Here is a 115,343-nt window from a genome sequence, read left to right on the forward strand (position 1 = left end):
GACGATTCATAAGAACCATTTTTACTCCTTTCTTGTACAATTTTTACCCACACATCAACCCCGCTTGTGACGTGCAAGCAAGTGGTTTTGATTGATTCAAGATAAACAGATTTGAAATGAGAGAATCCTACGTTATTCGGGCGTCTAATTCAATATGAACAGAGCTAGATTATCATTATAAATCAATATCTTGTATCGGTCATTTATAGATTTTATAAAATCGTCCGGCATTTCTCCGTGACTAGGTGACAATGGCAACTCCATAGCAAAGGGCGAAATAACTTTATCCTGAGTAGTAAATAAAATTATCAGTTCTGTTTTTTCAACTAATACACCAGAAGAACTGTGAAAAGAATCCGATAGTTTATATTTATTGGTGTAAACTCTGATGCGTATATCCATATTTTATCTCACAGCCAGAAAAAAAATCCCGTATCATATTTAACTGAAATGTATTCTCATACTTTTTTCTATTTTCAAAATTAAATAAAATGAACTCGGGAGTAGCGATACGTATTAGAGCTAACACTTCTGCCAAATCGAATCTCTCCGATAAAGTAATCGTCACACTATATGGTACGCTATCTTTTTTCATACATTCTATGTTACGCACCCACGTTTGTTTATATTTTTTACTGTCTAGATTTCTTATCTCTGAAATAACATCTGTGCCTATTTGTATCCCTAAAAAGAACGGATTACTCTTTAATAGCTTCAAATATGGTTGAATATAGATGTGCCCCCCTGTTGCAATCCGAAAATATTTTTTACAAATGAGACACATACAAGTATATTTATGAAGTAAATCATAATCGAGCTCAAAAGGCTCTCCACCAGAAAGAATAATAAAATCAGATTTTATGTCATTTATTGTATATAAAAATTCAGGCAACGCGTCATCTCTCACCATACATTCCATCGAATACGGACAATGATTGCAGCTCGCACTGCAATTTTCATTACAAATTACAATATTATCGCCCATGAAATTCCTTATTCAAGTTCATATAATCCAATACTAATTGTTTCATGAAAATATTTTGGTATAGACAAAGATCAGAAATTTTTTTAGCCACAAACGCTTTTATCATTGGTAAAGCTTCATCCTTTGATATAGACAGCAAATGAGAAATATAGTCTATCCGTTCTTCTAAATTGAGAGATAATCTTGGACTGGTGAAAAATGTTAAGATATCCAATTCCGGACTGGCTTCTTGACATAAATCCCAATCCACTACCATAAAAGAACTATCAGGAGTAACAATGATATTATCAGGATGTAAATCTCCATGTGATAAGATTATATTTTTGCTTAATCGATCTTGAAAGATCTTATTGATTTGATCAATAATCGCCTTTTGATGTAGCAAATCCATTTGACTCAATACAGTACCCCGGATAAACTCCCATTCGACTACTTCATCGCAAAGTGTTATCAAATTTGGTGCAGGATAGAGACTTTGTCGAAAAGAGCCATCCTTGATGTTTTCATTAATGCACGATGCTTCCGGATAAATTTGCCCATAGCAAAATTCTTGATGCTTGCGTTTCAAGAAATGTTGTTTTGACGATTGTGCATTTTCAGGCTGTAACCAAATGATTTCTTGTTTTCTGACAAAAATAATTAAAGCAGACACCCCAAAAATCACAGCCATAACCACTGCCAACCACAAATTAGCTTGCCAGAATGTTGAAAAAATATGACCGTATAAAAAACTGAATGCAAAGGATACAACAGCTGTAATAATGGCTGTAAATGATAAAACAGTCGCGATAGCTTTGGGATCAAGCAGTGAATTTATAAGAAGAGACGACAGATAAGATCGATAAGCAGATTTAAAAACACATAGCAGTAAAAATCCTAATATAAGAGCCGCAATGATTTGAAATGACATGAGAAAAAAAGCAATGGTTACCATACAACCAATCATTAAGACGGGAAAAATAGGATTTTGAAACTTTGAAAAATACTTCTGAAACAATATATTGGAACTTGCTGAAAAAAAATTCCCAATGATAAAAATAATCGAAACCAAAATAGCAGGTTGAAATGGCAAAAAATCAGAAAATGCGATAGAAACAGTTCGATTATTAACCAAAATAGCAAAAGCTGAAACTGCACTTAAAAAAATAAGAGTGAAGCGATAAGGATTTTTGACTTCTTTACGGCTGGCGCACATAACTGTGAAAATACTCGGATGAGCGTTGATATGAAAACTATCTAATCCCTTCGTCAGTTTTGAAAAGATAAAAATAGCAAAAATTAATGAAAGGACTTGAAAAATCACAGGCAATGCAGGATGCACATAATAAAGTATTCCTCCTAAAAAAATAAGTACCGTTGTCACACTATAGGTAACAGCAGCCACTTCGGACTTAACGGAAAACAGTGTGCGATGCTTTGGTACTACAGAAAAGAGTAAACTATCTTCCGCACCTGAGAAACAAGCGGCTGCTAATGTAATACACAACAAATAAGTGGCGTAAGCAAAATATGCATAATTCATAAAAAGAGCTAAAAAACCGCAAAGAAAGAAAAACAGCCCAGTATAAATAACGCGCTTACTTCCATAAACATCTGATAATAAACCCAAGGGGACTTCTAAGATCAAAGGAAGCAATAAAAAATAACTACCGATTAAAACAATATCCGCTTGCGACAAATGCAATTTTTCCGACAAAAAAAGTGGTAAAACAGCAACCACTAGAGCAGTAGACTTGCTAACACTATAAATCTTAAATTGCTTAACCTTATCCACAAAACACCTTCCCATGACATCCACTACATGCGCCAGATTCTTTCAAAGATTTTAAAACGCTTTGAGCAGACCAATCTATTGCCCCATAATTTTGTAGATTCCCAAAAGCTTCTGAATAAAAGCAATTTTTTAAATCTCCATTATAGTCCAATACCAAGGATGAAAATGGAAATAAACACATTAACGGCGACGAAACGTACGTAGAATTCTCGCCTAAGTAATAATTAATACAATTTACAAAATTTTGTGACGTCCATGAGATTTTCCTTTCTTGGAACTTTTTATCTATATAAATCTGGAGGGGGAATTCTTTCCTTGATAATTCATCTCTCAAATGAAAAAGTGAAGCGTTTGGCGGAAGAGTTTTGTTTCTTAAAGCCTTAGATCGATCCTTTGTATTATTTTTTCTAGAAAAACTAAATGACGACGTATCGAGCGGGCTGAATCCGATATAATCGACATCTTTGCTTATACAAAAATCGATAAAATTAATAATATTTTCTAGAATCTCTTTGGTAACTGTCGCTCTTATTCCTATACTTTGCAGAGGTTGAAGATTCTTAACTGTTTCAATGTTTTTCCACACGCGATCAAATTTATTCGCCCCCCGTATATCATAATATCCTTGGACACTAGTCGAATCCATAGAAATAACAATTTCTTTGAAGATCATCCGTTATCGGGTTATCAAGCGGGGGATATTCTCCCTGATTCTGTTTGGTGTTTAAATCACTATCCGAGGAGTGATCCAGAGGGAATGGTTTACGATCCGTGGAAGAATATTTGGGTTGATATTTATCTTCAATCAGGGACAGATGAAAATACGAAGTCTGCCTATGGTGTTCCGATTACAACCAATCGTAGCTATTCTGACCATCACGTGGATTTTTCGTCTGTTAATAAGAGATTTTTGACGAGTGATGAGTTCGCGTCTTGCATGTATGGAATCAATTCGGGAACCAGTATTATAGGCAATAAAGCGCCTTCTCCCAAAACGTCTGGAGGACACGTTGATACAGAAAATCGTCGTATGATTTCGTATATCGGTTGTGAGGATGGTTGCGGTTATGTGTGGCAATTTTTGTCTGGTTGTTATCCCGTGACGAAATGGCATACAGGGGAACAAGGAAGCAGTTTACGTGTAGACGTAAATGTTATGTTGGGAGGAGGCGATTGGTCCGGTGATGCTAGTAATGGTGAATTTGCGCGGAATTTTGCGCATTGATCACTCCGAACGCCTCTTAGATATGGCTAAGAAATTAGACATATCTGTAGGATTTTTATCTTCTGTCGAGATTGGCAAAAAATCTGTTCCTGTAGGACTGGAGGAAAAGATCATAGAGCTTTATGGTTTATCAAGAGAAGGCTTTACTCTTAAGAAAAGCAGCCTATGCTTGTCGCAAAACTTTTACAATCAAGACTTCTGATCCGTTGAGGCGTGAAGCTGTTGGTGAGTTTGTTAGAAATTTAGAGAATTTTTCACAACAAAACTTAGCAGAATTAAAAGACCTTCTTGAGAAAGTTTGCAAAAAAAGAGGCGTCCTATAGAGATAGGTTGAAAAATCCTATTCCCTCACTTTTATTTACGCGTCCCTCACTGTACAAAATATATGGAAAATCAATAAATTATTTTGGATAAAAAAGAGCATGGTGCCCCCAGAGAGACTCGAACTCCCGACCCCCTGATTACAAATCAGGTGCTCTACCAACTGAGCTATAAGGGCATAACCATGTAGGAGTTAGCACAAACTAACAAAAAGGAAAACAGAAAATTATTAAATTTTATGCATATTAAAAGAAAACTATATAAAAAATAACCAATTTATTTCCTTTTTTCCACTTTTTACAGCAAGGTTGGAACTATCCTTATATTGATATCTTATAGAATCTTTTATAAGAATGCACCGTTTTGCTATCGAATTACGAATCTGAAGACTTTGATTGATGAGCAAGGTAATTTTCTAGCCAGTGAATATTATAATTACCATCAGCAACATCTTGATTATTAATAAGATCGCGAAAAAGAGGCAGTGTAGTTTTTATCCCATCGACGACAAATTCATCTAAAGCACGCCGTAAACGCATCATACATTCTAAACGGGTACGTCCATGAACAATCAGCTTTCCAATCATGCTATCATAGTAAGGAGGAATACGGTAACCTGAATAAGCGCCTGAATCAACACGAATCCCTAAACCTCCAGGTGTATGAAAATGTGTAATGGTTCCAGGTGATGGCGTAAAGTTAATAGGATCTTCTGCATTAATACGGCATTCAATGGCATGACCAGAAAAACAGACTTCATCTTGTGTTACTGAAAGCTTACAGCCTGATGCAATATGGATTTGTTCGTGGACTAAATCTATACCTGTAATTGCTTCAGTTACAGGATGCTCGACTTGTAAACGTGTATTCATTTCAATAAAATAAAATTCGCCATTTTCATAAAGAAATTCAATAGTACCAGCTCCACGATATCCAAGTTGGGCACAGGCATTTGCAACAATACTTCCAATTTTTTTCCGTTCAGTTTCATTAAGTGCAGGTGATGTAGCTTCTTCCCATACTTTTTGATGCCGTCGTTGAAGTGAACAATCGCGTTCTCCTAAATGAATAGCATTTCCCGCACCATCACCTATGACTTGAATTTCAATATGACGGGGTTTTTCTAAATATTTTTCTATGTAAACAGCGTCATCACCAAAAGCAGCTTTCGCTTCTGAACGCGTTGTTTTGAGAGCTATAGAAAATTCTTGTTCAGAATGAACGACTTTCATACCACGTCCACCACCACCTGCAGAAGCTTTTATAATAACGGGATAACCAATTTCACGAGCAGTGCGTAAAGCATCTGATTCTTCAGTGACTGCTCCATCTGAACCGGGAACTACAGGAATACCAAGTTTTTTGGCGGTTTTCTTTGCTTCGATTTTATCGCCCATGATTCGGATGTGAGTAGCTGTTGGACCGATGAATGTAATATCATGGGCTTCTAGAACATCTGCAAATTTTGCATTTTCAGAAAGAAAGCCATAACCTGGATGAACAGCATCCGCTCCTGTAATTTCACAAGCAGCAATAATTTGCTGAATACTCAAATAAGAATCACGAGCGGGAGGAGGGCCAATACAAACACTTTCGTCAGCAAGACGAACATGCATTGCATCTGCATCAGCGGTAGAGTGAACAGCCACGGTTTTTATGCCAAGTTCTTTACATGCACGTAAAACGCGAAGAGCAATTTCTCCTCGATTAGCAATGAGGATTTTTCGAATCATGGTTGCCCCTCGCTTTATTCAACAATAATAAGTGGTTCACCAAATTCAACAGGTTGACCATCTTTGACAAGAACAGTGGTTACCGTACCTGAGCGCGGTGATGAAATTTGATTCATTGTTTTCATGGCTTCAATAATAAGTAATGTCTCCCCTTCAGAAACATTTTGCCCTACTTCTACAAAAGGTTGCGCGCCTGGTGAAGGTGCAAGATAAGCTGTTCCAACCATTGGAGAGGTTATTGTGTTTTTTGATCTATCTTCTTGGATAGATTGTATAGGAGATTCAGCTGTTGGAACTGGAGAAGATGTTACAGAAAAAGTAGGAGTAGAAACAGGAGCATAGATTGCTTGCTCAGAAGAAGTTAAGGTATTTTGGCGTGAGACACAAATACGAAGCTCCCCTTGTTCAACTTCAATGTTCGTTAAATTTGTATCATTCAAAATTTCAGCAAGATCACGAATAATTTTCGTATCAATTGCGTTTTTTGCCGAATCCATTTTTTTTGTTGCCATTTTATTTCTAACTCCTTGATCAATGAAGATCGTCATTATCTCATTTTATGACCGAATATCTCTAGATTAGGGATGACATCTTTTGAGGCTTTAAAGATTTTTATTTCCTTTAAATCATTATACTTTGCAATTTAAAACTTGTATCTGCTTTACGCAAAATTGCACTTATAAGCCTGTTATCAAAAAAGAGAAAGCATAAAATTACCTCATTTACAGTATTCTTCCTAAAACGGATCAGGTATTCACTGTGTATTATCTATCGCTTGTTTTAGAATATCCTGTTTGGCAGCGCCGATGAATATTTTATCACCAATGATGTAAGAAGGTGTTCCCGTAATATGAAGTGCAGAGGCAATTTGAATGTTTTCTTTAAAAGCGTTTTGCAGAGTGGGATCTTGTATTGCATTATGTAGTTTTTTTTCATCTGCTCCTAATGAAACAGCTACTTTAATAGCTTTAGCTTCATTTGCACGACCCTGATACATTAAAAGCGTTTTGTGAAACTGAGGATATTTCTCTGGAAATTGTTTTCGAAATGCGTAGGCAACAGTATGGGCTGCCATAGAATCAGAGCTTAAAATTGGTAAGTCCTTGATAATAACCTTTAAATCTGGATATTCTTTTATCAAGTCTTCTATATTTGAATAGGAAATTTTACAATATCCACAGTTGTAATCAAAAAAATTGACAAGCACTCTTTTACCATTTGGGTTTCCCAAAACAGCGTCATGAGGAGAATGAAAAATCTCTTTTTCTAATGAATGAATGACTGAAGTTTGTTTTTGGTTTTCGTATTCATTCTGTTTTTCCAGCTTATCTTGAAGAATAAGCTGCATTTCAATCATAATTTCTGGATGAGTAAGAAGATACTCTCTGACGATTTGTTGAATATGATGAGAATCAGTATGTGGTATCATTTTTTCTTTAAGCTTAGATAAAAAGCTAGAATCTTCTAAAAGTTGTGATTTAAGCTTTTCTAAGCTTAAATCATTTGCTGTTTTTGAGCGTGACGTTGCGTTTGATAAAGAAGGTAAAAAGATTAAAATACTCGACATAACTATGACTAAAATTTTTGAAAGAAGTGTTATTTTCGAGTTTTGAGAGTGATAATTCATTTGGATACCTTCACATTTTCTAGGGTGTCATTGAGTGAACTATATGAAAAGTGCTATCTATGTGCAATGAAGCATTTAGTTATAGTGTATCTTTAAGAATGAGAAAAAACATCAATTTTTCTCTAAAAAGATTTCATATGATGAACCTTGGCTTGGCAAGGATTATGTTTTGTAAAAGATAAAAAAATTCTCTTTAATTTGTCAAATGTTGTTTTGATGTATAAGGATATCAAAAGCTTTTTGTGCGTGTTTATTTTAAGAAAAAGTACGTTGATAATACAATGAAGAACACTTGTATTATTTTTTCCTGTTGCTTTATTGAATACTGAGAAACAAAATTAAATAATGAAAAGTGAAATTATGAAAACTACAACACATTATGAGCTGTTTATCATTGGAGGAGGGATAAACGGCTGTGGATTGGCAAGAGATGCAGCAGGACGCGGATTTAAAGTGGGATTGGCTGAAATGAACGATCTTGCATCTGGGACCTCAAGTGCGTCAACAAAGCTTATTCATGGTGGGCTTCGTTATCTTGAACACTATGAGTTCAAACTTGTTCGTGAAGCATTGAAAGAACGCGAGATCATTTTACGTATGGCTCCACATATTGTGCGTCCTTTGCGTTTTCTCCTTCCTTATCATAAAGAATTGCGCCCTGCTTGGATGTTGCGTTTTGGACTTTTTATTTATGATTATTTAGGGAATTGGAATCAGAAATTGTGGCGCAGTAAAACGATTAATTTTTCACAAAAATTTTGCTCTACACTGAAGAAAGAATATCAGAGAGGTTTTGAATATTCTGATGCAAGAGTAGATGATGCGCGTTTAGTTATTGGCAATGCTCGTGATGCAGAAAAGTGGGGAGCTGATATAAAAGTACGAACAGAAGTTCTCTCTTTAAAAAAAGAAGACAATAAATGGCATATATTTCTTCAAGACAAGTTAAGTAGCAAAGAATATAGTGTCACAGCTTCTTATATCGCGAATATGACAGGACCTTGGATTGATCATGTTTTGGCAAGCATATTAGATTGTAAAGAACATCCACCAGTACGGCTTGTTAGAGGTTCTCATATTTTGGTTCCCAAGCTTTATACTCATGATCGTGCTTATATTTTTCAAAATGGTGATGGGCGTATTATATTTGCTATTCCGTATCAAGAAGAGTTTACCTTACTTGGAACAACAGATTGTAATTATCAAGGAGATCCGGCTGACGTTCATATTACTGATACAGAAATTGATTATATTTGTGCAGCAGCCAGTGAATATTTCATACAACCAGTGTTGCCTGAAACGATTGTCTGGTCTTACTCTGGAGTTCGTCCACTCTATGATGATGGAGCTTCAAAAGCACAAAAAATTACGCGCGATTATGTTTTAAAAGAAATGGGAACAGGAACGACACCAAAGATACTTAATCTTTATGGTGGAAAGATTACAACTTATCGTAAGTTGGCTGAAGATGCGATGAAATTTGTTGAAAAAGAGCTTGGTAAAAAGGGAGCATCATGGACGGCTAAGGCAGTACTTCCAGGGGGTGATTTTCCCTATAACAAATTAGATACAATCGAAAATAGGATTGCTCTTTTAATGCCAGATTTAGATGCTTTTACACATCGCAGGCTTGCACGCTCCTACGGTACGGAAGCATTGGTGATCTTTGCACATGGTAAGGCAAATAAAGGAAAAAATTTTGGACATGGGCTTTATGAAGTAGAAGTAAAATGGTTGATGGAAAAAGAATGGGCTAAAGTATGTGAAGATGTGTTATGGCGTCGTTCAAAACTGGGGCTCCTATTTAATGAACAAGAGGTTGATACTCTTTCTTCCTATATGCAAAGCCAACAAGAGATTGAACAACGTTTATGATCATTTCATTTTACAAATTGTATCTGCAATATTGTAAAATATTTTCCTTCGAGAGATACTGATATTAGTTATAGATATTAAAAAGGCAATGGTTGTCTATACCCTGATTTTAGTTTTTTTTTGAAAGAATCACAAAATGGCAAAATTAGATAGAATATTTAAGATGAAATTTGTCTATCTTATAAAGTGAAATCTAAGAATATCACCAAAAAGAACTCATTGATAAAAAATAATTTATAATTAGATTCGTGTGAAATAAGGTTTTTTTCTTCTTTAGGAGAAGATAAAGCTACTTTCTGTATCGTTTATTTGCACAATGAGTTAAAAAAATCTAAAGAAAATTAAATCGATCATGAAAAATTGTATAATGTGTTAGTTTAGCATTTATTATCTTAAACGCTGTACTAAATCATGTAAGGGGAGAGGCTTGAAGAGCGTAAGAAGAACTTATAAATGAGATTTTTATATTATAGTAAAAATCTTCTTTTTTCATGTTTATATACCTGAACACTAATCTATGAGAAATGCGATATTGTGTTTTGGCATGATTGATTGTAGTAAACCTTGATATCAATTGGAAATAATGAGCTGTTATTATACTCATGATAGTATAAGAGAATAAAATTTTCCGTAAACTAAAAGTAAGTATTTTTTTATGTATAAAGAGAGAGCTATAGGGACATGAGAGTAATACCCTCATGATATTTTACAACCTTCCATCGCCTATAAAATTTGCAGTAGCACCAATGTTGGACTGGACAGACCGACATTGCAGGTTTTTTTATCGTCTTTTAACGAAAAAAGCTCTCCTTTATACGGAAATGATGGTAGCAGATGCTGTCATTCATGGTGTTCGTGAACAATTGTTGGCTTTTAGCGACAAAGAACGTCCAGTTGCATTACAATTAGGGGGGGCAGATCCGAAAAAGTTAGCAGAAGCTGCACGAATTGCTGAGGATTTTGGCTACAACGAAATAAATCTCAATGTTGGTTGCCCATCAAATCGTGTTCAAGCAGGGGTCTTTGGAGCTTGTTTGATGCTACATCCAGACATTGTGGCAAATGCAGTAGAAGCAATGAAACGAGAGGTTACTATACCTGTAACTGTCAAATGTCGGATTGGAGTGGACGAACAAGATGAAGAGTTAGCGTTAGATCTTTTGGCTAATCAGGTTTGGAATGCTGGATGTGATGCGCTCTGGATACATGCACGCAAGGCATGGCTACAAGGATTGAGTCCGAAAGAAAATCGCAATATTCCGCCCCTTAATTATGAAAGGGTTTACAAATTAAAAGGTCAATATCCTCATAAATTCATTGGGATAAATGGTGGAATTAAATCGATTGATGAGATCAAAGAACACTTAACTTTCTGTGATGCTGTCATGGTTGGTCGCCAAGTTTATCATGATCCAACTTTGTTAAAACATATTGATTTTGAACTCTATGGTGAGTCGCAGAATAGTCTAAGTGAGAGTGATCTTATTGAGGTTATGTGTGATTATGCGGCTCGACATATTGCATCGGGGGGACGGCTTTCTCATGTGACGCGTCACATGATTGGTTTATTTCATGGGCGGGGTGGTGCACGTCGATGGCGGCAAATACTATCAAATGATGCGACAAAACCAAACGCAGATATATGTACTTTAAAAGAAGCTTTTTATGCTCTCATTTAATAACAGTCAGACAATTAACATATATTAAAGTTGAGATCCTTTGCGTTTTGATTTCTTTGCGATAATTTTGATCCCTTCAATTTTATAAGTTTTTGAAAGTTTATAACTTTTATTATGAATAAGAATGTTAGAATTTATATATTAAACGGCATGCTGATTATGCCTATTAAATAAAAAATAGCTTAAGGGTATCACTGTAAAGTAGTCATAAGATATTAATAACATTTTGAATCTTGCACGTTTGTTATTGGGGTAGAAAATAGAATGTAGAAATTATTGCTTTCATAGTATTTAACATTTTTAAAGCACTGTTAAAAAAACAATAAATTATTCATATCCTGTATATATGACGTGATTTTCATAAACATTGTAGATTTTAAAAGGTATCCTTATGATCGCTAGTCCATTTGATGATTTTCGTGCTTTGCTTACAAATTTACCTGTTGCTGATGAGTTTTCTATAATTTTGGCAAAAAAATGGCAAAAAAACTTAACAAAAGAGCAAGGAACATTGGGAAAACTAGGAGATATTGCTGTTTGGTATGCGGGGTGGAGGGGTACAGAAAAACCTATCGTAACGCGACCTTTGGTTGCTATTTTTTCTGGAAACCATGGTATTGTAGAGGAGAATATTACACCATTTCCACAATCTATGACACAAAAAATGGTAGAAAATTTTGCCTCTGGTGGAGCTGCTATCAATCAAATTTGTATTGCTTATGATCTTGGATTAAAAATTTTTGATTTAGCATTGGAATATCCAACAATGAATATTACGAAGGATGCCGCAATGGATGAGCGGAGTGCGGCTGCTACAATGGCATTTGGAATGGAATCCATTGCGGGTGGGACAGATCTTTTATGTATTGGAGAAATGGGAATTGGAAACACAACAATAGCTTCAGCTTTATGCTTAGCATTGTTTGGAGGGGAAGTGGAAGAATGGACAGGAAATGGTATGGAATCAGAAGGTGATTTTTATCAGCGTAAAATTGCAGCGGTTAAGACAGCCATTTCTTTGCATAAGGATTATTTTAATGATCCTTTTGAGATAATGCGTCGCTTAGGAGGACGTGAGATTGCTGCTATGGTTGGTGCTATTTTAGCAGCAAGAATAGAAAAAATACCCGTTATTTTAGATGGTTTTGTGGCAACAGCAGCAGCAGCGGTTCTTTATAAAATGCATCCAAAAGCTCTTGATCATACCCTTGTTGGACATGTTTCTTCTGAGACAGCTCATCGTAAACTTTTAAAAAAAATTGGCAAAGAACCACTTCTAGATTTGGGGATGCGTCTTGGTGAAGGGACAGGAGCAGCTATAGCAGCTGGTATTGTCAAAGCTGCTGTTTTAACACATGCACAAATGGTGGTTTTTTAACAAGAAAGTTTGAATGCCTAAAAGATCATAAGACGGATATAAAAAATCTTAAGAGCTTTGTTCATGCGTCTTGTCGTGTAATTTAATATAATTAAGTGGAAGTTCTGTTGTATATTTAATCTGTTCCATTGCGAAAGAAGAAGAGACATCACGGATGTCAATTTTAGAAATTAATTTTTTATAAAAAAGATCATAAGCTTCAATGTTGGGCACAACAACACGCAATAAATAGTCAATATCTCCACTCATTCGATAAAATTCAATGACTTCACGGAATTCTTGCACAATTTTTGAAAAACGCTTAAACCATTCATGACTATGTGTATTTGTGCGAATAGACACAAAAACAGTGACGTGTGCGTTTACTTTTTCTGGAGAAAGAACAGCAACACGACGTTGAATGACGCCATCTTCTTCAAGTTTTTGAATTCTACGCCAGCAAGGAGTGGTAGAAAGCCCCACTTTTTTAGCAATATCAGCAACAGAAAGTGTCGCATTTTCTTGCAAAAGATGTAAAATTTTTCGGTCAAGACGATCCATATTTTTTCTCAATATTTTAATTTATAAAAATTTACGCACTAAACGACGCAGATATACAATAAGCTCATCGTTAAACCATGGTTTTTTCTGTAACCAAGAAGTATTTCGCCATGACGGATGAGGCAAAGGCATAACATTATAGCCTCGAGGTTGAGGAATGGAAAGAATATTTCTCCAATCACCAACAGTTGCAGAAACGGTTTTATGTTTTAATTCTGTAATGTGCCACTTTTGCGCATAACTGCCAATAGCAAGAACAAGCTTTATTTGAGGCATTGCCTGAAATATCTTTTCATGCCATATTTCTCGACATTCCCGTCTTGGTGGTAAATCAGCTTTATTTTTGTCATAACCTGGAAAACAAAATCCCATAGGAACAATAGCAAAAAGAGATTTATTATAAAATTCTTCTTTCGTGACACCCAGCCAATTACGCAATTTTTCACCAGAGCGATCATTAAAAGGGATAGAAGTTTCATGGACACGCAACCCTGGTGCTTGGCCTGCAATTGCAATCGAAGCAGTATCGGATAAATAAACGACAGGGTTTGGTTCATGAGGAAGAGGAGGAAAATAATGGGGTTGTTGGACGCAAACACGACAGGAATAGATCTCTTTTTCAAGTTTGATAATTTGGCTACATTGTTTCATTAGTAAATAAAATTAAAAAATATTTTTCTTATTCTGTGCGAGGATTTGCTTTGCGCCATTCTTTTGGTCGTTGAAAACTTGATACCCATATTCCTTTCTTTTTCTTCCTAGCTTCTTGCTCTTCTTTGGGGTATTCATAATAATTTACAGCCCAACCATTATGTACAAGTGTTGCGTTGATATTGCTAACTTGTTTTGTTTTACATGTTGCAAGAATACGGCGATATTTATCTGTTTTTTGCCAGTGACATGTAACAATTTGATTTTTTAATAATAGTTCTAAATATTTCTTTGCTTCAAGCCCACAAGGGTAGCGTGCTTCCTTTTTTCCACAAAATTGGTGGAGTTCAGGAGCATCAATTCCAGCTAGTCGAATCTTAATTGAAGAAATCATAATGGTATCGCCATCAATGATTAAAGCATTTCCTTTAACAGAGTTTTGAGAAGAAAAATTTTCTTTTTGAGGCAACCGTTGAGTCTGCTTAAAATAAGTTGACATAATGATAAGAATGCTAGCAGCGACAAAAATACTGAAACCGATAACTTTTAGATTAAAGATTCTTAGATCAAAATGAGAAAAAGATTTTTTCATGAAATAAAGAAACTGCTAACATTACTATAACTCTATTTTAGTATTGTTTATAATTCATCCGAGAAGCTTTATTCATATGACGAAACAATGTCTCGTTTTAATGACAAAATTTTCGTTAGATATCACAATAATCAAATACTCATGCAAAATATATGTAAGCAACTTAAATAATAAATCAACTTATCCAAATCCGTACAAAACATACAAAGTTTAAAGTAAACTTTTTAAACTTAAGGAAATAAAAAAAACACCCCTCAAAAAATAACTTTGAAGAGCAATACTCCCACATTTCTTTTGGAGTATAAAATCTATCAATTTAATAATAATTTTATTTATTTAATTTTTGTTTCTTTAAATTCAACGTGCTTTTTTACAACTGGATCATATTTACGCTTGCTCATTTTATCTGTCATTGTACGGCTGTTTTTCTTTGTTACATAGAAAAAACCAGTATCTGCAGTTGATAAAAGCTTGATCTTAATGGTTGCTGCTTTAGCCATAATGTAAATACCCTATTTATACTGAAAAAATATTATTTCTGTCAAAATTTATTTCCGACATCATCAGATTTTCCGGCAACACTACGGATGTTCTCAAAAAAGTCAAGAGCTGATTAATTTTCTCATAAGTTGGACAAACACCAAAATGACATATAAACCGAAAAAAACAGCCATGGCTATTGAAAAACCAAAGGGTTTAAAGATATCCATGGATTTTCCGATAAAGGTCGGTCCGATGAGCATACCAATTCCATAACAAAAAATAAAAGCAGAATTAGCAGCAGCAAGTTCTTGCCCCTTGAGACGGGCTCCTAAATGTGCAAGACTAATTGTATAAAGGCTCGCTGATACACCACCCAGAAAAAACAAATCAAGCATCAGAATCCATGGATATTGAAGAATCCATGGTACTATAAAAGTTCCTATAAAACCTAAAATAGCGCAACTCATCAGCGGGTAGCGTCGATCTTTGGCGTAGTCGCTTATAATGCTGATAGGAATTAAGAGGAAAATATTCCCAAGTGCAAGGGTTGCCATAAAATGTGCTGCTTCATTCTCATTATAACCAATGGATAAACTAAAGGGTATTATAAGAGTTAATACGCCCATTTGAATGGCTCCGTAAACAAGGACCGCCATCATTGCACTTGGAACGTGAAAAAGATAACGAAAAAATGGCATATATTGATTTTTTTGAAATTCTGGACTTAATTTCCAAGCGGTAAGAATTGGTATAGTAGCAAGCATAATAAGGCTATATCCAACAGCAAAAGGAATAAATCCTTGTGTTCCCACTTTTGCTAGCAGCGTTAGACCTATTATAAACCCTAATCCTAAGACAATAGCATAAATAGAAAGGATCAAACCGCGTTTTTTGAGGGGAGCATAACTGTTGATCCAAAACTCTGACAGGATAAACATAACTGTCATGCTGAAATGTAATATAAACTTTAAAATAAACCAAACCCATATGGGATCAAAAAAATAGAATCCTAAAAAACTTAAAGATCCTATCGCCATCATAAGCAATATTGTTTGAGCGATTCCTAAGTATAAGGCGATTCGAGACGTAAAAATAGCTGCAATAATTGTGGCGATTCCACCAACTGTTCCACTATAGCCGATTGTACTGTTGGAAAGTCCTTTCTCTGCCATAAGAAGAGAGACAAGTTGTGTTCCCATTGCCAATGCTGTTCCAACAGTGCCAATGGTTGCAATAGCGGCAATAATTGCATGCAAAGAATTATTTTGAGAGTCAAAAGGTTTTTTTTTCATGAGAATGGCTTAAGGTACTCTTGTTTATTTAAACAATGAAAAGATGAGCTGAAATGAAAGGGAGCCAAAACTATCCTTTGCAGTTTCTCTCATTTTCTAAGTATAAAAAACTGCAAGATTTTTATATGGTTATTATAGACTTAACAATAAAATTTATCCTCTTGTATACTAAAGAAATAAGATTGTATATATAAAATAATATAAATATTATATAATATAAGTCATTTCTTAAATTGAATTTATTATTCATATATATTCAATGGAGGGCAAGAAGATTAATTTTTTCTTTTCCCATAAAAAGTATACTTTTGTTTTTTTAATTTGTTTTTATGGTAGGATGTCGGTGAAAATTTTATTGGACGAGGTTTTGTTAACAGTTCAAAGCATAAAGCGCCAGCAAAAGGTTGTACCGTTATAAGTTTTACTTCTACAACATCACTGAGCTGATAGCCTTTATGGCTACGCTGTCCTACAAGAACATGTTGTGCTTCATCAAAATGATAATAATCATTTTTAAGTGTAGAAATATGGATAAAACCATCTGTATTGAGTTTATCAAGTGAGATAAAAAGACCTGCTTTTGTAACTCCGGAAATGCGGCCTGTAAAAATACGACCGATTTTATTCGTTAAATAGTGAGCAACAAGCCGATCAATCGTTTCTCTTTCAGCCATCATTGCACGGCGTTCGTATAAAGAAACTTGCGTAGCAATTTCTGCAAGATTTTGTTCTTGTGTATCTGTTAATTGATCATTTCCTAATTTGAGAGCTTTAATGAGTGCTCGATGAATAATGAGATCAGCATAACGACGGATTGGTGATGTAAAATGTGTATAGTTCTGCAAATTTAAACCAAAATGGCCACTATTTTTAGGGTTGTACTCTGCTTGTGATTGTGAACGCAAAATAACTTGATTGACTAGTTCTTGTTGTTGAGTATGAGCGACCTTTTCTAAAATTCTATTAAGGCGCGCTGAGGTAAGTTCGCTTCCGCGGGAGAGTGGTATCCCCAAACTTTGAAGAAAGCTCCGAAGTATTTCTTGCTTAGCAAGAGAAGGTTTTTCATGAATACGATAAATGAGCGGCTGGTGATGTTGTTTTAATGTTTCAGAAGCTGCAATATTAGCTTGTATCATAAACTCTTCAATTAAACGATGCGCTTCTAGTTGTGGTTCACTCACAACATCTTTTATGCATCCATTTTGATCAAGAATAATCTTTTTTTCTGCAATTTCTAATTCTAGTGGTTGGCGACGATTTCGCGCAGCTTTAAGGCATGCATAGGCTTCCCATAAGGGGTGCAAAATGCTCTCAAAAAGAGGGGTTATTTTTTCATTTATATTACCTTCAATTGCCAATTGTACTTCTTGATAAGAAAGTTTGGCTCTTACACGAATCATAGTACGATGAAAACTATGTTTTCGTTTATTACCGTTTGCATCAAAAATCATACGAACGGCTAAAGCTGGTCTTTCTTTTCCTTCACGCAGAGAACATAAATCATGAGAAAGGCGTTCAGGTAACATTGGCACAACGGTATCGGGAAAATAAACAGAATTTCCACGTTTCAATGCTTCTTTATCTAAAGCACTTCCTGTTTTGATATAATAAGAAACATCTGCAATGGCTACAATAATAATCCAACCATCATTATTTGCTGGATCCTTATCCTTGGTTGCATAAACTGCATCATCATGGTCTTTTGCATCTGGTGGATCAATTGTAATAAAGGGTAATTGTCGCCAATCTTCACGATTATCCATATTGGCAGCTTTGATATGTTTGGCTTGCTCAAGAACACTTTCAGGAAAAATATAAGGAATTCCTTTCGAAAGAAGCGCTATCATTGAGAGTGTTTTCTCACTCTTAATGTGCCCTAAAACATTCTTTATTTTTGCGCTCTTTAATCCGTAACCAGTATTTTTTTTTATTTCGACTTCAACGAGATCACCAATTTGAATCTTCATTTCTGGAGACATTTCAACAATGAGTTCATTGGTTTTGCGGTCTATAGGATCAAGGCGCCATTGATTATTTTCCAATTTTCGTACAATAGCAAATGCGCTTTTGGGAGATACATCAATTTTACGAATAATTCGTCCCGTATAAGGATGGCTTGAGCTTTCAGAATTTTTATTTCGAAAAACTTTTACAAGAATATGATCTCCAACACCAATATTACTTCCTGTTATGTGATGAAAAGAGTGTATTTCAATATTGGGCTTTGGAGAATCTTCCCATTCAAGAGGTTGTGCAATAAAACTTCCATCTTTATCACGTCCGCTAATTTTTACTAAAGAAACAGGGGGTAATTTTCCTTTGTTTATTGCTCTTTTGTGGTGTTTAGATATGAGATTTTGATCCTTTAACTCACGTAACATATCTCTAAGCCAGATACGAGAATCGCCTTTTAAGTTAAAAGCTTTAGCGATTTCTCGTTTACTTGAGTGGTTAGGATTCTCAATTATAAAGGAAAGGATTGCTTCCTTATTGGGAAAAGTTTTCCCCTTGAATGAAGAGAGATATTTTATGTTTTTTTCACCTTTAGCCAAAATTTATGTCTCTTTTATTTTTGCTTTTGTTTTAGAAGAAGCTCTTTTTGAAGTTGTTTTTTTACTCGATGCTTTAGCCGATATAAGTTCTAGTGCCTCTGGAAGTGTTACATTAATGGGATCTTTATCTTTTGGCAATGTTGCATTAATTTTACCCCAATTGACATAAGGACCATAACGCCCGTTGCGTACGGTAATGGTTCCTCCTTCAGGATGCTCTCCTAATGTTGCCAATGCTTCAGGTGTTGTTCTGCTTTGCCTGGTTTTGTTTTCTTGTTGTTCTGCCAATACTGTAACAGCGCGATTGATACCAATATCAAAAACTTCATCTGCATGAAGAAGGCGCGCAGATTTTCCGTTATGGCTAAGATAGGGACCATATCGTCCAATCGTAGCCGTGATTGTTTTTCCAGTTTCAGGATGAATGCCAATTTCACGGGGAAGGGATAGTAAAGCCAAGGCTTTATCAAGGGTTACATTTTCTGCCTGCCATTCTTTTGGTAATCCTGCACGCTTAACTTCTTTGCTTTCACCAAGTTGAATATAGGGACCAAACCGGCCTTTGCGAAGAGAGATATCTTTTCCTGTTTCAGGGTCAATACCAAGTATAACAGGTTCATCATTGCGTACAGCTTCATTCTCTTCTCCAGTATCTGTACCAAGTTGGCGTGTGTATTTACATTCGGGATAATTGGAACAGCCAACAAAAGCACCATAACGCCCAAGTTTTAATGATAATTGACCATTTTTACAAAGAGGACAGGAACGTACATCACTTCCATCTTCGCGTTCAGGAAAGGCGAGAGGTGCTAATGTTACATTTAAAGCATCAAGAACATTAGTTATACGGAGTTCTTGGATATTGATAATAGATGCATTAAATCCATCCCAAAAATCTCGCAATACGTCTTTCCAAGAAAGTTTGCCATCAGAGATAAGATCCAGCTTTTCTTCAAGATCTGCTGTGAAACCATATTCTACATAGCGATTAAAAAAACTTTCAAGAAAGGCTGTAACAATACGTCCCTTGGCATCGGGAATAAGCTTTCGTTTATCAATGACAATATATCCACGGTCACACAATGTCGCCAATGTGGATGCATAAGTTGAAGGACGACCAATTCCTAACTCCTCAAGCTTTTTAATTAATGAAGCTTCAGAATAACGAGCAGGGGGCTCTGTGGTATGTTGTACAGATTCAACTTTTTCTTTTGTAAGTGCTTCACCAGTGTTTATTTGTGGTAAACGTGTTGTTTCATTTTCTTCATTATTTTCTTCGTCTCGTTGATCCGTGTAGACGGAAATAAAGCCATCAAAGCGAATAACAGATCCTGTTGCCCGTAGATTTGCACAGTTTTCTCCTGTCTGTGCTTCAATTTCAACAGTTGTACGTTCAATTTCAGCAGAGCGCATTTGGCTGGCAATAGCACGCTTCCATATCAGCTCATAGAGCTTTGCTTGATCGCTATCGAGAAAATTACGGACTTGACTAGGATTGCGTTGAAAATCTGTTGGACGGATCGCTTCGTGTGCTTCCTGTGCATTTTTTGCCTTTGTTGAATAAAAACGTGGCTTTTCAGGAATATAGTCTTTTCCGAAAGTTTCATGAATAACTTTTCTTGCTGAATCAATAGCCTCAGGTGCTATCTGCACACCATCGGTACGCATATAAGTAATAAGCCCTGCCGTTTCACCATTAATTTCAATGCCTTCATAAAGTTTTTGGGCAATTTGCATAGTGCGAGAAGCTGAAAATCCTAATTTTGAAGAAGCTGCTTGTTGTAGTGTGGAGGTTGTAAATGGAGGAAAAGGATTTCTCTTTGTAGGTTTTGCTTCAACACTGAGTGTATGGTATTGGGCTTGCTCCAACATAAAGCGAATTTGGTCTGCTTGTTCTTGAGATTGAATATCAAGCTTGCCTATTTTTCTTTGATTAAACATTGTCAATCTTGCTTGGAAACTATCATTTCGGATGGTTTTTAACTGTGTTGTAATGGACCAATAATCTTCTTTGATAAAATGTTCTATTTCTGATTCACGATCACAAATAATACGCAAAGCAACCGATTGAACGCGTCCTGCTGAACGCGCACCAGGGAGTTTACGCCATAAAACAGGTGAAAGTGTAAAACCAACGAGATAATCAAGAGCGCGACGTGCAAGATAAGCATCTACAAGTGATGTATCAATATCACGTGGATTGTTCATAGCATCAAGCACAGACTTTTTGGTGATGGCATTGAAGACAACTCTTTTAATAGGTTTATCTTTTAAAACTTTTTTTTGACGGAGAACATCCAGAATATGCCATGAAATAGCTTCCCCTTCACGATCAGGGTCTGTTGCTAATATAAGGCTATCAGCTTCTTTAACGGCTTTTGCTATTTCATTTAAACGTTTAGCGGCAGCAGAATCTATATCCCATTTCATAGAAAAATCTTGATCCGGTAAAACAGAACCATCTTTTGCAGGCAAATCACGAACATGTCCAAATGATGCGACAACTTTGTATTGAGACCCAAGATATTTATTAATTGTTTTTGCTTTTGCTGGAGATTCAACGATAACGATATTCATAATTTTACCCAAATATTGAAATAAAAATTTTTTTATAAACGCCTTTTACGCGAATAGCTAATGCCAATTGCTTAAGAGCACATAAAAAAATATTAGCCATATAAAAAACATGAATATTGTACAACTTATGATTGTCATTATTAGAGTACACCCTATATAGAATTACACGATTTATTTTCCACTGTTATTACAAAAACATACGGCGAAATACTAAGATAACGTCTATTGAGAGGTAGGAGGGGAAATGCTCAAGGATAGAGGATTATGTTTATAAATCATTTAAAAGTTATCCAATATATTACAGACATGTCAAAGCAAATGAATCAGATGGCGCGTCAGGCGCACAGTCCGCTTTTAGCATTGCTTTTGGATATGGTTGCCAAAGAAGGGCAAAGCATTATTAATAGTGCTGAGGCTCTTGGGGAAGATCAAGATTCGACAATGACACACAACCACCAGAGTGTCGAATAAGCTTTCCAGCAAGCTCGAGTTCTACCAACAAGAGGTAGAGAGTTGGGAGTGAAACACCGGAGTGGATACTGAGTGTGTCTAAGTCGATTGGCGTTGTTGAAAGAGCGGAGAAAACTGCTGCACGTGCTGCATCATCATCATCTGCTAAAGAGAGGCTGCTGTTTTTTTCATCTGCTAAATTAAAATTCTCCTTTTCAAGTTGTAAAGAGGATGGTTCCTCAAAAAAATTGAGTTGCGAATTTGGAAGCGGTAAAATTAATGGCGTAAGTGTTTCTATAATGTCAGAAGGATGTGTGGTGAGTAGAGCACCGTCTTTGATAAGATTGTTTGTACCAACAGATCTTGGATCAAGTGGAGAACCGGGAATGGCAAAAATTAACCGTCCCATTTCAGCTGCTTGACGTGCGGTAATTAAGGACCCTGAGCGCAGGGCTGCTTCTACAACCAAGAGACCAAGTGATAGAGCTGCAATAATACGGTTTCTTCTTGGAAAATCGATAGCACGCGGCTTCCAAGAAATGGGCATTTCGCTGATGATGGCTCCACCGTTGGCAATAATATCTTCATGCAACTTTTTATTTTCAGGAGGATAGATATGATCAATTCCTCCAGCCATGACTGCAACAGTTCCTGTTTTTAAACTTGCTTGATGCGCAACGCTATCAATTCCACGAGCGAGCCCAGAAATTGTTACAAAGTCTGCTTCTCCGAGAAAACGTGCAAATTGAGCCGTAAGCTTTTTTCCAGCAGCTGAAGCATTTCGAGAACCTATAATTCCAATAGAAGTTTTTTGAAAAATTGAAACATTACCTTTGATAGCAATAAGCGGCGGAGGGGCTTCTGTAACCTTAAGAAAAGCTGGATAATCTGGTTCTCCCATACCGATAAACCGGACACCTAATTTTTTAGCTTTTTGTATTTCTTTTTCTGCATCTTCTAAGCTTGCTATTTTAATAGATGCAGAACCACCACCTTTTCTACTAAGCTCTGGCAGTGCTGCCAGAGCTTTTTCTGCTGTTTTATAATGATCAATGAGATTGCGAAAACTAACAGCTCCAATATTTTCACTACGCAATAACCGTAACCAGCTTAGACGTTGACGATCAGTAAGCAGGATTCCTTTATTTATCTCCGTGTTGCGTGCCAATCTTACTTTCTTCCCCAATTAATAATCTACCGATATTTGCAGAATGTTTTATAAACACAAATACGCTCATCACAATCAGCATACAATAGAAATAAGAAGCGGAAAAATAAAAAACAAATATCGGTGTGATCGTAACAGCAATAAGCGCAGATAATGAAGAATAACGCATGAGGAGAAAAATCGTTATCCATACAATAATAAAAATAATTGCTGCAGGCCAATAGATTCCTAAGCAGACTCCTAGATAGGTAGCAACACCTTTGCCACCTTTAAATTTAAGCCATACGGGGAAAAGATGTCCTAAGAAAACAAAAAAGCCTGCTAGAGAAACAAGGATACTATTGTCTAGCGGATCACTAAAAAACTTTATAACGAAAACAACGATAGTTCCTTTCAACATATCACAAAGAAGTGTTAGAGCAGCAAGCTTTTTATTTCCTGTTCGTAAAACATTTGTTGCTCCAATATTGCCGGAACCGATTGTTCTTATATCACCAATTTTGAACAATTTCGTTAAAAGAAGACCAAATGGAATCGAGCCAATGAGATAAGATATGAGGAAAATAAACCATGGAGTGGATTGAAAAAATATTTCTGCTTCATTCATTAAGAATCTCATTAAATTTGTTGATCAAGTTTAAAAACGTTTTTCCCTTTCACAAAGGTCTGGAGCACGCGTCCTTGAAAACGTGCATTCTCAAAAGGGGTATTTTTTGAACGTGAATAGAGCTTCTCTTTCGAAACAACCCATGGTTCTTCAAGATCAACCACAATAAGGTTTGCATGAGCCCCTTTTTTGAGTGTTCCTGCATTGAGTCCAAAGAGCTTTGCAGGCGCCGTTGACAAAAGTTCCGTTATCCGTAGAAGAGATAGGCTCTCATTATGATAAAGGCGTAAGGCTGCGCTCAATAAGGTCTCCATACCAATAGCGCCAACTGCCGCGTCATTAAATGGTAAATGTTTTGTGTCGATACTCTGAGGATCATGAGAAGAGACAATAACATCTATAATCCCATCCTTTATTGCTTCAATCATTGCTATACGGTCTTCTTCTGTACGCAATGGGGGCATTAAGCGAAAAGAGGTGCGATATTCACCAATGTCATTTTCATTGAAAGATAAATGATTAATAGATACACCCGCTGAAATTTTCTCACTGCGTTTTTTACCTAAACGAAGTGCATCAGCAGAGAGTGCTGTCGATATTTGAGCAGCATGATAGCGTGTTTGCGTTAATACTGCTAATCGCAGATCTCTTTCAAGAGGGATAACTTCTGCTTCGCGAGGGATGCCAGAAAGACCAAGCCAACTGGCAAGCAGTCCTTCATTCATCACACCTTGCCCTGTAAGATCTTTATCTTGCGTTTCATGTATCAATGGAACATCAAAATCACGTGCATAAGTCATTGCACGCCGCATAACAGATGAATTTTGAAGTGTTTTTTTTCCCTCACTAAAAGCAACGGCTCCTGCATCTTTGAGCAAACCAAATTCGGTTATTTCTTGTCCGTTGAAACCTTGTGTGATTGAAGCAACGGGATAAATATTGACCAATGACATTTCCTGTGCTGTATGCGTAATAAATTTAACGAGTGCTACATTATCAATAACTGGATGCGTGTTTGGCATCATAAGAAAGGAAGTAATACCACCTGCTGCGGCCGCGTAACTTGCTGATGTAATTGTTTCACAATGTTCATTCCCTAATTCTTCAACAAAAACGCGCGCATCAACAAGTCCAGGGAGAATTGCTTTGTTTTGTGCGTTAATAACTTCTGCTTCTTCAGGGAATCCCTGATTCAGAGCTTCTTTTCCAGCGGCTATAATTCGTCCATTTTTAACAATAACTGTACCAATTTCATCGATTGCGCGCGAAGGATCAATAATACGAGCATTCTGAAAAACAATTGGTTTTATCATTTTTTTTCTCCACTGATCTTTGCGCGTGAATCTAATAAAGCCTCCATGACAGCCATACGCACTGCAATTCCCATTTCTACTTGTGTCTGAATCATACTTTGTGGTCCATCTGCTATATCGGATGCAATCTCTACACCACGGTTTATTGGTCCAGGGTGCAGAATAATAGAATCATTTTTGGCATAGGCTAAATTTTCTTTATGTAAGCCAAAATAATGGAAATATTCACGCGTAGAAGGAATGAAAGAGCCTGTCATCCGTTCATGCTGTAAGCGCAACATCATGATAACGTCAGCATTTTTAAGACCTTCTTTCATCGTGTTAAAAACCTCAACACTCATATGAGCAATTTCTGCGGGTAAAAGTGTTGAGGGAGCAACAGCACGAACACGAGCACCCAAAGCATTGAGACACAGGATATTGGAACGGGCAACACGTGAGTGTAAGATATCTCCGCAAATCGCAACAGTTAATCCTTCAATACGACCTTTTGCCCTTTTAATGGTTAGAGCATCTAATAAAGCTTGGGTTGGATGTTCGTGGGCACCATCACCTGCATTAATAACACAACAATCAACTTTTTGCGCTAATAAAGCTGCCGCTCCTGCACTGTTATGGCGAAAAACAAGTATATCTGGCTTCATCGCATTGAGAGTTGTAGCAGTATCAAGTAATGTTTCTCCCTTTTTTACAGATGAGTTGCTGATCGCAAGACTCATCACGTGTGCACCTAGCCTTTTACCCGCTAATTCAAAAGAAGATTGTGTTCGCGTAGAGGCTTCAAAAAAGAGATTAATTTGAGTCCGTCCATGCAAAGTAGATTTTATTTTATCAATTTTGTTAGAAAGGATAACATTTGCTTCTGCACGATCAAGCAATGTATTAAGATCTTGTACACTCAGATCTTTAATAGCTAAAAGATGTTGATGAGGGAAAAGTGGAAAAAAATTATTTTGCATCATAGCATTCTTCTTTATCTCTCTCTAAACAGGTTAAACAAGCATTTGTTTGAATATGATAAATGTTTCTTAACTCTAAAAAGACAAATAGTCTATGATATGAATGATTTGAATGTAGGAATATACCTATGAGTGCTGTATCTGCGCAAAATACTCGTCGAAAAAATACATTTCTTAGCGATACGCTTATGTTTCGTATTGCTTCTACTTTGCCTAAGTTTTTGTTAGCAAGTTTTGAAGAAATAGGGGATTTTGCCGCGAGTCGAGAAGCATGGAAACTTTCTTACTTAGCGAATCATTATAAGCCTTTACTATGCTATAATGATGAATGGGGGCAACCAACAGAAAGATTAGAGATCCATTCTTCCTATCAAGCTCTTCAACAATATTCTAGACAAGCAGGTTTGGTTACCTCGCTTTGGGAAAATACGAGCTCAGAAAATGGAGTACGCTATCAAGCGCGTGCGATTCGTTTAGCTTTATATGCTGGTTTAGAAACAGGACATTTGAATGAAGTTATCATAACGAGTGCAGCTATTGCTGTTTTAATTAGTGATATTGAGCTCTTCAAAAAATGGCAAAATGTACTTTTATCACGCCAATATGATTCCTCATCAAAGCCTATTCATCATAAAAAGGCTGCTTCTCTAACTTGTGCATTTGACGATATTGAAAAATACGCTTTCAATTTTCCAAGTGTTAAGAAAATTTCTTTCGATGAAAGTATGGAACGTGATCTATATCGTTTAAATGTTGTAAAAACCAACGTTATTAATCCTGCCGCTGACGGATATCTTGTTAGTGCAGATTTAGATGGTCATTTAAGTTGTTTTTTTATTCCACGCATACAAGAAAATGGCGCATTAAATGGATCTATATCGATTCGTCATTTAATTCAGCGTTCTGGAGAACTTTTAACACCAGAGGGGGTTGTCGATTTCCAAGGCAGTTATGGCTGGCTTTTGGGAAATGCTGGAGAAGGGCTTAAAGTTATTAAAGATATCGAGACGATGATGCGTTTCGATCAATCTGTCATATCGGCAGGTGTTTTACGAGCGGCTCTTCAATTTGGTATGGATTTTTTCCGGAAAAAAATGCCCAATCAGCCTTTACCTCCACTGACAGAACGTATTTTTGCAGATATTGCATTAGATATAGCTGCCTCACAAGCATTGGTTTTGCGTTTAGCGAGAGCATTTGACAATGCAGCAAATGACCGTTCTGAAGCAGCTTTTGCCCGCATTATGACACCTATTATTGCTTATCATGTAAGTCAATTGGTTGTGCCTATTATTGGTGAAATTATTGCACAACTTGGTATTGAAAGTTTTATAGAGAATAATCCATTATCACAAATGTTGCATAATGGGCCTGCGCGAATTGTGAGAAATAGTTCTGCTAATCAATTGGTAAAGGATGCCATTCTTATTGCTGAAAAAGCACCGGGATTGTTTCAGAAATTGTTAGAAAAAATTGCTCTTGATATTGGACCAGCGGGACCACGAGCAATTGAAATTATTAAGTCAGCAGGTGATATGGCATCAGCAAATGAAGGTGCAGGAAGATTTTTTGTTGAACAAGTAGCTTATGCAGCAGCAGCAGCAGCATTACGTTCTACAGACATAGAACATGTTGCGAATGCCTATATGGAAAGCCGCCTTGGAGGACAATGGAGATCTTCTTACGGGATGCTCATTGCACGATATAATGCAGGGCATTTGCTCAATGTCCTCTATCCTTCCATATGATGAAAGTTTTGAATTCTATTAAGAGCACCTTGCAATATAAAAGCGGCGGCTGCCGAATCAATACGGCTTGCTCGTTTAGCGCGCGATACATTCATTTCTAAAAGAGACCGTTCCGCAGCAATTGTTGATAAACGTTCGTCCCAAAAAACAAATGGAATTTTTGTATAAGCTTTCATATTGCTCACAAAAGCTCTGGTTGCTTGAACACGAGAGCCACTGCTTCCATTCATGTTAAGAGGTAAGCCAATGATAATAACTCCTACATTTTCACGGTCAAAAATTTTAATAAGTGTGTAAGCATCTTCTGTAAATTTTTTTCGCTGTAGTACAGGACGCGGATTTGAGACAATCAGCCCCCTATCAGAAATCGCAATTCCGATAGTTTTTGTCCCTAAATCTAAGCCTGCTATTGTTTGTCTAGGCAAAAGATGTGTTATAACTTCATCTATATTAATAACAGTCATAAAGGTATAATACGTTTTTTAATGTTTCAGATCTATAGTTATATTCTTTATTCATGTTATCTAATATTCTTGCACTTACAAGTGCAGCCTTGTATAGCCAGAATAAAGATCAATAAATAAACAAAAAAGCAGAAAGGCGTAAAGAGTATGTCTGTTGATCAAGAGACAGTCAAGCGGATAGCACATTTAGCAAGGATTGCCCTCCACGATGATGAGATAGAACCTGTGACAAAAAAAATCAATGCTATTTTAGGTTTTGTAGAGCAATTGAATGAAGTTGATGTCAGTGGAGTTGAGCCATTAACATCTGTGATGCCGATGACACTACGAATGCGTGAAGATAGTGTTACAGATGGCGATAAAGCAGCAGATATTGTAGCCAATGCCCCTGTTACAGAAGAAAATTTTTTTCTTGTCTCAAAAATTGTTGAGTAACTTTTTATATTTTTGAAATTTGAGAACCAATATGACTGATTTAACAACTCTCACAATTGCGCAAGCTCGTGATGCTCTAACAAAGAAAAATCTCAAAGCAACAGAATTAACGGAAGCTTATTTACAAGCAATAGAGTTGGCAAATCCAACTTTGAATGCTTATGTAACAATAACAGCAGAACAGGCAATGAAAATGGCTGCTGAATCAGACAGTCGCTTAGCGAAAGGACAAGGAGGGCTTTTGGAAGGAATTCCCTTGGGGATTAAAGATCTTTTTGCAACCTATGGTGTTCATACTCAAGCCTGTTCAAATATCCTTGATGGTTTTAAACCGCACTATGAATCAACTGTCACGGCTAATTTATGGCAAGATGGTGCTGTGATGTTAGGAAAACTTAATATGGATGAGTTTGCTATGGGCTCATCCAACGAAACATCATATTATGGTCCCGTTATTAGTCCATGGAGAAAAAAAGGCTCAAATGAAAAACTCGTACCCGGTGGTTCTTCGGGGGGATCCGCAGCCGCTGTTGCTGCACAAATTTGTGCTGGTGCAACTGCAACCGATACAGGTGGCTCAATACGTCAACCAGCAGCTTTTACTGGAACTGTAGGAATAAAGCCAACTTATGGACGTTGTTCGCGATGGGGCGTTGTCGCGTTTGCTTCATCTCTTGATCAAGCTGGACCTGTTGCTAGAGATGTTCGTGATTGTGCTATCTTACTCAGATCAATGGCCTCTTTTGATGAAAAAGATTCTACTTCCGTCAATTTACCAGTTCCTGATTATGAAAGTTATCTTGGTCAATCAATCAAAGGAATGAAAATCGGTATTCCAAAAGAATATCATGTGGATGGAATGTCTTCAGAAATTATTGAGCTTTGGCAAAAAGGAATAAATTGGTTAAAAGAAGCAGGTGCTGAGATTAAAGATATTTCTTTGCCCCATACAAAATATGCTCTACCTTCTTATTACATTATAGCTCCTGCAGAAGCCTCTTCTAATTTAGCGCGTTATGATGGTGTGCGTTTTGGTTTGCGCATGCCTGGAAAAGACATCATTGAGATGTATGAAAATACGCGTTCTGTTGGTTTTGGTGATGAAGTCAAACGGCGCATTCTGGTTGGGACTTATGTTCTTTCATCAGGTTATTATGATGCCTGTTATTTAAGAGCTCAAAAAGTAAGAACACTCGTAAAACGTGATTTTGATCAATGTTTTGCTTCAGGCATTGATGCTATTTTGACACCAGCAACACCAACACCTGCTTTTGGTATTGCTGATGAAAAAATAAAAAATGATGCTGTAGCAATGTATCTTAATGATATTTTTACGGTACCAGTTAATATGGCTGGTTTACCAGGAATTTCTGTTCCTGCTGGTCTGTCATCAAATGGTTTACCTCTAGGATTGCAATTGATTGGTAAACCTTTTTCTGAAGAAGTCATTTTTCAGATAGCGCACATTATTGAACAAGAAGCAGGAATATTCAGTGCAGAAAAATGGTGGATGTAATAGTCAAAATTCACAAAGGAGCATTTCTCATACTTAATGAGAAATGCTTTTTTAAAAGGTGGAGGGATGAGCTCTATTTCCTTAATTCGTAGTCTTACCCACCAAGATAGGCTTCTTTAACACGCGAATCAGAGAGCATAGTTTTTCCTTCACCGTGAAATAAAATATGTCCTACCTCTAAAATATAAGCATAGTCAGCTATGGAAAGTGCAGCAAATGCATTTTGTTCAATAAGAAGAACAGTTTTTCCCATATCATTAATTTTTCGAATAATCGAAAAAATTTCTCGAACGAGAAGTGGTGCTAACCCCAACGAGGGTTCATCTAATATGACCATATCAGGATTGCTCATAAGTGCACGGCCCACAGCAACCATCTGTTGTTCACCACCTGACATTGTTCCTCCCAACTGTTTTGCTCTTTCACGTAGGCGCGGAAAAAGGTCAAATATCCATTCAATATCACGGGAAATTCCCTGCTTATCGTGACGAATATAAGCGCCTAGATGAAGATTCTCTAAAACAGTGAGATGGGGCATGATACGTCGTCCTTCAGGGCTTAGAGCAATCCCTAATCGCAAAATCTCTTCTGGTGATTTTTTAATAATAGATTTGCCATTATAGGTAATTTCTCCATAAACAGAGCGATTAAGCCCTGTAATAGAACGTACAATACTGCTTTTTCCTGCACCATTGGCTCCAATTAAAGTGACAATACTGCCCCGCTTTATGGACATAGAAAGATTTTGGACAGCTTTAATGGCGCCATAATGAACGTAAAGATTTTTTATTTTAAGAATATCCATAAACATCTCCGCCAAGATAAGCTTCAATAACTTTAGGGTTATTACGAATTTCATCTGGTGTACCACTGGCAATGCAACAGCCATATTCCATAACCAAAATATGTTGGCAAAGTCCCATAACCACTTTCATATCGTGCTCAATAAGAAGAATTGTAAGATCAAAGTCTTTTTGCACTTTTGCTATGAATTTTCTAAGATCTTCACTTTCTTGTGGATTCATGCCAGCAACAGGTTCATCAAGAAGAAGCAATTTGGGCTTTGTGGCTAACGCACGTGCAATTTCTAGACGTCGTTGCACACCATAAGGTAAAGCTGTTGCCGATTGATTGGCAAGGTGATCAAGTTGTAGCTGTTCAAGGAGCTCCAAGGAATTTTTATAAACTTCCTTCTTTTCTTTTATTGCTTTTGAAAAAAAGAGAGCTGAAGAAAACCAAGGATATTTTTGTCGAACATGCGCTCCTACCATAACATTCTGCAAAACCGTTAACCCTGAGAAAAGACGAATATTTTGAAATGTTCTGGCAATATGGCTTCTACAGATAATATAAGGAGACGCTCCAGAAATTTTTTTCTCATCAAAAAGAATGATGCCGCTTGTAGGAGCATAAAATCCAGAAATCATATTGAAAACTGTTGTTTTTCCAGCACCATTGGGACCAATTAATCCAGTAATACTTCCTCGTTTAATTGCCATATTAACATTATTTACAGCAACTAATCCGCCAAAACGCATTACAATATTATTGAGTGAAAGGATATTGTCGTTCATAGCTTTCCCTCAGTATTAGAAAGCTTTTTGCGTGTCAAAAAGCTATAAATTCCATTCCATGAAAATTCTCGTTGTCCCATTAACCCTTTTCTCCAAAACAAGATAATTACCAGCAATAAAAGGGAAAAAACAACCATACGAAGCCCTGGGGTTTCTGGAATATGTATAAAACCTAAGTCAAATGGACTTTCAATAATACGAAGCCATTCAAGCATGACTGTAATAATAATGCTGCCAATAATGCTCCCTGTAATTGAACCGAGACCACCAGCAACAACAATCATTAAAATATTAAAAGTCAGAAGAAAATTAAACATTTTTGGATCAATGGTTGAAATAAGAGCCGCCATTAATGCGCCACCTATACCTGCAAAAAACGCTCCAACAGTAAAGGAAAAACTACGGTAGAAAAAAGCATTAATTCCCATAGTTTTCGCAGCTATTTCATCATCACGAATAGCACGTAATACGTTACCAGTATTACTTTGCAGTAAGAGGACAATAAAGAGAACTGTAAATGCTAGCCAACCATAGTTCCACCATAATGTTGCATTTTGAGGTATTCCTTTGATTCCCAAAGAGCCATTTGTGAGCGATGTTGCGTTCGTAATGACAATGCGAATAATTTCCGCAAAACCTAATGTTGCAATTCCAAGATAATCGCCACCAAGACGCAATATTGGTAAAGCAATTAATAAACCTACAACAGCAGCACACAAACCACTTACAACAACAGCGATAAAAAAAGGTAACTGCAAATGATATAATGGTTCAGCAATAGGCTCAAGAATCCACATCATTTCTTTTTGTTCAGGGGAAAGAAGTAAAATTGCGCAAACATAAGCACCAATAGCCATAAATCCAGCATGTCCAAGAGAAAACATACCTGTGAAACCGTAAATCAAATTAAGCGAAATTGCCAATATCGCATTAATAGCAATCAGATTGATGATACGAAGCGTATAGTCATTAAAATGGCTATCAGCATAAAATAAAAAACCTATGAGAACTAAAACACTTATACACGATAAAACAGTTGTCGCTGACTTTGCCATTAGATTTTCTCCTGATTTCTTTTACCCATTAATCCTGTGGGCAATATCAATAGAATCAGAATCAATAAAATGAAAGCGAAGGCATCTCGATATCCAGATAGCGCAGGGAAAAATGCGATAATCATAATTTCAATAAACCCTAATAATAATCCTCCCAACATTGCACCTGGTATCGAACCAATACCTCCAATAACAGCAGCGATAAATGCTTTGAGACCAGGAAGAACACCCATATAAGGCTGAATTTGAGGATAACGTAAAGACCACATAATACCAGCTATGGCGGCAAGAGCTGAGCCTATTCCAAATGTAAACGCAATAACTTTATTGACAGACACACCCATCAAACGTGTTGTTTCAATATCATGGGAGATTGCGCGCATAGCAAGACCCGGTTTTGTTTTATGGATAATCCATAATAGTAATAAAATAAGAATTAATGACACAAAGGGAACGATCAGAGACATGGGAGCAATTCTGATGATACCATCTGCTCCTGATCCTAGATGCCATAAAAATGGTGTTACAAGAAAATCTGGCTGTTGTACACCTTTCGGAACACCACTAAAGAGTACAGTAGCAAGATTTTCAATAAAAAAAGAAACACCAATTGCACCGATAAGTGCCGAAATACGCGGAGCATGGCGTAGAGGTTTATAAGCAAATTGATCAACAGCAACACCCACAGCACTTGTAATAAAAATGGAAAAACAAAGAGCTAAAACCCAAATCGGTGTAAAATCTTGCGGGGAAATTTTAAAATAATAAACAAATCCTAGCGCAAGAATTAAAAAAGCAGCAATCCAATAAATTGGAGGACGCCTTTTAAAGCCTATAAAGACCGAATAATAAACAAGAGCAGCAAAAAACAAAAGAAGAAAAGCTACCCAAGCAGGCATAAAGCCAATTGTGGAAAAGAAAACAAAATATGCTCCCAGCATAAAGATATCACCGTGAGCAAAATTAATGAGTCTCAGTATACCGTAGACCATGGTGTAGCCAATAGCAATAAGCCCATAAAGAGATCCCAATGCCAGTGCATTAAAAAAGTACTGGATGAACATTTCAGTGCTCATCTCTCATCCTTCCACATTTGTTAATTTACATAGGATAATAAGAAATTTCTAAGTTTTTGGTTGAGAAAAAAAATCCTCAACCAATTCTTGCATTTTAGTAAATAAAACTTTTTAATTAAAAAGCAGGTTTAACTTCTTCTAAATAAACACGTTTTCCATCCTGTATTTTAATGATACCAATAGGAATTTTAGGGTTATGATTTTCATCCATTGACATATCCCCAAAGGGGGTAGGAAAATCTTTTAATTTGCTAAGTGCGATAGTAATTTTTTCACGATCAGTGCTACCAGCATTTTCAATAGCCTTCATAAACATCATATAACTCGTGTATCCCAAAACAGAATTGATATTTGGCTCTTTGTCCGGGTAAGCTTTTTTCCATTCTTTTGTGAATTCTTGCGCAGCTACTGACATATTTGGCATATACTCACTATAGGGAAGTGTCGTATGTAAGAAACCTTCTGCAGCTTTTCCTGCAATCGTAATGGTTTCTGGATTATCCATAGCATCTCCACCCATAATTTGAAACTTCGCCCCTAATTCTCGTGCTTGTTTCATGATGATAGCACCTTCAGAAAAGTAAGATGGAATGAATAAGATATCAGGTTTCTGGGCGATAATTTGCGTGAGAACAGCTGAAAAGTCCTGATCTCCAGAATTATAATTTAAATTTGAGATAACTTCACCACCTAATTTTTTGAAAGCACGCGTAAAATAACTTGCAAGACCAATAGCATAATCGCTTGAAATATCTTTAAGGATAGCAGCCTTTTTTGCGTGTAAAGTTTGGCTTACATAAGTTGCGATTCCTACTCCTTGATAGGAATCAATAAAGCAAGCACGAAAGTAATATTTTTTACCCTGTGTAACAAGGGGACTTGTTGAGGACGTTGCAATGGTTGGAGTTTTTGCCTTTTCAGATATTTCACCACCTGCTAACGAGAGTGAAGAACCATAGCTACCAATGATTCCACTCACTTTTTCACTTGCTGTTAAACGCATAACAGCATTAGCCGCTTCTACTTTATCAGATTTGTTATCAATAATAACAAGTTCCACTTTACGTCCTAAAATTTCTGGAACTTTTTTATGGGCTAATTCTATACCTCTAATTTCAAGCTGACCTCCAAATGCATTTTGACCACTTAATGGAAGATAAACACCAATCTTAATAGGTTCACTCGCATAAACATTTGCTGTAAATGCCATAAATGCTGCGATTATCGTAAGGATTTTCTTCAATTGCATTGCGCATTTTCCTTAATTGAATTGTCGTTTTTTCACCTTATATTGAACTTCTTCATCATGCAAGTTACACATTAATCAAAATATCATTATGTAAAAAAACTTTTATATGACCTCTTTTGTAGGGCACCCCTTGTAAGGTATGTAAAGTGTACAATCAAATAGTTTTATAAATATTCATGTTGATATTCTCTGACATTAACATAGAAGATACGACAATGTGGGGAAATCTTATCTTGGGGCTTGCGTGTTGATACAAGAGCAATGTTTACTTAAACTTAGAGAATCAATATCGTACAATTTATAAGCTACAGGATCACGTTATTATGACGAGTAAGGATGCATTAAAGGGTTGTTCCCCATCTGAGGATAGTATAGGTGCTTGTGGGGAGATTATCGAAATCAGTGGTGTCATTAAGTGGTTTGATGGTAGTAAGGGGTATGGATTTATTGTACCTGATTTACCTCATTTTCCCGATATATTATTGCATGTTACGGTAATGCGAAGGGATGGTTTTCAAACAGCTTTAGAGGGAGCTAAAGTCATTTGTGCTGTGGAAAAAACTGAACGAGGGTTAAAGTGTGTTCAGGTGAAATCCATAGATTGTTCTTCAGCAATTCATCCATCAGAAGTTCCTGCCCGTACCCATGTTGTTGTTACTCCAGAAAGTGGACTAGAACGAGCAATTGTTAAATGGTTTAATCGTGACAAAGGATACGGTTTTCTTAGCCGTGGGCAAGGAACAGAAGATATTTTTATTCATATGGAAACATTGCGCCGTTTTGGTTTAGCAGAGCTTCGTTCTGGCCAAGTTGTTCTTGTACGTTTTGGTAAAGGAGAAAAAGGTTTAATGACAGCAGAGATTTATCCGGACATAGGCATTCCTTTAGCTACGCATTGAATTTCACGAGTGAAATCAGTATGTTTTCTATATTTTTAAAGATTGTTGTTCCGTAAATTGCTATAGAGGTAGATTTTTAAAGAAAATATGGCTCTCGTGAATCCATAAACCAAATGAAGAAAATTTCGCATATTACGTTGAAAGAAACTAGAAAATAACAAGGAAGCAATCCTCTTTTTTTGACTTTTAAACTCTGGTACCTTTTATTTAGAAACAAAATTTAAAATTTTTCTGTGGTGGAGACAAGAATGTTAAAGCCTTTTAAAAAGGGGCATATTGTTTTATTGGTGATGCTTTTTATGTTAGATATGCGTGTTGTTGTAGCAAAGGAGCCCATAGAGATTCCTGTGCATCCAATTCCTTTAGAAATACATACAAAGCAAGGTTCGGTTTTTTATAAGGTAGAGATTGCTTTTACGCCATCTCAAGCAGCAGCTGGTTTAATGTATCGAACTGATTTTCCACGCGATCGTGCAATGCTCTTTAAGCAGCTAAAAAGTTCTCGATCGGGAGATGAGCAGAAAATTTTTATGTGGATGGCAAATACGCCTTTACCTTTAGATATGATTTTCTTAAACTCTGAGGGAATTATTGTATCGATTATTGAAAATACTTCTCCACTTTCAACAAATACCATTTCATCAGAAGTTCCTGCAGCTTTTGCACTTGAAATTAACGCTGGTGAAGTTTCTAAAAAAAAGATACAAAAAGGACAACGTGTTATTCATCCTGTACTTTGTGGAAAGTGCAATAAAAAATGACCGCTGAAGATATTCGTTTTTTTGAATATAATGGTTTGCGATTTGCTTATCGAGAAGAAGGGCAGGGCGCGCCTATTTTGTTGATCCATGGTTTTGGATCTTCTGCACGGGTGAATTGGTATGCAACGGGTTGGTTTCGTATTCTCACTGAAGCAGGATATCGTGTTATTGCTCTTGATAATCGCGGTCACGGAGATTCAGTTAAAAGTTATGATCCTGTCTTTTATACACCTCAAGCTATGGCTGGCGACGCAGTAAAGTTACTGCAGCATTTAGAGTTATCTAAAGCCCATGTTATGGGATATTCTATGGGGGCTCGTATTAGTGCTTTCATGGCTCTTTTGCATCCAACATATGTACACAGTGTTATTTTTGGTGGTTTAGGTATTGGTATGGTGACGGGAGCAGGAAATTGGGAGCCTGTTGCTGAGGCCCTTTTAACAGAAGATATTTCCACTATTACCAATATGCGCGGTTTAATGTTCCGTAAATTTGCAGATCAAACGAAAAGCGATAGGCGTGCTCTTGCTGCTTGTATCATTACATCAAAACAGGAGTTAACGGTGTCTGAAGTTTACAAAATCAAACAACCAGCACTTGTTGCCGTTGGTTCATTAGATGAAATTGGCGGTGATGCAGAGCCATTGGCAGCCTTGTTGCCTTGTGGTAAAGCTTTATCAATTCCTGATCGAGATCATATGTTTGCTGTAGGCGATAAAGTTTATAAAAAAGGCGTTATCGATTTTCTTTCTCGTTATCCTATAAAATAAGAACTCTTCATAGCTTTTAGAATTTACAGAAATACCCAATATTTTTATTTCGTATAAATTGAAAAAAGCTTATTAAAAAATCTTTCTGTTGTGACATAAGTTTTTATAAAAAATGAAAAGAAAAATAAACTCTTATTAGCTTATTTTGTATATTTTCCAGAGACGTAATTCTTCTAAGATTAGATAATTATAATTTAAAGGTTATTAAAAAGAATTATTTTCGAATGATGTAATAAATATTTTTTGCTAAAAAATGTAGTTTTAAATAAAAAAATATTTTTATTTGTATTTTTTATAAAATAAACAAAATTATAAATTATTGATCAATTTATTTTTACGAATATGCGTTTTAAATACAGATGCTAAAATTGGAGATAAAGTAAAATTATTAAAAATATACAGTTTTTTTTTGCCATTTTTTAATCTATACGGGTATATTTAATAATGATAGACTCCTTTTGTAAACGTTCTTTATGAATGCATAAAGAACGTTGTGAATATATGTAATATTAAGTAAATATTCAGATTATGCTTTTTTACTGACGTTACAGAATCATAAGAGTGTCTTATTTGCACGACACGCAATTATTTTAATCGTTTCAAAAAACAGGAGAGCATAGTGAATGCTGATGAAATAAAAAAACTTGATAATTATTTTAAAAATATATTCCAAAACTCAGCATTGCAAGTCAGAGCACGGCCTAAAAAGAGTGATTCTTGTGAGGTTTATATGGGAGATGAGTTTTTAGGCATTATCTATCGAGATGAAGATGAAGATGAGCTCTCCTATAATTTCTCAATGGCTATATTAGATATTGATTTAGAAAATTGATTCGTTATTCATAGTTGAATGAAGTCTTTTTTATCCCATAAGATTTATATAAGTTTTAACGCTTTAAAACTCGTATGGTTATTTCGTGCAATAATAAGATGGTCATGGATAATAATTCCTAATGCATTTGCTGCATCTTTTAATCTATATGTCATTGTTATATCTGCATTAGAGGGGGTGGAATCGCCAGAAGGGTGATTGTGGACTAAGATAAGTCCTGATGCGGATAACTCTAAAGCTCGAGAAATAACTTCACGAGGATAAACAGGGGTATGATCAATGGTTCCAGTTTGTTGTACCTCATCAGCAAGTAAGCCGTTTTTCTTATCAAGAAACAAAATACGAAATTGTTCACGTGTTTCGTGAGCCATAACAGCTTTACAATACGCTAACACTTTATCCCATGATGAAAAAATATCGCGCTTAAACAATTGCGCACGAGCAAGACGTCCAGCAACATCTGAAATAATTTTTAAATCAACTGCAGTGGCGGGACCACATCCTGGAATTTCTTGAAGTCGGTGAATATCCGCTCCCAACACATCAGCTAATGAACCAAAACGTGCTATCAAATTTTTAGCTATGGGTTTTGTGTTTGCACGGGGTATTGTGCGAAAAAGCAATAATTCAAGATATTCATAATCTTCAATTGCATTTCCTTTTGACTTTAAATAGCGCTTCCGAAGACGTTCACGATGGCCTTGATAATGTTTATGAAGCTGTGCGTTTTTCTGAGGCTCTTCACTTTTTCTTTCTGATACTGGGGTGAGTGGAGAACTCGATGTTAATGCAAAGTGATTACTTTGAGTATCTTCCTTTTGATTTAATTTTTTAGCCATAACATCTCTACATTGCGTTAGGTATGCGAATTTGGAATATAAAAAATATTTTTAGGAGATTGTGTAAATATTTCATACCCTTCATTTGTAACACCAATTGTATGTTCATATTGTGCTGTCAGAGAGCGGTCACGGGTAACAGCAGTCCAACCGTCAGATAAAATCTTAACTTGTGGTTTACCAAGGTTAATCATAGGCTCAATTGTAAACATCATACCTTGTTTTAATTCAACTCCTTCTCCAGGGGTTCCATAATGGAGGATATTGGGAGCATCATGAAAAAGCTGGCCGATACCATGTCCGCAAAAATCTCTCACAATTGAACAGCGTTCAGATTCAGCATACTGTTGAATGGCTGCCCCAATATCACCTGTCGTTGCTCCAGGCTTAACGACAGCGATTCCTTGCATAAGACTTTCATAGGTTATTTTTAGCAAGCGTTCTGCTGCACGCCTAATTTTTCCAACAGGATACATTCGGCTTGAATCCCCATGCCAACCATCAAGGATAAAGGTTACATCAACATTTACAATATCACCTTCTTGCAAAGGTCTTTTATTGGGAATGCCATGGCAGACAACGTGATTGATAGATGTACAGCATGAATGGCTGTATCCATGATAATTTAGATCAGCAGGAAGTGCTCCTCGCTTAGCTCCAAAAATAAATACAAAATCATCTATTTCTTGCGTAGTAACGCCCGGCTTAATAATATCTGTAAGCGCATCAAGGCATTCTGCAGCAATACGACCAACTTCACGCATTTTAGCAAAAGCATAATCATCGAAAATGCGGATTTTTCCATTAAATTTTAAAGGGATTTTATTATATTCGATATACTCAGTCATTGTTTCTTCTATTTTCTATTTTTACTCTCTGAATCGGAAAAATGCCTTCTACACTTACATGACACTTTACAGCATAACATTCTACTCCTGATTTTAATGCTAAATCAAACTTACGTCCATAGAGTGGATCAAGATCATGACAAATTGTAAAAGCTGAGCAATCTTCTCGTTGAATAATATAAAGCATAGCAGCTCGTTTTCCTTGTTGTACAACTCCTACGAGCTCATCAAGGTGACGTGCACCACGTTTTGTTTCGCTATCAGGAAATTCTGCTAATCCTTTCTGACGAATAAAATGAACATTTTTGACTTCTAGGTAACAATCAGGAAGAATGTCATCACGTAAAAGAAAGTCAATTCGTGATTGTGTCCCATAGCGTTGTTCTTTTAAAATTGTTTTATATCCACTTAATTCTGGTAGTAATCCGTTTTGAATTGCTTCTAACGCAAGTTTATTGGGTAAAGAAGTATTAATGCCAACCAAAGTATTATCGGCTTCAATAATTTCTAATTGATAGGCATATTTTCGTTTGATGTTGTTATGATAAGAAAGCCAAATATTGGTGTTGAAAGCTGTTAATTCAAGCATTGATCCTGTATTAGGTACAGACACGGTGAGGACATGCTGATCATCTTGTTGAACATCCGCAAGAAAACGTTTATAACGACGGATAAGCTTTGCAGGAAAAAGTTTGGGAATAAAGTGCATATCCCTTTTTTAGGATTTATGATTTCATAATTCAACTGAGATTATGATTTACAGGGGCTGTTCCCTATTAAAAAAAGATAAAATTGATGTAAAAAACGCTACGATATCTTATATAAATTGTTATAAATTCCATCGTTCACTTTAATGGCTTTTAAAATTTATTATTAGGTTTAGAAACTATTATCTTTGAATGAAAAGATAGATTATCTATAATTTATTATTAAACAGCATTAGAGTATTGTGAAAAAGGTTTCGTAAAAACAGTGGAGAGGGAGATAGTTTAAGTGAAACTAGGTAAAATTGATGGCAGGAACGAATAGGAATCGTGAAAATTTAACAAATGGTCCCATTATTATTTTAGTTGAACCGCAGCTTCCTGAAAACATTGGTATGGTCGCAAGGGCAATGGCAAATTTTGGGCTTTCTAAGCTTCGATTAGTCAAACCTCGAGAAATGTTTCCAAATGAAAAAGCTAGAGCTGCTGCAAGTAAAGCTGATCATGTCATTAACAATGCTGTAATTTTTAACACATTGCGTGATTCAATTGCAGATTTACACTATGTTTTTGCCACAACAGCACGTGAAAGATGTGGATTTAAAACTGTAAAAAGTGCTGTCGAAGCAGCAAGCGTATTACGTCAGCGTGAAAGTATCGGACATAAGACCGGGATTGTCTTTGGAAGAGAGAGATGGGGACTAGAAAATGATGAAATCAGCCTTGTTGATGAAATTATTACTTTTCCAGTTAATCCTGCTTTTGCGTCACTTAATATTGCGCAAGCGGTTCTTTTAATGTCTTACGAATGGATGAAAACTGGTTTAGAGAATGTCAGCGATACGGCATTTCGTGCAGCAGAGATGGAACCTGCAAATAAAACAATATTCCATGGTTTTTTATCTCAGTTAGAAGAGGCTTTGAATATCCGTGGGTATTTTAGACCACCAGAACGTAAAGAAGTAATGCTTGCAAATTTGCGCTCTGTTTTTACGCGCGCTAACTTTAGTGAACCTGAGGTTCGTTTATTGCGAGGCATTATATCTTCTTTGGATCATTTTTCGCCACAATATCCACGGGGGAGTAGAGCACCGGAAGAGCGTGATCGTAAAAAAATTAAAAATAAGTGTGAAAACTAATGGATGAACGACCTGTTCTTTTTTTTGATAGCGGTATTGGTGGTTTAACAGTGTTCAGGGAAGCGCGTGTTCTTATCCCTGACATGCAATTTATCTATGTTGCTGATGATGCAGGATTTCCTTATGGAAATTGGAAAGAAAATATTTTGAAAGAGCGTATTTTGAAGATTTTTACAAATCTTTTAACACGTTACAATCCAGCTTTATGTGTGATTGCTTGCAACACTGTTTCTACACTGATGATAGCAGATTTACGACAGAATTTTCCTCATATCCCTTTTGTAGGAACGGTTCCTGCAATTAAATCAGCTGCTGAACAAACAAAATCTGGTTTTATTTCCGTATTAGCGACTCCTGGAACAGTTAAACGTGCTTATACAAATGAATTAATTAACTCTTTTGCTAGACAGTGTCATGTTCAGCTTGTAGGAAGTAAAAAGCTGGCTGGACTTGCTGAAGATTATTTACGGGAAAAATCTATCGATTCAGAAGAGTTAAGAAAAGAAATCCTGCCATGTTTTGTGGAAAAAAATGGACAATATACGGATGTTATTGTTTTAGCCTGCACACATTATCCTTTTTTGATTAATTTCTTTCGTGAACATGCTTTATGGTCCGTTGAGTGGATTGATCCGGCGAAAGCGATCGCCAAACATATCAGATCTTTATTACCATTGTCGGGAAAGATACACCATCAATATATAAAGAAATATCAAGATTTTGCGTTGTTGACATCGAAAAATATCACTTCTTTAACGGAGAATTTGTTTAAAGGATTTGGCTTAAAACTCATGAAAGGAGTTGACTTTGGGTTACGAGACCAATAATGATGATCTAGCTATTTTTTCAAGAAAATAGCATTAATTGACGTGTCCCGTGGATAACTTTGCATATTGATATGTTAAGGTATTCTGTCAGTCTTTAGTATTTAAAGGCAGAGGAGGGCGCGTTTCCTTGGGGTCTTAAGATCTCGTGTTTTATTTTATAAGGAAATGCGATGAGTAAACGCGAAACAACAAAGTATAAAATTGACCGTCGTATGGGAGAAAATATTTGGGGGCGTCCAAAATCTCCTGTCAATCGTCGTGATTATGGTCCAGGTCAGCATGGACAGCGTCGTAAAGGAAAACTTTCTGACTATGGGGTTCAGTTGCGCGCTAAACAGAAATTGAAAGGGTTTTATGGAGATATTTCAGAAAAACAATTTCATAAAACCTATGAAGAGGCAGCTCGTCGACGGGGCGATACTGGCGAAAATCTTATCGGTCTGTTAGAATCACGTTTGGATGCTGTTGTTTATCGTGCAAAATTCGTACCTACGATTTTTGCTTCTCGCCAATTTATCAATCACGGTCATGTTAATGTCAATGGGCGGCGCACAAACATTCAATCTTATCGTTGTAAACCAGGTGATGTTATTGAGGTTCGGGAAAAATCGAAACAACTTGTTTTAGTGTTAGAATCAGTGCAATTGGCAGAACGTGATGTCCCTGATTATATTGAAGCAGATCATAAACAGATGAAAGCAACCTTTACACGTATTCCTGCTTTTGCAGATGTTCCTTATGCTGTGCAAATGGAACCTAATTTGGTTGTTGAATTTTATTCTCGATAATTTTTCTGTAAGAGAAATTATTTCTCTCTTCTATTATGATAACTTCAAAATATTGTGTTATTCTTACAATATTTGAAGTTAATAAGTTCTTTTTGTAAATGGTTCTATATTAAGTTTATTGCTATGTTTTTATAGTCATAAATTTGTATAGTTCCATTTCTTTTTTATGTATCTAATTTATAAATTCAAAAAACATAAATGTAAGCTTGCTTTAATATTTGTTTTTATCTTTGCAAAACGAGCCGTTTATTGTGCAGGATATGGTATTATGAATGATGTTTCAGTTGAATATCAGGCAATAGAAGAAAACAAAGGGAGAGATGATCCTTTAATAAGCGAAGCAGATAATTGTCATCCAATGTTTCGTGTTGCTCCTTCAAGCGTAGAATTTAATAAATTGCGCAAACGACTTTTACGTCATATGCGACAAGCTTTGGATGATTTTTCTATGCTCTCTACAGGGAAAAAATGGCTTGTTGCTTTATCGGGTGGAAAAGACTCTTATGGTTTATTAGCGCTTCTTTTAGACTTAAAGTGGCGAGGTCTTTTATCCGTTGAAATTCTTGCCTGTAATCTTGATCAAGGGCAACCAGGATTTCCTAAGCATATTCTTCCAGATTTTTTAAGTTCTTATAAAATTCCATATCGTATTGAATATCAGGATACTTATTCCATTGTTACAGATAAATTGGCAGAGTCGCAGACATATTGTTCACTTTGTTCTCGATTACGACGTGGTAATCTCTATCGTATTGCACGTGAAGAGGGATGTTCTGCATTAGTTTTAGGTCATCATCGTGATGATGTTTTAGAAACATTTTTTATGAATTTGTTTCATGGTGGTCGATTAGCTGCTATGCCTGGAAAACTTAAAAATGATGAAGGAGATCTTTTTGTGTTACGTCCTCTTGTTTATGCTGCTGAGGAAGATATGGAAAAATTTTCTCAAGAAATGCAATTTCCAATTATTCCTTGTAATCTTTGCGGTAGTCAAGATGGATTACAACGTAATGCAATGAAAGAAATGCTGAAAAATATAGAAAGACAAATGCCAGGACGTAAAGATACGATGATTCGCGCTTTAACAAATGTACGCCCAAGTCATTTGCTTGATAAGAAATTCTTTGATTTTAAAACGTGTTAATAAAAATTAGATATTAAAAAAATAAGTTCAAAGAATTTACGATAAGATACTTATTTATAATGATAATTTATTGTTTTTTAATTTAAATACCGTCAGATTGTTTTGTTTCAAATTCTCTTATATTGCATCTATAAAAAACATCTGCCTGCATATCACAAAGGAAATTCTTGTGTGCATAAAACACTCTTGAAAAAAGTTTCCTTTCACTAACCAATGACTGTCGTAATATGAAAAATGGGAAAATAGTACGGTTGTCGATTTGCTCTTTTGTTAATTAAAAATGGTGAACCTTGTGGATTTTATTCTTTTGCGCCGCTGTCACCGCCATTTAAAGCTCATTTAAGGCATTAAATTAAGAGAATATATAACTGCTTTGTATTTTGGGAGTGTATAGCAAACATTCAGAGCAAGGATTGCTCGTAAATTCTCATGAAGTGAGCTATATAAGTGATCAAGTTCGATTGTGAGTAGCTGATCTTTTTATAAACCGATGCTAATAGAAATCTTCATCATTGAGGACAGGGAAGGAGTTAAATTTTTAAACTGCTATACCATAAAGGTCATAGGCATCCGATTGTTCGATTTTAACGGTGACAAATTCACCAACACGCAGTGGGCGTCGTGATGATATATGGACAACACCATCTATTTCTGGAGCATCGTACTGACTACGTCCTTTGGCAACTTTTCCTTGACTTTCATCGATAAGCACTCGGAGTCTTTTTCCAATTTTTTTCTTTAAAAGATGTGTAGAAATTTGTTGTTGTCTTGCCATAAAACGATGCCAGCGGTTTTCTTTCACCTCTTCAGGAATATTTTCTAATCCCAAATCATTTGCGGCAGCTCCTTTTACTTCTTCATATTTAAAGCACCCCGCGCGTTCAATTTTTGCTTCTTCTAGCCATTCTAGAAGTATATTAAAATCTTCATTCGTTTCACCAGGAAAACCAACGATAAATGTTGATCGCAAAGTAAGATCTGGACATATTTTCCGCCATTTTTCAATTCTACGATTTGTTTTTTCCATAAGTGCGGGACGCTTCATGTGATGCAAAACAGTCGGTGATGCATGCTGAAAAGGTATATCCAGATAAGGAAGAATTTTTTTTGCAGCCATAAGTTCGATAACTTCATCAACATGGGGATAAGGATAAACGTAATGCATACGTACCCAAATACCCATATCGCCTAGTTCACGACAAAGATCAAAGAATTTCGTTTTGATTGTACGATCTTTCCAAGAATTTTCGAGATATTTAAGATCAATACCATAAGCACTCGTATCTTGTGAAATAACCAAAAGTTCTTTTACACCCGCTTGCACGAGTTTTTCAGCTTCACGAAGAACATCGCTGATGGGACGTGAAGTGAGATCACCACGCAAAGTAGGGATGATACAAAAACTACACCGATTAGAGCATCCTTCAGAAATCTTTAAGTAGGCGTAATGGCGAGGTGTTAAACGAATACCTTGGGGAGGAACTAAATCAAGAAAAGGATCATGAACAGGAGGAATTGCTATATGAACAGCTTCTATAACGCTTTCATAAGCTTGCGGTTTTGTAATAGCCAATACATTAGGATATGTTTGGCGAATAGCATCAGGATCAGCACCAAGACACCCTGTTACAATAACTTTTCCATTTTTTTTAAGAGCTTCATCAATATTGGCTAATGATTCTCTCCTTGCCGAGTCAAGAAAACCACAGGTATTCACAATAACGACATCAGCTCCTTGATGTTGACGTGAAATATCATACCCTTCAGAGCGAAGGCGTGTAATAATTCGCTCAGAATCTACGAGTGCTTTTGGGCATCCGAGGGAGACAAAACTAATACGAGGTGCTACCATAATGATCCTACAATTACTATGAATGATTGAGTTACGCTTTTATTAACTTAAAAATAATGTTCTTTATTTTTATACCTATGCAATACAATCTGTTACAAAGTTATTTGATTTTTTTCTACAAAATTTTATATGTTTTTATGCATGCATACAATTTTGTCTTATTATATCGTAAAATTCCGTCATTGAGGATGATGATATAAGGCTGCTTCCTTCAAAGCATTTAAGTTCTTTTCAAAGTACGTGGTGAATATTTTAAAACTTACTTGTCAAGCCTTGCGTAAGAGAAGGACATGGAGGGGAAGGGGAAAGTGAAACCCGCTCGATAAGGATCTGGATTGTTTATAAACCTAATTGGGGGCATCCTTTGGCTGTGGAGAAGAAGTCAATTGCGTGTGGCACAATAAAAAAATGCTCAACAGTTTCTTACTGCGATATCTATCGCGTACTATAAGGTTTATTTTTTAATATTTTCGAATAAGACCGGTAAGTTTGCCTTGTATTTCTACACGCTCGGATTCGTATGTCCGTACTTCATAATGAGGATTTGCAGCTTCTAATGCAATAGAAGCTCCTTTGCGTCGATAACGTTTTAATGTGGCTTCTTTTTTATCAATAAACGCAACAATAATTTCACCTGTTATTGCTGTATTTTGACGTTTCACAATGATCGTATCTTTATCAAGGATACCAGCCTCCATCATAGAATCATCTTTAACTTCTAATGCGTAGTGCTCACCTGTATTAACCATATCGAGTGGAAGAGAAAGGCTGTTTATTTGTTGCAGTATAGCAGAGGCGGGTACGCTTGCAGAAATACGTCCCATAATAGGAATGGTGATATTTTTTTTTTCTTCTTCATCAAAGGGACTCAAACTTTTTGATATTTCTCTTTTCTTTCTTTCTATCATACTGGGAGAAATTTTACGTGCTAAAGAAAGGTTAAATGTTATTTTTTCAGGGAGTCGAATCACCTCCACAGCACGAGCACGATTGGGCAAGCGACGTATAAAACCTCGTTGTTCTAAGGCTATAATGAGCTTATGAATACCAGACTTTGAAGAAAGTTCTAATGCATTTTTCATTTCTTCAAAAGAAGGAGGAACACCAGTTTCTTTTATATGGTTATGAATAAACAAGAGTAGCTCATATTGTTTACATGTTAACATTCAATATTCCAATCAAAATAATAAAAATTAGTAAAGTAAAAATACATTTATATATAGCACTTTTACAATTTTTATCGCCAAATCAAAATTATTTTCTTTGTTTTTGATCTTATCAATTTAATAAATTAATATTTTTATTTATAGATATATTTAAATTGTTATTTATATACTGTATATATACATTAATATTAAATAATGTATAAATATACTTTATAGTTCTGACTGAATTATCCAATACTAAATTTTGTGACTAGTATTATCCTTTTCTTCTAAAAATATATCTACGTATTTTGTAAATTTTAATATAAAAAAGTTAACTAGAAGGCATTCTATATATTCAGAACACTTAAAATCATTTTGCATACTGCATATTATTTCTGCTTTTTTATTCTTAGTAAAATTATCTACAGCTCTAATAGTGAGCATAATTTATAGTCATTCGGGATATTTTCAATGAGACTAAATTTTGCTTCATATCTACTTTATTCTATAGGATAAATTGGCTTTCGTTATTATTCATTATACATGAACAAAAATCATACTCTCAAAGCCATTGTTGCTCATTGTTCCATTTTCAAGTCTAACGTGTCAACCGCTATATACTATTTTCATGACCCCTAATGTTGCGATAATTTTTGGTTATTAAAAGGAGGCATAAAAGGTATTTTCATTTCTTTTTTATAGTTTTATTCTCTCACTTATATCGGTCAAGAAAATGCTTTTTATTGTTTCAATATAAAAAAGATTTGAAATGAGAAAAACTTACATTATTTGAGACTTTTCACTCAAGTGAAAAATGATAAATTATTATAAATCAATATATTATCTTATAAAGCTGTATTCATATTTGAAAATTGAACACTAAGATATAAAAATAATATTATAATAAAAGGTATTTTTTCTTCTCTACCCATTATGCTCAACAACCCATGTGAGGGGAAGGGGGTATTTCTCATAATTTTAACGCTTCGAATCTATGCAATATTTTGCAGTGAAATTTTTCCTTTATTGAAACTTCAAAAAGAAGATTAAAGAGTACTTATACAATGATGAAGTAAAGGGGCGAAAACGGAAAATTATTGATAACTGAAGAAAATAATAATATTTTTTTTCAAAAGGTGTTGACCAAATGGAAAGTCAACCGTATGTTCCCTTCACTTTCTGCAAACTAGATAGTATGCAAACTAGATAGCTTGTGTGAGAGCGCGTAGCTCAGCTGGTAGAGCAACTGACTTTTAATCAGTAGGTCCAGGGTTCGAATCCCTGCGCGCTCACCAAATTTAAGTAATATCAATAGGCTATAAAAAATTTAAGAATCTTTTTTTGATTCTTTTTGAAGTTTTTATTGATTCTATTTTTATCAGCTGTTTTGGAATAGAGCGATGTTATGCTGTCTCCTTTCCAACAAAAAAGAGCTTTAAGCTTATGGATAGGGTTGTACCTGCGTTGGCAGCACATGTGGTTTCTAATTTTCTCAATCCATAGGTGTTTTTTTTAATATCCACTGCATTACATGATTCGCAAAACAGTTGCTAAAATCACCACTTATTCACACTTATATTATGAAATGAATTTTCTATAAGATGTTGATTTGTTTAACTTTTAATCTTTTTAATATCTACTAGACTACATTTATTTCGTATGAAAACCATAAAAAGATTAACAATACGTTAATTCCTTGGTAAAAGGGGCCAATTCAAGAGTGGTATATACGCGAGGGGAATCATTTAAAAACGTAAATTCTTCCGTTGCGTACAAAAGCGTGACGTGGTTTTTACAGTAGTACTTAACAGAAATAAGTGGACTGAATAGATGCCTTCAAATAGAAAAAAGAAAATTACTTTTATGATTAAACCAACACTTCAATTGTTTTCTATGATTGTCATTTCTCAGTCACTGGTATCTTGTTGCGCAAGCCAAACTATGAATTTTTCAATAAAAGATTCCTATCATAATAAACCAATTAACGTAAACACTTCTGTACTACCTCAACAAGTATCCAATAAGAAGAATCAATCAGAAGAAAAAAAGCGTGGACGAGTGATTATTGGTAAACCTTATCAAATAAAAGGAAAGTGGTATTATCCTCAAAGTGATCCAACTTATAAACGTGTTGGCGAAGCATCTTGGTATGGTTCAGATTTTCATGGACGTTTAACTGCCAATGGTGAAATTTATGACATGAATCTTTTGACTGCTGCTCATCCTACAATGCCTTTACCTAGCTATGCTCGTGTTACTAATTTAAAAAATGGATCTTCAATCGTTGTTAGAGTGAATGATCGCGGACCTTTTATGAAAGACAGAATCATTGATTTATCAAGGCAAGCTGCGACAATACTGGGGTATGTAGATAGGGGGGTCGCAGATGTTAAAGTAGAATATATTGCTGAAGCACCTGTTGGCTATTATGATGCTGCATATTTAATGTCCTCTTATACTCCTGGAAATGCTGCCCCATATTCATTAGCGTCGGAAAATGTTGCGAAAAAAAGAGAAACTGTTTTGTTAAAAGAGCAGCGCAATACAGGGAACAAAAAAGAATTAGCTAAAGCAGCTGCTGTTGAACAAGAACAACGTAATAAAACTGTTGCAGTTAAATTGCCAGAAATTGGTCCTATCATGGTTGATAAGCCGATACCATTCGATCAAGTTGCTTCTATAAATAAGCTAAACAAAAAAACAAAGGTTAATTGGCTACAACTATTTTAAGAAAAAATGCATTGATTTTTTATCTATATAATTTTTTAGTAAAAAAGGTAAGAAATTACGGATTTAGTGTAGGATTTTTATCTTAAAGCGCGTTGTCCTTTTCAAAAAGCGTGGTTGGGTTCTATCATTATAAGTTTAGTACGGACTTTCCACTCCATTGCTGGCCTATTCGTCGTTTTATGATATTGCTTGCTTAATAAAGCGTGTACTTTTCTTGCTGTAATAGCTTTTGCTGGACGAAGGTAGATTATTGTATAAGTCTGTTTTTGTAATCTCTAAAACAACTTGTACAATCGATTTGAGAGGAATAAAAAGCTTAACAAGTAAAAAAATATTTTCTTTTGATTCGTCCTTGTATCTTTCTAAAGTATCTACGGTAATATCTTATGAAAAGATTATGCATTATCTCATGCTTTTGTTTATCATGTTCTTTAATGGAGTAAGTTCCCTCACGAAAAACAGAGCGTCTCAAACAAAATACACTTACATTGCCAATTCATGGACTTATTTAAAAGAGACATACTTTAACACGCTACAAGCCTATTTTACGACAGCGCCTGTGAATGGTATAACTGTTAACGCCTTTAGATATCAGCATCTTTACACTTATGAAGATATAAATCGACACCATCATACACTTTGCAAGTCCCCAATGTTTTGTGCGATAATTCTTAACACTTGAGAGGTTGATAAGAAGTATTTTTACTCTCTTTTTTAATAATTTTTATCCATATACGAACCCTACTTATGACCCGTAAGTAAGCGATTTTTAATGAATTAAATATGAGAAGAGGGGATGAGAGAATCTTACAGTATCTTTGAGTTAGCTTCAATTTTAAAATGATAATTTATCATAACAAATCAAAATACTATCAATAAAAATATGAAAAAATCTTTTGTCTCTCATACATTTAAAATGTTAAACTGAACCTATATAGAAGATAAAAAACGTGTCATATTATTTTTTCTAAAGCTAAATGAAAATAAAATCTTTTTATGAGTTGTAAATAATTCCTCAATTTTCAGAAATCAAAAAGTTTTTTCCTATATAAGATTCTTTATGTTGATCTTTGGGATGGGAGGAGCAGCTATGTATACAGCATTAAGGATCTTATTGATATTATGGGGAGTATTGGCATTTGATACGTGGGGGAGAGCACAAGATTTTCAAACTCCCGCATACCAATTGTTATTACTCGATGATGATACAGAGACAGTACTCTATGAAAAACAAAGTGCTATTCCTTTTTTTCCTGCTTCATTAGTAAAATTGATGACAGCAGAAGTTGTATTTCATCAATTAAAAAAAGGATTATTAAAAAGTACGCAGAAATTTAAGGTCAGTGAAAATGCTTGGCGCAAGGGTGGAGCACCTTCTGGTACAACCACTATGTTTGCAAAGATAAAAACAGAAATCAGTGTTTCTGATCTGTTGCGTGGTTTAATTATTGTCAATGGAAATGATGCTGCTATTATTCTTGCTGAAGGAATATCAGGACATGAAGATCATTTTGTAAAACTGATGAATCAGCGCGCAAAAATGATTGGATTATCTCAGAGTCATTTTGTTAATGCAACAGGGCTACCCGAAGAGGGACAATTTGTAACTGTGCGTGATATGATTATATTAGCACGTCATATTGTTCAGGAATATCCGGATTATTATGCACTTTATTGTGAGTCTCATTTTACATGGAATAATATTTTTCAACGTAACAAAAACCCTCTTATTTCTAAGGAAATTGGTGTAGAAGGATTTGGTTTTGGTTACAGTGAAAAAGAAGGTTTTTCAATGGTTGCCACTATTTCTAAAAATCATCGACGTCTTTTTTTAGCAATCAATGGTTTGCAAGATGGTAAAAAATATACAAAAGAAATAGAACGCATTCTTCAATGGGGAATGACGGCTTTTGATCTCAAAACGATTTTCAGAAAAGGAGAAATAGTTGGTCGTGCTGCTGTTTATGGTGGTAAGAAAAATTTTGTTCCACTCATTGTTAAAACACCAATAAGTTTTATGCTTTCGAATGAAAAAAAAGTAAATGTTAAAGCAAAAATTAAATATCATGGTCCATTGAAAGCTCCCATCGTTTCTGGGCAATCAGTTGGCGTTATTCAAATTTTAGAAGATAAAAAGGTTCTTCTGGAAAAACCAGTTTTTGCCGGAATGAATGTTTGGGAAGGAAGTTTCTTTGCAAAAGTAAAAAATGCATTCTATGAAATAACAATTGGATGGTTACGGAAATATTTATAGTTACGCGCTAATAAGGTTAAGATCATACGTGTCAGGTTATTTTATTACATTCGAAGGAGGGGACGGGGTAGGGAAAACGGTGCAGATTTCTTTACTTGCTGAGTCTCTCTCTCACCAAGGTTATGATGTTGTCACAACACGAGAACCAGGAGGAACGCCAGGAGCAGAAGCAATCCGGCATATTTTGTTGTCGGGGCAGGCGCGACAGTATGGACCGTTGATTGAAGCTGTTTTGTTTACAGCTGCACGTGTCGACCATGTTACTGAGGTTATCGCACCTTCTTTGCAAAAAGGTAAAATCGTTTTATGTGACCGCTTTATTGATTCTACACGCGTTTATCAAGGACTCAATAATAGAGTCAGTTCTTCTTTTCTTTCTGTTTTAGAGTGTATTGCGCTCAATGGTATTTTGCCTCATTTAACATTTTTATTAGATATGCCAGCAATGTGTGGTATGAAGCGTGCAAATTTGCGAAGAAAAAAAACAGAAGAAATTGATTATTTTGAAAAAGATCAGTTGGAAATTCAAGAACAAAGGCGTCAGGCTTTTCTTCAATTGGCCAAACAAGAACCCCATAGATTTCGAGTCATTGATGCCACTGGCTCAGTAGAAGCTATTGCTCATCAAATAAAAAATATTTGTCATCAGGTATTGTTGGATCAGCTTTCATGAGTAATTTAAATACCTTACGCCAATATGATGATATTGATACAATTTTATCACCATCCCAGAACAATGTTATCTTTGGTCATGAGGATGTGCGTCATTTTTTGACACAAATGCTTAAAGAAGAGCGTTTGCATCATGCATTATTATTTGAAGGAGAATATGGGATTGGAAAGGCTACATTAGCCTTTCATCTTGCTTGGAACATTTTAAGTTTTCAACAGAGTGCTTTCTTGAAACCCGATCCTTATTCTACCCCATGGCGCCAAATTACACAAGGAAGTCACCCTGGTCTTTTGTATATTTCACGTCGATTTGATGTGAAAACGCAAAAGTTTAAAACAGGAATACTCGTTGATGATATCCGTGATATTATGCATTTTTTAAGCCGAACATCACAAGATAATGGATGGCGTATTGTTATTATTGATTCTGCAGATGATATGAATAGAAATGCAGCGAATGCAATTCTCAAAATACTTGAAGAACCACCTACAAAAACGTTATTTGTTATTATCGCACATTCTTCAGGAAAATTGCTTCCAACAATCCATTCACGGTGTCAAAAAATTTCTTTTCGTCCGTTGAATAACGATGAAATGAAAAAAGTTATTATACATATTTTCGCCGATCAGGATTTACCTGATGAAAAAACAATTGAAATGATTATTAAAAAATCTAAAGGAAGCCCTCGAAAAGCCGCTTTACTTATTTGCCATGGCGGTCTTGAAATTATTAAAACAATTGATGCTCTCCTAGAGAAACCTGTTTGTAACGCAACAATTGTACATACTCTTGCACAAACATTTTCATCTACTTCTTCTACATTCCAATTTCAACAATTTTGTGATGAAATTCTTAATAAAATTCAAAAAAAAGCTATCATGCTCGTTGAAAAGGGAGACTTATTTCTCTCAAAAAAATATGCGGAAAAATGGCAGGAGATTCATCAAGAAATAGAGGAAATACAACTGTTTAATCTCGATAAAAAGCAGTTTGTTATTAACTTACTTTTTAAAGTTCATAAGATCATTCATGAGAATTAGTTTTTCCGTGACAATGCGATGAACAAGCGTTATGTCATTATATCTTCTATTTATAGCGTTTTACAACGAGTATGACATGCGTGACACATATTACATAACAACTCCCATTTTTTATCCTAATGGTGCTCCACATATTGGACATGCTTATAGTGCCATTGCAAGCGATGTTTTAGCCCGCTTTCAACGGTTAAACGGAAAAAATGTATTTTTTCTTTCTGGTACAGATGAGCATGGTCTCAAGATGCAACAAACAGCAGCTGCATTAGGCATGACACCTCAGCAACTTGCAGATCGTAATAGTGCGGTGTTTCAAAAAATGCTTGCAGTATTAAATTGTTCTAACGATGATTTTATCCGTACGACAGAAGAACGCCATTATCAAGCTTGTCAAGAAATTTGGAAAAAGATGGAAGCAAATGGCGATATTTATCTCGGTCGTTATACGGGGTGGTATTCGGTTCGCCAAGAAGCCTATTATGAAGAAAAAGATACGGAAATTGGAGCAGACAACATCCGTCGTGAGAAAGAATTAGGCTCTCCAGTTGAATGGAATGAAGAAGAAAGTTATTTTTTTAGACTTTCTCATTATGAAAAGGCTCTTCTTGAATATTATGAAAAACATCCTGATTTTATTGCTCCATTTGAGCGGCGTAATGAAATTATAAGTTTTATCAAATCAGGTTTAAAAGATATCTCTATTTCACGCGCAAGTTTTAACTGGGGAATTGCTGTTCCTGAGAATCCAAAGCACGTGATGTATGTCTGGGTTGATGCGCTTACAAATTATCTATCAGCAATAGGTTTTTTCAATGAAAATTCAAAAAAACGTGATTTTTGGCCTGCAAATACGCATATTATTGGTAAGGATATTATTCGTTTTCATGCAGTCTATTGGCCGGCATTTTTAATGTCTGCTGGAATTGAATTGCCTAAAAATATTTTTGCACATGGTTTTTTACTTAATCGTGGTGCAAAAATGTCAAAATCTATTGGAAATGTCGTTGATCCTTTTGAAATGGTTGATCATTATGGTCTTGATCAGGTCCGTTATTTCCTTCTCCGTGAAGTGCCATTCGGACAAGATGGTAGTTATAGTCATGAAAGCCTTGTGAACCGTATTAATGCTGATCTTGCTAACGATCTTGGTAATTTAGCACAGCGCTGTTTGTCTATGATTGCCAAAAATTGTAATGCACAAGTCCCGAAACCAGCTTCATTTTTAGCTCAAGATAAACAGCTTTTAGAACAATCTCTTCAAGTACTTGAAACTGTACACCAAACTATGTGTTCTTATAGTATGCATTTAGCACTTTCAGCTATTTTTTCAATTGTAGCAGATGCCAATCGTTATTTTGCCAACGAACAACCTTGGAGTTTACGTAAAAATGATCGAGAGCGATTTTCTACAGTTCTTTATATAACTGTAGAAATCTTGCGGAGAATAGGAATTATGCTTTTGCCTTTCATCCCCCAATCAGCTGCGAAACTTCTTGATAGCCTTGCGGTTGCTGAAGATGATCGGTTATTGTATCATATAAGTCATTCAAAAATTCAAGAAGGGCTTAATCTTCCACCACCAGAACCAATTTTTCCTCGTTATATCTTGAAGAAAGAAGACACTCATCATGTTGATTGATACACATTGTCATCTTGATTTTGAAGACTTTTCACAAGATTTGGATAATGTTATCCAACGGGCTTTAGATGCTGACGTTAAACGTATGATAACAATTTCAACCCATGTTCATAAGTTAGATAAACTGTTAGCCATTGCGCAAAGCTATGATCAAGTCTTTTGTTCCGTTGGAACACACCCCAATCACGCGCATGAAGAACAAAATATTACAGCGGAAAAGCTTATACAGCTCTCGAATCACCCTAAAATTGTTGCGTTTGGGGAAGGGGGCCTTGATTATCATTATGATTACTCTACACCAGAAGAGCAAAAGAAAGTTTTTCAAGAACATATCATTGCTTCTCGAGAAACACAGATTCCTCTTGTTATACATTCACGCAATGCCGATATCGATATGGAGAAAATATTACGTGAACAGATAAAAGAAGGAGCTTTTCCCTTTATCCTTCATTGTTATTCGTCTGGAATGCAACTTGCTCGTGCTGGAATTGAACTTGGTGGTTATATTTCTTTTTCGGGTATTCTTACTTTTAAAAACGCACTTGAAATCCGTGAAATAGCAAAAATTGTGCCCCATGAGCATTTGTTAGTGGAAACAGATGCTCCATTCTTAGCACCTAATCCCCATCGGGGCAAAACAAATGAACCATCTTTTGTATGTTATACAGCAGCTGTTTTGGCTGAAACAATTGGCTTAAGCATTGAAGAAATAGCTCAAATAACAACGCGTAATGCTTTTCGTTTATTTAGCAAAATGAAATAAGGCAAAAGATATGTGTGATCAATACCGATTTACAATATTAGGTTGTGGTCCTTCTCCAGGAGTGCCAAGACCTAATGGTGATTGGGGAACATGTGATCCGAATAACCCTAAAAATAAACGCTACAGAAGTTCTTTATTAGTTGAACGTATTAAACCTTCTGGAGACAAAACAACGATCGTTATTGATACAGGTCCAGATTTTCGCTCACAAATGATCGATGCGCGTGTAAGCCATCTTGATGCTGCTCTTTACACGCATTCTCATGCAGACCATATCCACGGTATTGATGATTTACGCAGCTATGCACTTGCACAAAAACGTTTAATAGATATCTATGCCGACAGATTTACACTAGAGCATCTCAAAAGTGCTTTTGGATATTGTTTTCAAACTCTAAAAGATTCATCTTATTCTCCCATTTTAAAAGAACATCTTATCAATGAAGATAGCCAATTTATTATTCAGGGGCAGGGCGGAGAAATAAGTGTCAATACACATTTACAACACCACGGAAACATTCATTCCTTAGGTTTTCGGATTGGGAATGTTGCCTATTGTACGGATGTTAGTAAATTTCCTGAAAAAACTTTATCCAAATTAATGGATTTAGATGTTCTCATCATTGAAGCTCTTCAATTTAAATCCCATCCGAGTCATTTTTCTGTTGATCAAGCATTACAGTGGATAGAATATTTAAAGCCAAAACAAGCAATACTCACACATATGGACAGATCGCTGGATTACAATAAGGTAATAAATTACGTTCCATCCTATGTAAAACCTGCATATCAAGGTCTTACTTTTGAAACAGATGCGTAAGCTTATTATGCGCAATATTTTAAGTTAAATAAAACACTTTTAAATTTATCCTTTATTTTATTTCATTTTTGACATATTTAGTGTTTTTATGTCAAAAATGAGGCTTTTATGTATAAGAATTTTAAGCGGGGTGTATGTATTGTGGTTTTAGCGGTTTCCTTGACAGCATGTGGGGGGCGTTTAGAAAAAAAATATTGCAACGACAACATTACATGACGGATCAATGAATTGTGCCGATATTCAACGGGAGTTTTTTGCTAATAAACGTCAGATTAATGATACAATTACAGAGCGTTCTAAAGCAAGAAATAAAAACGTGGCTTTAGCAGCGGTAAGTGTTGTATTTGTACCTGCTTTGTTTTTAATGAAATTTCGGCTTTAAATAATCGTAATGCTGTTTTAAGTGATCTTGCACGTATGAAGCGTTGTAAAATAGTACAGTAATTTTTCTTAATTTTTGGTCTTTAAGGTATATACCTTAAAGACCAAATTTTATTTTATATGATGATGTTTTAAAGTAGGGTTTTCTTTATCATATTATCGCATAATATATATTATGGAACTTTATGAGGAAGTATAACTAGCATCAGCGTTTTGAGGAACGAAGCTTTAAAATGAGCTACTTAAGTTAACTAAGATCGAAAATCGAGCCTGTTATTCTGGCTCGAAAATTTTAATCACAATGTTTTTTTATTTTTTACTCTTTTAAAAAAAATAATTACAATTTGTAGTACTATAAAAGCTAAAAACAATATTCCATGAAATAATGGTACAAATGGCTGATAAATAAAATCGGAATAATATATTGTTATTGCTTCAATCAACGCTGCAATACACCACACAATGATACCCCATAGTGAATACATCCAAAGTCCAACTAAGGCAATAGGATAGAGAATAGCCAATATAGCTGATGTAAATTGCCACTGCCAAGGCATAAGATCAAAACGCCATAGAATACCTGGAAAAACACCAACAAGGCGTATCCAATAACAAATACCTAGAACTAAGCAAATAAGTGCCAAAAAACGTAAGTAACAGTTATAGATTAAATTGATTTTTGAAATCTGTTTGTGAGAATTATTTTTCACAATAATAACTCTTGTTCAACAGGTTGGAAGTAAGAATCTACCATTTCATCTGTCACATTTGAAAGTTTATCTGGTTGCCATTGAGGTCTTTTATCCTTATCGATTAACATAGCACGTATACCTTCATAAAAATCATGTGAATGAAGCATATGATACGCTATGCGGTTTTCAATTTTCATACAATCTTCCAACGTTTGAGATGAATTTTGTTTCATTTGTTTCCAGATAACTTTTAAACTTGTCGGAGAACGTGACTGCAAAATATCATAACATTCTTTAGCAAATAAAACATCTTCATTGCTTTTTTTATGTAGCAACTCAAGACATTCTTCTAAGGTATGGGCACTAAAACAAGTGTTAATAATACAACGTATTTCATGACTTGTTTCATAGTCTTTTGTAATTGCTCGCTCGTTTAAAGCTAAAGTAGGATCTCCTTGCTCAATAACAGCTTTTCTAATCATATCGAATTCAGTTTCAGCAACGGCGTGTGTTGCTAATCCTAAATTTAAGCAATCTCCCCACTTTATACATGCGCCCGTTAATGCAAGATAGATACCAAAATGATTGGGAAGAGATGGTAAGAAAAAACTTGCACCTACATCTGGAAAAAATCCAATCGCACCTTCTGGCATAGCAAAAACTGTATTTTCTGTAACAATTCGATGCGAGCCATAGAGAGAAATACCTACCCCACCTCCCATCCAAATACCGTTTAAGAAAGAAATGTAGGGCTTTGAAAAATGTTTGATATAAGCATTTAAACTATATTCATTCCTAAAGTATTGACAAGAAGCAGTACTTTTCCCCATATGATAGATTTCTACAACATCTCCACCAGCACAAAAAGCACGCCCCTCCCCTTCAATTAAGACACAAAAAACATTATCATCTATTTCCCATGTTCTGAGAGCTTTTTTTAAAGCTGAAACCATTCGTTGATTAAGAGCGTTTAATGCTGAAGGACGTGTGAGCTTTATAATACCAGCACGCCCTTCTTTCGTAAAAGAAATATCATCATCTGCTCCAAAATTAATTTGCATCTCACACCCTTCTTAAAACAATTATTTCATTGTTTTTTTTATACTTTTTTCCCCAAGTTTAGGAAATGTTTGCATGATTGCGCCAATACAATATATATAAATTCCTGTTACCGAAATTCCTATTTTAACCCAATAGGGAGCCTCTAGTTGATAAAAGAAGGCAGAAACACCAAAAAAACACCATAAGAGAAAAATGGGAAAATTAATTCTACGTAAACGAAGGACTCTTACTGGATGAATAAAATAAATTGGCAAAAAAGATATAATCGCCGATAAAACAATAATGATAAAAGTAATCCACTCTCCTGGTCTGACGACAAAAAGCGTAAAAATCATCATATTCCAAACAACAGGAAATCCTTTAAAAAAGTTTTCTTTGGTTTTCATACTAGTATCTGCATAATAAATAGCAGATGAAATAACAATAATTGCACTCAATGAAAATGATAACCCTACCCCCATGAAACCACTTTGATAGAGTGCAAAGGCAGGAATTAAGACATAAGTCACGTAATCAATAATATTATCTAACAGCTCTCCAGACCATGTTGGAAGAACGTATTTAACATCAAGTTTGCGTGCAATTGGTCCATCTATACCATCAACGAGAAGAGCAAGCCCAAGCCAACAGAACATAGCTGTCCATTCTTTTTGAGAGGCTGATATAAGAGAAAGAAACGCTAAAAATGATCCCGAAGCTGTCAGTAAATGAACGGAAAAGGCCTTTGCTTGTGGCATTGTTACTTTTTTATGGCGTAATAATTTAGCATTTGTTTTGATTTTCTTTGTTAATTTACGTTTCAAGGTTTTCTTATCCTCGTTTTTAAAGTCTTCAACCATCTATCAATACGCCATTTTTTAACGATGATATAACTCAGCATTTAAAAAAATCATAAAAAGGTTACTTTTTTATATCGCATTATTTATTACATACTATAATAATAGAAGAGCTTCATATAATAAAAAGAGAGAGATCATTTGGAAATGTTAAAATATTTTCTCAATGAATAAAGGTTCAAATCGTTGTGATATTTGAAAAGGAAGAGCATAAAGATATTGCTGTTATTGGTGCAGGTCCTGTCGGAATGTTAGCCGCGCTGAGTCTTGCACAGAAGGGGTTTTCTGTTTTTCTTGTTGGGCCCCCTGCTCATACAGATGAGTTACGGACAACGGCTCTTATGATGCCCGCAATACGCACGCTTCAAAAACTCAATATTTGGGATAATCTTCAAAAACATGCAGCTGCTTTATCGTCCATGAGAATTATAGATATAACTTCTAGAATTGTGCATGCTCCTACGGTGCATTTTTCTTCTACTGAAATTGGCGAAAAAGCTTTTGGCTATAATATACCTAATGTAAAATTGAACAGTGCTTTAGTCGACGCTGTTACACATACGCCCAATATTATAAGATTTGTTTCTGCTGCCAAATCTGTTCATCACACAAAAAACCATGTATGCATTACTCTTGCTGATCATAGAATTATTCAAGCACCACTTGTTGTTGCAGCTGATGGACGTCACTCTCTTACACGTGCCGCAGCAGGGATAAGTGTGAAACAGTGGAATTATCCACAAAAAGCACTTGTTCTCAACTTTTCTCATGAGTTTTCTCATCAAAATACATCAACTGAATTTCATACAGAACACGGTCCATTTACACAGGTTCCACTACCAGGACGAAGATCTAGTCTTGTATGGGTTGTTCATCCTTCCCGCGCTGAGGAATTATTAAATATAGAACCAAAAACAATTGCAAAAATGATCGAAAACCAAATGCAATCAATGCTTGGAAAGCTAAGCTTAGAAACATCAATTCAAGCATGGCCGATTTTCGGACTTCTTTCTCATCATTTTGCTGCTAATCGAACAATTTTAGTGGGTGAAGCCGCTCATGTTTTTCCCCCTATTGGAGCACAGGGATTGAATTTAGGATTCCGTGATGTCCAAACTTTAATTGATATTTTACCCAATAAAATATCCAATTCTAACTCTGAAATGATTGTTGCACATTATAACAAATGCCGCAAACCAGATATATTAATCCGAAGTGGAGCTGTTCATACACTGAACTCTGCCCTACTTTCTCATATGTTGCCTGTTCATATCATACGAAGCATTGGGCTTGGTTTGTTGCATAGTTTCCCACCATTACGTAATTTATTTATGCGCGAAGGAATGTATCCCGGTTATGGATTTAAGGAAATTATGCAAATATTTCCAACAAAATCATCAAAACAGCTCTACTAAGCAATAATGGATAATAACGTAAAATAATAAATAATAAATTGCATTTTGCAATCATATCTATTACTGATATAAAAAATATTTTTGTTCTTTATAAGAAGTAACAAATTATATTAAAATAATTAATTATATTTATTTGATTTATTTATAATAATAACATGTTATAATTAATATAACTGTAAATTATTTTTTATTAAAAATTATTATATATATTTAGTATGTTGATATGAAATAAGAGAAAACTGAATTATATACTACAAATTAAATTATAAAGATATCTTGCTAAATCATAGCTGTTAAATTTAGCACTATAAAGAAAATGAAAAATAATACCGTTTTGAAAAAGTTATTTTATAAAATTAATTTTAATAAGAAAATAAATAATAAAAAAACAGTTTTATTTAATCAATATATTTTCAAAAATTTTTATTGTTAAGTATAATATTAAAAATAAAATCATCTTTGGAACCTGTTAGTAACACAGAGGTTAATGAAGTGTTGTTTCAACAAATGGTAACAAGATGACACTAAATAATTTTTTGAAATTAAGTACTTTTTTTATAATGATTGCATGTGTCTCGTTGATAGTCACGACTTCAATAAGTGAAGTTTTTCACCTTCCTTATTGTCAAACCTTTACCTATAGCTCTACTCAAAAGGTCACTAAAATAGGTCAGAACTCATTTACTGCTTCACAAGTTAAAAATTGTCTTATGCAAAATGGTTTTGAGAATATTAAACGATTGCGCTTAGATGACAATGGTATCTGGCGTGCTTTAGTAAAATTTAAAAAGTCCCATTTTTTCGTATCCGTTGACTATTCAGGAACAGTTAGCATTCAAAATGAAAGAAAAGAATATGATTGATTTAAAAACTTACAGCAACGTTTCTTTTCACAGCTGTAAGAAAAAAAAATTAAAAAAGTGCTACCATTCTATTAAAGAATTTGCTTTCATTGGCGGTTTAAATGGTAGCATATCAGGAGCTATCGCGGCAACTCTTGCAGCTTATGGTTATATTGCTCTTCCAGGATTTGGTCCAGTTATCGCAATGGGTATAGGAGTAGCACTTTCTTCCGGAATAATAATAGGAGCACTGATAGGATCAGGAATGGGAGGGAGTGTCGGTATATGCTGTATTTTATTGGGAAATTTATATGAATCATAATAATTTTTTCTCTTATAAATTACATAATGCATAGAAATTTCTCGTCATTTTTTCTATGAAAAACAATTAAATCATCAACAAATTATATGTTCTTTTTTTGATGAAACGATTATCATATTATAAATGAAATAACATCTAACTTACTAAAATTCCTTATTTAATTTCTTATTATACCTCAAAAAGTAGATTTTTTAAAAACATCTCTTGAAGAAATGTAAGTGAGATATAATTATCCATCCATAAAAGCTGTATTTTTTATAGATCAAAAAATAAAAGTTATGTTCAGAAATATATATAAACATACTTTAATTTATTTGCTCTTTATAAAAACTAATATTTCTATGTAAATTATTTTTCTTAAAGTTCAATTTAAGACAATTATATAACATATAAGTAGTATAGATTATTATTTATAGATAATAATCTATTTAAAGATAAGTATAAAGGTACTTCATGAAAAAAATATTATTATCATTATTGTTTTTTATGGCATTTTTAATTCATAAAAATTCTGCATTAGCACTATCAAAACAAGTAAATATTTATAAATTAGAAGATAACAATTCCAAAAAGGCTATTGGTAGCATTAAAATTGAAGAAACCACATACGGTTTGATTTTCATCCCTAATTTATCTACTTTATCAGAAGGAATGCATGGTTTTCATGTACATGTAAATCCTTTATGTGATACAAAAGATGGTATAATTGGTGGAAGCGCAGGTGGACATTATGATCCGGAACATACCGGAAAACATTTAGGACCTTATAATGTCAATGGTCATCTTGGTGATTTACCAGCACTTTATGTTGATAAGCAGGGATATGCCATAATGAGCGTTCTTGCTCCACGATTAAAAAAAATCTCTGAAATTAAAGGGCGCTCTTTAGTCATTCATTTAGGGGCTGATAATCAATCAGATAAACCATTACCGCTTGGCGGAGGTGGAGCACGTTTAGCGTGCGGTATTATTGAAAAATAAAGAGAGTATTGTGGCAGACTGCGACAGTACACACTCCCTTTACCATAAGGTGTGAGAGAAATTTATTTTTTTAATCTATTTCAAGAAATTGAGTAAACTATGTGAATATTTTATAAAATTAATGTTTTTTTGAATGTTTACTTCGGATAACAAAAAGCTTAATAATCATCAAAATGAACAGTAATGGAAATTAAAGAAATAGTAGTGTAAATTCTCCGTAAGAAGACTTCAATATGAGGAAGTAATATTTTCCATGCTTGATGTAAACAAAGCAAAAAAGTCGAATTTCACCCTCTATAATAGCAAATTTATAATAAATTATAATCATTAAGTCTAGTATCTAATGGAATCACGCTCAATGCACAAAATAGAACAGGACTAAAACAGAATTTTTACTCTTCCCCTACTCAACCCTACTCATGAGGTACGTGAGAAAAATTTTAATTGATACAATATCAATATAATAAGTCAAACAAAATAGTTAGAGTAATTTTTCATCACTCTGAAAAAAGGCTTTTAAACAATAGAGTCTTTTTAAAAATACCCCTTATAGATACATATGATCCCAATCTAGTGGACGCATCTCACCAGTTTGATAAAATTGACGAATGAGCTTAATATAATCAAGAAAATCTTTGTTTTCCTCCACTAATCTATTAGCAGTATCCCAATCAATATCACTACGTTCTTTGGCAGGAATTAAGATCTCACTCTCGGAAGAGTTTTCCTTATTAAGTCTTATAAATCCAATTCCATGCAAACTTGAAAGCATCCGAAGCTCTTTTAATGTATCAACTCCTTCAATTTCACTAGCAACTAAATAACTCAAATTAGCCCATGAAGAATTACTAACTGTTTGAAAAAATGCTTTTCGTAAATTTGAACGATTGATGAGAATTTTTACTTCAAAAGACCAAAGCTTTGTCTTTTTATCAAAATATTGCAAAACACAGTCTTTGATTTCACGATTCCATTCCTTGCTTAAATCTTGCATCCCTACGAGATCTGGATAAAGCCATTTATTTCCGCCTGCACCATGTTTATTACGAGAACATTTCTCATTAATGCGTTTGCTATAAACTGCAAGTTCTGACCATAAAAATTTAGATAATAACGGATAAAGATCATGCTCTTTAACAGAGCCATCTTCTGTTCTACTCTTTGCTTTGTCCTCTATTGCATCAATTTCAGCACTATCTGTTTGTTTAGTAAAATAATATTGTCGCGGTCGTCCTTCAGTGGTTTTAATTTCTGGATAACGCTTTTGTAATTGAGGGCGCTGCGATCCTATTTCAGCAACAATTTGCTGAATAAGAGCTGCATCACTATTAAGGGGATTGATTATCGCCGTTGAATGCTTTTGTTTTTGACGGCATTTTTCTGGGTAATTTTCAAATATCCATTGAGCAATTTCTCGAGCTGTAAACTTTTTTGTCGGGTTTTTCTTTAAAAAATTAAAAACAGTGTTTGTTAAATTTAAAGTCATATGAAAAACTCCCCCTTTTATCCTCTGGGTATTTCATTATATTCAGGCGTTTTAAATGAAAGAACAATAAACTGTTTAAGTTTTTTAAAAAAAGAACATTTATTAAATTACTCAATAAAATTAAAATATTTTTTTAATTTATAACTATAACTCAAAGATCTTTTCACATAACGAAAATAAGATTGTACTTTTATAAAAAATTGTAAATGTACTACAAATCACCATAAAAAAGCATAATCTTGTGTAACTTTTCTATACATTTTTCCTTTTATTTTAACGTCGTTAGAAAAAAGTTAAGAGCTCTCAAGTATAGATTCTGAAATGGTAAACTCCGCACACAAACCTTCAAAACTACTATTTGCTTTAATAACATCATGGGGAATAAGAACATAATACCATTTTTTATCGCCATAAGTCGCCGCATAGCGCGTTGCATGACAACACCATTGAACTGCAGCTTCTCTCTTTTTTAAAACAATAGGATTTTGCATTTCAGAGGCTTTTTTAGGCTCACAAAGATATTTGGCATCCTTCGTTTCTACAACAAAGTCTGGTTCATAGATTGATCCTTTATCATATTCTATCTTGAAAAAACCTCGAGCGGGTTTCATCCATTTCAAGACTTGTGCATCATCCTCTAATATTTGAGCAAATCGTAATTCCCCTTCTACTGAATCAAACTTTTGTAAAGGATAACAGCATTTTCTAAAGCCGCTGAATACAAGTTTTTTAATATCACTTTTAATGGCAGGAATATTACGAAAATCAAGAGGAGACATCCCTTGCGGTAACACATAATGGATAGGTGATAAAGCTGTAAAACCCCGTGTAACTTTAACCGCATAATCTTTTTGCGTTTCCCATTGATGTTCTCTTAATTGCGCAACAATAAAACTAGTAAGCTTGTGCTGATAGTGAATTAATACGTTCTCAACAGCTGTATCATTGGGTAAATAAGATCGGAAATGTTCTACCATCTGACTAGCTAATTTTCGTAATAAGAGCGTATGGTTATCATAATCGACAAAGTCATTATCAATCAAACCACGAATGATGTAGTTTTCAAGATAAGGCTCTTTGACATATTCATTCTTAGATGTGAGAAAAATGCTTTTATGGGTACGCAATTCTCGAATTAAAAGTTCTTTACTAACAGGTTGAAAATTTAAGCTTTCTAGATTTTTTAAATCAAAGTCATAAAAACCATAAGTAACATCACGCAAAGGTATGAGTATAATATTTGGAATATCTATTATCAGTTCTGTTAATTGTTTTGTCAGAATTGTCACCACTTTTGATACAAGAGACTTTTGTGATGAAGGCTTAATATTCATAACTTTATTAGCAATTTTTTCTTGTATCTGTGCAGAACAAAGCATTTGAGAACTTGGCAATTTATCATTCTCTTTGATAAGATCCCACGCGATCGCTGCAATATCTTGCTCTTCAGGTGTTAATGTAGGGGAATCTGTATGACGTAATATGATACCTTGTAAATCAGAAGATGCTCCATTTATATCGGAATTACGTATTACCATCGTTTGCATCAATAAAGCTTCTACTTGACTTGGAACTGTCACTATATCGGTCTTTTCAAAGGGGATATTCCCTCCTGTTCCAATCTCAATATGCTTTTTTATAATTGAGTTTGGATCGTTTGCACGATCAATAATATCTTGAAAACGATCATGCGCAATAATTGTTAAACGATCAATAGCTTCCACGCCTGTTCTATACCCATAAGGCAAACGCAATCCACGCCCAATTGTTTGCTCTGTTAAAATTTCTGAAGCCGATGCACGCAACGGTACAATAGTATAGAGATTCGTAACATCCCACCCCTCCTTTAATTTATTAACGTGAATAACAATTTCTGTTGGGTCATGAGAATCTTCAATTGCAATCAGCTTTTGAATATTTTGATCTTCTTCTATATTCGACTGTTTTGTATGAATCTCTATAACTTTTCCCTTATAAGCTCCTGCAAAAAAATCATCTGATTCCAATAAATCACGCAATTTCTGTGCATGATTTGTATCTTGAGCGACAACTAAAATAAAAGGCTTAACGAACTTTTTGTTATAATCTTTTGCATAGACAATTAAATCTGCTTTCACGTTTTCATGGGCATGAATTGCATCTTGTAATTTGATATGTTCTAATTGTTCAGATGTATAATTTTGAGGTTGAAAATCTTTACGTGTAGCAACAGCAGGCTCTTTTACAAAACCATCTCTCATAGCCTCTGCAAGTGAATAACTATAGACAACATTTTTAAAATCTACGGGTTTTGCACCTATTGTTTTTGGTGTCGCAGTAAGCTCTATTCCTAAAACAGGTTTTAACTCATTAATTGCTGCCGCACCAGCAGAAGCTCGATAACGATGTGCTTCATCCATTAACAAAACTAAATCAGGAAGATTTGCGAGATAATCAAAATAACTTTCACCAATCGTTTCTTGTAAGCGTTTAATTCGCGGAATACTAGATTTTAGTGCGCCTTTTTTATTATCCGTTGTATTAATTTTAGAAATATTAAAAATATTGATAAAGGCCGTATCTCTATTCTCAAACAAACGCTTTTGTCCTTGAATATGGTGTTCATCAACGCGAATACCTTTACCACTTTCATAATCTTCACCTGTAATAATAACGGGTCTATTGGCAATAAATTCACTCATTCCACTGAAAACATACTTCGGACTTTGGGGACTAAAATCCTGTTTTAACTTTTCATAAATAGTCAAATTTGGCGCTAAAACAAAAAAATGGCGACTACGACCTGTTAAATAAAGATAGCTGATAAAAGCTCCCATAAGTCGCGTTTTCCCAACACCCGTTGCTAAGGTAAAACAAAAAGAGGGAAAGTTTCGTTCAAAGTCTTGTACAGAAGGATAAAGATTTTTTATCACTTCTAACTCTGCAACCAAATCAGCATTTTTAGAAAGCTCTATATTTTCTAAGATTTTTACCAAAATATTTAAAGATTCACGTTGAGGATCACGCAACGATAAGCGAGCAGAAATCCTTTTTTCAACAGTGTTCATGAAAAACTCCGCTTTTTATATATTATTCAAATAGATCTAATTCTGCTTGCGCAATATCTTTATTTTTGCTGTTTTCTTTTACCACAATCACTGGTTCAAGATTGGCTACATTTAAACTGTAATCGTCCCTTCCCCATTCGCATTTTTCTAATATTGCACGGGGGATTTTAGTGAGTGTCAGATTTTCAAAGGATGCTGATTTTGTATCAAAGGCTGTACCACAAATCAGCAACGTGCGATGAGAGCCTACCTCTTCACTCATTATACAGAGTTGTGCATGGGTCATGGCGCTCGTTGTGACATAAATATAATCTGTTTCGGTTGAATACCCTTGCATCCAATAATGATTTTCATCCGGTGCATAGGTAAATCCCATATGTTTGCACATGGCTTCTGATAGCATGGCAGCATTATATTCGCGACGAATAATCCATTGTCCCCATGGATCTTTTTGCAACAGAGAAGGTGCAAGGCGATAATAACGGAATCCACCGCCACCTTGCCAATTGACACTTTTGGAAATTCCCCCTTGATCAGTTCCATCAATGACTTGTTTTAAACGAGGGATAATGTGGGTGTGACAATGCTCACCAAGTTCAATCATAATCCACTTCCTTCCCATTTTATGGGCAACAGCACCGGTTGTGCCAGAACCAGCAAAAGAATCCAGTACAAGATCACCGGGATTAGTGGCAAGTTGAATAATGCGTTCCATTAAACGTTCCGGTTTAGGAGTTGTAAAGACACTATCAGAATTGAAGACTTTGGCTTCTTTTTTTGCATCTTGATTATGGCCAACTTCCTGATAAGGCCAAATGGTCATTGAAACCATACCATTTTTTACCTCTGATAAAAAACGTTTCATAGAAGGAACATTACTTCCTGTTGGACCAAACCAAATACGATTATCATTCAATAATTCAAAGAATTTTTTTTTATTCATAGCCCAACTTCTACCATTAGGAGGCATTACCTTGCGTCCAGAAGGTGTGATGATTTCATAAATATCCTTAGGTGTTACTCTTTTTACAGATAAATCTCCAGATTTCCAAGGACCGCGAGGATCATTATCAGGATTTTTATAGCGCGCATCCATATCGTTTGAACGAGGAAGCAATTGAGGGCGCCAAATCGTTTTGTCTTTGGCATAAACCATTATAAAATCATGATTATCAGAAAGCCATTTTGTATCATTTTGTGGAGCATATTTCTTTTGCCAAATAATATTGTTGATGAAATTTTGGCGACCAAAAATTTCATCCATCATCACTTTAAGATAGGCTTGTTCATCATCATCAATTGATATCCAGATACTTCCATCATCCGCCAGTAAATGATGTAACAATTCTAGCCTGTCTCTCATAAGGCTGAGCCATATGGAATGCTCTAAACCATCTTCATAATGTTCAAAGGCATTGCCTGTATTATAAGGCGGATCGATATAGATACATTTTACCTTCCCCATATATTCTTGTTCAAGCGCTTTGAGTGCGAGCAAATTGTCACCAAAAATAAGTTTATTATCAAAAATATCTTGGGATGATATTCGATGCGAAGCGTGATAAGATTTTTCAAGATCTTCTAATAAGATACGAGGTTCTAGTTTTGGGCGTTTTTCTTTTCCAATCCAAGTGAGTTCTAGTTTTTGTTTATTATAACTCATGCGATCGTCCTTAAATTTAAACGCTTATGAAAAGTAAACAGCTTATTCATGAATGGCTAAATTAGAGTCTCTTAACAATACTTTTAGTACCATCCGACAGCAATTTGAGCTTCTTCTGACATACAATCAGGTGTCCATGGTGGATCAAAAGTCATAGTGACTTCAACATACGAAACCCCTTCAACTGCACTGACTGCATTTTCTACCCACCCTGGCATTTCACCCGCAACAGGACATCCCGGTGCTGTAAGAGTCATTTCAATTTTTACTGAACGATCATCTTCAATATCAATACGATAAATCAGTCCTAGCTCATAAATATCAGCAGGAATCTCTGGGTCATAAACTGTTTTGAGAGCAGAAATAATATCATTTGTCATACGATCAATTTCGTCTGCTGGAATTGCTGATATGTAAGATTTTTTATTTTCGCTTACAGTTTCAACGGATTCTGTAGAATGACGCTCTTCAATTGATTCAGCCATTAAAAAATGTCCTTGTTTCTTGCAATGCTTCTACTAATTGATCTATATCCTCTTGAGTGTTATACATGGCTAACGATGCGCGGCAAATAGATGTTAGACCAAAGCGCTGTAATAAAGGCTGTGCACAATGAGTTCCCGCACGTATCGCAACCCCTTTTCTATCAATAAACATAGCGATATCATGGGCGTGAATCCCTTCAATTGTAAATGATATAATAGCTCCTTTATTGGGAGAATGACCATAAATACGCAATGACTCAACCATTTTAAGTTTTTCCTGTGCATAAGCTAAAAGGGACCTCTCATGGGCATGAATTGTGCTACGACCTTTCTCTTGTATATAATCAATAGCCGCAGTTAATCCAATAGCTTCAACGATAGGAGGAGTGCCTGCTTCAAAACGGTAAGGAGGAGCATTATAAAAAACCTTATCGGTTGTTACCTCCTCGATCATTTCCCCTCCCCCTTGAAAAGGACGCATTTCTTCTAATCTATCTTCTTTACCATACAAAACACCAATACCAGTGGGACCATAAAGCTTATGACCTGTAAAGACATACCAATCACAATCGAGATCTTGTACATCAACGGTTAAATGTACTGCTCCTTGAGAACCATCAACAAGAACAGGAATAGAATTTTGATGTGCTAGCTTAATAATCTCTTTAACAGGAGGCACAGTTCCTAATATATTGGACATATGCGTTATAGCAACAAGCCGCGTTTTTTCGCTTAAAGCCTTTTGGAAATCTTCAATGTGCAGAACACCATTTTCATCGACAGGAACAAAAATAAGTTTAACACCTTTTTGTTCACGGAGAAAATGCCAAGGAATAATATTTGAATGATGTTCCATGATCGTTAGAACAATCTCATCACCTTCTTTGAGTTTTGGCATCGCCCAACCATAAGCAACAGTATTAATAGCTTCTGTTGCATTTTTCGTAAAAACAATTTCTTCAGCTTTTTGAGCATTTAGAAAAACACGAACGGTTTCACGAGAATTTTCATAGGATTGTGTTGCTATATTGGCTAAAAAATACATTCCCCTATGCACATTAGCATAACTATAGTGATAATAATTATTCATTGCATTGAGTACTGACATTGGTTTTTGGGCAGAAGCACTACTATCAAGATATGCTAATCGCTTTCCATAAACTTGATGGTGCAAAATAGGAAAATCACGCCGAATTTCTTCGACATTATAAGTAAATGTTTGTACGTTATTTTCCATTTTTTCTACCTTAAACATTTTTTTCAAGCCATTTACTAATGATATTCTCTAAAACGATTTGAATATTATCTTGCTTGATGTCATCAATGAGCTCAGAGATAAATCCTTTAATCAAAAGCGCACGAGCCGTTTTAAAAGGGATACCACGTGTCATAAGATAAAAAAGATAATCATGATTAATATTAGCAACTGTTGCACCATGACCACATGCAACATCATCAGCAAAAATCTCCAGTTCAGGCTTTGCATTAAATTCTGCATCATCTGAAAGAATAAGGCTATTACAAGCCATGCGTGCATCTGTTTTTTGCGCTTTTTGAGAAACACGTATTATTCCTTGGAAAACACCAACAGCCTTATCTGTAACCACATTGCGTATAATTTCGGTTGATGTTGATTTTTCTTCCACGTGACGAACAGTCATTGTAAGATCACTATGTGTTTGTCCTGATAATAAATTTATGACGCGTAATTGAAAATCAGATTCTTCTCCCTGTAATTCAATATTGATTTCTTGGCGATTTAATTGGCTCCCTATATTAATGACATAAAGTGATAACTTCGCTCTTTGATCAAGAACAGCACAAAATCGACCAAATTGTGTAGAATTAAAATCACGATTGCGAATGAGAATCCACGTAACATCACTATCAGCAGCAACATTTAATGAAAATATTGAACTGACAAAGGTATCTTTATCATTGCCAACCTGATGTTCAATAAACATAACTTGACTATTTTTATCAACTTTTATATCCGAAAAAATATGAGATTGTCCCCCCATTTGTATATTTTGTAATTCAATGGGGATATTTAACTTTGTATTTTCAGGGATGTGAAAAAGCCAACCATCTGTAACAAAAGCTGTATTTAACTGTCCAATAAAATCTTCATCAGAAATGTTTTGATTTATCTGTACAGAATTATCTTCTAATGCGTCTGAAAGGCGTTTTACTGCAATGTTGTCTACCTTTGACTCTATCGATGTTTTTCCATTGTTTATGGAGAAAACAGCACTTTCTGAAAGCAATGCATCAACCAATTGATTGTCTTGAACTTTTGAAAAATTGCTAATAGACTTCAGTAAGGTACGCAAATTGGTATAATGCCAACTTTCTATTTTACGAGAAGGAAGCCGTGTCGTTTGAAACTGCTCAATAGTTTTCTTGCGGATTTCCTGTACAGCTTTATCACCAGGTAAGTGGTTTACATACTGATTAAAATTACTGAGTATATTTTCTTCAACCGTTAACAAGTTTTGCTGTGCATTCATATTTAATAACCTCAAACCGCTTCTCTAATAAGATCAGCATACCCATTTTGCTCTAAATAAAGCGCTAAGGATTTATCACCGCTTTTGATAATTTGTCCTTTATAAAGAACATGTACCGTATCAGGAATAATATAATTAAGCAGCCGTTGATAATGGGTAATCACCAAAAATGAACGTTTTGAATCCCGAAGCTTATTAACACCATCTGCAACAATTTTTAGTGCATCAATATCTAAACCAGAATCCGTTTCATCTAAAATGCAAAGTGTAGGTTCAAGAAGTGCCATTTGTAAAATTTCAGCGCGTTTTTTTTCTCCACCTGAAAAACCTACATTTAATGGACGCTTTAGCATATCCATATCTATTTCAAGTTTGGCTGAAACTTCTTTAACACATTTTATAAATTCAGGAATTTTAAGTTCTTCGTCACCTCGCGCTTTGCGTTGAGAATTCATCGCAACTTTTAAAAATTCCATTGTTGCTACCCCTGGTATTTCCATTGGGTATTGAAATGCAAGAAAAACACCATATGCAGCACGTTCTGCTGGATCCATTTCTAAAAGTGATTGTCCATTATAGAGAATATCTCCTTCTGTTATTTCATAATCATCACGACCAGCAAGCAAATAAGATAAAGTTGATTTTCCGGCTCCATTTTGTCCCATGATAGCAGCAACTTCTCCATCTTGAACTGTCAAGTTTAAACCACGAATAATTTCTGTATCGGTTTCAGCAATACGGGCGTGCAAATTTTTGATCTCTAACATAATTTAATCCTGTTTTGGCTGTTTTTCAGATATCAATGCGTATTATTTTACCTTAGCATCCATCTACTTTTGTAATTACCATAGAGGTCATTTTTAGCATTATGTGCTACCGTTACAGCCTTTTTACATAAAGTCTTCTATTTATCTAATTAAATAAAATTATCCAACACTACCTTCAAGGCTAATACTAATAAGCTTTTGTGCTTCGACAGCAAATTCCATGGGAAGTTTTTGAATGACCTCTTTTACAAAACCATTTACAATTAATGCGATAGCTTCTTCTTCGGGAATTCCTCTTTGCATAACATAAAAAAGTTGGTCATCAGAAATTTTTGATGTTGTGGCTTCATGTTCAAACTGAGCTGTTGCATTTTTTGCTTCAATATAAGGAACTGTATGCGCACCACAATCATTTCCGATTAACAAACTATCACATTGCGTAAAGTTACGCGCATTTTGTGCTTTTCGATGAGCTGTGACTTGTCCCCGATAAGTGTTATTTGAAAAACCTGCAGAAATACCTTTGGAAATAATGCGACTGGATGTATTCTTTCCCAAATGAATCATTTTTGTACCAGAATCAATTTGTTGATAACCGTTTGCAACAGCAATAGAATAAAATTCTCCACGCGCATTATCACCACGGAGTAAGCAGGATGGATATTTCCAAGTAATCGCAGAACCAGTCTCAACTTGTGTCCATGAAATTTTAGAGCTATCACCTCGACAATCTCCACGCTTCGTCACAAAATTATAAATACCACCCTTTCCATCTTTATCGCCAGGATACCAGTTTTGTACTGTAGAATATTTAATCTCTGCATTTTCAAGGGCAATAAGCTCAACAACAGCAGCATGAAGTTGGTTTTCATCACGTTGGGGTGCTGTACACCCTTCAAGATAAGAAACATAGGAATCTTCAGCGGCGATAATCAATGTTCGTTCAAATTGGCCAGTGTTGCGTTCATTAATCCTAAAATAAGTTGAAAGCTCCATAGGACAACGAACCCCTTTGGGAATATAAACAAATGAACCATCTGTAAAGACAGCTGCATTTAAGGCCGCATAATAATTATCACTTATAGGTACAACTGTTCCTAAATATTCTTTAATAAGCTCAGAATGTTCAATAATCGCCTCTGAAATAGAACAAAAAATCACACCAGCACGTGCCAGCTCTTTTTTGAATGTTGTTACAACAGAAACAGAATCAAAGACTGCATCAACAGCCACCTGCCCCGATACAGACATACTGTCATCAAAAGTGGAGGGATCAGACTGTTTTCTTACTCCTGCCAAAATCTCTTGTTCTTTAAGGGGAATGCCAAGTTTTTCGTACGTTGCTAATAACTCAGGATCCACTTCATCCAAAGATTTTGGTCCTGTATGATTTTTTGGAGCAGCATAATAATAAAGCTCCTGAAAATCAATTTTAGGATATTCAAGACGCGCCCAATGAGGCTCTTGCATTGTCAGCCAACGGCGGTAAGCTTTTAAGCGCCATGTTAGCATCCATTCAGGCTCATTTTTTTTAGCGGAAATAAATTTGATAATATCCTCATTTAAGCCTTTTGGAGCTTTATCGGTTTCAATATTGGTTTCAAAACCATATTTATATTGGTCAACATCTATTTCACGTACTTGGCGTATCGTTTCTTGTACTGCCGGCATAAATTTTCTCCATTTTTTGGCGTCAAAAACCGGTAACTAAAGTCTTGTTTTTTACAAGATTAAAGTAAGCAAGTTATCTCCTAGGCTATAGGTAAAGTGCAAAAATTTCAATCAAACTTATTTTATTTTTAAAATAATTCTAATTTTTATAACTTTCTGATGATAAATCTTCCCCTTTTTTCCTGCTTATAATTTGAGAAAAAAACGACAGAAAATCATCAATATCTTCAGAAGTTGTGCCACGCCCTAGCGAAATGCGAATGGCACCATTTGGAACATGATACCCCATTGCCTCCAACACTTTGCTTTGTTTTACTTTTCCCGAAGAACAGGCAGAGCCGGATGATAAAGAAAACCCTTCTAAATCAAAAGCAATTTGCATCGTTTCAGCTTTTAGATTTTTCACGGTAAAGTAAGTTGTATTTGGCAAACGTTGAACTCTTTTGCCAAAAATCTCAACATTTTTACTTATTTTTTGTAGTCCATCTTCTAATTTATTGCGTAAATATATTAACTGTTTTATTTCCTCCTGTGTGAAGCAATCAGCCATTGCTGCCCCAAAAGCAGCAATAAGGGGCAATGCTTCTGTTCCTCCACGGAGACCTTTTTCTTGTCCTCCTCCAATAATAAGAGGGTGTGGCATGAGAAGATTACCACATGAAACAAAAGCACCAATTCCTTTAGGACCGCCAATTTTATGGGCAGACAGTATAAAAAAGTCTCCTCCTAACTGATGAATATCCACAAAATTTTTATCTACATATTGTGTCAAATCAACTATAAGAGTGCCTCCTAAATCCCGAACAATAGCGGCGATTTCTGTTAACGGTTGAATAACACCCGTTTCACTATTTGCAGCTTGAATAGCAACAAGAGGTAAACCTTTTGTTTTATCGTGAACCGTTAAGAGTGATGTTAATTTATCTTGTTGTATGAGCCCATCTTGATCAACATCAATGACGCTTATCAATTCTTTAGAAAAACGTCCTCCCTCTGCAACAGAGGGATGTTCAGTCGCTCCAAGGTAAAGATGAGAAAATTTAACTTTTGCTTTCCCCATATTGTAAAAAGGTGTTAACAAAGTCATTGCGGCTTCACTCGCACCAGAGGTAAATACCACGTGATCTGGATCTGTTTTAAGATTTTCAGCGATTTGCCGACGGGACTTTTGCAACAAAGTTTTAGCGGCACGCCCTTCCTTATGAACCGATGATGGATTACCAAATATCTCTAAAGATTCCAGTAACGCTATCCGTGCCACTTTTTTGAGCGGTGTTGTTGCGTTATGATCAAAATATCGGCGTTTTATAACCATTTTACATCGCAATCATTAATCTTATGAATTGATTGAAAAAATAGCGCATTTTTCTTGAAAAGTGCACTAAAAAAAGAATATCTAATAATTATTTAAGAGATTCTATGGTAAAAGTCGACCAGGGTCAAAGAGAGCCTTTTATTGCATTAAGGAGCATTTTATGCCAGAAATTATTTTTAACGGTCCCGCGGGTCGGCTCGAAGGGCGTTATCAACCTTCACAACAAAAAAATGCACCCATTGCGATCATTTTGCATCCTCATCCCCAATTTGGTGGAACTATGAATCATAAAATTGTCTATGACCTCTTTTATATGTTCCAACAACGTGGCTTTACAACTTTACGTTTTAACTTTCGTGGTATTGGTCGTAGTCAGGGTGAATTTGATTATGGAATAGGAGAACTTTCAGATGCTGCTGCTGCTCTCGATTGGGTGCAAACACAACATCCAGACTCTAAAAATTGTTGGGTAGCAGGATACTCATTTGGAGCATGGATTGGTATGCAGCTTTTAATGCGCCGACCGGAAATTGAGGGATTTATCTCAGTTGCCCCTCAGCCTAATGTTTATGACTTTTCATTTCTTGCACCTTGTCCCTCTTCTGGACTTATCATTCATGGCGGTATCGATAAAGTTGCCCCTCCAAAAGATGTTCAAATACTTGTCGATAAATTAAAAACACAAAAAGGTATCATCATTACACAAGAAATATTGGAAGAGGCTAATCACTTTTTCAGTGGATGTCATGAAAAACTTATTGAACGATGTGCCCACTATTTGGATAACCATATCTCCAATGAACTTCTCGCTCCTCCTCCTGAAATACTTTCACTAACTTAGGAAAATACGATAGATTTATAAAAAATTAGCAAAAGCCGTTTCTGATCATAACAAAGTAATTTTTTCAGTTTGCATTTAAAATTTTTCTAAATTTTATTTCAGGATAGAAATGAGAATAACAGCATACCTGTTTTCTATCACTGAAAAGTCTCTTTTTTAGCGTAAAAAGGAAATAATACCTGTATTATTATCTTATATTACCAATATGTCTCTTTCTCTTGTGAGGTGTGTGTCAGTTATGATAGATAACGCATTAATAATTCATTATATAATCGCCTATTATATAAAATAATGCACTCTTATAATTAGGAAATTAAATCTGTGTTTGCCTTTAAATCTGATTTTTTACACATTATGAGCGAACGTGGTTTTATCCACCAAATTTCAGATGAAAAAGGCTTAGATGATCTTTTTTCAAAAGAAACTGTAAGCGCTTATACTGGATTTGACCCAACAGCATCGAGTTTACATGCTGGAAGTCTTCTTCAGATTATGATGCTTTATTGGTTACAAAAAACGGGTCATCGCCCCATTGCTTTAATGGGCGGAGGGACCGGATTGATTGGTGATCCTTCCTTCAAAGACGAAGCGCGACGCCTTCTGACACAAGATGATATTGCTGCAAATATTGATGGTATTAAAAAGGTATTTGCTAACTATTTGACATTCGGTGACCGAGAAACCGATGCTTGTATTGTGAATAATGCTGAATGGTTATGCAATTTAAACTACTTAGAATTTTTGCGTGATGTAGGAAAGCATTTTTCTGTCAACCGTATGTTGTCATTTGATTCTGTCAGACTCAGACTTGAGCGTGAGCACTCTTTGTCATTCTTAGAGTTTAATTATATGATTCTGCAAGCTTATGACTTTGTTGAACTTTATAAACGTTATGGGTTGCGTATGCAAATGGGGGGCTCTGATCAGTGGGGCAACATTATTAACGGAATCGAATTAGGACATCGTTTAGGAACACCGCAATTATATGCGTTAACATCACCATTGCTGACAACCTCTTCCGGTGCCAAAATGGGTAAATCATTGAATGGGGCTGTATGGCTGAATGCGGATAAGCTTTCACCTTATCAATTTTGGCAATACTGGCGCAATACAGAAGATGCTGATGTAACACGATTTCTAAAGCTCTATACTCCATTGCCGATGGATGAGATTCTTAAACTTTCTCTATTACAAGGAACTGAAATTAACGAAGCAAAAAAAATTCTTGCAACAGAAATTACAGCAATGTTGCATGGACGTGTTCTTGCTGATGCAGCAGCAGAAACGGCTCGCAAGACGTTTGAAGAAAAAACTCTGGGAGAAAATCTTCCAACTGTTGAAATTAATGCCTCAGAATTAAAAAAAGGTGTTGGATTGCTCACTCTTTTAGTACAAGCAGAACTCGCTAGATCTAATAGTGAGGCACGCCGATACGTTCAAGGTGGAGGTGTCCGTGTAAATGATCAAATTATTGAGGATGAAACACATCTTATTATTGAAGGGGATGTCAGTGCAGAAGGAACCATTAAACTTTCTTTTGGTAAGAAAAAACATGTTGTGATGAAACCAGTATAATCTTTTGCTGTTTTGTTTATGTTGTTCACGTCGAGCTTGTTCTTTCAATTCAATCGTTGTGATAGGGCGAGTTTTGTTAGGAAAATAAAGGTCTCTTCAAAACAATAATATTTCTAGAGAGTTGAATAGTTCTTTTCTTCTGTGTACTCTGATATCTTATACCTGTTACACAAAAAAGAAAGATGAAAACAATGACAAGACCAATGAAAGGTGCTCTTGCTCCTGATTTTACTTTGCTGCGCGATGGAGGAGAGACAGTGTGTCTTTCTGACTTTAAAGGAAAGCCTGTTGTTTTATATTTTTATCCAAAAGATGACACCAGTGGTTGCACAAGTGAAGCACTTGATTTCACAAAATTAAAGATGAAATTTGATGAAATCGGTGTTGCTGTTATTGGAATCTCTCCAGATAATGTAAAAAAACATGATAAATTTAAAATAAAACATGAACTTGATGTCATCTTGGTTTCTGATGAAGAAAAAACGACCCTCGAAGCTTATGGTGTTTGGGTTGAGAAAAGCATGTATGGACGCAAATATATGGGAGTTGAACGGAGCACTTTTTTAATTGATGTAAATGGAATAATAGTAGAAGAATGGCGCAAAGTAAGCGTATCTGGGCATGCTGAAAATGTTTTAGCTACTGCAACACTTTTATATCATAATGGTAACTTGTAAATTGAGTGTTTGATTTACCTTAAAAAGCAAAAGTTATTCCCCCTAATTGATTTTAGTTTTTCAATGGATTCAATTTTTACAATATATTGATTTATAAGGATAATGAATTGTTTTACATTTATATTAGTCCCCTGAATATCGCAAAATTTTCTTATTTCAGCTTCTTCCTATCACTTGCAATATCATAAGCAGAATTAGCGTGTGAGAAAAAATTGAAGAAAGAAACAAGAAAATCCTCCTTTAAACCTTTAAAGTATCAAAGGCTATATAACATCACAGCATCAATAAAACGAACAGCTTAAGAAAAAATCTATATGGCTTGAAGGAAGGATATATAATTAACGAATATCCTCAATTTTTTTGTCTTGTCCATAAATGCGCCGTGCGAGTGCTGCCTCTATAAATGCATCTAAATTACCATTAAGTACGGATTGTGGATCCGTATTTTCAATTCCTGTACGCAAATCTTTGACAAGCTGATAGGGTTGAAGAACATAAGATCTAATTTGATGTCCCCATCCGATTTCTGTTTTAGAAGATTCAGCAGCATTGGTTTCTTCTTCTCTTTTTTTAAGCTCTTCTTCATAAAGCCGTGCACGCAACATCGACCAAGCCGTAGCGCGATTTTTATGTTGAGAACGTTCTGTTTGACATTGAACAACAATACCCGTTTTTATATGTGTGATGCGAACAGCAGAATCTGTCGTGTTAACATGTTGTCCTCCTGCTCCAGATGCACGATATGTATCAATACGCACATCTGCCTCTGAAACATCAACTTCAATATTGTCATCAATAACTGGATAAACCCAAATGCTCGCAAAAGAAGTATGGCGCTTTGCATTCGAATCAAATGGAGAAATCCGCACTAAGCGATGAACGCCTGATTCTGTTTTTAACATTCCATAAGCATTATGCCCTTTTACAAGAATAGTCGCTGACTTTATTCCTGCTTCTTCTCCATCATGAATTTCTAAAATTTCAACCTTCATTTCATGCTGTTCAGCCCATCGCATATACATACGTAAGAGCATAGAAGCCCAATCTTGGCTTTCTGTTCCCCCTGCTCCAGCATGAACTTCTAAATAGGTATCATTCGGATCTGCCTCTCCTGAAAGAAGTACGTCAATTTGCCTTTTATCTATCTCATTTTTAAGATTACGTATTGATCTTTCTGCATCAGCGATAATTTCAATATCACTTTCTTCTTCGCCCATCGCAATAAGCTCAATGCATTCTTCAAGTGTTTTTGTAAATGATAAAAGACCATTGATTGAATCATCGAGACGTTGACGCTCACGCATCATATCCTGTGCTCGTTGTGCATCATCCCATAATGATGGATCTTCCGCTTTTTGATTAAGATATTCAAGACGCTTTAGTGATTGATCCCAGTCAAAGATGCCCCCTTAGCAATTGTATTGCTTTCTGGATTTCATCAACTAATGTTTCTATTTCTGCTCGCATAATTTAACACCGTATTTTAAAAAACTCTTTTTGGTTGTGTCTCTTAGCATTTTATACAAATTTAATAGCTGCTATCAGAAAATGGTACAATTCTATCACTCTATTTACAGAACTGACATTGTAAAAAAGAGATAAAAACCATGACTCATGGTGAAAGGAGATTTTGTTGATTAATACAGCCCACCTGTCCCACTTTCAAGGGCTTTATTGACTTGTGGAGAAGTCGTTACTGCAGGAACACCTTCTTGAAAAGAATTTGTACTCCCAATAACTTGATATATATCAGCAGGACCAGTCCCTGGTTTAAATGCTTCTATAATGACATCTTGATCTCCTCTTTCCGCAAGCATTCCTGTTTTCCGATTAATTGGCATTAAAATCATACCCTTTGGCATCTTAAAGGGAACATCTGGCTTTCCTTTAAGAGCATCTGCCATAAACTCACCAAAAATAGGTGCAGCTAATGAACTTCCTGTTCCATTATATCCTAACGGAGCTGGTTGATCATAACCGACAAAAATACCAACGACAATGTCAGGAGTAAATCCCATAAACCAGACATCCTTAGAGTCATTGGTTGTTCCTGTCTTAGCGGCAATATGTCGATTAAGATAACGTAAACGTGCTGCAGTACCACGCTGAACAACCCCTTCCATCATGGAGGTAATCTGATAAGCTGTCATAGGGTCAAGAACTTGATCTCGCTCATCAATCAATGTGGGTTCACGTTGATTATTCCATGAATTCGTATTACAATTTTCACAAATACGATCATCATGACGATAAATTGTCTTTCCATAACGATCTTGAATTCTGTCTATCAGAGAAGGCTTAATAGAGCGTCCCCCATTGGCAATAACTGAATAAGCTGTAACCATTCGTAATACTGTTGTTTCACCAGCCCCTAAAGCCATGGGAAGATAAGGCTGCAATTTATCTACGATCCCAAAGCGTTCTGCATATTCAGCGACAAGAGGCATTCCCATATCATTGGCAAGCCGTATTGTCATAAGATTACGAGAACGCTCAATACCATAACGCAACGTTGAAGGTCCTGCAAAGGTACCTCCATAATTTTTGGGTTGCCAAACTTCACCATTATATTGACGAACTTCAATGGGACCATCTAAAACAACGGATGCTGGTGTATATCCGTTATCAAGAGCTGCTGCATAAACAAAAGGCTTAAAAGCAGATCCCGGTTGGCGATAAGCTTGGGTTGCACGATTGAATTCAGATGCGGCAAAAGAAAATCCTCCCACCATAGCAAGAACGCGCCCTGTATGAGGTTCCATAGCAACAATTGCACCTTCAACCTTTGGAATTTGTTGTAAACGATAAGTGTTATTTGTATTGGATAGTTTTTCAACAAAAATGACATCCCCAACTTGCAGAACATGAGATAAGCTCTGAACAGTTTTTCGATAACCATTTTCTTTTACAACATGGAGTGCCCATTTTGAATCAGCTTCAGATAAAACAGCAATTTCCCGTTTTTTTGATAATATACCTGAAGCTTCGCGCTGTGGCTGTAAACCAATCTCTACTTTGTTGGGATTAGTAGAAAGAACAACAGCTAAACGCCATTCAGGAACATCACTTAGCCCTGTGATATCTGCAAGTTCTGTCCCCCAATCCCCTTTCTCATCAATATGCGCATAAGCTCCACGCCATCCTTGCGCATGATCAAATCTAATTAATCCATCGTGTAAAGCACGTCGCGCAATAAGTTGTAAATGCGGATCAAGCGTTGTACGAATGGAAAGCCCACCTTCATAAAGTGTTTTAGCCCCATAGCGATGTATTAAACGACGCCGCACTTCTTCAGTAAAATAATCAGCCGCAAAAACATAGCTATCACTCCCACGGATTGTCGCTCCTAAAGGTTTAGCTTTCGCTTTTTCACCTTGTTCACGCGTTACATATCCATTTGCAATCATCCGGTCTATAACCCAATTACGCCGATCAATAGCACGTTGTGTATTCTTAAATGGATCATAATTTGCTGGTCCTTTTGGAAGAGCAGCCAAATAAGCACATTGTTCTAGCGTCAGATCATTGACGGATTTATTGAAATAGGTCAAAGAAGCAGCTGCTATACCATAAGTGCCACGCCCCAGATAAATTTCATTGAGATAAAGTTCGAGAATATGATCTTTTGAATAAGTTTTCTCAATACGCATTGCTAAAATAGCTTCCTTAAATTTACGTTCTAACGTTGTTTCTGAACTTAAAAGGAAGTTTTTAGCGACTTGTTGCGTTATAGTTGATGCACCCTCTGGACGTCTTCCAGAAGCAATATTACGAATATTATTGATCAAAGCTCGAGAAAGTCCTTCAGGATCTAAACCAAAATGATGATAAAAGTTTTTGTCTTCAGCCGAAATAAAAGCATTTATAACAAGCTTTGGTATTGATTGAATCGGTAAATAGAGGCGATGTTTTGTTGCAAACTCTGCCATAAGACGGCCATCAGAAGCATGGACGCGGGTCATTACCGGCGGCTCATAAAGTGAAAGAACTTCATAATCAGGGAGTGCATTTGCTTGACCACTGGTCATAACACCCCACGTTATTGCACCACAAAGTCCAATAGCAATAAAAAAACGAAGAAGATATCTTAAAAAAATCATCATAAAAACGGCTATCGCTTTCTTAAGAATTAATTAAAGAAAAAATACGTTACTTCAAACACACCAAGTGGATATCACCACAAGATTGAGATCAAGAGAAATCGTTTTCTATCTTTTATTTATACTAGGGTACACTAGAAGCCCATATAGATACTCTATTTTCTCACAAATTTAAAGAGGCTGTATCATTTTCTGCCTATAATCAGCAAATTGACGAATAGAATGAGCAATAGAGGCTGCCATTTGTTTTCTCCAATGAGGATCATTTAATAACTTTTCATCCTCTTTATTGGATAAATAACCTATCTCTATCAAGACTGAGGGTATATCTGAAGCTCTTAAAACTTGAAAATTAGCATAACGATGTGGGTTATTAATCAAGTTAATATGATTCTTTGATAAACTTGAAATAACACTATTTGCAAAATTAACCGAAAATGTATGTGTCTCACGTCGTGTAAGATCCATCAAAATATCTGTAACTTCGAGCGTTTCATCTGCAGGCAAACCATCAAGCAAATCAACTTTATTTTCATTTTCAGCTAAAGATTTTGCAATGGCATCAGAGGCTTTGTCTGATATGGTATACACTGTGGCACCGCGAAGAGAATGTAGATCAATCGTATCCGCGTGAATAGATATAAAAAGATCAGCATCAAACTCTTGCGCTTTTTTAACTCTTTCACTTAGTCTTAAAAAAATATTGGAATCTCGTGTTAAAGCAACGGTAATATGAGAATCCTTTTGTAATTCGTCTCGCAATGCACGCGCAAAGTCTAAAGTCACATCTTTTTCTAAAATTCCAGTAACCCCCCGCGCACCACCATCAATACCACCATGACCAGGATCAAGAACAACACGGAAATTATATGCTGGCATTAACTGTGTTTTTGTATCAAAATTGATCCTTTGCTGTTTTTTTAATATCTCATCAAATTTTTCTTGTGTACTTTTACGAATATCAATCAGCAACTGCCATAAACCATTATTTAAATTTTTTACGACATTTTTTTCAACTACAAAAGCCGTTTTACTTGTCAAAACAATGCGTGAAGTCTGTATGTCAGAGAAAGCATAACGCACATCTGAAAGCATAACGGATAATGTATTCCTTTTCTTTAAAGGCGTATTTTGCATCGAAAAGTCAATTGTAGGTAAATTGATAACCAAACGTGCTGGCCTGTCCAAAATCTGTAAACGAACATTTGGTTTTGAATTAAAAACCGCAATAATACGCGTATGAACACTATCACCAATGGTTCGAAAATTAATAAGTCTCAGAGGATCTGCGGCTTGAAGACTGGTTTGGAGTAGCAAAAAAGATAATAAAAAGTATGTGACGAACACAATAACATCCCCATAAGCTGTTTTCAGCTTTTTGGTAAAAAAAACTCTTATCATAAGCAAAATACTCTACATTACCTTTGTAATAATTTATCTTGGTTACATAAAACGATACACCAATTTATTATCTATTTTTCAATAAAAGCTAAATAAACACCTCAAAACGAAATTAAGGTCATAAAGATATTATAATTATACATGATTTACATTGTTACTTGCCAAACGCATGATATCAACATAAAAGAATATTTATGCTTCCTAGCTGATAATAGTCATCTAAATTATCTGTAACTCATATTAAGTTGTCTTTAGAAGTTTTTTGTCTATTATGCGTTGAGACTTTTTTATGGATGAAAAATTTCTATGTTGTAACATTAGGATTGCATTACTTAAGATTCGTTGGTTCGGATATCCGAACTGTTTTAAAGATTATTTTACCGGAGACTTTTAAGAAATATGAGTCATAAAAAACAGATGGAAATAATGATGAGAAATGGTGTAAATGCAGTCATGCCTTTGCACGTGGTGTTCCGTCCTGTTTTTCTGGTACCTCCCTTTTATGGCAGACAGCCTTTTATATTTACGAATAGTTATAGCATTCGTTTGAATAAAATTGTGCATGTCGCCTTCAGGATATTAACTTATGTCAAACAAAATGCTTATAGATGCCTCCCATCCGGAGGAAACACGTGTTGTTGTTGTTCACGGCAACAAAATTGAAGAACTTGATTTTGAATCAGAACATAGAAAACAGCTCAAGGGGAATATTTATCTCGCACGTATTACGCGTGTAGAACCGTCTCTCCAAGCGGCTTTTGTTGAATATGGTGGAAACCGGCATGGTTTTTTAACATTTTCTGAAATTCATCCTGATTATTATCAAATTCCTATTGCTGATCGCCTTGCTCTTCTTGAAGAAGAAGAAAAAGAAGCTGTAGGAGAAAATTCTGTAGATACCTTTACGGAAGAAGCAACTAAAAATAAAAAACGCTCCAGAAGAACAAAAAAAAGTGAAAAAAACAATGTTATAGCAGCCGATATTGAAAATGATATCACATCTGAAGCGATAATAATTGATAATACAGAAGAATCATTAAATGCCAATATCTCTTATGATGAGATTGAAATGGTCGGTGCTGAGGACATCCGTGAAGAGCTCCCGATTTATCAAAGAAAACAAGGGCGCCAGTATAAAATTCAAGAAGTCATTAAACGACGTCAAATTTTGTTGGTACAAGTTATCAAAGAAGAGCGTGGTAATAAAGGTGCTGCCCTTACAACATATCTATCTCTAGCTGGTCGTTACTCTGTTCTAATGCCCAACACAGCACGTGGTGGTGGTATTTCACGAAAAATTACGAACGTACAAGACCGTAAGCGTCTTAAAGAAATCGTAAAAGAATTAGCCGTTCCAAAAGGTATGGGCGTTATCTTACGAACCGCTGGTGCCAATAGAACAAAAGCTGAAATTAAACGTGATTATGAATATCTTATGCGGTTATGGGATACTATTCGCACTTTGACACTCGAGTCAACGGCGCCATGCCTTGTCCATGAAGAAAGCAATCTCATCAAGCGTTCTATACGAGATCTTTACAATAAGAACATTAGTGAAATTCTTGTCTCTGGAGACCAAGGATATCGTGAAGCGAAAGACTTTATGCGTATGCTCATGCCAAGTCATGCAAAAGTTGTGCAACCTTACCGTGATCCTACGCCCATTTTCGCAAGAAATAATATTGAAATTCAACTTGATAAAATGTTGCAACCACAGGTTTCTTTAAAATCTGGTGGTTATCTTGTTATTAATCAAACAGAAGCACTTGTTGCTATTGACGTAAATTCTGGCCGCTCTACGAAAGAATTCTCTGTCGAAAAGACAGCCTTACAAACTAACCTTGAAGCTGCTGAAGAAGTAGCGCGTCAATTACGCTTGCGTGACCTTGCTGGTTTAATTGTGATTGATTTTATTGATATGCTTGAAGAACGCAATGTGAAGCTGGTCGAAAAAAAATTAAAAGATTGTTTAAAAAATGATCGTGCTCGTATTCAAGTAGGTCATATTTCACACTTCGGCCTTTTAGAAATGAGTCGTCAACGTATTCGCATATCGGTTTTAGAAAGTACGACACAGCCCTGCCCACATTGCGCAGGAACAGGAAATATACGTTCTGAATCATCAATTGCGTTACATGTCATGCGCTCAATTGAAGAATATCTTCTTCATAATTCGCAACATAATATTATCGTGCGCACCCCCGTAGCAACAGCGCTTTATGTATTAAATCATAAACGCAATATTCTTGTTAATTTAGAAGCTCGCTTTAAACTTAATATTAGTATTGAAGCAGATGATAGTATTGGAACACAACATCTTGTTATTTCTAAAGGCTCAATAGCAGAGAGAATTTTTCAATCTTCATTGGAAGATGACAATAAGCAAGAAATTGAAGATTCTGTTTTCATAAAAAGTGAATCTATTGAAAATCCTTCTCCCATTGAAACAAACCAAAAGCGTCGGCGCAAAAATCGTCACGGTGAAATTACTGATCATTCTCTCTCCAACGTTCATAAAAAAGAAGATACCTTGAATGATGATTCTTATCGTCGAGGACGTCGTCGAGGACGTCGTGGTGGTCGACGCAATCAAGATAATAGTTTTCATCAGATTCGCGTTCCTTATGCAGAACCAGTGGGAGATTTTGCTAAGCAAGCTTTAGCAGAAATTAAAGCAGCGCATCGCAAACGTCGTGTTTCACCTGCTAAATCTTTTGAACTTGAAGAAACAAAGAATAATACACAAGCTCTAGATATACAACAACAGAGTGAATCTGAAAAAAATGATACAAGTATTAAACCTAAAAAACGTAAAACACGTTCTTCAAAAGTAGTAGAAAATCAACTTTTTTTAGAGAATGATCAAAATATTGCAGAACAAAAATCTCTTGAAGAAAAACCTACAACCAGTTCGGTGCATAAAACTAAAACAAAAAAAGCAGACAAAGCTGTTCATGAGGTAGAAGATAAAGCTCTTGAAAAGAGTAAAAAATCAACACGTGGAACACGTAAAAAATCATCTTCTAAAGAGACAACGCAAATACAAAAAATATTAGAGCAAGAAACTGTAATAGAGATGGAGAAAGTTATCGAAACCTCTCCTTCCCAAATTGAAGAAACAATTAATCAACCCGTTGTTATTTCATCAACGCCTAATGATTCTTCCAAAACTGAACGTATTGGTTGGTGGAAACGCAGAATTCTTTCGAAAAATTAAGGATTAAAAAAACCGCCACAGAAAATTGTGGCGGTTCAAATAAACAATTATAGAAGACGTTTTGACCAACTTCTATGGTGTGGGTTTATTACTTTTGTTTTGCTTTTTCTTGCTCATCCCGCATACGCTCTTCAATTTCTTTTTGCTTTGATTGAATGGCTTGCTGCAGCTTTATTTGTTCTTGTTGAAAATCTTTTTCCTCCATACCAGGACCGGTATAGGCTGCTGTAAACCCATTAAGAGAAAACTCAATAGGATTAGCTGAACCACGGAAATTAACTGTGGTTACAACCATTTTTGTACCACTTTTCATAGCTGCTATAAGCTTATCATCTAAGACATCATTAGCAATACAACTTGGTCCATTACAAATAATATAAGGAATTTTTTTAGAGAACTCGTCACCAATTTTAATGTGAACACCTTCTGGCAAAAAACGACCTGTAGGTACTTGAATACCTATACGTTTCTCATTTTGCTTCCCTTTTATTTCAACAAGATTAAAAGCCGTTAAAGGTTGTCCCGTATTCGATAATACAGTATTCATTGTATTACAAATATCAACATCATGCTGCTTACTGCAAACTTTGTACCAACCTTGTGATAAAGTTTGCGCATTTGCAGAAATACCAGCTATAAGAAAAAGGGCAGCAGCTCCAACTAATACTGAAACAGCAGAATAAACATTTTTATGCGACATGATTAAGTTAATCCTTTCAACGCGCTCTTAAGTAACTTCAAAAAAATATTAAATATAATTCCAACTTAATTTATTAAATTATAATGAAATAACAATTAATTTTACTATTTTTACTTCAATATAAAAAAAAAGTTAAATTTAGAGAAAAAATACGACGAGCCATTCTAATTTTTATACACTCATATCATTTCCCCTCTTCATCACATTGGTATTTGATGCAATCTATCCATAAAACACCTCTGTGCATTTAAACTAAGATTACACAAACGAATCAATATTGCAATGTTAATTAAAATAAACTCTGATACTACTCTAAAAAACTTACTAATTAAAATTTTTACATTTATTACTCTTCATGTTAAGCTTATAGAACATTAGCAACAGGTGTTGCAATGCATTAAGCTCCAAAATATCAGATAAGTTTTACAGTTTTCCTTATGTGCCTCGTGTGATACACAAAAACAAAATCATCTACGGTATTATTGAAAAATTTGATGAATTAAAACCATTGATTGTCTAAAATTTCTGCCCTTGTTTACAAAACAATGGTGATACGCTTTTGTAATAAAAATTTTATATTCTATAGCGTTTAACTAAACAGTTTAGTTTAAAAATACGCTACTAAAGAAGTGCTTTTTTCTTAATTAAACAACACATTTTCTTAGAGAGAAAATCTATAACTGCTGAAAATATTTTATTTATAATAAACTTTCTTAAAATATAATAACATATTAATTTATAATAATAATTTATCTTTTTTCTATTTCTATATTGTATGAAAGATCCTAATAGCGCAAACCTCTCTTATATTGAATCAATAAAATTTATCCACTTGTACATCACAAGCAGAGTTAGTTTTATAGATAAAACTACTGAACAAAGGGATTCCCCCTATGAATCATCTCACGTGCCTAAAGCCATAATAAATTTATGCTCATATATTATACATCTATTATTGCACTTCTGTACAAATATCATCTCTCAGCTTTATAACATGAATAAAAAATATAGCTTTTATCAATTTATTTTAAGTTATTTCTCAAATAAAATAATTTACTAAAATGATAAATTCTTTTCATCTTTTACAACATCAAAGATATAAATCGTTAATGATTTAAGTTTTAAGAAAAAATGAATTAAAAATATCATTTTGTTTTCCTATATAACACAACTTAGAGCTATAAAACATCTCTCTTATCGTATTAATAAAACAAGATTTAAGATATGAAATGTATCGTCATTAAAATAATTAAACAGATAAAAATAAAAAACTACAAGCACAAAAAATCATGCATAAAAAGAAAACATAAAAAAGATATATGAGTTTATTATTTAATATATATATTAAAGCTTATATGATAAGAATAATAGATAATATCTTATGTGTATAAATTACTTTATTATAAATAATGATAAAAACAAAAAATTAAAATATATTTTACTAATATATTTAAACTATTATTTAGTATATTATCTTAATTTCTCTGTATTTGTATAATTAATTTTTTAATTGAATAATTCTTCAACATGAGAACGCATACGATCTATAATATTCTTTTTCTTGTTTGGAAGCATTATATTATGTACTTCTTTAATGGTATTACAAAGCTTAGGTGCACTTTTTACAAACCAATTATCTTCTGTAAGACTATTTTTTATATCGTCAAATATTTGTTTTTCATAACTATTAAGAGCCATCTGTTAGTAATTCTTTAATATCCCTGACTAAACTAGGACTTATTGAATTATTTGCGCCTTTAGCCCAACTAAAATCTTTATCTTTCCAATCAAAATCTTTGCGCAAAATAGCACCTATATCACTTTGCAATATATCCGCTAACGTATTGCAAGCAATAATAAATATGAGATAATTTTTCATTATCTCATCATCACCTCCACTTTTCTCATTCATTCCCCATTCATTAAACGTTTGAGTTTTTTTAAATAATCTTTTGCTTTAATCAACTTTTCTTCATACTCCCCTACTTCATACTCTCTCGCTATATGTATTCTAGAGATAATTTTTTGTTTTTTTTCAGCTAGATCCTGTAATTTCAAACCAAGATTATAATATTCATCCTTCAGAGTTTTCAGTTTTTTATATAACTTATTCCGTTCCTGTAAACGCTCATAGTATTCTGCTTTAGAAATATTTTTTTCCCAAATATCCAAATGAGATATACTTTCTTCAATAAATTGTATGCTCTCTTTAATATTCTTTCTTTTGTTTTTTAAATGTTGGTATTGTTCATCAGAAGATAACTCAGCATAAGCGTTTTTTACGCCATATATTAAAGTGAGTAACAAAAAAACGATAGTTAGACACTTTTGTAATGAAGAAAGCATGCTATCTTTACCTAAATTCTTTCTAAAAAATTTACAGGAGCTTATTAGCTTATTATATTGAAAGTGCTATTTAATGCGGTTAAACCGTCTAATCTATTTCCTTCATTATATCAATACGTATATAATAAAAACCAAATAAATATATAATGGCTCTTTATTATAAACTTAAATTTTATTCTTATACAAAATCAATAACTTTTTGTTTTTATAGAATAATTTTATAAAAATAAGTAATAGTTCTGAAATAATAAAGATATTTTTTAAACAGAATGTTGTTCTGCCATTTCGACAAGCTGTGTCATAATATTCGCTGCTCCAACAAGCCTTTCATCCGCTGTGGACCAATTACGAATAAGAGCGATACTTTGATCTGGACGAATTTTTGCCATCGAACCTTGTTTTCCAACCCACTGAACAAGAGCAACACTATTTGCGAAATAGTTATTACGAAACTGTATAACAATCCCCTTTGGTCCTGTATCTAATTTCTCTACATGCGCTTTTCGACATAATGTTTTGATATAAAAGACTTTAAGAAGGTGTTGAACCTCAAGGGGTAAAGGACCAAAGCGATCAATTAACTCCGCTGCAAATTCATCAATTTGTTCTAAATCATCAAGTTCTGTTAAACGACGATAAAGTCCCATACGTAATGATAAGTCAGGCACGAAACTTTCTGGTATCATCACTGTTGTACCAAGTGAAATTTGAGGAGACCATTGATTATCTTCATTTAGCTCTCCATCTTTTAATTCAGCAACAGCTTCTTCAAGCATTTTTTGATAGAGTTCAAATCCAACTTCTTTGATATGCCCCGATTGCTGTTCACCTAAAAAATTGCCTGAACCGCGGATATCCATGTCATGGCTTGCCAATTGAAACCCGGCCCCTAAGGTATCAAGAGATTGTAAAACTTTAAGACGGCGATCGGCAGCAGCTGTTAAGACTTTACCAGCAGGAAATGTAAAGAGAGCATAAGCACGTTGTTTTGAACGCCCTACCCTACCACGTAACTGATAAAGGGCAGAAAGGCCAAACATCTCAGCACGATGCACAATTAGGGTATTGGCTGTTGGAATATCAAGCCCCGATTCAATAATGGTTGTTGAGAGCAGCACATCATATTGTCCATCATAAAATGCATTCATGATATCATCAAGTTGTCCAGCCGGCATTTGTCCATGAGCCACAACGAATTTCAGTTCTGGCACATGTGTTTTGAGATATTCTTCTACAAAAGCCAGATCAGAAATACGAGGACAAACATAGAAACTTTGTCCACCACGATAATATTCTCGAAGCAGGGTCTCTCGTATAACAAGTGCATCAAAGGGTGAAATAAAAGTACGAACCGCCATTCTATCAATGGGGGGTGTTGTTATCAATGAAAGTTCACGTACACCCGATAAAGCTAACCCTAAAGTGCGTGGTATGGGAGTTGCTGAAAGTGTGAGAACATGAATATCACTTTTAAGCTCTTTTAAACGCTCTTTATGTTTGACACCAAAATGTTGTTCCTCATCAATGATAAGAAGGCCTAATCGTAAAAAATTAACTGCACCACTTAATAATGCATGGGTTCCAATGACAATATCGATTGTACCATCTGAAACACCTTTTTTTACTCGTGCAAGTTCTTTCGCTTTTACAAGCCTTGAAGCATGTCCAATTTTAACCGGTAATCCTTGAAAACGCGAAATAAATGTTTTGTAATGTTGACGTGAAAGCAAAGTTGTTGGTACAACAACCGCAACCTGATATCCATTTAATGCTGCAACAAAAGCACTTCGAATGGCTACTTCAGTTTTTCCAAAACCAACATCACCGCATATCAAGCGATCCATCGGCTTGCCTGAGGCTAGATCATCCAAAACAGCATCAATTGCATTCATTTGATCTTCCGTTTCTTCATAGGGAAAGCAAGCAACGAACTCATCAAAAGATCCAATTGGTGGAAGTAAAGCAGGCGCAGCACGAGTCATACGCTCTGCAGCTATACGGATTAATTGCCCTGCCATTTCCAATAAATGTTTTTTAAGCCGAGCTTTACGTGCTTGCCAAGCAACACCTCCTAATTTATCTAACGTTACCTCTGTTCCTTCTGAGCCATAACGTGAGAGAAGCTCAATATTTTCAACAGGTAAAAAGAGGAGATCACCTCCAGCATATTTAATTTCAAGGCAATCTCGTAAAATTCCAGTGGTTGTGATGGTTTTAAGACCAACAAATTGGCCAATACCGTGGTCGATATGCACAACAATATCACCAGAATTTAAAGCAGAAACTTCAGAAATAAAATTTGTATTATTCTTACGCCGCTTTGGCGATCTTATAAAACGATCGCCAAGGATATCTTGCTCTGCTATAATAGCCAAATCTTCAGCCACAAAACCATGTTCTATCATGATAACAGCTGCTAATATGCGATCTCGAGGTGTTGCTTTGACAGTTTGCAAAGATTTTGCAACATCTATTTTTTTCAATCCATGCTCGTCGAGAACTTGTACTAAACGATTCAGAGATCCTTCACTCCAACACGCTAAAAGTACTTTTTTGCCCGCAGCGCGTAAAGATGCGATGTGATCAATAACACTTGAAAAAACGTTTTTTTCCTGCGCATTACGCTCTTTTACAAAATCATATCCCTGTTTAACATGTGCGTGAATAACAGTTTGTTCCAAACTTTGTGGAATATTAAAAGGCGAAAAATCAATACGCTGTGAAGATTGTTGCACACATTCTAAAACACGCTCTGGCGTTAAATAGAGAAGACTAGGGTCTATTGGATGATAAGAAGTAGAATTTTCTTTATCATTTTCGCGCTCTTTGCGCGCATTATAATAGTCTTCAATAAGATGATAGCGCTCAATGAAGACTTCTTCTATGAGATGTTCAAAAACTATCGCTAAGTTGCCACAATGGTCAAACAAGCTATCAAGGTTTTCATAAAAAAATGGAAGCCAATGTTCCATACCAACAAAACGCCGACCTTGAGAAATTGCTTCATAAAGCATGTTATTTTTTTGTGATACACCAAATGTACGGGTATAATTGCTTTTAAAATGGCTGATGCGTTCTGGTGTAAGAACAACCTCACTCATTGCCTGTAATAAAAGTTCAGTTTTTTGGCCTGTTGTCCTTTGACTTTCTGGATCAAATACGCGGATACTTTCTAGGGTATCTCCAAAAAAATCAAGACGTAAAGGTTCAACATCCATCGGAGAAAAGATATCAAGTATTCCTCCTCTTACAGCAAACTCACCAACATCACGGACAACCGTAACACGTTCAAAACCATTGGTTTCTAGAAATTGAATAAGATTTCCCATGTTATTACGCTGGCCAACACGTGCGTGAATAAGCTGAGCTTCTATCATTTCACGAGGAGGCAACTTTTGCATAATTGCATTTGCTGTAGTTAATATAATTGCAGGATGTGGATCTTTCCGTAAATTTGCTATGTGTGCCAATGTTGATAGTCGACGTGCCATAACAGCAATTCCTGGTGATACGCGATCATAAGGCAAACAATCCCATGCAGGAAATTGAAGTACGGGTAAATTGGGTTCAATAAAATTTAAAACTTGTTGTAAATACGCAATTTTTGTTCCGTCACGGACAACATAGATGAGCGGTTTACCTTGTGCAATTTCTGAACTTAATTTAGCAAGCGCAAAGGCTTCAAATCCATCAGTAACGCCATCTAAAATCATACGAACAGAATTATTTTTGGGAATAACAATTTTTTTAAATATAGGCATCGGGATTAATAACTTAAGCAAGTACGATAATTGGCAATATCACGGAAAAGTGGACTATCAACTTCAGAGGGGGGCAAAATTTCTCCAGTAATCCATGTGAGTAAATCACGATCATCAAAAGACATAATATACTCAAGCTCAGAGAGCGTTCTATCATTCATCTCAGTGATATGAGCATCGACATAATGTCCAAAAATGAGATCCATTTCACGAATACCGCGATGCCATGCACGAAAAATCAATCGACGACGACGAGCATCTAATTGATTTTTGTCAACGACAAAAACTGTCATAAAAAATCTCCTTGAATAAAGTAATATAAACTATTCAATTAGTCGTAAAAATTTGTACCTTGCTTTAAGGAAGTTCTATAATCTTTTGTTCTTTAAGTGTAATTCGACGATGCATTTGCTTAGCCAAAGCGTAATTATGTGTTGCAATAAGAGCAGAAAGACCAGACTGACGAACAAGGATAGATAAAGCTTGAAAGACATAAGCTGAAGTTACTGGATCAAGATTTCCTGTAGGTTCATCAGCCAAAAGAACCGAAGGGCCATTTGCTACTGCACGTGCAATAGCAACACGTTGTTGTTCTCCTCCCGATAACTCTGAGGGACGATGGTTCGCACGATGAGAAATACGCAGATACGTTAATAATTTGCGCGCACGATCTTCTGCTATGGATTTTTTTAATCCTGCTATCATTTGCGGTATCATGACATTTTCTAACGCCGTAAACTCTGGAAGTAAATGATGAAATTGATAAACAAAACCAATATCATTTCGTCTTATAGCTGTTCGCTCACTATCAGAGCGCTTTGCACAAGAAACACCCCGTAACATCACATCACCAGCTGTTGGTTTTTCTAATAATCCAGCAATATGAAGAAGTGTTGATTTTCCAGCACCAGATGGTGCAACAAGTGCGACAAGCTCTCCACGATTAAGAATAAAATTGGCTTTATCTAAAACAATGAGAGGCTTATGACTCTCGAAAAAGTGTCTTTCAATCTCTACAAGCTCTAAAATAGCTGTCATTATTCATACCTCAAAGCTTGTACGGGATCTAGCTTAGCAGCACGCCATGCCGGAATGAGAGCAGCAAGAAACGACAAGAATAAAGCCATCATAGCAACCAAGACGGTCTGTTTCCACTCAATTTGTGCAGGCAATTTTGTTAAAAAATAAAGTTGAGGATTAAAAACGTCGACATTAAATAACCAAGATATAAAATCTTGGATATGATTAATATTCGCAGTCGCGATAACACCTAAAACTAAACCCAATATAGTTCCAATAAAACCAATCATCATTCCTGTAATGATAAATATACGCAAAATCGCACTCTGTTGAGCCCCCATCGTGCGTAAAATTGCAATATCATGACTTTTATCTTTTACAAGCATAATCAGCCCTGAAATAATATTTAAAGCAGCAACAAGAACGATCAGAGAAAGAATGAAAAACATAACATTTCGTTCAATCTGTAAGGCTGAAAAAAAAGCCTGATTGCGTGTACGCCAATCAATTAAATAGACCTGTTGATCAACTGCTTTTTCTACAACAGGTTTTATTTGATCAACAGCATCAGGATCATTTAGAAATAATTCTAAAGACTGAACCTTATCTCCCAAATTAAAAAACATTTGTGCTTCATGGAGAGGCATAAAGATAAATATTGAATCATATTCAGACATACCAACTTCAAAAATAGCAACGACTTTATAAGCTTTCACACGTGGGGTAACGCCAAAAGGAGTCTCATCACCATCTGGAGTAATAATACGAATATCTCTTCCAACTGTCAGTCCTAATTTTTCTGCTAAGCCACTTCCAATTGCAACACCTTCTTCTTGATCAAACCGAGAAATCGATCCTAATTTAATGTTTTGAGAGACTGTTTTAAGCTTTTCTAGATCTTGTTTGCGCATACCACGAACTAACGCGCCAGAGCCACCTTGAACTTCACCTTGAACAAGCGCTTGACCTTCAATAACAGGTAAAGCAAACTTCACACCATTTGTAGTTTCTAAAGAAGAAATAAGAGTCTTATAATCAGAAAAACCAGAATCAACTGTTTGAATAATAAGATGCCCATTCATACCAAGAATACGATTGAGAAGTTCTGTACGAAAGCCATTCATCACCGCCATAACAACAACCAGAGCAAATACGCCCAACATAATCCCAATAAGAGAAATAATTGAAATAACAGATGCAACGACATGTTTTTTATTGGGAATCATATAACGAAAAGCGATCATCCACTCATAAGATGAAAAGCATTTGTTTTTCAGCCTCTTCATAATATTTCCTATTAAATTATAGAAAGTTGGCTGAGCACATCTTCAACCTTTAGAGATTTTTTTATTCCTGTTTTTCGATCTTTAATTTCAACTTCATTTTGTGCAATGCTGTTAGGACCAACAATGATTTGCGTTGGCAAACCAATCAAATCCATTGTTGCAAATTTTGATCCAGGACGTTCATTTCTATCATCTAATAACGGATCAAAACCAACCTTCTTTAATCCCTGATAGAGAAACTCACATGCCTGTGTGCATTTTTCATCATCGGGCTTCATATTGATAATCCCAAAATCAAACGGTGCCATCGACTTTGGCCAAATAATACCATTTTCATCATGAGAAGCCTCAATAGCGGCCGCAACAAGACGCGAAGGCCCAATACCATAAGATCCCATAGAGACCACATGCTCTTTTCCATCTTGTCCCATAACTTTTGCTCCCATTGGAGCGGAATATTTAGTACCAAAGTGGAAAATATGCCCTACTTCAATACCACGCGCTGAAAGACGATTATGATCAGAAACTTTAGCCCACTCCTCTTCATTATGCATTTCTTCCGTTGCTGCATAAAAAGATGTCCATTGCTTAACAATATCATCTAAAACAGCTTTATCACTAAAATCAATTGAACTATCAGGAACGGTAAGTTCAAGAAATTGTTTATCACAGAAGATAGCACTCTCTCCTGTTTCAGCCAAAATGATAAATTCATGACTGAGTTTCCCCCCTATTGGACCTGTATCTGCACGCATAGGAATTGCTTTTAAGCCAAGGCGAGAAAAAGTGCGTAAATAAGCAACAAACATACGATTATAAGATGTTTCAGAGCCTTCATAATCAAGATCAAAAGAATAAGCATCTTTCATTAAAAATTCTCGTGCTCGCATCACACCAAAACGTGGACGAATTTCATCACGAAATTTCCATTGAATATGATATAAATTAAGCGGAAGATCTTTATAAGAACGAACATAAGAGCGAAAAATATCTGTTACCATCTCTTCATTGGTTGGACCATAAAGTAAATCACGCTTTTGACGATCTTTAATGCGGAGCATTTCCAAACCATAATCATCATAACGACCGCTTTCACGCCAAAGATCAGCAGACTGAATTGTAGGCATCAATATTTCTATTGCACCCGCACGTTCTTGCTCTTCACGAATAATTTTACAAACTTTATCAAGCACTTTTTTTCCCAAAGGAAGCCAAGAATAAATCCCTGATGTTTGTTGTCGAATCATTCCAGCGCGCAACATGAAGCGATGAGAAACAATTTCTGCTTCTTTAGGATTCTCTTTTAAAAGTGGAAGGAAATATTGAGAAAGACGCATTGAAATAATTAACTCCTAATCAGACCTATCATATCGGAACAATTTATCACACCCTCTATTCATCTATAGCCGCATTCTGAATACTTGCAAATATAACGATCTTATCATTTAAAAATTTATTGTGCTTTATTCTCTATTTTTCTTATTTAGCAATAAAATAAAAATGCTCTTCTCTTTTTAAATAACGTAATAGGAAAGTTTTTTTATTTTGACCGATGTAAAAAAACTGTACAGATAGGTTTTTTTTGCCAAATTTCATGAACAGCCGCTCTTACTGCACGTCGTGTTGCCTCTCGAATAAGTTCATTATTTTTCTGTTTCATGCGTGGGATATTATAAACTGTATTTTCTACGATATCTAAAAGAATATCTTTTAAACTTTCCCCCTTTCCATTACTTTCAGGTAACCCGAATGTTGTTAGACCTATATCCCCTAATAATTCATGCTTACTATTTATATGGAGAGAAATAGTAACATGACCAGCATAACTTAGTTTGCGGCGTTCACGAATCCCTAATTCATCTTCATCTCCAATTAGGCAACCATCCTTATAGATGCGGCCAACAGGAACTTGATCAATAACTTCTACAGGCTCTGGTGCAAGACGTAACATATGGCCATTTCTGATATCCATAACAGTTTTAATACCCGCTTGACGTGCTAAAGTTGCCTGAGCCTTAAGATGCATTGCTTCCCCATGTACAGGGACAAGTATTTGTGGCTTTATCCAATCATACATCTGTAAAAGTTCTGAACGACGGGGATGACCTGAAACATGAACAAGTGCATCTTCATTCGTAATAATTTTAATACCCAAATCAATGAAACGATTTTGTACCTCAATAATCGCTTTTTCGTTTCCTGGAATACTTCGTGATGAATAAATAACGGTATCACCAGCGGAAAGTGCAATACTTTTCATTCCATCACGTGACAGTTTAGCTAAAGCAGCACATGGCTCACCTTGGCTCCCTGTGACAATTAAAACAAGATCTTTTCGCGAGATGTAGCCATAATCATCTTCCGTTACAAATGGTGCTAAACCATTCATATAACCAAGCTCTTGTGCAACCATAATACTTCGCTTAAGGGAACGCCCAATGACAAGCACCTTACGTCCAGCAGCTTCAGCTGCAAGAGCAATAGAACGTATCCGACCAATATTAGAAGAAAAAGTCGCTATCGCAACACGCCCTTCAGCTTTAGAAATAATCTCTGAAAGACTGGCTTGAACTTGCTGTTCTGAAGGAGATATACCATCCCGACATGCATTTGTGGAATCACAAAGTAATGCTAAAACACCTTTTTTGCCTAAAGCACGAAATCTTTTTTCATCGGTTACAGCCCCGAGTGAAGGGGTATAATCAATTTTCCAATCACCAGTATGAATCACAGTCCCCAAAGAGGTTGTAATTGCTAAAGATACAGATTCTGGTATTGAATGGTTAACGGCTATAGCCTCTACAGCAAAGGAACCTACCTGAAAACAATCACCAGCTTGAAAAATATTGAGTAAAATTTTTTGAGATTCAAAATCTAATTGTTTTTTAGTTTCCAATAATCCTGCCGTAAAAGGCGTACAGTAAATCGGCACTTGTAACTTTGGACATAAATCAAGAACGGCCCCATAATGATCTTCATGTGCATGTGTTAAAACAAGACCCCGTATATTGTGTTTTTCACTTTCTAGAAAACGAATATCAGGCAAAACAAGATCGACACCTGGTAATTCAGAACCAGCAAAACTAATCCCCATATCAACCAGCAGCCATTCACGAAGATTTTGGGGACCAAATCCGTAAGCAGCTAAATTCATCCCTATTTCACCTACACCTCCCAGAGGTAAAAAAACAAATTCACATCTATTGGCTGCAACCATAAACCTCTCCCAAATCATTAAGGTATCTGATGATAAAATAATTTTTCAATAACGACCTGCATTAACAGAAGCAGCCGAACCAAAATGAACATCTCCAGCTGTTATAATGGCTGTCTGACCATTTTTTTGCTTTATGATGCAGTTAAAATCACTATCAAGACCATCAAAAACACCCTCAATGACTTTTTCATCATTCACCACTTTGACATGTTTCCCAAGATGAGCGGAATATAAAAGCCATTTTTTTCGGATTATTTCACATCCTTTTGATTGTTTCCAAAGAAGGTAATTTTTAGAAAAACACTCTGTCAAAACCGTAAATAATTGTTCTGCATCAATACGCAAACCGATATTCTTTAAGCTTGAAGTGGAATAGGGTGCATCTTCATAATTATATTTCACATTTATTCCAATACCAATAACCAAGGCATATTGTTGTGATGACAATTTTAAAATCTCAAGCAAAACTCCAGAGCTTTTTTCTCCTCTGAGCAAAATATCGTTTGGCCATTTTAAGCTCACAATATTGTTTGTCTGTTTTTCCTCTTTTATCAATTGTTTTATTGCCTCTGCCACACTTACTCCAGCAACAAAACCAAGTTGAGCTGCAGTTTGATGAACAATATCATCAATTAATAAAAGACTAGAATAAAGGTTCCCTTTTGGACTAGACCAAGTCCTCCCTCTTCTTGCTCTTCCCTGTGATTGTTCTTGTGCAACAATCCAAAGATTACCTTGATGACCAGTTAGCGCTTTTCGTTGCGCAATGAGATTTGTTGAATCAACACTATCGTACGCTTCAATAGTGTATCCCTGTTTTTGTGCAAAATCTGATAAAGTATAAACCATATTCATTAAAACAATACTGTTGCTGCTTTTTCTGCTAGCTCAGCGAACCAAACTCCAAAAAGCGCGTAAAATAAAATAAAGAATACAGAAAGACCAAGACAAAATTGAAGCTCTTTCGATAAAGCAACAAAATGCGCTTTTGCATCATCAAACCACATAATTTTAATGACTCGCAAATAGTAAAAAGCCCCAACAACAGACGCTATCATCCCAACGACAGCAAGTGGCGTAAGTCCAGCGTGGACAGCAGCAGAAAATGTATACCACTTTCCAAAAAAACCAGCCATAGGAGGTATGCTTGCTAAAGAAAAAAGCTGTATTGTCATCACAACAGCCATAAACGGATTCGTCTTTGCTAACCCTGAAAGATCATAAATATTTTCAACATTTCCATTCTGAGAGCGCATTCCAAGAATAAAGGCAAATGAACCAATCGTCATTCCAAGATAAATAGTCATATAAAGGATAACGCTTTTTATCCCAAGCATATCTCCAGCAGATAAACCAACAAGTGCATAACCCATATGACTGATCGACGAATAAGCCATTAAGCGCTTAATATTATTCTGACCGATTGCAGCAAAAGCACCCAGTATCATTGATGCAATCGCCATGAACACCAAAATTTGTTGCCATGCAGGCATCACGTTATCAACACGCCCTAGGGGAATAAAGGTCACCACAATAATACGGATGATTAAAGCCATTGCAGCAACTTTAGGGGCACCAGCAAAAAATGCTGTAATCGGTGTGGGCGCTCCTTCATAAACATCAGGTGTCCACATATGAAACGGAACAGCAGAAATTTTGAAAGCCAAACCAGCTAAAATAAAGACAATTCCAAAAATAACCCCCAATTGTACATTTTTATCTTTTAAAGCAAGAGCAATTTCGTGAAAACCAATTTGACCGGTAAAACCATAAAGCAAAGAAATACCATAAAGAAGCAACCCTGAAGATAATGCTCCTAAAACAAAGTATTTTATACCGGCTTCAGAAGATTTTACATTATTACGATTAATCGCTGCTAAAACATATAAAGCTAAAGATTGCAGCTCTAACCCCATATAAAGCGACAGCATATTACCCGCTGAAATCATAAACATCATTCCAAGGGTTGCTAAAAGAATAAGTACTGGAAACTCAAATATATTAAACTTTTGTGCATTGGCAAAACCAACAGACATGATAAGAGAAAAGAGTGCACCAATAAGCATTAAAATTTTCATATAACGACTAAAGGAATCGATAACGAGCGCATTGGTTTGAAATGAACCATTTTTCGGAAAAATTATAAGAATAATAATGGTTGCCACAAGAAGTGCTATAGCTAAACCTGTCACTGTTAAAGAAGCACGTGTATTGGAATAAACACCAATCATAAGCAGCACGACAGCTCCTAATGTAATTAAAAGCTCTGGAAGAATTAAGACTAATTGCGCTATTATTTCAGTTTGCATGTGCATTCTTCCCTTATCTAGTGCAGTTTATTGATGAGGGTTTCTACAGAAAACGCCGTTGCCTTAAGAATAGGCGTTGGATAGATACCAAAGAATATTGTAAGAATAACCATTGGATAAAGGAGGAATTTTTCTCTTAAAGAAAGATCTATTAATACTTTTAAATTCTCTTTATCCAAGGAACCAAAAACCACACGCCGATAAAGATAAAGGGCATAGGCTGCCGATAAGATAACACCTGTTGTTGCTAAAACAACAACCAATTTATTTACTTGAAAAACACCTATTAAGGTTAAAAATTCACCCAAAAATCCTGAGCTTCCAGGCAAACCAACATTTGCCATGGTGAAAATTAAGAAAACAACAGCATATTTAGGCATATTATTCACTAAACCACCAAACGCTGAAATTTCACGTGTATGCAAGCGATCATAGATAACCCCAACACAAAGAAACAATGCTGCTGAAACAATTCCATGGGATAGCATCTGATAAATAGCCCCTTGTATCCCCTGTTCATTCGCAGCAAAAATACCCATCGTTACATATCCCATATGCGCTATTGAGGAATATGCAATAAGTTTTTTGATGTCACTTTGAACAAGTGCAACCAGTGATGTATAAATAATAGCGATAAGCGATAATGTGAAAACAAAAGGCGCAAAATCTGCTGAAGCGATAGGAAACATAGGCAAAGAAAAACGAAGAAAACCATACCCACCTAATTTAAGTAAGACACCAGCTAAAATAACAGAACCCGCTGTCGGTGCTTCTACGTGAGCATCAGGGAGCCATGTATGAACTGGCCACATTGGCATTTTAACTGCGAAAGAAGCAAAAAATGCAAGCCATAACCATATTTGCATATGAGCAGGAAACTGATAATTGAGTAAAGTTGGTATATCAAGTGTCCCAGCCTCCCAATACATAACCATAAGAGCAACCAGCATAAGCACTGAACCAAGTAAAGTATATAAGAAAAACTTTATACTTGCATAAACACGACGTGCTCCTCCCCATACACCTATAATGATAAACATTGGAATGAGGCTGCCTTCAAAAAAAACATAGAATAGCATTGCATCAAGAGCACAAAAAACACCAATAATCGCAACTTCTAGAAGAAGAAACGCAATCATATAGGCTTTTAATCTCTCTTTAACATTCTCCCAACTTGCTAAAATACAGAAAGGCAAAAGAAAAGCCGAGAGAACAACAAAAAGAATAGAAATACCATCGACCCCCATATGATAGCTAATACCACCCCCTAACCAACTGGATTTTTCAACCATTTGAAAATTTTGGTTGCTAGAATCAAATCCTATCCAAATAATTAAAGAAATAATAAAAACAAATAGAGTCGTAAAAAATGCGACATTACGTATATTATGGCGTGCTACTTCACTATCATCTTTGATAAACAAAATCAGAAGAACACCAACAAGCGGCAAAAATGTAACCGTAGAAAGAATAGGCCAATCGGTCATTAGTTTACGCCCCCGATCATCATCCATGTAATGAGCAATGCAACGCCGATAAGCATTGCAAATGCATAGTGGTAAAGATAGCCTGTTTGCATTCGAACAACTCTATTTGTAATATCAACAACACGCGCTGCAATACCATTGGGACCTAGACCATCAATAATCTTACCGTCTCCCACTTTCCAAAGAAAAGAACCAATTCTAAAGGTAGGACGAACAAATAAAAAGTTATATAATTGATCGAAATACCACTTTTGGTAAAGAAAGTGATACACTCCTGGCATAATACGCGCCATTTTCTTGGGAAGAGAGGGAGCCACAATATAAAATAAATAAGCCAACATAAACCCAAGAATCATTGCTATAAAAGGCGACCATTTTACCCAATTAAAAACATGGTGAGCATCATGAAGAATATGATTATGGCTGCTTGTAAACAATGCTCCCTTCCAAAAAGCATTATACAAGTCACCAAAAAAGTAAGGTTGGAAAACGACACCAGAAAATATTGCTCCAATAGATAAAAGAAAGAGTGGAATCAACATAACTGGAGGCGATTCATGAACATGATGCATCACATCAACTGTTGCCCGTGGTTTACCATGGAATGTCATAAAGATAAGTCGCCATGAATAGAAACTTGTTAAAAAGGCAGCAAAAACAAGAAGATAAAAAGCATATCCTGAAGCAATATTATGAGATGCAAAAGCAGACTCTATAATCGCATCTTTTGAGAAAAAACCTGCAGTCCCGAAAAGTGTTCCTGGAATTCCAACTCCGGTCAAGGCAATGGTCCCGACCATCATCATCCAATAGGTGATCTTTATATGTTTGCGTAACCCACCCATTTTTCGCATATCTTGTTCATCAGACACAGCATGAATCACAGAACCTGCACCAAGAAACAATAAGGCTTTAAAAAAAGCATGCGTAAAAAGATGAAAGACAGCAGCGCCATAAGCTCCAACACCTAATGCCACAAACATATAACCAAGTTGAGAGCATGTAGAATAAGCAATAACACGCTTAATATCATTCTGCACCAACCCCACAGTTGCTGCAAAAAACGCTGTTGTTGCACCAACAATAATAATCACGGTCAAAGCAGTTGAAGAAAGTTCAAAAATTGGCGACATACGCGCAATCATAAAAACACCAGCCGTTACCATTGTAGCGGCATGAATAAGCGCTGATACAGGAGTTGGCCCTTCCATTGCATCAGGCAGCCAAGTATGTAAAAGAAATTGTGCGGATTTTCCCATCGCACCAATAAATAATAAAAGACATGTAATGGTAATTGCCGTCTGCCCATCAAATTGCCAATCTAAAAATGTCATATTTTGTATAAAGCTCTTGTCGGCAGCTTTTGCAAAAATAGAGGCAAAATCAACCGATTGGAACAAAACAAAAATACTAAAGATTCCTAAGAGAAAACCAAAGTCTCCAACACGGTTAACTACAAAAGCTTTCATTGCGGCCTTATTAGCAGAATCGCGCTGAAACCAAAAACCAATGAGTAAATAAGAAGCAAGTCCGACACCTTCCCATCCAAAAAACATCTGAATCAAATTATTGGATGTGACCAACATAAGCATCATAAATGTAAACAAAGAAAGATAAGAAAAAAAACGAGACCTTGAAGGGTCATGGTGCATATAACCAATTGAATAAATATGCACTAATGCCGAAACACTATTCACAACAATAAGCATGACAGCTGTTAATGCATCAACATGTAAAGCCCAATTAAAGCTTAAGTCACCAACAGTCATCCAATGTAATACCAATACATCAATCGCTGGAATATGACCAAGTGCAGTACTGAAAAATACTATCCACGATAATATGGCAACAACAACCATAAAGCTACATGTTATCAATTCACTCGCACGATCTCCTATCGTTTTTCCACCTAGTGCAGCAATTAAAAAACCCAAAAGCGGAAGAAAGACAATCGTATAATACATCACTGGTTAGCCTTTCATTACATTAACATCTTCAACCGCAATGGAACCACGATTACGGAAAAAAACGACCAGAATTGCTAAACCAATGGCAGCTTCAGCAGCTGCTACGGTTAAGACAAATAAAGCGAATACCTGACCAACGAGATCATGAAGAAATGCTGAAAATGCAACAAAATTGAGATTAACTGAAAGCAATATAAGCTCAATGGACATCAAGATAATAATCACATTTTTTCTGTTGAGAAAAATTCCAGCAATACCAATTGTAAACATTAAAGCAGAAACAGTGAGATAATGTGTAATATCAATATACATCTGCATAGCCCCCCTTACATACCTTTGCCTGATTCAACTTGTTTGATTTCAATGGCACTTTCTACCGTTCTAGAAACTTGCTCCGCAATAGATTGCCGCTTTACTCCTAATTTATGACGAAGTGTTAAAACAATAGCTCCAATCATTGCAACCAATAAAATCATTCCAGCAATTTGAAAATAGAAAACATAATCCGTATAGAGAATATCACCTAATGCTTGTGTATTTGTTCGCTGCGCTAAATCTGGCATTGGTTGCGTAACATGCGTTCTCAAGACTGGAGAAAAATAGCTACTCATAAAAACAACAATCAATTCTACAGCGATAATAACACCAATAAGAGCTCCAATAGGAGCATACCGAAGAGTTCCACTCTTTAACTCAGCAAAATCAACGTCAAGCATCATAACGACAAATAAAAATAAAACAGCGACAGCTCCAACATACACAACAAGCAGAATAAGCCCTAAAAACTCTGCTCCTGCAAGTAAAAACAAAGCTGCTGCATTAAAAAATGCGAGGATTAAAAACAAAACAGAATGCACTGGATTGCGTGCTGTAATAACAATAACTGCACTTGTTAGCATAATAAAAGCAAACAAATAGAAAAATGCCGCCGCTAGATCTGTTAGCATAGGCTTCTCCTTAATTATTCAAACAATTGGTATAAACTTCATACCAGATTACAATTTATCGGAAAAATATCCGACACCTCATTTAACGATACACTTAACGATAAGGCGCATCCATCAATATATTTCGAGCAATTTCTCGCTCCCATCGATCTCCATTCAATAAAAGTTTTTCTTTATCATAATAAAGTTCTTCACGTGTTTCCGTCGCAAACTCAAAATTTGGACCTTCGACAATAGCCTCAACCGGACAGGCTTCTTGACAAAAACCACAGTAAATACATTTAACCATGTCTATATCATAACGGATAGTTCTACGTGTACCATCATTGCGCCGTGGCCCAGCTTCAATTGTAATCGCTTGAGCAGGACAAATCGCTTCACATAATTTACAAGCAATACACCGTTCTTCACCATTTGGATAGCGACGCAATGCATGCTCACCGCGAAAACGCTGAGATACAAAACCTTTTTCATAAGGATAATTAATCGTGGGTTTTGGTGAAAAAAATTGACGCATAGCTAAGAAAAAAGCACTCACAAATTCCAATAGAAGAAGTGACTTTGCCGCCTGAATAAAACCTGACATCGTAACATCTCCTCTTAAACGAAATCCGTAAACTTTAAAAAAGCAGCAGTTATCACAACCATTGCTAGTGAGAGAGGAAGAAAAACCTTCCAACCAAGCCGCATGAGCTGATCATAGCGATAACGTGGAACAAATGCTTTAACCATAGCAAACCAAAAAAATACAAAACAGACTTTTAAAACAAACCAAATGATACCAGGAACCCAATTAAGCCACCAAACATCTAAGGGAGGCAGCCAACCGCCTAAAAATAGAATGGTTGTTAATGCGCACATTAAAACAATCGCAACATATTCACCTAGAAAGAAGAGCATGTAAGGCGTTGAAGAATATTCTACCATATGACCAGCAACAAGTTCGGATTCTGCTTCCACCAAATCGAATGGAGGACGATTTGTCTCTGCAAGCGCAGAAATAAAAAATATAATAAACATTGGAAAAAGGACCAACCAATTCCAATCGAGAAAACTGTTAAAAGGAAGACCAAGAGTTGTACCAAGCCCGTGCGTTTGTTTAAAAACAATTGTTGTGAGATCTAACGAACCACTTATTAAAATGACAGTCACAAGCACAAAACCAATGGAAACTTCATAAGAAACCATTTGTGCCGCCGAACGAAGAGCTCCTAAGAAAGGATATTTTGAATTTGATGCCCATCCCCCCATAATAACACCATAAACTTCAAGAGATGAAATGGCTAAAATATAAAGCAAGCCAACATTAATCTTTGCAATCTCCCAACCCTCATTGACAGGAATAACAGCCCAAGTTGATAAAGCAAGTGTCGCTGAAACAAAAGGAGCCAAAAGAAAAACACCCTTATTTGCACCTGCAGGGATAATAGGCTCCTTAACAACAAATTTAATTAAATCTGCAAAAGACTGTAACAAACCCCATGGTCCAACAACGTTTGGTCCACGACGCAATTGTACCGCTGCCCAAATTTTTCTATCTGCATAAAGAAGATAAGCAACTAAGACCAAAAGAACGACCAAAAGAAGAAGTGTTTTTCCGATTATAATGAGTAATGGCAACAGCCAAGTCATAAAGAAATCATACATCATTATTCCTTTTCCTTTGCCTTACTTTACTGTTTGTGTAGCACGGTTTTTTGCAAGAGATGAACATTCAGCCATAACAGCAGAAGCACGTGCTATCGGATTTGTTAAATAAAAATCTTTAACCATAGAAGTAAATGCTTGACTCTCGAGAGAAACCATTTTTGAACCAAGCGCCTTAAGACCACTTATATCAGAAGGCACTATATCATCAACAGCACAAAGGTGTGGATAATCATTAAACAAGCATTGCCTTAATTGAGAAAGAGAATCAAAAGGGAGCTTTTGTCCTAAAATATCCGATAAAGCACGCAAAATAGCCCAATCTTCTTTTGCTTCACCTGGAGCAAAACCAGCCCGATTTGTCATTTGAACACGTCCTTCTGTATTCACATAAAGCCCTGATTTTTCAGTGTAAGCAGATGCAGGCAAAATAACGTCAGCAGCATGTGCACCATTATCACCATGGCTCCCAATATAAACTGTAAAAGCTTTTGTATTGGCTAATTCTACTTCATCAGCACCAAGCAAAAATAGAACTTCACAGGTTTTAAGTATATTTGCAACCCCAAGCTTAGAAGTAAAGCCTATGTCCAACCCTCCAACAATCGAAGCTGCATTATGAAGAACCCCAAACCCATTCCATGTCTCACTAAGAGCACCTATATTATCAGCTAATTTAGCAAGACTTTTTAAAACAGATAAACCTTCACTTCCTGAAACCGCTCCCTCTCCGATAAGAATAAGGGGCCTCTTCGCTTCTTTTAAGACATTAAAAAAAACATCCTCTCCACGAATAAGTGTCGTTAATGTATCACTCCCAGATCCAAGGTAAGAATAAGGATAACGTAAATCGACTTTCTCTCCAATTAATGCAATAGGAAAATTGCCCATCCGTTGGCGCTTTAAAATACGCGCATTTAAAACAGCTGCTTCATGACGTGGATTAGATCCCACAATAAGCAGTGCATCAGCCTGTTCAATACCTACAATTGTAGGATTAAAAATATAACTCGAGCGCCCAAACTCTGGCGATAAAGCCCCCCCTCTTTGACGACAATCAAAAAGCGTTGAGCCCAAAGAACTCAATAATGCTTTAAGGGCATACATTTCTTCAACAGAAGCAAGATCCCCCGCAATGGCTCCAATTTTTTCTGGAAAAATTTTAGAGATTACCATTTTAATTTTTGCAAAAGCTTCTGTCCAACTGACAGGTTGAAGCTTTCCATCTTTGCGTACATATGGCTTATCAAGCCGCTGAGTCCGTAATCCATCCCAAATAAAACGCGTTTTATCAGAGATCCATTCCTCATTTACATCTTCATTCGTACGCGGCATAATCCGCATAACTTCACGGCCGCGGCTATCAATACGGATAGCACTACCAAGCGCATCCATCACATCAATCGATTCCGTTTTTACCAATTCCCACGGACGGGCATGAAACGCATAAGGTTTTGAAGTTAAAGCTCCCACTGGACAAAGATCAATAACATTTCCCTGTAATTCAGATGTCATAGCTTTTTCAAGATACGTCGTAATTTCAGCATCTTCACCACGACCGATCAAACCAAGCTCAGAAATACCTGCAACTTCCGTTGTAAAACGAACACACCGTGTACAATGAATACATCGTGTCATAACAGTTTTGACAAGAGGTCCAATATATTTATCTTCTACAGCACGTTTATTTTCTGTATAACGAGAACAATCTCGTCCATAAAGCATTGCTTGATCTTGAAGATCACACTCTCCCCCTTGATCACACACTGGACAATCCAAAGGATGATTAATGAGAAGAAATTCCATAACACCTTCACGTGCTTTTTTTACCATCGGTGTATTGGTAAAAATCTCAGGTGCCTCACCGTTAGGCCCTAATCGTAAATCACGAACCCCCATAGCACAAGAAGCCTGAGGTTTTGGTGGACCACCCTTAACCTCAACTAAACACATACGACAATTTCCAGCAATTGACAAAGATTCATGAAAACAAAAACGTGGAATTTCTGCCCCAGCCGCCTCAGCAGCCTGAAGCAACGTGTAGTAATCAGGAACTTCAATCTCTTTGCCATCAACTTTGATATTTATCATCACCCATCCAACCTGCGGATAACCCACTTAAAATTTGCATTCGGTCGCTCTTAAAACAAAATCCTTTATTAAACCGCTTCTAAAGCAATATTTTTGCTTTGGACTACATTTCGCGTGTATTCATCAATTCTACGCTCGATTTCTGGACGAAAATTACGTATCAACCCCTGTACAGGCCATGCGGCAGCATCACCAAGCGCACAAATAGTGTGTCCTTCAACCTGTTTAGACACTTCAAACAAAAGATCAATCTCGCGTTTTTGCGCTCTTCCCTCAACCATACGCCCTAAAAGACGCATCATCCATCCCGTCCCCTCACGACACGGTGTACACTGACCACAACTCTCGTGCTTGAAAAAAGCAGCTATACGCCAAATTGCCTTGATAATATCGGTTGATTTATCCATAACAATCATTCCCCCTGTGCCAAAAGAAGACCCGACATCTCGCATCCCATCAAAATCCATGATCGCATCGATCATATCCTCACCACGAACGACTGGACAAGAAGCCCCCCCTGGAATAACTGCTAAAAGATTATTCCATCCACCACGAACACCACTCGTATGTTTTTCAATTAATTCACGGAATGAAACACCAAGAGCGTCTTCAAATGTACAAGGTGCATTAACATGCCCTGAAACCATAAATAATTTCGTTCCAACATTATTTGCTCGTCCGATTGATGAAAACCACGAAGCACCCCGCCGCAAAATCGTTGGAACAACGGCAATAGACTCTACATTATTTACTGTTGTTGGACAGCCATAAATCCCCATATTGGCAGGAAATGGTGGTTTAAGCCGAGGTTGTCCCTTTTTTCCCTCAAGACTTTCAAGAAGAGCTGTTTCTTCACCACAAATATAAGCACCCGCTCCATGATGAATAACAATATCACAAGCATGCCCATATTTCGTTTTTTTGCCAAGTAAACCCGCATCATAGCATTCATCAACGGCAGCTTGAAGCGCTTCACGTTCACGAATATATTCACCACGAATATAAATAAAAGCAACATTGGCTCCCATAGCAAAAGTAGCGATTGCACATCCTTCAATCAAAGTGTGGGGGTCATGACGTAAAATATCACGGTCTTTACAAGTTCCAGGTTCAGATTCATCGGCATTGACAACCAAATAATGAGGACGTCCATCATTCTGCTTTGGCATAAAGGACCACTTCATTCCAGTAGGAAAACCAGCACCACCACGACCGCGTAAACCCGATGCCTTCACTTCATCAATGATCCAATCACGACCTTTGTCAATCATTTCTTTCAGACCATTCCAATGCCCACGCAACATCGCAGCCTTTAATGATTTGTCTTTTAAACCATAAATATTGGTGAAGATACGATCTTTATCAGCTAGCATACCCCACCTTTTTTTCTATTACCCATAGCATTTTCCGCTTTTCCTCAAATGCAATTTTTAAATATCTTTTCAAGACTTCTTACTTTTCGTTAAATGTTGCCATCATGGGTAGAATAATAAAATATTTTCTCAAGAAAAATACTTAATTATGTTCCCCATTCTTTCCTTATCCTTTTTTGGTGAAGACTTGAGAGATCTTTTTTTCTTTCTCATCATCAATAAGAGAAGTTAAACCACTAATCGGTTCCGACGATTTACGACTATTTTGCGGACCAACCGCTATCTCAGAACCCTTCCCTGCTTCAAATGCATCAATAATTTCTTCAAGGCGTTCAGCTGTAAGATCTTCATAAGTATCTTTAAAAATCATAACCATCGGAGCATTCACACAAGCACCAAGACACTCTACTTCTTCCCATGATAAGGTTCCATCCTGATTGGTCGCAAAAGGTTCATGATGAATTTTTTTCTGACAAACTTTAATCAATTCATCAGAACCACGTAACATACAAGGCGTTGTACCACAAACTTGAATATGCGCTTTTGTTCCAACAGGCTTAAGCTGAAACTGAGTATAAAAAGTCGCAACTTCTAAGACACGGATATAAGCCATGGAAAGAATCTGAGCAATATGCTCAATTGCAGCACGTGTCACCCAACCATCTTGCTCTTGAGCACGCATTAATAATGGAATTACAGCAGACTGCTGACGCCCTGCAGGATATTTTTTTATGGTATTTTTTACCCATATCTGATTTTCTTTTGTAAAAGAAAACTCCGCAGGCTGATAAACATCATCTGCAAGACGGCGTACGGACATTAGCGATCAACCTCCCCAAAAACAATATCAATCGAACCCAAAATAGCTGTAGCATCTGCTAACATATGACCTCTGGTTAAAAAATCCATAGCTTGGAGATGAGCAAACCCAGGAGCACGCAACTTGACACGATAAGGCTTATTGGTTCCATCAGAAACAAGATAAACACCAAACTCACCCTTCGGAGCTTCCACAGCAACATATACTTCTCCAGGAGGTGTATGAAAACCTTCCGTATAGAGTTTAAAGTGATGAATCAGTGCTTCCATCGAGCTTTTCATTTCACTCCGCGTCGGTGGTACAATTTTGCGATCCAAGCTCGAAACTGGTCCATTTTTTTCAGTACTCAGTAAACGCTCCACACATTGGCGCATAATTTTCGCTGATTGACGCATTTCTTCCATACGAATAAGATAGCGATCATAACAATCGCTATTTTTACCTATAGGAATATCGAATTCCATTTCATCGTAACATTCATAAGGCTGACTTTTACGCAAATCCCATGGAACACCAGCTCCACGAATCATAACCCCAGAAAAACCGCGTGCCCAAGCTTCATCAATACTTACAACGCCAATATCCACATTACGCTGCTTAAAAATCCGATTTGGGGTCACAAGCGCATCAAGTTTTCCGAGAGAAACAAGAAATGGATCAATAAAATCACCAATATCTTCAACTAAAGATTCTGGTAAATCTTGATGCACGCCACCAGGACGAAAATAATTTGCATGAAGACGAGCACCACAGGCACGCTCATAAAAAATCATCAATCTTTCACGTTGCTCAAATCCCCAAAGCGGTGGTGTTAAAGCACCAACATCCATTGCCTGTGTCGTTACATTAAGCAAATGATTAAGAATACGCCCAATTTCAGAAAACAAAACACGTATTAATTGCCCTCTTTTAGGAACTTTTATATCTAATAACTTTTCAATAGCAAGAACAAAAGCATGTTCCTGATTCATAGGAGCAACATAATCCAAACGATCTAGATAAGGACCAGCTTGGAGATAAGTCTTTGTTTCCATTAATTTTTCAGTACCGCGATGCAACAACCCAATATGTGGATCTACACGCTCAACAACTTCACCGTCCAGCTCCAGAACCATGCGCAAAACCCCATGCGCGGCAGGATGCTGCGGACCAAAATTGATATTAAAGTTTCGAACATTGACCTCAGCCACAATCAACCCCTTGCTTTTTAAAAAACTTCATATCAAATATCAAAAAAATCTATCACGCTAAAAAATATTTAATTATTTAAGAAATACAGTACCCTAATATAATGCCTTATCAAAACCAATATTATTTTTTTTCATCTGCTTTCCCATCACATGGCAAAGTATACTGTCCTCCTTCCCAAGGAGAAAGAAAATCAAAATTACGCATCTCTTGGCGCAAAACAACAGGCTCATAAATCACCCTCTTTGCTTCATTATCATAACGGCATTCAACAAATCCTGTCACAGGAAAGTCTTTGCGTAAAGGATATCCTTCAAACCCATAATCTGTTAAAATCCGTCTCAAATCCGGATGTCCTGAAAATAAAATCCCATACATATCATACGTTTCACGTTCATACCACTCTGCGCCAGGATAAACCGTACAAGCTGAAGCAACAGGAGTATTTTCATCTGTACGAACTTTTACACGTAAGCGTAAATTCTCACGAGGAGATAACAATTGGTAAGAAACATCAAAGCGCTTATCGCGAG

Annotated in this window: 95 protein-coding genes, 2 tRNA genes and 4 pseudogenes (1 of these 101 running past the window's edge); 34 read left to right on the plus strand and 67 right to left on the minus strand. The window is 35.8% G+C overall.

What is annotated here, in order from left to right; genetic code table 11:
- Positions 1-370: 370 nt before the first annotated feature.
- From ACFINZ_RS04535 to ACFINZ_RS04545, 3 genes are read right to left on the minus strand one after another with little or no spacing between them, the layout of a single operon-like run.
- Positions 371-985 (minus strand): hypothetical protein, encoded by a 615-nt coding sequence (locus ACFINZ_RS04535; protein WP_375697055.1) that lies wholly within the window; start codon positions 983-985, stop codon positions 371-373.
- Positions 975-2,759, minus strand: coding sequence for an MFS transporter (locus tag ACFINZ_RS04540; protein ID WP_375701187.1), 1,785 nt, complete (start codon positions 2,757-2,759; stop codon positions 975-977). Before ACFINZ_RS04540 ends, ACFINZ_RS04535 begins: the two co-directional genes overlap by 11 nt.
- Positions 2,752-3,405: a hypothetical protein gene (locus ACFINZ_RS04545; RefSeq protein WP_375701188.1), complete on the minus strand. Its 654-nt coding sequence runs from the start codon at positions 3,403-3,405 to the stop codon at positions 2,752-2,754. The genes ACFINZ_RS04540 and ACFINZ_RS04545 overlap by 8 nt, the downstream gene beginning before the upstream one ends.
- Here ACFINZ_RS04545 and ACFINZ_RS04550 point away from each other — a divergent pair.
- The gene (locus ACFINZ_RS04550; RefSeq protein WP_375634349.1) at positions 3,385-3,984 is read left to right on the plus strand and encodes a hypothetical protein; all 600 of its coding nucleotides are present in this window, start codon (positions 3,385-3,387) and stop codon (positions 3,982-3,984) included. The genes ACFINZ_RS04545 and ACFINZ_RS04550 overlap by 21 nt on opposite strands.
- Positions 3,944-4,307: pseudogene (locus ACFINZ_RS04555) on the plus strand (XRE family transcriptional regulator). The gene ACFINZ_RS04550 and the pseudogene ACFINZ_RS04555 overlap by 41 nt, the downstream one beginning before the upstream one ends.
- Positions 4,308-4,407: 100 nt before the next feature.
- On the opposite strand, the gene ACFINZ_RS04560 reads toward ACFINZ_RS04555, so the two are convergent.
- From ACFINZ_RS04560 to ACFINZ_RS04575, 4 genes are all read right to left on the minus strand, one after another.
- Positions 4,408-4,483: transfer RNA gene (locus ACFINZ_RS04560), tRNA-Thr, on the minus strand.
- A gap of 196 nt (positions 4,484-4,679) precedes the next feature.
- The gene (gene accC / locus ACFINZ_RS04565) at positions 4,680-6,038 is read right to left on the minus strand and encodes an acetyl-CoA carboxylase biotin carboxylase subunit (RefSeq protein WP_375606916.1); all 1,359 of its coding nucleotides are present in this window, start codon (positions 6,036-6,038) and stop codon (positions 4,680-4,682) included.
- Positions 6,039-6,052: 14 nt separating this feature from the next.
- Positions 6,053-6,550, minus strand: a complete 498-nt coding sequence (gene accB, locus ACFINZ_RS04570) for an acetyl-CoA carboxylase biotin carboxyl carrier protein (RefSeq protein WP_375634155.1) — start codon at positions 6,548-6,550, stop codon at positions 6,053-6,055.
- A 242-nt stretch (positions 6,551-6,792) separates the two neighbouring features.
- Positions 6,793-7,665 (minus strand): DsbA family protein, encoded by an 873-nt coding sequence (locus ACFINZ_RS04575; RefSeq protein ID WP_375634153.1) that lies wholly within the window; start codon positions 7,663-7,665, stop codon positions 6,793-6,795.
- Positions 7,666-8,010: 345 nt separating this feature from the next.
- Here ACFINZ_RS04575 and glpD point away from each other — a divergent pair, with 345 nt between their 5' ends.
- From glpD to cobT, 3 genes are all read left to right on the plus strand, one after another.
- On the plus strand, positions 8,011-9,540 hold the full coding sequence (gene glpD / locus ACFINZ_RS04580) for a glycerol-3-phosphate dehydrogenase (RefSeq protein ID WP_375634151.1): 1,530 nt from the start codon (positions 8,011-8,013) through the stop codon (positions 9,538-9,540).
- Between the two features lie 698 nt (positions 9,541-10,238).
- A complete protein-coding gene (gene dusA, locus ACFINZ_RS04585) occupies positions 10,239-11,219 on the plus strand; it encodes a tRNA dihydrouridine(20/20a) synthase DusA (protein ID WP_375634149.1) in 981 nt (326 codons plus the stop codon).
- Between the two features lie 391 nt (positions 11,220-11,610).
- Complete coding sequence (gene cobT / locus ACFINZ_RS04590; RefSeq protein ID WP_375634147.1) at positions 11,611-12,597, plus strand: nicotinate-nucleotide--dimethylbenzimidazole phosphoribosyltransferase; 987 nt, start codon at positions 11,611-11,613, stop codon at positions 12,595-12,597.
- 48 nt (positions 12,598-12,645) lie between these two features.
- Here cobT and ACFINZ_RS04595 read toward each other — a convergent pair whose 3' ends face one another.
- From ACFINZ_RS04595 to topA, 7 genes are all read right to left on the minus strand, one after another.
- Positions 12,646-13,137 carry an Lrp/AsnC family transcriptional regulator gene (locus tag ACFINZ_RS04595; protein WP_375608344.1) on the minus strand — a complete coding sequence of 164 codons (492 nt, stop codon included), beginning with the start codon at positions 13,135-13,137 and terminating at the stop codon, positions 12,646-12,648.
- A 21-nt stretch (positions 13,138-13,158) separates the two neighbouring features.
- Positions 13,159-13,788, minus strand: coding sequence for a uracil-DNA glycosylase family protein (locus tag ACFINZ_RS04600; protein WP_375701189.1), 630 nt, complete (start codon positions 13,786-13,788; stop codon positions 13,159-13,161).
- Positions 13,789-13,816: 28 nt separating this feature from the next.
- Positions 13,817-14,380, minus strand: coding sequence for a thermonuclease family protein (locus ACFINZ_RS04605; RefSeq protein WP_375634143.1), 564 nt, complete (start codon positions 14,378-14,380; stop codon positions 13,817-13,819).
- Between the two features lie 332 nt (positions 14,381-14,712).
- Positions 14,713-14,880 carry a 50S ribosomal protein L33 gene (gene rpmG, locus ACFINZ_RS04610; RefSeq protein ID WP_004864083.1) on the minus strand — a complete coding sequence of 56 codons (168 nt, stop codon included), beginning with the start codon at positions 14,878-14,880 and terminating at the stop codon, positions 14,713-14,715.
- Between the two features lie 102 nt (positions 14,881-14,982).
- Positions 14,983-16,155 carry an MFS transporter gene (locus ACFINZ_RS04615; RefSeq protein ID WP_375701190.1) on the minus strand — a complete coding sequence of 391 codons (1,173 nt, stop codon included), beginning with the start codon at positions 16,153-16,155 and terminating at the stop codon, positions 14,983-14,985.
- A gap of 275 nt (positions 16,156-16,430) precedes the next feature.
- Positions 16,431-18,707, minus strand: a complete 2,277-nt coding sequence (rnr, locus tag ACFINZ_RS04620) for a ribonuclease R (protein WP_375696379.1) — start codon at positions 18,705-18,707, stop codon at positions 16,431-16,433.
- Between the two features lie 3 nt (positions 18,708-18,710).
- Positions 18,711-21,284, minus strand: coding sequence for a type I DNA topoisomerase (gene topA / locus ACFINZ_RS04625; RefSeq protein WP_375701191.1), 2,574 nt, complete (start codon positions 21,282-21,284; stop codon positions 18,711-18,713).
- Positions 21,285-21,548: 264 nt separating this feature from the next.
- Here topA and ACFINZ_RS04630 point away from each other — a divergent pair, with 264 nt between their 5' ends.
- Positions 21,549-21,755: a hypothetical protein gene (locus ACFINZ_RS04630; protein ID WP_005773510.1), complete on the plus strand. Its 207-nt coding sequence runs from the start codon at positions 21,549-21,551 to the stop codon at positions 21,753-21,755.
- On the opposite strand, the gene dprA is transcribed toward ACFINZ_RS04630, so the two are convergent.
- From dprA to ACFINZ_RS04650, 4 genes are read right to left on the minus strand one after another with little or no spacing between them, the layout of a single operon-like run.
- Complete coding sequence (gene dprA, locus ACFINZ_RS04635) at positions 21,685-22,920, minus strand: DNA-processing protein DprA (RefSeq protein WP_375634646.1); 1,236 nt, start codon at positions 22,918-22,920, stop codon at positions 21,685-21,687. The two genes, ACFINZ_RS04630 and dprA, sit on opposite strands and share 71 nt — an antisense overlap.
- On the minus strand, positions 22,877-23,509 hold the full coding sequence (gene plsY, locus ACFINZ_RS04640; RefSeq protein ID WP_375634134.1) for a glycerol-3-phosphate 1-O-acyltransferase PlsY: 633 nt from the start codon (positions 23,507-23,509) through the stop codon (positions 22,877-22,879). The genes dprA and plsY overlap by 44 nt, the downstream gene beginning before the upstream one ends.
- An 11-nt stretch (positions 23,510-23,520) precedes the next feature.
- Positions 23,521-24,822, minus strand: coding sequence for a dihydroorotase (locus tag ACFINZ_RS04645; RefSeq protein WP_375634132.1), 1,302 nt, complete (start codon positions 24,820-24,822; stop codon positions 23,521-23,523).
- A complete protein-coding gene (locus tag ACFINZ_RS04650; RefSeq protein WP_375634130.1) occupies positions 24,819-25,784 on the minus strand; it encodes an aspartate carbamoyltransferase catalytic subunit in 966 nt (321 codons plus the stop codon). Before ACFINZ_RS04650 ends, ACFINZ_RS04645 begins: the two co-directional genes overlap by 4 nt.
- A 125-nt stretch (positions 25,785-25,909) precedes the next feature.
- Here ACFINZ_RS04650 and ACFINZ_RS04655 point away from each other — a divergent pair, with 125 nt between their 5' ends.
- Positions 25,910-27,529, plus strand: a complete 1,620-nt coding sequence (locus ACFINZ_RS04655) for an acyl-CoA dehydrogenase family protein (RefSeq protein ID WP_375701192.1) — start codon at positions 25,910-25,912, stop codon at positions 27,527-27,529.
- Here the strand turns inward: ACFINZ_RS04655 and ruvX are convergent.
- Positions 27,514-27,993 carry a Holliday junction resolvase RuvX gene (gene ruvX, locus ACFINZ_RS04660; RefSeq protein WP_375618120.1) on the minus strand — a complete coding sequence of 160 codons (480 nt, stop codon included), beginning with the start codon at positions 27,991-27,993 and terminating at the stop codon, positions 27,514-27,516. The two genes, ACFINZ_RS04655 and ruvX, sit on opposite strands and share 16 nt — an antisense overlap.
- A 147-nt stretch (positions 27,994-28,140) precedes the next feature.
- Between ruvX and gatC the strand changes: the two genes are divergently transcribed.
- Together gatC and gatA are read left to right on the plus strand one after the other, a co-directional pair.
- Positions 28,141-28,428 carry an Asp-tRNA(Asn)/Glu-tRNA(Gln) amidotransferase subunit GatC gene (gene gatC, locus ACFINZ_RS04665; protein ID WP_375634126.1) on the plus strand — a complete coding sequence of 96 codons (288 nt, stop codon included), beginning with the start codon at positions 28,141-28,143 and terminating at the stop codon, positions 28,426-28,428.
- Positions 28,429-28,459: 31 nt separating this feature from the next.
- Positions 28,460-29,944 (plus strand): Asp-tRNA(Asn)/Glu-tRNA(Gln) amidotransferase subunit GatA, encoded by a 1,485-nt coding sequence (gene gatA, locus ACFINZ_RS04670; RefSeq protein WP_375677212.1) that lies wholly within the window; start codon positions 28,460-28,462, stop codon positions 29,942-29,944.
- Between the two features lie 94 nt (positions 29,945-30,038).
- On the opposite strand, the gene ACFINZ_RS04675 is transcribed toward gatA, so the two are convergent.
- The 5 genes from ACFINZ_RS04675 to ACFINZ_RS04695 form a co-directional block, all read right to left on the minus strand.
- The gene (locus tag ACFINZ_RS04675) at positions 30,039-30,749 is read right to left on the minus strand and encodes an ABC transporter ATP-binding protein (protein ID WP_273791026.1); all 711 of its coding nucleotides are present in this window, start codon (positions 30,747-30,749) and stop codon (positions 30,039-30,041) included.
- Entirely contained in the window at positions 30,736-31,518 is a 783-nt protein-coding gene (locus ACFINZ_RS04680; RefSeq protein WP_375611930.1) for an ABC transporter ATP-binding protein, read from the minus strand. Before ACFINZ_RS04680 ends, ACFINZ_RS04675 begins: the two co-directional genes overlap by 14 nt.
- Positions 31,515-32,573 (minus strand): branched-chain amino acid ABC transporter permease, encoded by a 1,059-nt coding sequence (locus ACFINZ_RS04685; RefSeq protein ID WP_375613416.1) that lies wholly within the window; start codon positions 32,571-32,573, stop codon positions 31,515-31,517. The genes ACFINZ_RS04680 and ACFINZ_RS04685 overlap by 4 nt, the downstream gene beginning before the upstream one ends.
- On the minus strand, positions 32,573-33,649 hold the full coding sequence (locus ACFINZ_RS04690; RefSeq protein WP_375634122.1) for a branched-chain amino acid ABC transporter permease: 1,077 nt from the start codon (positions 33,647-33,649) through the stop codon (positions 32,573-32,575). The genes ACFINZ_RS04685 and ACFINZ_RS04690 overlap by 1 nt, the downstream gene beginning before the upstream one ends.
- Before the next feature lie 115 nt (positions 33,650-33,764).
- On the minus strand, positions 33,765-34,898 hold the full coding sequence (locus ACFINZ_RS04695) for an ABC transporter substrate-binding protein (RefSeq protein ID WP_375634120.1): 1,134 nt from the start codon (positions 34,896-34,898) through the stop codon (positions 33,765-33,767).
- 323 nt (positions 34,899-35,221) lie between these two features.
- On the opposite strand from ACFINZ_RS04695, the gene ACFINZ_RS04700 reads away from it, so the two are divergent.
- From ACFINZ_RS04700 to ACFINZ_RS04715, 4 genes are all read left to right on the plus strand, one after another.
- The gene (locus tag ACFINZ_RS04700; protein WP_375634118.1) at positions 35,222-35,797 is read left to right on the plus strand and encodes a cold-shock protein; all 576 of its coding nucleotides are present in this window, start codon (positions 35,222-35,224) and stop codon (positions 35,795-35,797) included.
- Positions 35,798-36,045: 248 nt separating this feature from the next.
- Complete coding sequence (locus tag ACFINZ_RS04705; RefSeq protein ID WP_375634116.1) at positions 36,046-36,558, plus strand: DUF192 domain-containing protein; 513 nt, start codon at positions 36,046-36,048, stop codon at positions 36,556-36,558.
- Positions 36,555-37,328 (plus strand): alpha/beta fold hydrolase, encoded by a 774-nt coding sequence (locus ACFINZ_RS04710; protein ID WP_375701193.1) that lies wholly within the window; start codon positions 36,555-36,557, stop codon positions 37,326-37,328. Before ACFINZ_RS04705 ends, ACFINZ_RS04710 begins: the two co-directional genes overlap by 4 nt.
- A 619-nt stretch (positions 37,329-37,947) precedes the next feature.
- Positions 37,948-38,160, plus strand: a complete 213-nt coding sequence (locus tag ACFINZ_RS04715) for a DUF3126 family protein (protein WP_375621268.1) — start codon at positions 37,948-37,950, stop codon at positions 38,158-38,160.
- A gap of 44 nt (positions 38,161-38,204) precedes the next feature.
- Here ACFINZ_RS04715 and radC read toward each other — a convergent pair whose 3' ends face one another.
- Genes radC through sfsA form a run of 3 tightly spaced genes read right to left on the minus strand, consistent with a single transcriptional unit; the run spans position 38,205 to position 40,556 of the window.
- On the minus strand, positions 38,205-38,999 hold the full coding sequence (gene radC, locus ACFINZ_RS04720; RefSeq protein WP_375613419.1) for a DNA repair protein RadC: 795 nt from the start codon (positions 38,997-38,999) through the stop codon (positions 38,205-38,207).
- Positions 39,000-39,016: 17 nt separating this feature from the next.
- Positions 39,017-39,847: a type I methionyl aminopeptidase gene (gene map, locus ACFINZ_RS04725; protein WP_375634112.1), complete on the minus strand. Its 831-nt coding sequence runs from the start codon at positions 39,845-39,847 to the stop codon at positions 39,017-39,019.
- On the minus strand, positions 39,840-40,556 hold the full coding sequence (gene sfsA, locus ACFINZ_RS04730) for a DNA/RNA nuclease SfsA (protein WP_375634651.1): 717 nt from the start codon (positions 40,554-40,556) through the stop codon (positions 39,840-39,842). Before sfsA ends, map begins: the two co-directional genes overlap by 8 nt.
- 303 nt (positions 40,557-40,859) lie before the next feature.
- Between sfsA and ACFINZ_RS04735 the strand changes: the two are divergent.
- The 4 genes and pseudogenes from ACFINZ_RS04735 (at position 40,860) to ttcA (ending at position 44,449) form a co-directional block, all read left to right on the plus strand.
- Positions 40,860-41,697: pseudogene (locus ACFINZ_RS04735) on the plus strand (RNA methyltransferase).
- Positions 41,690-42,517: a glutamate racemase gene (gene murI / locus ACFINZ_RS04740; RefSeq protein WP_375634652.1), complete on the plus strand. Its 828-nt coding sequence runs from the start codon at positions 41,690-41,692 to the stop codon at positions 42,515-42,517. The pseudogene ACFINZ_RS04735 and the gene murI overlap by 8 nt, the downstream one beginning before the upstream one ends.
- Before the next feature lie 170 nt (positions 42,518-42,687).
- Positions 42,688-43,305: a 30S ribosomal protein S4 gene (gene rpsD, locus ACFINZ_RS04745; RefSeq protein ID WP_273722651.1), complete on the plus strand. Its 618-nt coding sequence runs from the start codon at positions 42,688-42,690 to the stop codon at positions 43,303-43,305.
- Between the two features lie 268 nt (positions 43,306-43,573).
- Positions 43,574-44,449 carry a tRNA 2-thiocytidine(32) synthetase TtcA gene (gene ttcA, locus ACFINZ_RS04750; protein WP_375634106.1) on the plus strand — a complete coding sequence of 292 codons (876 nt, stop codon included), beginning with the start codon at positions 43,574-43,576 and terminating at the stop codon, positions 44,447-44,449.
- A 538-nt stretch (positions 44,450-44,987) separates the two neighbouring features.
- On the opposite strand, the gene rimO is transcribed toward ttcA, so the two are convergent.
- Both rimO and lexA read right to left on the minus strand, forming a co-directional pair.
- Complete coding sequence (rimO, locus tag ACFINZ_RS04755; protein ID WP_375684049.1) at positions 44,988-46,301, minus strand: 30S ribosomal protein S12 methylthiotransferase RimO; 1,314 nt, start codon at positions 46,299-46,301, stop codon at positions 44,988-44,990.
- Positions 46,302-46,762: 461 nt separating this feature from the next.
- Positions 46,763-47,467: a transcriptional repressor LexA gene (gene lexA / locus ACFINZ_RS04760; RefSeq protein ID WP_375634102.1), complete on the minus strand. Its 705-nt coding sequence runs from the start codon at positions 47,465-47,467 to the stop codon at positions 46,763-46,765.
- A gap of 1,201 nt (positions 47,468-48,668) precedes the next feature.
- On the opposite strand from lexA, the gene ACFINZ_RS04765 reads away from it, so the two are divergent.
- The 9 genes and pseudogenes from ACFINZ_RS04765 (at position 48,669) to ACFINZ_RS04805 (ending at position 57,809) form a co-directional block, all read left to right on the plus strand.
- A tRNA-Lys gene (locus ACFINZ_RS04765) sits at positions 48,669-48,744 on the plus strand.
- A 535-nt stretch (positions 48,745-49,279) separates the two neighbouring features.
- A complete protein-coding gene (locus tag ACFINZ_RS04770; protein WP_375701194.1) occupies positions 49,280-50,179 on the plus strand; it encodes a septal ring lytic transglycosylase RlpA family protein in 900 nt (299 codons plus the stop codon).
- Between the two features lie 1,090 nt (positions 50,180-51,269).
- Positions 51,270-52,433 (plus strand): D-alanyl-D-alanine carboxypeptidase family protein, encoded by a 1,164-nt coding sequence (locus ACFINZ_RS04775; RefSeq protein ID WP_375677215.1) that lies wholly within the window; start codon positions 51,270-51,272, stop codon positions 52,431-52,433.
- 28 nt (positions 52,434-52,461) lie between these two features.
- Entirely contained in the window at positions 52,462-53,106 is a 645-nt protein-coding gene (gene tmk, locus ACFINZ_RS04780) for a dTMP kinase (protein WP_375634099.1), read from the plus strand.
- Positions 53,103-54,146: a DNA polymerase III subunit delta' gene (locus ACFINZ_RS04785; protein ID WP_375634097.1), complete on the plus strand. Its 1,044-nt coding sequence runs from the start codon at positions 53,103-53,105 to the stop codon at positions 54,144-54,146. The genes tmk and ACFINZ_RS04785 overlap by 4 nt, the downstream gene beginning before the upstream one ends.
- A gap of 76 nt (positions 54,147-54,222) precedes the next feature.
- Complete coding sequence (metG, locus tag ACFINZ_RS04790; RefSeq protein WP_375634096.1) at positions 54,223-55,782, plus strand: methionine--tRNA ligase; 1,560 nt, start codon at positions 54,223-54,225, stop codon at positions 55,780-55,782.
- On the plus strand, positions 55,772-56,545 hold the full coding sequence (locus ACFINZ_RS04795; protein ID WP_375643107.1) for a TatD family hydrolase: 774 nt from the start codon (positions 55,772-55,774) through the stop codon (positions 56,543-56,545). The genes metG and ACFINZ_RS04795 overlap by 11 nt, the downstream gene beginning before the upstream one ends.
- A 10-nt stretch (positions 56,546-56,555) precedes the next feature.
- Positions 56,556-57,365 carry an MBL fold metallo-hydrolase gene (locus tag ACFINZ_RS04800; protein WP_375634092.1) on the plus strand — a complete coding sequence of 270 codons (810 nt, stop codon included), beginning with the start codon at positions 56,556-56,558 and terminating at the stop codon, positions 57,363-57,365.
- A 108-nt stretch (positions 57,366-57,473) separates the two neighbouring features.
- Positions 57,474-57,809: pseudogene (locus ACFINZ_RS04805) on the plus strand (hypothetical protein).
- Between the two features lie 233 nt (positions 57,810-58,042).
- Here ACFINZ_RS04805 and ACFINZ_RS04810 read toward each other — a convergent pair.
- From ACFINZ_RS04810 to pcsA, 3 genes are read right to left on the minus strand one after another with little or no spacing between them, the layout of a single operon-like run.
- Complete coding sequence (locus ACFINZ_RS04810) at positions 58,043-58,456, minus strand: DUF6163 family protein (protein WP_375634091.1); 414 nt, start codon at positions 58,454-58,456, stop codon at positions 58,043-58,045.
- Positions 58,453-59,499, minus strand: coding sequence for an enoyl-CoA hydratase/isomerase family protein (locus ACFINZ_RS04815; RefSeq protein WP_375634658.1), 1,047 nt, complete (start codon positions 59,497-59,499; stop codon positions 58,453-58,455). The genes ACFINZ_RS04810 and ACFINZ_RS04815 overlap by 4 nt, the downstream gene beginning before the upstream one ends.
- Positions 59,500-59,520: 21 nt before the next feature.
- On the minus strand, positions 59,521-60,339 hold the full coding sequence (gene pcsA / locus ACFINZ_RS04820) for a phosphatidylcholine synthase (protein ID WP_375634087.1): 819 nt from the start codon (positions 60,337-60,339) through the stop codon (positions 59,521-59,523).
- Between the two features lie 185 nt (positions 60,340-60,524).
- Here pcsA and ACFINZ_RS04825 point away from each other — a divergent pair, with 185 nt between their 5' ends.
- From ACFINZ_RS04825 to sodC, 4 genes are all read left to right on the plus strand, one after another.
- A complete protein-coding gene (locus tag ACFINZ_RS04825) occupies positions 60,525-61,751 on the plus strand; it encodes a UbiH/UbiF family hydroxylase (protein WP_375636735.1) in 1,227 nt (408 codons plus the stop codon).
- Between the two features lie 518 nt (positions 61,752-62,269).
- Positions 62,270-62,614 carry a hypothetical protein gene (locus ACFINZ_RS04830; RefSeq protein WP_375611907.1) on the plus strand — a complete coding sequence of 115 codons (345 nt, stop codon included), beginning with the start codon at positions 62,270-62,272 and terminating at the stop codon, positions 62,612-62,614.
- On the plus strand, positions 62,607-62,915 hold the full coding sequence (locus ACFINZ_RS04835; RefSeq protein WP_375636733.1) for a hypothetical protein: 309 nt from the start codon (positions 62,607-62,609) through the stop codon (positions 62,913-62,915). Before ACFINZ_RS04830 ends, ACFINZ_RS04835 begins: the two co-directional genes overlap by 8 nt.
- A 453-nt stretch (positions 62,916-63,368) precedes the next feature.
- A complete protein-coding gene (sodC, locus tag ACFINZ_RS04840) occupies positions 63,369-63,896 on the plus strand; it encodes a superoxide dismutase [Cu-Zn] SodC (protein ID WP_375634661.1) in 528 nt (175 codons plus the stop codon).
- A gap of 547 nt (positions 63,897-64,443) precedes the next feature.
- Here sodC and ACFINZ_RS04845 read toward each other — a convergent pair.
- From ACFINZ_RS04845 to ACFINZ_RS04885, 9 genes are all read right to left on the minus strand, one after another.
- Positions 64,444-65,382 carry a COG2958 family protein gene (locus ACFINZ_RS04845; protein WP_375655167.1) on the minus strand — a complete coding sequence of 313 codons (939 nt, stop codon included), beginning with the start codon at positions 65,380-65,382 and terminating at the stop codon, positions 64,444-64,446.
- Between the two features lie 293 nt (positions 65,383-65,675).
- Positions 65,676-68,429, minus strand: a complete 2,754-nt coding sequence (locus ACFINZ_RS04850) for a DEAD/DEAH box helicase (protein WP_375701195.1) — start codon at positions 68,427-68,429, stop codon at positions 65,676-65,678.
- A 22-nt stretch (positions 68,430-68,451) separates the two neighbouring features.
- A complete protein-coding gene (locus tag ACFINZ_RS04855; protein ID WP_375675846.1) occupies positions 68,452-70,092 on the minus strand; it encodes a site-specific DNA-methyltransferase in 1,641 nt (546 codons plus the stop codon).
- 83 nt (positions 70,093-70,175) lie between these two features.
- A complete protein-coding gene (locus tag ACFINZ_RS04860; RefSeq protein ID WP_375636727.1) occupies positions 70,176-70,577 on the minus strand; it encodes an SUF system Fe-S cluster assembly protein in 402 nt (133 codons plus the stop codon).
- Positions 70,570-71,814: a cysteine desulfurase gene (locus ACFINZ_RS04865; protein ID WP_375618154.1), complete on the minus strand. Its 1,245-nt coding sequence runs from the start codon at positions 71,812-71,814 to the stop codon at positions 70,570-70,572. Before ACFINZ_RS04865 ends, ACFINZ_RS04860 begins: the two co-directional genes overlap by 8 nt.
- Before the next feature lie 10 nt (positions 71,815-71,824).
- Positions 71,825-73,087 carry a Fe-S cluster assembly protein SufD gene (gene sufD / locus ACFINZ_RS04870; RefSeq protein ID WP_375634079.1) on the minus strand — a complete coding sequence of 421 codons (1,263 nt, stop codon included), beginning with the start codon at positions 73,085-73,087 and terminating at the stop codon, positions 71,825-71,827.
- An 11-nt stretch (positions 73,088-73,098) separates the two neighbouring features.
- A complete protein-coding gene (gene sufC, locus ACFINZ_RS04875) occupies positions 73,099-73,854 on the minus strand; it encodes a Fe-S cluster assembly ATPase SufC (RefSeq protein WP_375618156.1) in 756 nt (251 codons plus the stop codon).
- Positions 73,855-74,013: 159 nt separating this feature from the next.
- Complete coding sequence (gene sufB, locus ACFINZ_RS04880) at positions 74,014-75,525, minus strand: Fe-S cluster assembly protein SufB (RefSeq protein ID WP_375634078.1); 1,512 nt, start codon at positions 75,523-75,525, stop codon at positions 74,014-74,016.
- Positions 75,526-75,664: 139 nt separating this feature from the next.
- Positions 75,665-76,840, minus strand: coding sequence for a cysteine desulfurase family protein (locus ACFINZ_RS04885; RefSeq protein ID WP_375634076.1), 1,176 nt, complete (start codon positions 76,838-76,840; stop codon positions 75,665-75,667).
- Positions 76,841-77,000: 160 nt separating this feature from the next.
- Here ACFINZ_RS04885 and ACFINZ_RS04890 point away from each other — a divergent pair, with 160 nt between their 5' ends.
- The 3 genes from ACFINZ_RS04890 (at position 77,001) to ACFINZ_RS04900 (ending at position 79,933) form a co-directional block, all read left to right on the plus strand.
- Positions 77,001-77,681: an alpha/beta hydrolase gene (locus tag ACFINZ_RS04890; protein WP_375613441.1), complete on the plus strand. Its 681-nt coding sequence runs from the start codon at positions 77,001-77,003 to the stop codon at positions 77,679-77,681.
- Positions 77,682-78,002: 321 nt separating this feature from the next.
- Positions 78,003-79,256 (plus strand): tyrosine--tRNA ligase, encoded by a 1,254-nt coding sequence (gene tyrS / locus ACFINZ_RS04895; RefSeq protein ID WP_375634667.1) that lies wholly within the window; start codon positions 78,003-78,005, stop codon positions 79,254-79,256.
- Between the two features lie 191 nt (positions 79,257-79,447).
- Positions 79,448-79,933, plus strand: coding sequence for a peroxiredoxin (locus ACFINZ_RS04900; protein ID WP_375634072.1), 486 nt, complete (start codon positions 79,448-79,450; stop codon positions 79,931-79,933).
- A gap of 338 nt (positions 79,934-80,271) precedes the next feature.
- Here ACFINZ_RS04900 and prfB read toward each other — a convergent pair.
- The 3 genes from prfB to ACFINZ_RS04915 form a co-directional block, all read right to left on the minus strand.
- A protein-coding gene (gene prfB / locus ACFINZ_RS04905) for a peptide chain release factor 2 (protein WP_375634070.1) occupies positions 80,272-81,400 on the minus strand; the annotation gives its coding sequence in 2 pieces (ribosomal slippage) (positions 80,272-81,330 and positions 81,332-81,400; 1,128 coding nt in all).
- A gap of 170 nt (positions 81,401-81,570) precedes the next feature.
- Positions 81,571-84,036 carry a penicillin-binding protein 1A gene (locus tag ACFINZ_RS04910; protein WP_375634069.1) on the minus strand — a complete coding sequence of 822 codons (2,466 nt, stop codon included), beginning with the start codon at positions 84,034-84,036 and terminating at the stop codon, positions 81,571-81,573.
- A 168-nt stretch (positions 84,037-84,204) separates the two neighbouring features.
- A complete protein-coding gene (locus ACFINZ_RS04915) occupies positions 84,205-85,434 on the minus strand; it encodes an N-acetylmuramoyl-L-alanine amidase (protein WP_375634067.1) in 1,230 nt (409 codons plus the stop codon).
- Positions 85,435-86,020: 586 nt separating this feature from the next.
- Here ACFINZ_RS04915 and ACFINZ_RS04920 point away from each other — a divergent pair.
- Positions 86,021-88,651, plus strand: coding sequence for a ribonuclease E/G (locus ACFINZ_RS04920; protein WP_375636720.1), 2,631 nt, complete (start codon positions 86,021-86,023; stop codon positions 88,649-88,651).
- A gap of 88 nt (positions 88,652-88,739) precedes the next feature.
- On the opposite strand, the gene ACFINZ_RS04925 is transcribed toward ACFINZ_RS04920, so the two are convergent.
- From ACFINZ_RS04925 to ACFINZ_RS05035, 23 genes and pseudogenes are all read right to left on the minus strand, one after another.
- Positions 88,740-89,351, minus strand: a complete 612-nt coding sequence (locus ACFINZ_RS04925; RefSeq protein ID WP_375634064.1) for an invasion associated locus B family protein — start codon at positions 89,349-89,351, stop codon at positions 88,740-88,742.
- A 1,506-nt stretch (positions 89,352-90,857) separates the two neighbouring features.
- Positions 90,858-91,049 carry a hypothetical protein gene (locus ACFINZ_RS04930; protein WP_375701196.1) on the minus strand — a complete coding sequence of 64 codons (192 nt, stop codon included), beginning with the start codon at positions 91,047-91,049 and terminating at the stop codon, positions 90,858-90,860.
- A complete protein-coding gene (locus ACFINZ_RS04935; RefSeq protein ID WP_375701197.1) occupies positions 91,039-91,263 on the minus strand; it encodes a hypothetical protein in 225 nt (74 codons plus the stop codon). Before ACFINZ_RS04935 ends, ACFINZ_RS04930 begins: the two co-directional genes overlap by 11 nt.
- Positions 91,260-91,697, minus strand: a complete 438-nt coding sequence (locus ACFINZ_RS04940) for a hypothetical protein (RefSeq protein ID WP_375701198.1) — start codon at positions 91,695-91,697, stop codon at positions 91,260-91,262. The genes ACFINZ_RS04935 and ACFINZ_RS04940 overlap by 4 nt, the downstream gene beginning before the upstream one ends.
- Positions 91,698-91,957: 260 nt before the next feature.
- On the minus strand, positions 91,958-95,458 hold the full coding sequence (gene mfd / locus ACFINZ_RS04945; protein ID WP_375701199.1) for a transcription-repair coupling factor: 3,501 nt from the start codon (positions 95,456-95,458) through the stop codon (positions 91,958-91,960).
- A 5-nt stretch (positions 95,459-95,463) separates the two neighbouring features.
- The gene (locus ACFINZ_RS04950; RefSeq protein WP_375634061.1) at positions 95,464-95,751 is read right to left on the minus strand and encodes a succinate dehydrogenase assembly factor 2; all 288 of its coding nucleotides are present in this window, start codon (positions 95,749-95,751) and stop codon (positions 95,464-95,466) included.
- Between the two features lie 64 nt (positions 95,752-95,815).
- Positions 95,816-96,496, minus strand: a complete 681-nt coding sequence (locus ACFINZ_RS04955) for an ABC transporter ATP-binding protein (protein ID WP_375621231.1) — start codon at positions 96,494-96,496, stop codon at positions 95,816-95,818.
- Positions 96,496-97,764, minus strand: a complete 1,269-nt coding sequence (locus ACFINZ_RS04960) for a lipoprotein-releasing ABC transporter permease subunit (protein WP_375634060.1) — start codon at positions 97,762-97,764, stop codon at positions 96,496-96,498. Before ACFINZ_RS04960 ends, ACFINZ_RS04955 begins: the two co-directional genes overlap by 1 nt.
- A gap of 11 nt (positions 97,765-97,775) precedes the next feature.
- The gene (proS, locus tag ACFINZ_RS04965) at positions 97,776-99,101 is read right to left on the minus strand and encodes a proline--tRNA ligase (protein ID WP_375634058.1); all 1,326 of its coding nucleotides are present in this window, start codon (positions 99,099-99,101) and stop codon (positions 97,776-97,778) included.
- A gap of 203 nt (positions 99,102-99,304) precedes the next feature.
- Positions 99,305-100,981, minus strand: coding sequence for a ribonuclease J (locus ACFINZ_RS04970; protein WP_375662516.1), 1,677 nt, complete (start codon positions 100,979-100,981; stop codon positions 99,305-99,307).
- A 45-nt stretch (positions 100,982-101,026) separates the two neighbouring features.
- Positions 101,027-101,836 carry a biotin--[acetyl-CoA-carboxylase] ligase gene (locus ACFINZ_RS04975; protein WP_375684045.1) on the minus strand — a complete coding sequence of 270 codons (810 nt, stop codon included), beginning with the start codon at positions 101,834-101,836 and terminating at the stop codon, positions 101,027-101,029.
- Positions 101,836-103,290 (minus strand): NADH-quinone oxidoreductase subunit NuoN, encoded by a 1,455-nt coding sequence (gene nuoN / locus ACFINZ_RS04980; protein WP_375684044.1) that lies wholly within the window; start codon positions 103,288-103,290, stop codon positions 101,836-101,838. Before nuoN ends, ACFINZ_RS04975 begins: the two co-directional genes overlap by 1 nt.
- A gap of 17 nt (positions 103,291-103,307) precedes the next feature.
- Positions 103,308-104,777, minus strand: coding sequence for an NADH-quinone oxidoreductase subunit M (locus ACFINZ_RS04985; protein WP_273791287.1), 1,470 nt, complete (start codon positions 104,775-104,777; stop codon positions 103,308-103,310).
- The gene (nuoL, locus tag ACFINZ_RS04990; RefSeq protein WP_375634676.1) at positions 104,777-106,741 is read right to left on the minus strand and encodes an NADH-quinone oxidoreductase subunit L; all 1,965 of its coding nucleotides are present in this window, start codon (positions 106,739-106,741) and stop codon (positions 104,777-104,779) included. The genes ACFINZ_RS04985 and nuoL overlap by 1 nt, the downstream gene beginning before the upstream one ends.
- A 6-nt stretch (positions 106,742-106,747) precedes the next feature.
- Positions 106,748-107,056, minus strand: a complete 309-nt coding sequence (nuoK, locus tag ACFINZ_RS04995) for an NADH-quinone oxidoreductase subunit NuoK (protein ID WP_273791275.1) — start codon at positions 107,054-107,056, stop codon at positions 106,748-106,750.
- A gap of 14 nt (positions 107,057-107,070) precedes the next feature.
- Entirely contained in the window at positions 107,071-107,691 is a 621-nt protein-coding gene (locus tag ACFINZ_RS05000) for an NADH-quinone oxidoreductase subunit J (RefSeq protein ID WP_375611880.1), read from the minus strand.
- A 94-nt stretch (positions 107,692-107,785) separates the two neighbouring features.
- Positions 107,786-108,277, minus strand: a complete 492-nt coding sequence (nuoI, locus tag ACFINZ_RS05005; RefSeq protein ID WP_375634047.1) for an NADH-quinone oxidoreductase subunit NuoI — start codon at positions 108,275-108,277, stop codon at positions 107,786-107,788.
- Between the two features lie 14 nt (positions 108,278-108,291).
- On the minus strand, positions 108,292-109,338 hold the full coding sequence (gene nuoH, locus ACFINZ_RS05010; RefSeq protein WP_375632259.1) for an NADH-quinone oxidoreductase subunit NuoH: 1,047 nt from the start codon (positions 109,336-109,338) through the stop codon (positions 108,292-108,294).
- 21 nt (positions 109,339-109,359) lie between these two features.
- Complete coding sequence (gene nuoG / locus ACFINZ_RS05015) at positions 109,360-111,429, minus strand: NADH-quinone oxidoreductase subunit NuoG (RefSeq protein WP_375613455.1); 2,070 nt, start codon at positions 111,427-111,429, stop codon at positions 109,360-109,362.
- Between the two features lie 68 nt (positions 111,430-111,497).
- A complete protein-coding gene (nuoF, locus tag ACFINZ_RS05020; RefSeq protein WP_375701200.1) occupies positions 111,498-112,802 on the minus strand; it encodes an NADH-quinone oxidoreductase subunit NuoF in 1,305 nt (434 codons plus the stop codon).
- A 129-nt stretch (positions 112,803-112,931) separates the two neighbouring features.
- Positions 112,932-113,622: pseudogene (gene nuoE / locus ACFINZ_RS05025) on the minus strand (NADH-quinone oxidoreductase subunit NuoE).
- Positions 113,622-114,812, minus strand: a complete 1,191-nt coding sequence (locus ACFINZ_RS05030) for an NADH-quinone oxidoreductase subunit D (RefSeq protein ID WP_375613457.1) — start codon at positions 114,810-114,812, stop codon at positions 113,622-113,624. Before ACFINZ_RS05030 ends, nuoE begins: the two are co-directional and overlap by 1 nt.
- Before the next feature lie 121 nt (positions 114,813-114,933).
- A protein-coding gene (locus ACFINZ_RS05035; protein WP_375613458.1) for an NADH-quinone oxidoreductase subunit C crosses the window boundary here: on the minus strand, positions 114,934-115,343 show its 3' portion. 202 nt of this gene lie beyond the right edge of the window; the window shows 410 of its 612 coding nt (coding positions 203-612); its start codon lies beyond the right edge, outside the window; its stop codon occupies positions 114,934-114,936.

The sequence above is a fragment of the Bartonella sp. AA81SXKL genome, assembly GCF_042196945.1.
GTDB lineage: Bacteria > Pseudomonadota > Alphaproteobacteria > Rhizobiales > Rhizobiaceae > Bartonella.

Excerpts from the sequence above, each read along its gene's own strand:
- ACFINZ_RS04900 (WP_375634072.1), top strand. The coding sequence starts at position 79,448 with ATGACAAGACCAATGAAAGGTGCTCTTGCTCCTGATTTTACTTTGCTG.
- ACFINZ_RS04690 (WP_375634122.1), bottom strand. The coding sequence starts at position 33,649 with ATGAGCACTGAAATGTTCATCCAGTACTTTTTTAATGCACTGGCATTG.
- sfsA (WP_375634651.1), bottom strand. The coding sequence starts at position 40,556 with ATGCACTTTATTCCCAAACTTTTTCCTGCAAAGCTTATCCGTCGTTAT.
- map (WP_375634112.1), bottom strand. The coding sequence starts at position 39,847 with ATGACTGAGTATATCGAATATAATAAAATCCCTTTAAAATTTAATGGA.
- ACFINZ_RS04645 (WP_375634132.1), bottom strand. The coding sequence starts at position 24,822 with ATGATAAAACCAATTGTTTTTCAGAATGCTCGTATTATTGATCCTTCG.
- dusA (WP_375634149.1), top strand. The coding sequence starts at position 10,239 with ATGATATTTTACAACCTTCCATCGCCTATAAAATTTGCAGTAGCACCA.
- ACFINZ_RS04960 (WP_375634060.1), bottom strand. The coding sequence starts at position 97,764 with ATGAAGAGGCTGAAAAACAAATGCTTTTCATCTTATGAGTGGATGATC.
- sufB (WP_375634078.1), bottom strand. The coding sequence starts at position 75,525 with ATGCCGGCAGTACAAGAAACGATACGCCAAGTACGTGAAATAGATGTT.
- murI (WP_375634652.1), top strand. The coding sequence starts at position 41,690 with ATGGATGAACGACCTGTTCTTTTTTTTGATAGCGGTATTGGTGGTTTA.
- ACFINZ_RS04915 (WP_375634067.1), bottom strand. The coding sequence starts at position 85,434 with ATGATAAGAGTTTTTTTTACCAAAAAGCTGAAAACAGCTTATGGGGAT.
- nuoF (WP_375701200.1), bottom strand. The coding sequence starts at position 112,802 with ATGCTAGCTGATAAAGATCGTATCTTCACCAATATTTATGGTTTAAAA.
- cobT (WP_375634147.1), top strand. The coding sequence starts at position 11,611 with ATGATCGCTAGTCCATTTGATGATTTTCGTGCTTTGCTTACAAATTTA.
- ACFINZ_RS04630 (WP_005773510.1), top strand. The coding sequence starts at position 21,549 with ATGTTTATAAATCATTTAAAAGTTATCCAATATATTACAGACATGTCA.
- ACFINZ_RS04575 (WP_375634153.1), bottom strand. The coding sequence starts at position 7,665 with ATGAATTATCACTCTCAAAACTCGAAAATAACACTTCTTTCAAAAATT.
- ACFINZ_RS04890 (WP_375613441.1), top strand. The coding sequence starts at position 77,001 with ATGCCAGAAATTATTTTTAACGGTCCCGCGGGTCGGCTCGAAGGGCGT.
- ACFINZ_RS05000 (WP_375611880.1), bottom strand. The coding sequence starts at position 107,691 with ATGCTAACAGATCTAGCGGCGGCATTTTTCTATTTGTTTGCTTTTATT.
- rpmG (WP_004864083.1), bottom strand. The coding sequence starts at position 14,880 with ATGGCTAAAGCAGCAACCATTAAGATCAAGCTTTTATCAACTGCAGAT.
- ACFINZ_RS04775 (WP_375677215.1), top strand. The coding sequence starts at position 51,270 with ATGTATACAGCATTAAGGATCTTATTGATATTATGGGGAGTATTGGCA.
- lexA (WP_375634102.1), bottom strand. The coding sequence starts at position 47,467 with ATGTTAACATGTAAACAATATGAGCTACTCTTGTTTATTCATAACCAT.
- ACFINZ_RS04845 (WP_375655167.1), bottom strand. The coding sequence starts at position 65,382 with ATGACTTTAAATTTAACAAACACTGTTTTTAATTTTTTAAAGAAAAAC.
- nuoL (WP_375634676.1), bottom strand. The coding sequence starts at position 106,741 with ATGTATTATACGATTGTCTTTCTTCCGCTTTTGGGTTTTTTAATTGCT.
- nuoN (WP_375684044.1), bottom strand. The coding sequence starts at position 103,290 with ATGCAAACTGAAATAATAGCGCAATTAGTCTTAATTCTTCCAGAGCTT.
- ACFINZ_RS04545 (WP_375701188.1), bottom strand. The coding sequence starts at position 3,405 with ATGGATTCGACTAGTGTCCAAGGATATTATGATATACGGGGGGCGAAT.
- ACFINZ_RS04770 (WP_375701194.1), top strand. The coding sequence starts at position 49,280 with ATGCCTTCAAATAGAAAAAAGAAAATTACTTTTATGATTAAACCAACA.
- pcsA (WP_375634087.1), bottom strand. The coding sequence starts at position 60,339 with ATGGTTGAAGACTTTAAAAACGAGGATAAGAAAACCTTGAAACGTAAA.
- ACFINZ_RS04855 (WP_375675846.1), bottom strand. The coding sequence starts at position 70,092 with ATGAGTTATAATAAACAAAAACTAGAACTCACTTGGATTGGAAAAGAA.
- ACFINZ_RS04650 (WP_375634130.1), bottom strand. The coding sequence starts at position 25,784 with ATGATGCAAAATAATTTTTTTCCACTTTTCCCTCATCAACATCTTTTA.
- ACFINZ_RS04600 (WP_375701189.1), bottom strand. The coding sequence starts at position 13,788 with ATGAAACAATGTAGCCAAATTATCAAACTTGAAAAAGAGATCTATTCC.
- sodC (WP_375634661.1), top strand. The coding sequence starts at position 63,369 with ATGAAAAAAATATTATTATCATTATTGTTTTTTATGGCATTTTTAATT.
- ACFINZ_RS04710 (WP_375701193.1), top strand. The coding sequence starts at position 36,555 with ATGACCGCTGAAGATATTCGTTTTTTTGAATATAATGGTTTGCGATTT.
- ACFINZ_RS04910 (WP_375634069.1), bottom strand. The coding sequence starts at position 84,036 with ATGATGATTTTTTTAAGATATCTTCTTCGTTTTTTTATTGCTATTGGA.
- nuoI (WP_375634047.1), bottom strand. The coding sequence starts at position 108,277 with ATGTCAGGTTTTATTCAGGCGGCAAAGTCACTTCTTCTATTGGAATTT.
- topA (WP_375701191.1), bottom strand. The coding sequence starts at position 21,284 with ATGAATATCGTTATCGTTGAATCTCCAGCAAAAGCAAAAACAATTAAT.
- gatC (WP_375634126.1), top strand. The coding sequence starts at position 28,141 with ATGTCTGTTGATCAAGAGACAGTCAAGCGGATAGCACATTTAGCAAGG.
- ACFINZ_RS04800 (WP_375634092.1), top strand. The coding sequence starts at position 56,556 with ATGTGTGATCAATACCGATTTACAATATTAGGTTGTGGTCCTTCTCCA.
- ACFINZ_RS04940 (WP_375701198.1), bottom strand. The coding sequence starts at position 91,697 with ATGCTTTCTTCATTACAAAAGTGTCTAACTATCGTTTTTTTGTTACTC.
- metG (WP_375634096.1), top strand. The coding sequence starts at position 54,223 with ATGCGTGACACATATTACATAACAACTCCCATTTTTTATCCTAATGGT.
- plsY (WP_375634134.1), bottom strand. The coding sequence starts at position 23,509 with ATGAATGAAGCAGAAATATTTTTTCAATCCACTCCATGGTTTATTTTC.
- ACFINZ_RS04685 (WP_375613416.1), bottom strand. The coding sequence starts at position 32,573 with ATGGCAAAGTCAGCGACAACTGTTTTATCGTGTATAAGTGTTTTAGTT.
- ACFINZ_RS04970 (WP_375662516.1), bottom strand. The coding sequence starts at position 100,981 with ATGGTTGCAGCCAATAGATGTGAATTTGTTTTTTTACCTCTGGGAGGT.
- rimO (WP_375684049.1), bottom strand. The coding sequence starts at position 46,301 with ATGGTAGCACCTCGTATTAGTTTTGTCTCCCTCGGATGCCCAAAAGCA.
- ACFINZ_RS04920 (WP_375636720.1), top strand. The coding sequence starts at position 86,021 with ATGTCAAACAAAATGCTTATAGATGCCTCCCATCCGGAGGAAACACGT.
- ACFINZ_RS04950 (WP_375634061.1), bottom strand. The coding sequence starts at position 95,751 with ATGACAGTTTTTGTCGTTGACAAAAATCAATTAGATGCTCGTCGTCGT.
- mfd (WP_375701199.1), bottom strand. The coding sequence starts at position 95,458 with ATGCCTATATTTAAAAAAATTGTTATTCCCAAAAATAATTCTGTTCGT.
- ACFINZ_RS04700 (WP_375634118.1), top strand. The coding sequence starts at position 35,222 with ATGACGAGTAAGGATGCATTAAAGGGTTGTTCCCCATCTGAGGATAGT.
- ACFINZ_RS04785 (WP_375634097.1), top strand. The coding sequence starts at position 53,103 with ATGAGTAATTTAAATACCTTACGCCAATATGATGATATTGATACAATT.
- ACFINZ_RS04865 (WP_375618154.1), bottom strand. The coding sequence starts at position 71,814 with ATGGAAAATAACGTACAAACATTTACTTATAATGTCGAAGAAATTCGG.
- nuoG (WP_375613455.1), bottom strand. The coding sequence starts at position 111,429 with ATGATAAATATCAAAGTTGATGGCAAAGAGATTGAAGTTCCTGATTAC.
- rpsD (WP_273722651.1), top strand. The coding sequence starts at position 42,688 with ATGAGTAAACGCGAAACAACAAAGTATAAAATTGACCGTCGTATGGGA.
- ACFINZ_RS04795 (WP_375643107.1), top strand. The coding sequence starts at position 55,772 with ATGTTGATTGATACACATTGTCATCTTGATTTTGAAGACTTTTCACAA.
- ACFINZ_RS04595 (WP_375608344.1), bottom strand. The coding sequence starts at position 13,137 with ATGGATCGTCTTGACCGAAAAATTTTACATCTTTTGCAAGAAAATGCG.
- ACFINZ_RS04655 (WP_375701192.1), top strand. The coding sequence starts at position 25,910 with ATGAGTGCTGTATCTGCGCAAAATACTCGTCGAAAAAATACATTTCTT.
- ACFINZ_RS04835 (WP_375636733.1), top strand. The coding sequence starts at position 62,607 with ATGATTGATTTAAAAACTTACAGCAACGTTTCTTTTCACAGCTGTAAG.
- ACFINZ_RS04930 (WP_375701196.1), bottom strand. The coding sequence starts at position 91,049 with ATGGCTCTTAATAGTTATGAAAAACAAATATTTGACGATATAAAAAAT.
- ACFINZ_RS04975 (WP_375684045.1), bottom strand. The coding sequence starts at position 101,836 with ATGAATATGGTTTATACTTTATCAGATTTTGCACAAAAACAGGGATAC.
- ACFINZ_RS04955 (WP_375621231.1), bottom strand. The coding sequence starts at position 96,496 with ATGACAGCTATTTTAGAGCTTGTAGAGATTGAAAGACACTTTTTCGAG.
- ACFINZ_RS04830 (WP_375611907.1), top strand. The coding sequence starts at position 62,270 with ATGACACTAAATAATTTTTTGAAATTAAGTACTTTTTTTATAATGATT.
- ACFINZ_RS04925 (WP_375634064.1), bottom strand. The coding sequence starts at position 89,351 with ATGTCGCATAAAAATGTTTATTCTGCTGTTTCAGTATTAGTTGGAGCT.
- ruvX (WP_375618120.1), bottom strand. The coding sequence starts at position 27,993 with ATGACTGTTATTAATATAGATGAAGTTATAACACATCTTTTGCCTAGA.
- sufC (WP_375618156.1), bottom strand. The coding sequence starts at position 73,854 with ATGTTAGAGATCAAAAATTTGCACGCCCGTATTGCTGAAACCGATACA.
- ACFINZ_RS04675 (WP_273791026.1), bottom strand. The coding sequence starts at position 30,749 with ATGGATATTCTTAAAATAAAAAATCTTTACGTTCATTATGGCGCCATT.
- radC (WP_375613419.1), bottom strand. The coding sequence starts at position 38,999 with ATGGCTAAAAAATTAAATCAAAAGGAAGATACTCAAAGTAATCACTTT.
- ACFINZ_RS04815 (WP_375634658.1), bottom strand. The coding sequence starts at position 59,499 with ATGCAAATTAATTTTGGAGCAGATGATGATATTTCTTTTACGAAAGAA.
- ACFINZ_RS04935 (WP_375701197.1), bottom strand. The coding sequence starts at position 91,263 with ATGAATGAGAAAAGTGGAGGTGATGATGAGATAATGAAAAATTATCTC.
- ACFINZ_RS04695 (WP_375634120.1), bottom strand. The coding sequence starts at position 34,898 with ATGCAATTGAAGAAAATCCTTACGATAATCGCAGCATTTATGGCATTT.
- ACFINZ_RS04985 (WP_273791287.1), bottom strand. The coding sequence starts at position 104,777 with ATGACCGATTGGCCTATTCTTTCTACGGTTACATTTTTGCCGCTTGTT.
- ACFINZ_RS04535 (WP_375697055.1), bottom strand. The coding sequence starts at position 985 with ATGGGCGATAATATTGTAATTTGTAATGAAAATTGCAGTGCGAGCTGC.
- nuoH (WP_375632259.1), bottom strand. The coding sequence starts at position 109,338 with ATGTATGATTTCTTTATGACTTGGCTGTTGCCATTACTCATTATAATC.
- ACFINZ_RS04705 (WP_375634116.1), top strand. The coding sequence starts at position 36,046 with ATGTTAAAGCCTTTTAAAAAGGGGCATATTGTTTTATTGGTGATGCTT.
- ttcA (WP_375634106.1), top strand. The coding sequence starts at position 43,574 with ATGAATGATGTTTCAGTTGAATATCAGGCAATAGAAGAAAACAAAGGG.
- sufD (WP_375634079.1), bottom strand. The coding sequence starts at position 73,087 with ATGAATGCACAGCAAAACTTGTTAACGGTTGAAGAAAATATACTCAGT.
- proS (WP_375634058.1), bottom strand. The coding sequence starts at position 99,101 with ATGCGTCTTTCTCAATATTTCCTTCCACTTTTAAAAGAGAATCCTAAA.
- ACFINZ_RS04850 (WP_375701195.1), bottom strand. The coding sequence starts at position 68,429 with ATGAACACTGTTGAAAAAAGGATTTCTGCTCGCTTATCGTTGCGTGAT.
- glpD (WP_375634151.1), top strand. The coding sequence starts at position 8,011 with ATGAAAAGTGAAATTATGAAAACTACAACACATTATGAGCTGTTTATC.
- ACFINZ_RS04885 (WP_375634076.1), bottom strand. The coding sequence starts at position 76,840 with ATGGTTATAAAACGCCGATATTTTGATCATAACGCAACAACACCGCTC.
- ACFINZ_RS04860 (WP_375636727.1), bottom strand. The coding sequence starts at position 70,577 with ATGGCTGAATCAATTGAAGAGCGTCATTCTACAGAATCCGTTGAAACT.
- ACFINZ_RS04615 (WP_375701190.1), bottom strand. The coding sequence starts at position 16,155 with ATGAAAAAAAAACCTTTTGACTCTCAAAATAATTCTTTGCATGCAATT.
- gatA (WP_375677212.1), top strand. The coding sequence starts at position 28,460 with ATGACTGATTTAACAACTCTCACAATTGCGCAAGCTCGTGATGCTCTA.
- ACFINZ_RS04680 (WP_375611930.1), bottom strand. The coding sequence starts at position 31,518 with ATGAACGACAATATCCTTTCACTCAATAATATTGTAATGCGTTTTGGC.
- ACFINZ_RS04605 (WP_375634143.1), bottom strand. The coding sequence starts at position 14,380 with ATGAAAAAATCTTTTTCTCATTTTGATCTAAGAATCTTTAATCTAAAA.
- nuoK (WP_273791275.1), bottom strand. The coding sequence starts at position 107,056 with ATGTATATTGATATTACACATTATCTCACTGTTTCTGCTTTAATGTTT.
- accB (WP_375634155.1), bottom strand. The coding sequence starts at position 6,550 with ATGGCAACAAAAAAAATGGATTCGGCAAAAAACGCAATTGATACGAAA.
- accC (WP_375606916.1), bottom strand. The coding sequence starts at position 6,038 with ATGATTCGAAAAATCCTCATTGCTAATCGAGGAGAAATTGCTCTTCGC.